The organism is Amycolatopsis sp. NPDC004747, from assembly GCF_053601335.1.
The window spans coordinates 169179-282576 of record NZ_JBSGBQ010000009.1; the positions used below are offsets into that span (position 1 = coordinate 169179).

Below are 113398 nucleotides of genomic sequence, written 5' to 3' on the forward strand. Positions count from 1 at the left end.
GCACCCGGCCCGCCCGCCGACGGCCACCTGCCGGATCGGTTCGCGGCGGCGGTCCACCGGGCGGCCCGGCGGGGCGGCAGCGTGCTCGTCCCGGTTCCGGCGGACGGCGGTACGGAGACGCTCCGCGTACTCGCGCGGACGGGTCAGCTCCCCCCTCTGCCCGTGGTCCTGGACGGCGCCCTCGATCTCGAGGTCCACCGGCAGGCGACGGCCGAGCTGCGCGGCGGCGCGCGCGTGCCGGCGCCGGAGCTGACGGCGGAGCCACCGGACGGGCCGTCGATCATCCTGGCCGGCCTGGCGACGGCGGACGCCGGCCGGGTGCTCCGGCACTTGGCCAGGCTGCTGCCGGATCGCCGCAACGGCGTGGTCCTGCTGGGCCACCCGGCGCCGGGGACGCGCGCGGCGCAGCTCGCGGACGGGGCCCGCCACCTGAAGATCCACGGCCGGTACGTCCCGGTTCGCGCGGAGGTGACCGCGCTCGGCGACACGGGAGCGTTCGCGGGCCCGGCGGAGGTCCTGGCCTGGGCGGCCGCGACCCCGGCACCCGAGACGGCGTTCGTGGTCGAAGGGGACGCGGAACCGGCGCACGCGCTGGCGAAGGTGCTGCACGCGGAGACGGACTGCTGCGCCGTGGTCCCCGAGGACGGGGAGCGGGTGGTGTGCTGAGCCCGGCGAACCGCGTGCCGAAACCGGTGCTTCCGCTCGGGACCGCCGCCCCGGCAGGCACCGCTCAGCGGTGGGCCGTCGCGCGCAGCACGTCCTGGAAGGTGACCATCCCGACGACGTGCCCGCCTTCGACGACCGGCGCCGAGCGCACCCCCGCGTCGGTCATGCGCCGGGCCAGCTCGCGCACGTCGGTGTCCGGCGGCACCGCCAGGCCGGTCGTGCGCATGACCGAGCCCGCCGTGCGGGGGCCGCCGTCGAGCATCGCGCCGGTGTCCGGGTCGCCGGGCGGGGCCGGCGACCGCAGGATGTCCACTTCGGACAGCACGCCGAGCAGCCGCCCGTCCGCGTCGACCACCGGCATCGTCGTGAACCCGTGCGCGGTCATCGTTTCCGCGGCTTCTCCGAGCGTTGCCGTGGGGGCCAGTGCGAACGTCGGGGTGGTCATGATGTCGCGTGCGCGCATGGTTCGGGCTCCGTTCCCGTCGGGTGCCCCGACCTTCCCGCCGGGTTCCGCGGCCGGTACAGGGTCCTAAGTCCCCGACCTGCCCGCCGACGGACTCCGGTCCGGGGTCCAAGGCCTCTTCGGCGAACGCCGGCGTCCGGTGATCCTGGAAGAGAAAGGGAACAGCGAACGGAAGGACGGCCCCATGAACCGGATCGCGCGGATGTGGCGCACGCTGATCCCGCGCCGGGGTTCGGTGGCGCGTCCCTCGGACCGCGTCCAGGGCGGTCTGCTCGCCCTCGTGGTGCTGCTCGCCCTCGTCGCCCTGCCGGTCGCCGCGAGCTTCGGCTCGGAGACCTTCGGGCACCAGCGGGCGCAGTCGGCTCAGGAGCTGGCGGAGCGCTCTGCGGTGACGGCGACCCTGCTCGCCGACGGTCCCGAACTGTCGGTGAGCCCACGCAGCGGCCTCGTCGGCAACGGCGCACCGACCGACGCGACCTGGGTGCTGCCGGACGGAACCCGCCGCTTCGGCCGGGTCGTCGCCGACGAAGGCACCCTGAAGGGGCACACCTTCGGCATCTGGGTGGACCGCGACGGCAACCCCGTCGATCCGCCGCTCAGCGGCGCGGCCGTGGTGATCGACGCCGCCGGCGTCGGCCTGGGCCTGTGGCTGGCGGCGCTGATCGTGCTGGCCGTCGCCTACCGGCTTTCGGTGTTCTCGCTCGACCGGCTCCGCTTCGCCCGCTGGCAGCAGGAGTGGTTCGCCGACCTGGACCGCAAAACCCGTTCTTGAGGACGAAGAGAAGGTGAAACTGACATGACCACGGCAAACCAGGGCGACATCGTCGTCGGTGTGGACCATTCGGCGATCAGCGTGGCCGCGCTGCGCTGGGCGGTGTCCGAGGCGGCGGTGAGCGGCCGTCAGGTCGTCGCGCTGCGTGCGTGGACGTTCGAGCCGGTCTACGACCTCGGTGCGGCGGTCGCCGGCACCCCGCAGACCGTCGCCGACCGCGAACGGCACCAGCTCGACGAGGTCGTCGGCGAGGTGCGGGCCGAGCACCCGGGCGTGACCATCCGGGCCGAGCTGGTCGAGCACTCGGCCACGGTGGCCCTGGAGGAGGCGTCGAAGACGGCCTCGATGCTCGTGCTCGGCAGCCACGGCCACAGCCGGTTGCTGAAGCTGCTGGTCGGCTCGGTCGCCGAGCACTGCCTGCGCGAAGCGAGCTGCCCCGTGGTGGTGATCCCGGCGCGAACGGTTCCGGAGCCGGAGAAGGACGCGACGCCGGAGCCGGAGCCCGCGGTCGGGTACCTTCCCGGGCCGCTGCTGTGAAGGAGGTCAGGATGCCCAGCCGTCGCAAGGTGGGTTCGGTCATGACGACCGAAGTGACCACCGTGGGTCCGGACACGCCGTTCAAAGCCGTGGCGCTGCTGCTGGCCTCGTGGAACATCAGCGGGGCGCCCGTGGTCGACGAGGACGGGCGGGTGCTCGGCGTGGTTTCCCAAGGAGACCTGCTCGAGCGCGAAGCTCCGCACGGGCTGCTCAAGCCCGGTTCGCGGCAGGCGAAGCGGAAGGCCGGTGCGGCGTTCGTCGCGGACCTGATGACGGCCCCGGCCGTCGTCGTCCGCGCGGACGACGACGTCGCGGTGGCCGCGAAGCTGCTGGAGGAGCACCACTTCCACCGCCTGCCGGTGGTGGACGACGACGGCAAGCTCGTCGGCGTGGTCTCCCGCTCGGACCTGCTGCGGGTGTTCCTGCGCACCGACCGCGAGATCCGCGACGAAGTCCGGGAGGAGGTGCTGCTGCGGGAGATGGCCATGGATCCGGCTTCGCTGTACGTCTCCGTGCACAACGGCATCGTGACCCTGAACGGCACGGTCGAGCGGCAGAGCATGATCCCGGTCATCGTGGCGCTGGTCCGTCGCGTCGACGGGGTGGTGGAAGTGCGGGAGACCCTGCAGGGCCGGTTCGACGATCGGGGCGTGTCCCCGACGCCGTCCGGGCCGGCCGGGGTGCTGAGCCGGAAACCGCCGACCTACTGAGCCACGAAGAAGCGGCCACCGTCCAAGCCGGACGGTGGCCGCTTTCGTCGGTTCAGCTGCGGAACAGCGCGACCTTCAGCGCGTTGCTGTCCTGCGGGTGGGCGAAGACGTCGTAGGCCTCGTCCATCTCGTCGAGCCCGAACCGGTGGGTGACGAACCGGCTCGTGTCCAGCCGGCCGGCCGCGAGCATCCGCAGCAGCATCGGCGTGCTGGACGTGTCGACCAGACCGGTCGTGATGGTCACGTTCTTGATCCAGAGTTCTTCGAGGTGCAGCGTCGCCGGTGCGCCGTGGACGCCGACGTTGGCCACGTGGCCGCCCGGGCGCACCAGGCGGGTGCACAGCTCGAACGTCTCGGGGACGCCGACCGCCTCGATGGCGACGTCCGCGCCGAGCCCGCCGCTCGCCTCGGCCACCGCGGCCGCCGCGTCACCGGGCTGCACCAGCACGTCGGCGCCGAACGACTTCGCCGCGTCGAGCCGGGCCGGCTCCTTGTCCACCACGATGATCGTGCTGGGGGCGAACAGCTGGGCGTTGGTGATCGCGGCCAGCCCGATCGGCCCGGCGCCGACGATCACCACCGTGTCGCCGGGTTTGACGCCGCCGTTGCGGACGCCGACCTCGTAGGACGTCGGGACGATGTCGGCGAGCATCAGCGCCGCCTCGTCGCTGACCCCGGGCGGCAGCACGTAGGTCGAGGTGTCGGCGAACGGGACGCGGGCGTACTCGGCCTGGACGCCGTCGGTGGTGTGGCCGAGGATCCAGCCCCCGCCGCCGAGGCACTGGCCGTAGGCGGCCCGGCGGCAGTACTCGCACCGGCCGCAGGCGGTGATGCAGGAGACCAGGACCTTGTCACCGGCTTTGCCGCCGGTGACGGCGGAACCGGTCTCGACGATGGTGCCGACCGCTTCGTGGCCGAGGATCCGGCCGCGCTCGACCTCGGGCACGTCGCCCTTGAGGATGTGCAGGTCGGTGCCGCAGATGGTGACCGCGTCCACGCGGACGATCGCGTCGGTGGGCGCGGTCAATTCGGGGTCGGCGTGGCCGGTCCAGCTGCGCCGGCCCGGTCCGTCGTACACGAGAGCCTTCATCGTTGTTCCTTTCGCGCAGGGGAAAAGGGCGCCCGCCGGTCGCGGGCGCCCTGGGGCGAAGTGCTCAGCGCAGCCACGTGCGGTCGCCGGCGAGGGCGGCCCAGCGGCGGCCGAGGCCCCATGTGTTCCCGGCCGCGGTGGCGGCCAGTGCGATGAGGACGAGGGCGTAGATGATGTGGTAGTCGATGACGGGGTTGGTGGAGTGGGTGGCTTGGCCGGTGCTGGTGCTGAGGGCGAAGGGCCATTCGGCGGCCCACATCATGAGCATCATCAGTGAGCCGGCGGCGGCGCTCAGGCGCAGGCCGATGCCGGCGATGACGGCGGTGCCGATGCCGGCGAGGCCGAGCATGAACAGTGTGTCGGCCCACCAGGTGCCGGCCCAGGCGTGGAACATGGACTGGAAGGGGCCGGCGTCGACGCCGCTGAGGAAGCCCTTGGTCGGGGAGCCACCGTTGATCCAGGCGCCCTTCGACGGGGTTGCGTAACCCCAGCCGAACAGCTTGTCCAGGAACGCCCACAGGAACACGAACCCGGTGGCGAACCGCAGAACGGCCAGCGACTTCCCGCCGGCGGTGGGCTCGGCGACGAAGTCGGGGACCGTCGCCGGCTCGGTGGCCCGCTGGGTGGGAGCCGTCTTCTGTGCGTCCGGCTTGATGGACATGACAAACCTCCGTTCGTTCGGTGCTGCGGTCAGTTTGTTCCGGTTCCCGAACGGTTTCTGGGGCCGAAGGTCCCCGCTGCGGAGGCCCTTGGGTGCCGGATGCCGAGGACCGCGTACGCCGGTGGACCCCGCACGCGAAGGAAGCCGGTCCCGGAGTTCCCGGTGACCGCGCCGGCCGACGAATTCGCCGGGGTGGCTCAGCGAGCCTGAGCCGACGCCGCGGTCACCTGGGCGCGGGCGTGGGCGACCGCGTCGTCGAGGCTGGTGAAGAGGCGCTCGCCGGTGCGGAGGGCGCCGGTGGTGGTCAGCAGGTGCCGGTGGTGGTCCTGGACTCCCTTGAGCAGCACGGCGATGCCTCGGGCTTCGAGCCCTTCGATGGTCTCGCCCAGCGCCTTCGCGCCCGTGGCGTCGAGCAGGTGCAGGCGGGACAGGCGCAGGATGACGACGAGGGCGTCGTCGGCCGCGGCCGCGATCTCCGCCGCCACCCGCTCCGAGGCGCCCCAGAACATGGCGCCTTCGAAGCGGAACACGGCGATGTGCTCGTCGCCGTCGGTGGCCGGGCCGGGGAGGGGGTCCCGCCGGGCCCGGGCGGCACCGGCGAGGTGGCGCAGCGCGAAGAACGCGGCGACCAGCAGGCCGATCTCCACCGCCAGGATGAGGTCGGCCGCGACGGTGACGAGCGCGGTCACGGCGAAGGTGGCCGCGCTGGAGCGGCTCGCGCGCACGACTTCGCGGATCGTGGCGAGCGGAACCATGCGCAGGCTGGTGACCAGCAGGACGCCGGCGAGGGCGGCGAGCGGGATCCGGGAGACGAGCGCGCCGGCGGCATAGATCATCGCGAGGATCACCAGCGCGTGCGCGGCCGCGGCCAGCCGCGTGCGCGCCCCGGACCGGACGTTGACCGCGGTGCGGGCGATCGCGCCGGTCGCAGGCATCCCGCCGAACAGGCCGCTGACGATCGAAGCCAGGCCCTGGCCGACGAGCTCGCGGTCCGGCCGGGTCCGGCCCACCGGCGGCCCGCCACGGGTCATCGTCGCGGCCACCCGCGCCGACAGCAGGGATTCGATGGCCGCCAGCGCGGCCACGGCGACGACGGCCCCGGCGAGGTCGTGGACGACGCCGAAGGTGAAGTGCGGCAGCGTGGGAACGAGGGTGCTCGGCAGGGTCCCGATGCGCGGCACCGGGGCGTGCGTGACTTCCGCGGCGACCGTCGCCACGATCACCGCCACCAGCGACGCCGGGATCCCGCGGTGCAGCTTCGGCAGCGCGAGCATCGCCAGCGCCACCACGGCGACCGTCGCGACCGTCCAGCCCGCCACGGCGCTCGGGTGGGTGACGGCGGCGACGGCGCTCAGCAGCGGGTTCCGGCCCGCGGGCGCGGCCGTCCCCACGGCGGCGGGGAGCTGCTGGAGGAAGATGATGCAGGCGATGCCGAGCGTGAACCCTTCGACGACCGGCCAGGGCAGGTAGCCGACCAGCCTGCCCAGCCGCGCGACGCCCGCGGCGAGCACGACCACGCCGCCGAGGATCGAGACCAGTGCCACCGACGACGTCCCGTGGGCGGCCACGATCGGCGCCAGGACGACGGCCATGGCGCCGGTCGGGCCGGAGACCTGGACCGGGGAGCCGCCGAACACCGCCGCCACGATCCCGGCCACCACGGCGGTGACGAGCCCGGCCGCCGCGCCGGCCCCCGAGCTGATGCCGAAGGCCAGCGCCAGTGGCAGGGCCACGACCCCGACGGTGAGGCCGGCGAGGAGGTCCGCGCGCAGGACCGGCGGCCGCAGGTCGTAGTCGGCCCGGCCGGGCAGCAGGTCCCGGACGGGCGCAAGGCGGCTCACGCCTCGGCCGCGATCGCGTCGAGGATGGCCTGCGGGCTGGCTCCGGGCAGCGGCGGCAGTTCTTGAGCGGTCCGGAGCCGGCCGGAATCCGGAGCCAGGCTCGAAAGCAGGAAGGCACGGGCCACGACCAGGAGCTCCGCGACCAGGGGCTGGGCGAGCCAGTACTCGACGGCGTTGCCCGTGCGGGTGGAGGTGACGACACCGCTGCGGCGGAGCACCGCGAGGTGCTGGGACAGGTGGGACGCTTCGCAGTCGGTCACTTCGAGCAGCCGGGTGACCGGCGTGCCCTCGTCGCCGGCCGCGGCCAGCACCTCCAGCACCTGGATCCGGATCGGGTGGGCCAGGCACTTGAACAGGTCGGCCTTGATCCGGTAGAGCGGCTCGGTCGTGCGGGAGCGGACGGGCATGTGTACCTCCTGGATTGATGATTCTATCAATCCATCAACCCGCACCTTCAGCGGGCCGCGGCCCGCAACGCCGGGAACTCCCGCTCGATGGCCTTGGCGAGCACTTCGGTGTCCGGGACCGCATCCGCGTCCGCCGTGATCCCGAACGTCACCTCGCCGGCGTAGCTGAGCATCGCCACGCCGATCCGCACCCGCAGCGCGATGGGCACGTACGGGTGGATCCGGACGATCCGGCGGCCGAGCGCGGACAGCGGCTCGGCGGGGCCGCGCACATTGGTCGTCACCGTGACGATGTTGCGCTGCGGCAGGTGCGCGGCCGCCCGGATCGCCCACGCGACCGGGGCGAACGGCTCGTGCGCGGCGGTGGCGGTGAGCAGCGCGCCGGCGTCGGCTTCCTTGGCGGCCTTGAGCGTGCCCAGCCGCCGGTGCACCCGGACGAGGCGCTGCGCCGGGTCGGCCAGGTCGACCGGCAGCAGCGGCAGCAGGAGCGAGACCTCGTTGTCGAGCGTGGTGCCGGTCCGCACGGACACCGGGACCAGCGACCGCACGCTGTCGGCGGCGGGCGTCTCGCCGCGCTGCAGCAGCAGTTCCCGGAACCCGCCGGTCACCGCGGCCAGCAGGACGTCGTTCACCGTCACGTCGAACGCCCGCGCGACGGCCTGGACGTCGGCCAGCGGCACCGACGCGGTCGAGTAGCGCCGGTCGCGCCCGAGCGGCCCGGTCAACGGCGTGGGGGACGCCGGCAGCAGCGCGGACGCCATCGCCGTGAGACCGCGGGCGGCGTCGCTGACGCGGCGGGCCAGCCGGTTCGGGTGCAGCAGTTCGCGGGCGAGCAGCCGGGCCTGGGTCCACGGTGCGCGCAGCAGTGAGCCGACGGCGTCCAGCAGCAGCTCGGCCGCGCCCGGGTCGGCCGCTTCCGCGGCGGGATGCGGGTCGAGCGGGGCGTCGCCGAAGAGGACGGTCTGGAGCCGCGTCGCCGCCATCCCGTCGGCCAGCGCGTGGTGCACCTTCGTCAGGATGGCCCAGCGCCCGTCCGGCAGGCCCTCGATCACCCAGAATTCCCACAGCGGCCGGTCGCGTTCGAGCCGTTCGCCCATCAGCAGCGCGACCAGCTCGCAGAGCGCGTTCTCGTCGTGCGGTGCCGGGAGCGCGACCCGCCCGAAGTGCGCGGGCGGGTCGAACGCCGGGTCGTCGACCCAGACCGGCGGCCCGAGGTCGAACGGCACCGTGCGCACCTTCTGCCGGTAGCGCGGGATCCCGGTCAGCCGCGCGAGCACGGCCGCGGTGAACTCGTCGTGGCCGGGCACCGGTCCCTCGGCGATCGCGACCGACGCGATGGCCAGCGACGATTCCGGGTCCTCGTCCTCGATCTCGAGGAAGGCCGCGTCGAGCGGGCTGAGCCGGTCCATGAGGTCCTCCCGGAGTGGTCCGCGCGGGGTCATCTCGTTCTCGTCAGGGCGTTCCGGCGGCGTTCGTACTCCTCCTGGTCGAGCTCGCCGCGGGCGAACCGCTCGTCGAGGATCCGGCGGGCGGTATCGGCCGGTGGCGGCGCCTGCGGTCCCGGCCGGGCGAGGACCACGGCGAGAGCGGCGACCGCGGCCAGGACGAGCACCATCAGCACGAGCATGCCGATGCCGCCTGCCCAGCCGGTCCAGCCCATGGTTCCGGGGTGGTGCCAGTACGGCATGACCGGCCTCCTTTCCTCAGCGGGCCTGGAAGTGTGCGGGCGGCGCGTCGAGCGGCTGCAGCACGTCCTCGAGGTCGCGTCGCGGTGTTGCCGGCAGCGGCTCGGCGTTGGCGGGGGCCCAGCCGATGCGGAGCACCATTTGGGGGAATGACCCGCCGGTGACGTGTTCGGTGACGGTGTCGCGGACGTCGGGCAGTTCGAGCGGTTCGGTGAGGGGGCATGAGGAGAGGCCGAAGGCGTTGGCGGTGAGTATTACGGCGCTGGTTGCTTCGCCGGCGCGCAGGCGGGACATCCGGTCGTCGGAGGCGGTGCTCAGTACGAGCAGGACGGTCTCGTCGTCTTCGGCCTTGGCGTCGGGCGGCTGGGCCAGCTGTGGGTCGGCGAAGGGGCGGGTGCGGAGTGCGCCCGGGGTGTCGTCCGGTGCGGGGGTGTTGCGGGCTGGGACGCCGTCGGGTGAGAGGTGGCGGCCACTCCAGGCCGCCAGCTCCGTGCGGTAGCCCGGATCGGCGGCGTGCCGGTCGGCGGCCTCCTCGATTGCCGTCGCCAGGTAGTACCGCGCGGAGTTCTCCGCGGCCTGCAGCACGGTGCCTTCCAGCGCGGCCGCCCGGGACATCGCTTCGACGTGGCCGCGCGGGACGGCCCAGGAGCTGTGGCGGCGCCGGTCGGTCCGCCGCCGGGGGATGGCGGCGGCCATGGCGATCTCGTCCTGGGAGGGGTCGTGCGGGTGCAGGGTGATCGCCGCCAGGTGGTCGGGCTCGGCGGGGTTGGGCAGCCGGTGCACCTCGGCGGCCCAGCCGAGTGCGGCGAAGCCGACCCGGGCGTGGTGCAGGGCGGCGCCGCAGCTGAGGATCAGGTCGCGGCCGTCGGGGTCGGTTTCGTGCAGGAGCCGGTCCGGGTCGGCGTAGAGGTGCAGGGAACTGTCGCCGATCCGCCAGTACCACGGCTGGGAGTTGTGCACCGACGGCGCGCGGACGGCCATCGCCACCGCGGTCTTGACGGTGAACTCGTCCGGGAATGCTCGGTCCGTCATCGGCTTTCCTCGTTGTCAGGGGTTGCTGCCGGGGGTGGTTTCCGCCTCGACCTTCGCACCACGGCGCCCGATGGCGGGAGGGCCGGAGTGCCTTCGCTCCGGGGACTTTCGGTGCCCGGGCACCAGGCAGGCCACGGCTCGCGCGGGCGACTCCGTTGCGTCGTGGCGCTCCACCGTCGCTCTCGAGCTCCGGGCCGTCTCATCTCCCGACGGCGCCGGCGCGGGGCCCGGCGAGGCCGTAGAGCACCAGGTTGGTGACGGTGTCGGCGACGCGGCCGTCGTCGGCCGGCAGCGCGTGGTTGAGGCCGGCGAGCACGACGCCCACGGCCGCCGCCAGCAGCTCGGGGTCGCCGGGCAGCGGCTCACCGCGGTCGCGCCTGCTCTCCAGGTGCTTGCGCAGCGGTGCCGTCCAGGCGGTCAGCTCGTCCCGCAACCGGCCGGAGGCCGGCGCGGCTGCGGTCGCCGACTGCAGCAGGGCGATGGCGGTGGGGCGGTGGGCGCGCAGTGCCGTCCAGCAGGCCGTGACGTGCTCGCGGATCGGGTCGTCACCCGGGCCGGGGGCCGGTGTCTCCGCGAGTTCGCCGCGCAGCACGGCCAGGAGCTGCTCCTTGTCGCCGAAGTGGGTGTAGAAGGAGCCCACGGCGCGGCCGGCCGCGGCGGCGATGTCGGTGATCCTGGTCTCGAGGTAACCGTGTTCGGCGAACAGCCGTTTCGCCGCGGCCAGCAGGTCGTCCCGGGTCCGGCCGGCGAGTTCGGCCCGCGTGCTCATCAGCCCGGGAGGTGGGGGATGAGGTGCTCGGCGGATCCGTGGAGCTGGGCTCGCACGGCGCCGAGGTCGACGTCGAGGAGGGTGTGGTCGCGTTTGCGCCAGCGTCCGGCGATCATGACCGCTTCGATGTCGGCGGCGGTGGCGTGCAGTGCGGTGGCGATCGGGTTCGGTGCCGGGGCGTCGATGACGATGAGGTCGGCTTGCCTGCCCGGTTCGAGCCGGCCGACGCGGTCGGCGAGACCGAGTGCGCGGGCGCCTTCGACGGTGGCCCAGGTGAGTGCCTGCTTGGCGGTGATCGTGGCGGTGTGGGAGAAGGAGCCGGTGGTCTGCCGGTGGTGCTCGTGGTCGTGGCCGCGCTGGTGGGCCAGGGCGATGCGGGCGGCGGAGAGCACGTCGGCGGGCGTGACGGCATCGGTGTCGGTGCCCAGCGACGGCGCGGCGCCCAGCCGGAGCAGGTGCCCGGTGACGGGGAAGCCGTGGCCTTGGCCGAGTTCGTTCTCGGGCGTGCTGGTGAGGGTCGCGCCCGCGTGGACGAGGGTCTTGAGCCAGTCGTCGGTGAGCCCGGCGCCGTGCACGACGTTCGTGCGGGGGCTCAGCAGCCCGGCGTCCCGCACCGCGGTCCACCCGGGCCCGGGTTCGCCGCCGCTCTGGTGCATCGAGACGACGAGGCCGCGTTCGGCGGCGGCGCGGAAGTCGGCGACCGCGGTGTCCGGAGTGGACAGCTGGGGTCCGCGGACGGCCATGCCGATGCCGAGCAGTGGACTGGTGGGCAGCCGGTCGACCTCGCCGACCGGGTGGGTCGCGTCGGGTGCGGAGTAGGGGGTGCCGTGCAGGAACACCGCGCGGACGCCGGATGCGCGGAGGCCGTCGAAGGCGGCGTCGGTGTGCTCCGGGGTGGGCGTGTTGTGGCACCAGTCGCCGAGGGTGGTGGTGCCGCGGTCGAGCTGGCTCAGCGCGCCGGCGAGGGTGCCGATGCGCAGGTCCTCGGGGCGGTAGTGGCGGGCCACGGCGCCGTGCATGCGGCCGAGGTAGTCCGCGAGCGTCCAGTCGGTGCCCACGCCCCGCAGGGCGGTCTGCCAGGTGTGCAGGTGGGCGTTGACCAGGCCGGGCATGATGATCCGGCCGGTGACGTCGACGATCTGCGCGCCGGTCGGGTCGAGGTTTTCGCCGACTGCGGTGATGCTGTCGTCGTCGACGAGGATGTCGGCGCGCTCGGTGTCGGGCCGGTTCGCCGCCATGGTGATGACCTGCGCGCCGCGCAGCAGGACGCGGTTCATCCGGCCGCCTCCGGGATCATGGCGCGCACGGCGGCACGGGTTGAGGTGAGGAAGTCGTGGGTCGCGATGTGGCCGAGGTGGCCGTCGGGCCGGACGAGCAGCAGGGTGTCGCCTTCGATTCCGTAGCTGGTGCGGAAGCTGCCAGGTCCGTCGACGGTGAGGCGGCGGAGCGGTGCTCCGGTGGCGGGCCAGTGGAGTTCGTCGCCGGCCGCGGCGGCCTGCGTGCCGTAGGCGACCAGGGTGAAGTGCGGCCCTCGGAAGGTGTCGAACAGCCGTGAGCCGCTCAGGTCGGCGTCCGGGGCGCGGTCGCCGACCTGCAACGTCGTCGTGCGGTCGGCTCCGGCCGGGGCGAGCGGGCCGCCTTGGTAGGTCAGGGACAGCTGTTGTTCCTCTTTGCCGCGGCGCAGGCTCGAGGGGTCGAGTTTGGCGAGGCCTTCGTACTTCTTGGTGGACAGGCCGAGCACGCCGGCGGCGATCGGCAGGCGTTCGGCTTCGTAGCTGTCCAGTAGCTGCGGGTCGGCTCCGGCGAGGACTTGGGCGAGTTTCCAGCCGAGGTTGTAGGCGTCCTGGATGCCGGTATTGAGGCCCTGGGCCCCGGCCGGGGTGTGGACGTGGGCGGCGTCGCCGGCGAGGAACACTCGCCCGCGGCGGTAGGCCTCGACCAGGCGGATGTTGGGCCGGAACACCGACCGCCACTGGATGTCGCGCACGGCGATGTGCCGGTTGCGGGTGTGCGCCCGGATCCGCCGGGTGATCGCCTCCTCGCCCTCGGGCGGTTCTTCGCCGGGAGCCAGGCGGATCATCCACTGGAACAGGTCGGTGTGCGGGAGCGGGCAGGCGCCGGTGAACCGGCCCTTCACCCCGGGCCAGACGTGCCAGCGGGTACGGGACAGGCCGGTGGTGACGGCGTCGACGATCAACATCCGGTCCTGCTCGTCGGTCTCGCCGAGGAACCCCAGATCGAGGTGCTTGCGGACCGCGCTGGACCCACCGTCGGCGCCCACGAGGTAGCGGGCGGTGATCCGTTCGAGGCCGTCCTCGCCGGTCACGGTGGCGGTGACCGACGTGGCGTCTTGGGTGAATTCGGCGAGTTCGCGGCCGTATTCGACCTTGCCGCCCAGCTGCTCGAGGCGGTCGTGCAGCACGGCGTCGGTGCGGGACTGGGGCATCAGCCGGGTGTTCGGGTAGGGGATGTCGGCGGTGGCGTCGCGGTTGCGGAACATCCGCCACGGAACGGTGACCGGACCCAGGTGGATGCCCAACCTGGGGTAGTCGCTGCTGCCGGCGAGGACGTCGTCGAGCACGCCGAGGTCGTCGAAGACTTCGAGGGTGCGGGGTTGGAGGCCTTTGGCGCGGGAGCCGTCGAAGGAGTGCGGGGCCTTGTCGACGATCCGGACGGCCAGGCCGCGGCGGGCCAGGTCGATGGCGAGGGTGGTGCCGGCCGGGCCGGCGCCGGCGATCAGGACGTCGAGGGTGTCGTTCATGGTTCGAGCCGTTCGGTGTGGGGAGCGGTGAACGAGGCGAGCAGATCGCCGACGTCGTCCGGCCGTTCGTAGGGGGCCATGTGGCCGCATTCGGTGAGCACGTGCGTCTGCCGGGGGCGCAGCAGGTCGTGGACGGTGTCGAGGTGGGTGATCGGGGTGACCCGGTCGTCGTCGCCCCACACCAGCTGCACCGGCAGCCCGAGGCTGCCGGCCCGCCGGAAGAGCTCTTGCCGTTCGTACAGCGGGAAGTCCTGCAGGGTTTGGAAGAACGCGTAAAGGGAGCCTTCGTACCGGTAGGCGTTCCGCACCATGGCGACCAGCCGGGCGGAGAGGGCGGGGTCGCGGACGTTGTGCCCGAGGTGGTCTTCCAGGAGCTTGCGGCCGAAGCGCCGGGCGACGAATCCGGCGACGACGTCGTTGCGCAGCAACCGCTGCGCGCGGGGACGTTCACCCAAGCCGGCCGGGCCCACGACGGTGAGCGTGGTGACCGCGTCGGGATACCGGGTCGTGTAGGCCATGGCGACCAGGGCACCCATCGAGGTGCCGACGACGTGCCGCGGCCGCGTGGGGTCCAAGGTCGTGGTCAGCTCAGCGAGCTGGCGGACGAACAGCTCTTCGTCGTAGCGGCCCCGGACGCGGTCGGAGTACCCGCGGCCGTAGGCGCTGTAGGCGAGGGTGCGCAGACCGCGGGCGTGCAGCCGGGCCGCGAGACCGTCCCAATAGGACAGTGGAATGGTGAGGCCGCCGACGAGGACGGCGAGTTCCCCGCCGGCGGGACCGGTCAGCTCGTAGTGCGTCACCCCGTCGGACAGCTCGGCGAAGCTGCCACGCAGGGTCCGGCGCGTGGCCACGTCGAGCCGGCGGTCCTCATCGGAGGCGACGAAATACTTCATCGCAGGAACTCCGTGATCGCCGTGGCCACCCAGTCCGGGTCCTCTTCCGGCAGCAGGTGGCCACCGTCGGCGTGGATCCGCTCGACGGCGCCGGGGATGTCGCGGGCGAAGTGCTGCCCGTCGACGCCGGCGCTGCGCAGAACCAGCGTCGGGACCGCGATCTTCGGGATGTCGGCGCTGCGGTCGGACTGGTCGGTGTTGGCGAAGTCCACGAACGCCGACCGGTTCCCCGGACGGCTGGTCAGCGCGTGCACCCGGTCGACCATGGCGTCGTCCACGATCGCGGAGTTCGCGCCGACGGCTTCCCGCAGCCCGCGTTCGGTCGCACTCCGCGGCAGCCAGCGCCGCAGGAGCGGACGCAGCAGCGGGTTCCGGGCCAGCCGCAATCCCGCGGGCAGCGTCTTCTCCGGGTAGCCGGTGGCGTTGACCAGCACCAGCGCATCCACCCGCTCGGGAGCGTCCAGAGCGAGATTCCACGCGATGTTGCCGCCGAGCGAATTGCCCGCCAGCGCGAAGTGCGGCACCTCGATGGCGGTCAGGAAGCGGGCGATCGTCCCCGCGTAGGTCCGGATGCGGTAGTCGCGGTCGGGCCGCGGCCCGGTCCGCCCGAAGCCCGGGAGGTCCGGGCGGATCACGTCGTACGACGCCGACAACAGCGCCGCGACCCGCTCGAAGCCCTCCAACGACGACCCGCTGCCGTGCAGCAGCACCAGTGCGGGCCCGTGACCTGCGCGTTCGTAGTGAACGCGCAGGCCGTCCACCGAAACTGACCGGGTATGGGTGGCATTCATAATGGCAACAGTGTTGCCGTTATTGCACGGGGTGTCAACCTGCGGTCATACTTCTGAGCGTGTCGAGAACCTCCTTGCCGGCCGAAGCCACCGCGTCCGCACGACGATCGCGGGGCCGCCCTGCCGTCCCGCTGGACCGGATCCTCGCCGCGGCGCTGCAGCTGGTCGACGAGGAAGGCGCCGAGGCGCTGTCGATGCGGAGCCTCGCCCAACGGCTCGAATCCGGCACGGCCACGCTCTACCGCCACTTCGGCAACCGGGCGACGTTGGTCACCCACGTCATCGACCGCGTGTTCGCCGAGGTCGACCTCGACTCCCGGGCCCTGACGGAGCTGAGCTGGGACCAGGCCTGCCAGGCGTTCGCGCGGGCGATGTTCGACGCGCTGGGCAAGCACCGGAAGCTCGCGCCCCTGCTGATCGAGCAGACCCCGACCGGACCGAACGCGATGGCCCTGCGGGAACGCTGCCTGGCCGTCCTGCTGGACGGCGGGTTGCCGCCGAGCCTCGCGGCGCGCGCCTATGCCACCCTCGCGCGCTACGTCCTCGGGTTCGCCATCCAGCTCACCGGCACCGGGAACGACGCCGAGCAAGAGCGCGTCTCGGCGCGCTTCCACGACCTGCCGTCCGCCGACTTCCCGGCCACGCGCACGGTCGCGGACTCCCTGCCGGTGCCGCTGGAGGACGAGTTCGCTTTCGGCCTGGAGCTGATCGTCACCGGGCTGCGCCAGTTGCACGCTCCGGCCCGGTGACGTGGACGACCACTGCGGTGGCGTTGTCGTTCCCACCGGCTTCTTCGGTGTCGGCGAGCAGCTGTCCCACCTGACGATCCGGGGTGGCCGCCCGTTGCAGGACATCGCGGATCCGGGGGTAGGGGACCTGGTCGGTGACGCCGTCGCTGCACAGCAGGAAGACGTCGCCGGGGCGGGGGGCGAGGTTGAGCACGTCCGGCTCGGGGTGCGCGTCGTGCCCGACGTAGCGGGTCAGCTGGTAGCGGGCGTGGTGGGCTTCCGGTGAATCGAACGCGTACCAGCCGTTGACGGCGCCGAGCCACGCCATCGTGTGGTCGACGGTCAGTTGCTCCAGCAAGCCGTCTCGGAGGCGGTAGCCGCGGGAGTCGCCGATCTGCACCAGCCACAGACCGGCCGGGGACGCGGCCAGTGCGGTCAGGGTGCAGCCGGTCAGCAGGCCGATCCGCCGCCCGGCCGCGCCGACCCGCTCCTGGGCTTCGGCGACCGCGGCCCGGAGCGTGGCGGCGTCGAGCGTGTCGCCCGCCGTGCGGATCCGGTCGACGAAGACGTCGACGGCGGTGCGGCCGGCCGTGCGGCTGCCTTCCCCGTCGCCCATGCCGTCCGCCACGACCGCGAGCAACGGTTCCCGGGTCAGGTGGGCGACGTCGAAGTTGTCCGGATACCGCCGGCCGACGACACTGCCGGCAGCGGCACGAAAGGCGAAGTCGGTCATCCGGGAAGGATGCCAGCCGGTCGCCGTCTTGTCCGGGAAAGCAGAGGACCGCGGGCTGCGTCCGGCGCGGGACCGAGGTCAGACGGCGGCGAGCCGGCGGAAGCGGCTGCCGTGGAAGACCAGCGGCGGGGTTCCGCCCGCGCGCAGGCGGTGGATCTGCAACAGGGCGATCACATGGTCTCCGGCCGGGACCTCGACGTGCAGCGAGCACTCCAGCCAGGCGCTCGATCCGCTGACGAAGACGCTGTCGTCCGGGCCGGGCTCCCACTCGACGTCGCGGAAGCGGTCGCCCCGCCTGGCGGACAGGCTGAGGCAGGCGTCGTCCTGTCCTTCGGCGAGGACGCTGAGGCCCAGCCGCGGCCGGTCCCGCAGGAGGGGCCAGGTCGACGACGTCCGCTGGATGCAGATCGACACCAGCGGCGGCGACAGCGAGACCGACGTGAAGGAGCTGGCGGCCAGCCCGCGGGGCTCTCCGCCGACGAGGGCGCACACCGCGGTGACGCCGGAGGGGAAGCAGCCGAAGGCTTCGCGCAGGTGGCTCTCGGACGTCACGGACTCCAGGTCGATCATCAGCGTCCTTTCCGAAGCGGGGGATGCAGTGCCCGCACGTGCGGGACGGGGCCGGTGAAAAGTTCGACGTCGACCGCGGCGTGCTGACCGGCGCAGCCCTGCGACAGCCGCGACGACGGAACGTCGGCCGTCAGGACGTTCGGGTTGCCGTGCGCGCACAGCGGGCCGGTGGGGTGGTCGTCGACCGGGTCGAACCAGGCGCCGGTCGGGAGCTGGACCACGCCGGGGCGGAGGGCGTCGTCGAGGACCGCGCCGGCCAGGCAGGCGCCCCGGGCGTTGAACACCCGGACGACGTCGCCGGTCGTGATGCCGCGGGCCGCCGCGTCGGCCGGGTTCACCCGGATCCGCTCGCGGCCCGCGACTTTGCCCGCGCTGCTGACGTCGCCGGCGTCGAGCTGGCTGTGCAGGCGGGTGTGCGGCTGGTTGGCGATCAGCCACAGCGGCCCGGACTCGGTCGGCGGGAGCCAGACCGGGTGGCCGGGGCAGTCCGGGTAGCCGAAGCCCGCGACGGTCTCCGACGTGATCTCGATCCGGCCGCTCGGCGTGCGCAGGGGGTGGGCGACCGGGTCCGCGCGGAAGTCCGCGAACAGCGTGTGGTGCTCGCGGCCGGGCGGCAGTTTCAGCTCGCCGTCGGCCCAGAACTGCTCGAACGTCGGTTCTTCGCGCCAGGAGTGGTACAGGTGCTCCAGCCACTCCCGCGGGGAACGGCCTTCGGTGAACGCCTCGGCAACGCCCAGCCGGGCCGCCAAAGCCGCGAAGATCGCGTAGTCGTCGCGTGCTTCTCCGGCGGGAGGAGCGATCCGGTGCATCGCGATCAGGTGGGTGTCCCGGCGGCCCGAGCCGAGGTCCTCGCGTTCCAGTGCCGTGGTGGCGGGCAGGACGATGTCGGCGTGCCGGGCGGTCGCCGTCCAGTGGGGTTCGTGGACGACGACCGTGTCGGGGCGGGTGAACGCGCGGCGCAGGCGGTTGAGGTCCTGGTGGTGGTGGAACGGGTTGCCGCCGGCCCAGTAGACGAGCCGGGTGTCGGGGTAACGGCGGACTTCGCCGTCGTAGTCGTACTCGCGACCCGGGTGCAGCAGCAGATCGGCGATCCGCGCCACCGGGATGAACTCGCCGACCGGGTTCACCCCCTGCGGCAGGTACGGGACGCGCAGCTCGGGGCCGGTGTCGCCGACGTCGCCCATCGAGCCGTAGCCGTGCCCGAACCCGCCGCCCGGCAGGCCGATCTGGCCCAGCATCGCGGCCAGCGCGATGCCCGCCCACACCGGCTGCTCGCCGTGCTCGGTGCGCTGCAGCGACCACGTCACGGTGATCAGCGTCCGGTGGGCGGCCATCTCCCGGGCGAGCGCGACGATGTCGGCGGCCGGGATACCGGTGATCCCGGCCGCCCAGTCCGGGTCCTTGTCGAGCAGGTAGCGCTCGAACTGGGGGTAGCCGACGCAGTAGCGGTCCAGGAACTCCCTGTCGTGCCGGCCTTCGACGACGAGGGTGTGCGCCAGCGCGAGCATCAGCGCGGTGTCGGTGGCGGGCCGGATCGGGTACCACCGCGCGTCCAGTGTGGACGGCAGGTCGTCGCGCAGCGGGCTGACGAGCGCGACGCGGGCCCGCAGCCGCGCGAGGTGCCCCGGTGTGCCGTGCACGGTGACCCCGCCGGGCGTGACGAACACGTTCTTCTCCGGCACGCCGCCGAAGGCGACGATCAGCTCGGTGTGCCCGGCGATCGTCGGCCAGGTCGACGCCTGGCGCAGCACCGCGTGCTGGTCGCCGACGACGTGCGGCAGCAGCACCGACGAAGTCCCGTTGCTGTAGCTGTTCCGCGACGCGGTGAAGCCGCCGATCGTGTTCAGGAAGCGGTGCAGCTGGCTCTGGGCGTGGTGGAACCGCCCGGCGCTCGCCCAGCCGTACGAGCCGCCGAAGACGGCCTGGTTGCCGTGCTCGGTCCGGACCCGGTCCAGTTCGGCGGCCAGCCGGTCGAGGACGTCGTCCCACGGCACCTCGACGAACTCGTCGCGGCCGCGCCGGTCGTCCGGGCCGGGACCGTGCTCGAGCCAGCCGCGGCGGACCGCCGGCCGGGCCACCCGGCTCGGGTGGTCCAGCGCGGCGGCCAGGTTGCCCAGCAGCGGCGACGGCGCCGGGTCCGCCGGGTGCGGCTCGACGCGCAGCCGCCCTTCCGCGTCGACCTCGGCGGAGAAGGCACCCCAGTGCGATGTGCTCGGCTTCATGCGCCGACGGTAACGGCGTCCGCGCGCTCCCGGACCAGCTTGACGAGGGTGCCGTAGTCGCGGGCGTCGGCCAGCGGCGAGAGCCCGCGGATCAGCAGCGTGCCGACGCCGAGCCGGACGTAGCCGAGCAGCGAGTCCGCGACCTGCTCGTAGCTGCCGACCAGCGCGGTCGAGTTCCCGGCGGCGCCGGTCGCCTTCGCCACCGCCGTCCACAGCCGCTCGTCCACCACCTCGCCGGTCGCGGCCGCCTCCAGGAGCCGCTGGGAGCCGACGGCCTCGGTCGAATCGCGGCGGCCCTTGAACTCGCCGACGCGCTCCTGCGTCAGCCGCAGGATGTCCCGCGCGCGGTCCCACGCCTCGGCTTCGGTCGCCGCCGGGATGGGCCGCAGGCTGACGCTGAAGGCGATGTCCCGGCCGGCCGCGGCCCGCACCTGGCCGATGCGCTCGGCGATCCCGGCCAGCGGTTCGCCCCAGAGCGCGTAGACGTCGGCGTGCTTCGCCCCGACCCGGATCGCGTCGGCCGACGCGCCGCCGAAGTACACCGGGATCCCGGCGGCCGGGCGGACGTCGGAGAGCGCGCCCTCGACCCGGTAGAACTCGCCTTCGTGGTCGAACGGCTCGGCCGAGTCCCACGTCCGGCGGACCACGGTCAGGAAGTCGTCGGTGCGGCGGTAGCGGGTGGGTTTGTCGGTGAAGTCGCCGTCGCGGGCCTGGTCGGCGTCGTCGCCGCCGGTGATCACGTGCAGCGCGACCCGGCCGGGGTGGAACGCGTCGAGGGTGGCGAACTTGCGGGCGAGCTGGGTGGGCGCGACGAAGCCGGGGCGGTGGGCGAGCAGCACGCCGAGCCGGCCGGTGGCGGCGAGGACCTGGTCGGCGAGCACGAACCCGTCCGGGCTGCTCGCCGACTGGGCGATCAGCACCCGGTCGAACCCGGCCGCTTCGTGCGCGCGGGCGACTTCGCGCAGGTACTCCGGCTGGATGACCGGGCCCTCCGGCGCGACGGTCTCGCTGGCCTGGCGGCCGGCGGCGTAACCGATGAATTCGAGCGTCACGGGGTCTCCTGTCCCAGGGCGCGGGCGGCGGCGAAGATGTCGCTCATCCGCCAGCTTTCGTTGGCGTGGGTGCGGCGGGCCCGGCCCCAGCCGGAGTCGCGCCGGTACTGCGCGGGCCAGTCCGAAGCCCGGACGGCGGTTTCGTCGACGGCCACGGGCCGGCGGCAGTCGGGGTCGACGAACAGGGCGTCGGCCGGGCAGTAGAGCTCGCAGAGGAAGCACGTCTGGCAGTCGCTCTGGCGCGCGATGACGGGCGGGGCGTCCGGGACGGTGTCGAAGACATCGCTGGGGCACACCCGGACGCACTTGTCGCAGGCGATGCAGCGGTCGGCGAGAACGAGTTCGATCACGCGGCGGCCTCCCGCTCGTCGGTGCGCCAGTGCATGCCGAGGCTTTCCCGGCGCCGGAGCGCGGCTTCCTTGACCCAGCGGCCCACGGCGACCAGTGACGCCGTCTCGCGCGCGGTCACGGCGTCGCGGCCGGTGCCGGTCAAGCGCGCCTCGACGTCCGTCCACAGGGAATCCAGGAGGGACAGGGACCGGCGGAGACCGGTCTCGTCCCGGAACATGTTCTTGTCGTAGGCGTTCAGCTCCTCCCGGACCACGTCGATCACCGCGGTCGTGTCCACTGTGGCCGGTAGGCCGCCCGGCCGGATCCCGGCCCGCCCGATCGGCCGCACCGGTGAAGCTTTCGTGCCGCGGGCGTACCGGACCGCCGCGCGCCCGGCCCAGGTGCCCGACGAGACCGCCCACGCCGAGTTCGGCGAGCCGCCGCCGGAGATCGCCCCCACGACCGGGACCCGGCTGGCGACGTCCCCGGCGGCGAAGAGCCCGGGCACGTCCGTGGCGCAGTCCGGTGCCACGACCAGGCCGCCGACCCCGCGGATGGTGCCCTCGCCGAGCAGGGTGACCTCGAACCGTTCGGTGTACGGGTCGATCCCGCGACGGGTGAACGGCAGCAGGAAGTTGGGCTGGACCACGGGCATCTTGCGGCGCACCCAGTCCGGCGCGCGGTCGAGCGTCGTGAACACCGGGCCGCGCAGCATCGCCGCGCCGAGCACGCGGTTGCGGTCCGGCCCGGACGGCAGCTCGATGACCCGGCCGCCGGCGTCGGTGTAGGTGCCGAACAGGTACGTCATCGACCGCGCCATGGTCGAGAAGGCCGGGGCGAGGGTGTAGTAGTTCGAGAACTCCATGCCGGACAGCCGCGCGCCGGCCTCGACGGCCATCAGGTGGCCGTCGCCGGTGTTGCCGCGCGAGCCGAGCAGGTGGGAGCGGAACGCCGTGCCGCCGGTGGCCAGCACGACCGCGCCCGCCCGCACCTGCCAGTTCCCGCCCGCCTGCCGCCGGACCCCGGCCGCGCCGCCCACGGAGCCGTCCGGGCGCAGCAGCAGTTCCAGCGCCGGGTGGTGGTCGAGGATCCGGACGCCGGCGCGGTGAACCAGCCCCCGCATCGCGCGCAGGTACTCCGGCCCGCGCACGTTGTTCGTTCGGTCTGGTCTCCCGTCCCGCACCGGGAACGGGTAGTACTTGTCCAAGGTGGGCAGTCGTTCCCACGTCGTGCGCAGGACCCGCAGCGCCTGCTCGGCGTCGGCTATCCCGCCGGCGTGCGCGTGCCGTTCGGCGACGGCCCGCTCGTGCTGCGACGGCTCGACGAACCAGTGCGTGACCCCGGCCGTGGCGGTGACGCCGCTGGTGCCGCAGTAGCCCTTGTCCACCAGCACCACGTCCCCGCCGGCCTGGGCCGCGGCCAAAGCGGTCCAGGTCGCGGCGAGGCCGCCGCCGATGACCAGCACGTCGGCCTTCACCGGGACTCCGCCAGCTCGGCGACCCCCAGCTCGGCCAGCAGCCGGTGCCGCAGCTCGTCGAACTCCGGGTTGCGGCGGCTGCGTTCGCCGTCGAAGGCGACGCGGTGCTCGGCCGCGAGCCGGCCGGAGCGCATCGCGACCACGCGGTCGGCGAGCAGGATGGCCTCGTCGACGTCGTGGGTCACGAGCAGGACCGCCGGGCGGTGCGCGTCGACGAGCTGCCGGACCAGAGCGTGCATCTTGATCCGGGTGAGCGCGTCGAGGGCGGCGAACGGCTCGTCGAGCAGCAGCAGCCGGGGTTCGCGCACCAGCGCCCTGGCGAGGGCGACGCGCTGGGCCTCACCGCCCGACAGCGTGACCGGCCACGCGTCGAGGTGCCCGGCCAGGCCGACCTCGGTCAGCGCGCGGGCCGCGGCCTCCCGGGGCAGGCCGACGGCGACGTTCTGCCAGACCCGTCGCCACGGCAGCAGCCGGTGCTCCTGGAAGACCACCATCCGCTCGGCCGGGGCGTCGAGGTCGCCGCCGTCGGGCGTGTCGAGCCCGGCGAGCAGCCGCAGCAACGTCGTCTTGCCGCAGCCGCTTTCCCCGATGAGCGCGACGAACTCGCCGGGCGCGATGTCGAGGTCGAGGCCGTCGAGGACGGTCCGCGGCCCGAAGCTCTTGGTCAGCGCGCGCACGCGCACGGCGGTGGTCACAGCTTCACCGCGTGGTCGGCGATGGTGATCGGGCCGCTGAGCACCTTCCGCTTGGCGAGCCAGTCGGCGCCGCGCTGCAGCTGCGCGATCCCGTCGTCGTCGATCAGCGCCAGCTTGGTCCGGACGTTCTTCGCGGCCATCTTGTCCAGTACGGCCTGCGGGTAGTGCGAGACGGCGTTGCCGATGTCCAGGGATTCCTTGTAGTGCTGGTTCTGCCAGTCGTAGTCGGCCTGGAACGCGGCGATCACCGTGCGGATCGTGTCGGCGTTCTTCTCGGCGTAGTCGCGGCGGACCAGGTAGCTGGTGAAGTCGATCTGGAAGTCCAGCTCGTCGCCGTCCACGAAGATCGGCTTGGCGCCGTACTGGACCTCGGCGATCTCGCGGAAGCCCTGCCAGATGGCCCAGGCGTCGATCTTCCCGGCGCCGAACGCGGCGGACGCCTCCGGCGGGTTGAGGTAGGTGACCTTCACCGACTCGCGCGGCACCTGGTACTTCTCCAGCGCGGCGACCAGCAGGAACTCGCCGAGCCCCGCCTTGTTGACCGCGACGGTCTTCCCCGCGAGATCGGTGACCTTTTCGATGCCGGTGTGGGCCCCGGCGACGATCGCGGTGGTCCGCGGGGTGGACGCCGCCCAGGCGACGTAGACGAGGTCGGCACCCGAGAGGATCGCCTGGTCGGCCGGGGTGGTGCTGCCGCCGAAGCTGAAGTCGGCGGTGCCGCCGACGACGGCCTGCAGCGTCGGCGCGTGGTTGGGGAACGGGCCGACCCACTCGACGGCGATGCCCTGGTCCGTGAGCGTCTTCTCGAGCACGCCGCGGGCCTTGGGGACGGAGATGGTGCTGTAGGTCAGCCGGACCTTGCCCTGCGTGGCGCCGCCGGCCGAGCCGGTGGCGCACGCGGCGAGCGGGGCGGTGAGGGCGGTCAGCCCGGCTGCGGTCAGGAACGTGCGGCGGGAGAGTGTCATGGGGAGTCCTCAGGCGGTCAGGCGGGCGTAGGTGGGGTGCCAGCGCAGCAGCCGGCGTTCGAGGAGCCGGGTGACCAGGTCGCAGAGGATCCCGATCACGGCGTAGATGAGCACGACGAGCACGATCACGTCGGTCTGCAGGAACTCCCGGGCGTTGGTGGCCATGAACCCGAGCCCGGCGTCGGCGCCGAGGGTTTCGGCGATGACCAGCGCGAGCCAGGCCGCCGTCAGCGACAGCCGCAGCCCGCCGAGGATCGACGGCAGCGCGCCCGGCAGCACGACCCAGCGGATCTGCGCGGCGCGGCCGAGGCCGACGACGTCGGTCATCTCCAGCAGCTTCGGGTCGATCTGGCGGATGCCGAGCACGGTGGTGAGGTAGAGCGGGACGGCGGTGCCGAGCGCGATCAGGAAGATCTTGCCGGCTTCGCCGATCCCGAACCAGACGATCACCAGCGGCAGGATGGCCAGGAACGGCACCGCGCGGACCATCTGGATGCTGCGGTCCAGCAGTGCCTCGGCCACTTTGGACAGTCCGACGAGCAGGCCGAGCCCGAGCCCGAGGCTCGCCCCGATGGCGAACCCGGTGGCCGAGCGCTGCAGGCTGGCGACCAGGTTGGCGGGCAGTTCGCCGTCGGCGATCAGGTCGCCCGCCTTGGCCAGCACGCCGGTCGGGGCCGGCAGCACCTGCTTCGGCAGGAGCCCGGTCCGCGCGAGCAGTTCCCACAGCGCGAGGACGGCGACCGGGGACAGCCAGGAGACGGCCCGGTACGGGAAGCGGACGACGGCCGGCCGGGTGACGGCGCGGGTCATCGCGGATCGAGCCCGGAGTCGACGTAGTCGGTCAGCTTCTTGCCGCCGGGGAACAGGCCCTGCTGGACCCAGGTGTCGTAGGTCTTCTGCAGCTGGGCGGCGAGCGTGGCGTCGACCGGGATGCGCTGGTAGGTCGTCTCGTCCGGCCTGACCTGCTTCGCGATCTCGATCGGCTGGTGGGCGAAGCCGGCGTACCACTTGTCGAACGCGTCGGGGTTGTCCTTGGACCACGTGTAGCTCTTGTCGACGCGGCTCGCGAAGTCCTGGATGGCGGTGCGTTTGCGCGGGTCGCCGAGTGCCTTGTCGGTGGCCGAGAGCACGTTGAGGCCGGAGTTGATGCCCGCGCCGTCGGACAGCACCCGGGCGCCCAGTTCGCCGCGGGCACGGGCGGCGTAGACGCTCCAGGTGGCCCAGGCGTCGATGCTGCCGGTCGAGAACGCACCGTTCGCTTCGGACGGCGCGAGGAAGTTCAGGGTGACGTCCTTGTCGGTCAGCCCCGCCTGCTTCAGCGCACCGATCACCAGGAAGTGGGCGACGCTGCCGCGGGTGGTGGGGGAGATCCGCTTGCCCTTGAGGTCGGCGACGGTGTGCGCGGGGCTGTCCTTCGGCACCAGCAGGTAGGTGCCCTTGCCGCCGTTGCTCCAGGCCGCGGCGACCTTGATCTTCGAGCCACCGGCGATCGCGGTCACCGTGGGGGAGTCGTTGGCGCCGCCGATGTCGACCGCGTCCGCGCGCAGGGCCTCGTGCAGGTTGACCGCCGCGGCGAACTGCGACCACTCGATCTTGTAGGGCAGGTCGTCGAGCAGCCCGGCGGCCTTGAGCCGGGACTGCGTGGCGCCGGTCTGGTCGCCCACCCGCAGCACCACCGGGCCGGAGGCGTCCGATGTGGACGATCCGCACGCGGTCAGGGTGCCGAGACCGAGCAGGGTGGCCACGAGCAGGGCGAGCCGGGGTTTCGAGGGCATGCGGAACTCCCCAATGCGGTGTCGGCCGCGGAGATTCGGTTGCGGCGCCGGGCTAAATGGTCACCGGCGTGTATCTATTTTCCCCCGCGGCCGGGCCGAGTCAACGGCCGCGACCGGGTTCCCACGAACCGGGAAGAGCTCCACTGTGGACCGATGCGGCGCGCGCGGCGTCGAAGTATTCGCGCAGCGGACGCCAGCCGGGCACGACGAACCGGCCGCCCGGACCGGTGAAGGTCAGCGTCGGCAGGGCGTAGCGGACGTGGTGTTCGAGGTGCTTCGCGCGGCCGCTGTGCGGTCCGGGCGCGGTGATGTCGAGGACTTCCGGGCAGGGGTTGCGGGTTTCGCGCCAGTCGTCCCGGACGGCCTGCCGCACTTCGTCGCTCGCCATCGCCGTCCGCAAGGCATCGACGTCGAGACCCGGTACGCCTTCGACGGCGGCGAGCACCCGGCCGGTGTCGTCGGCCGGGGTGCCGTGCCGGAACGTCGTTTCGCGCAGCCGCGTCAGGACCAGGTCGGCGACGGTTTCCCCCTGTGCCTCGGCGGCTTTCGCGGCCAGCGACGCCGGCCAGCTCGTGCGGGCGACCCAGGCCAGGTGCGGCGGTTTCGGGGCGCCGGTGTACTCGGTGACGCCGTCGATGAACTTCGCGTACCAGGCGGCTTCGGCGGCGGGGTCCGGTGCCGGGTCCTCGTCGTCGTCGAAGAGGATGCCGAACACCCGGCGCCACCGGGCGTCCGGCAGTTCCGCCCGCAGCAGGCGGAACTTCGGCTCCGACCCCCACGCCCACGGGCAGGCGGGGTCGGTGTACTCGACGACTTCGAGCGGCACGGCTCAGTCCTCGGGCACGTCGACCGGGGACCACAGGCTCGGCAGGTTGACCACGATGCCTTCTTGGCTGCTCCGCGCGATGATCACGACCGCCTCTTCGTCGGTCGGGTTCTCCTCGCGGTGCGGCACGTACGGCGGAACGAAGATGTAGTCGCCGGGCCCGGTTTCGATCCGGATTTCCTCCTCGCCGTCGGCGAAGACGAACACCGGGTGACCGGACTTGACGTAGATGGCCGTCTCGGCCTCGCCGTGGTGGTGGTCGCCCGAGTTGGTCACCGGCGCGACGTGCGTCTCGCCCATCCACACCTTCGACGACCCGACCGTCTTGCCGGAGATCGCCTCCAGCCGCCGCATGCCGCTCGTCTGGTTCGTGTCGCCGGTGAGGTCGGCGCCGCGGATGTGGCGCAGGGGCTGGTGCCAGAGGTCGCTCACGCGAAGTCCTTTCAGGTGGCGACGCGGGCGGGCGCCGCGCCGTCGAGCAGGTCGGCGATGGTCGTGGCGCGCAGCAGCGCGTCGAGCCCGGCCTCGAGGCCGGACCAGAACGGCGTGAGCCCGGCGGCCGTTCCGTGGTAGGCCAGCGCCGGGCGGGGTTCGCCGCGGACGGAGAGGAACTCGCCGTCGACCGCCACGACGGCGTCCCGCACGGTCAGTTCGCCGGCCGGCCGGGCCAGCCAGTAGCCGCCTTCGCAGCCGCGCTGGCTGCGGACCAGCCCGGCCTGCCGCAGGTCCCGCATGACCGCCTTGATGAACCGGGCGGGGATGTCCTGGGTGGCGGCGACGGCTTCGCAGGTGATCGGCCGCGAGGTGTCCGCGGCGAGCTCCAGCAGCACCCTGATCGCGTAGTCCGCCCTGGCCGAGATGCGCATGCCCGCCATCATCCCCGGACCAGGACCGGCCCGCGCGTCCCGGCGCGCAGCCACTCCAGGAACTGGACGACCTCGGCGGCCACGCTGCGGTGGGCGACGTCGTTGAGCACGTCGTGCCGGCCGCCCTCGACCAGCGCGAACCGGCCCGCCGGGAGCATCTCGGCGAACGCGCTCGCGGCCTTCGGGTCCGCGACCCGGTCCGCGCCGCCGTGCAGGACGAGCACCGGCGTGCGGGGGAGCGCCGCCGGGATGCCGGCGGGCTCCGAGAGCAGGGCGCCGCGCCGGAGGCGGTCGTCGGTGCCGAGCAGCTCGCGGTGCACCGGGCACGCGGTCCGGACGTCGAGCTCGGCCTCCCACGAGCGATCCGGCGTGGCGTCGGCCGAGAGCGGCAGCCCGGCCGCCACGACCGCGTGCACCGGCAGCTCCGCGGCCAGGCTCAGGGCGGCGACGGCGCCGGTGTCGCTGCCGAGCAGGACCACGGGGACCGGGCCGCCGCGCAGTTCGCCCGCGACGTCGGCCGGGGAAGCCACCGCGACGACCCGGTAGCCGTCGAAGGCCAGCCGCGTGCCGAGCCGGGTGTAGAGACCGGGGTGCTCGCCGCGGCCGGGCAGCACCACGACGGTGCCGCGCACGGTCACGCCGTCCGGCGGGGCCCAGCGGGCGCGGGTCATACGGCGGCCGCCGCGGCCGGCTGCCGCTCGCGGCGGGCCAGCTCGGAGCGCACCAGCGGCAGCAGGTGCCTGCCGTAGTCGATGGCGTCGTCGAGCGGGTCGTAACCGCGGATCAGGAGGGTGGTGACGCCGATGTCGACGTAGTCCAGCAGGGCCTTGGCCACCGTCTCGGGCGTGCCGACCAGCGCGGTCGAGTTGCCCGCGGCACCGGTGGCCGTGGCCAGCGGGGTCCACAGTGCACGGTCGTGGCGGTCGGCCTTCGCGGCCGCGGCCAGCAGCCGGACGCTGCCGACGTTGGTGGGCGCGCCGCCGTCACGCCATTCGCGGGCCGCCTTGGCCGCGCCGCTCGCGGTGATCTTGTCGAGGATCCGCTCGGCCCGTTCCCACGCCAGTTCCTCGGTGGGCGCGAGGATGGGCCGGAACGACACGCTGATCCGCGGCGGGGTCAGCCGTCCGGCCGCCTTCGCCGCCGCCCGGACGGACGCGATCTGCTCGGCCGTTTCCTTGAGCGGTTCGCCCCACAGCGCGAACACGTCGGCGTGCTGCCCGCCGACCCGGTAGGCCGCCGCCGAGGAACCGCCGAAGTACAGCGGGATCCGCGGGTTCTGCAGCGGGCGCACCTGCGGGGTGTAGTCGTCGAGCCGGTAGTGCTTGCCGTGGTGGGAGAACGCGGACCCGGACGTCCAGGCGCGCTTGAGGACCTCCAGGTACTCGCCGGTGCGTTCGTAGCGCTCGTCCTTGGGCAGGTAGTCGCCGTCGCGGGCCTGCTCGACGTCGCTGCCGCCGGTGATGGTGTGCACCGCGACCCGGCCGCCGCTGAAGTGGTCGAGGGTGGCGAACGCGCGCGCCGCCAGCGTCGGCGCGACGAACCCGGGGCGGTGGGCCACGAGCAGGCCGAGGCGCTCGGTGTGCGCGGCCGCGTAGGCCGCGACCTGCTGGCCTTCCGGCCAGCCCGCGCCGTAGCCGATGAGCACCCGGTCGAAGCCGCCGTCCTCGTGCGCCCTGGCGAACCGGCGGACGTAGGCGGGGTCGATCACCGGGCCTCTGGCGGGCCGGGTCTCGCTCGCGTCCTGGGTGCCGATCATGCCGACGAACTCGACGGGCATCTGCTTTCCTTTCGCCGCAGCACAATGCTCGCTTCAGCGAACGACACGAGCGACGGCGGTGTCAATTGGGCATCTCCGGGTGTCCATTTGGTGGACGGTGCTGGCTCCGCCTCCGCCGGGCGGCTTATCGTCGGCCCGCTCGCCGATACCCCGGGAGGACTCGTGACCACGAGCGTCGCCACCGTGCCGCAGCCCGACCTGGCCGCGTTGCCGTCGATCGTCGGTGCGCTGTCCGCGCGGGCCGGCGAGCACGACCGCGAAGCGACGTTCCCGCACGAGGGCGTCGAGCTGGTCCACGCCGCCGGCCTGCTGACCACGACCGTGCACCCGCGCTACGGCGGTCCGGGCGCCGGTGTTCTCGACACCGCCCGGCTGCTTTCCGAGCTGGGGCGCGGAGATCCGTCGGTGGCCTTGGTCACCGCGATGACGTTGTTCGTGCACGCCGCCCAGGGCACTGAGCCGTCATGGCCCGAAGAGGTCTACCGGCAGGTCCTCGCCGAATCCGCCGAGCGGCCGGTGCTGATCAACGCGCTGCGCGTCGAACCGGAGCTCGGCTCGCCGACCCGCGGCGGCCTGCCCGCGACGACCGCCCGCCGTACGGCGGACGGCTGGCGCCTGTCCGGCCGGAAGATCTACTCGACCGGTTCGGTGGGCCTGCGGTGGATGGTGGTCTGGGCGCGGACCGACGAGGCTTCGCCGCGGGTGGGCGGGTTCCTGGTCCGCGCCGGCGCTCCGGGCATCGAGATCGAGCCGACCTGGGACCACCTCGGGTTGCGCGCGAGCGCGAGCCACGACGTCGTGTTCACCGACGTCCCGGCGGCGGCTCCACCGGGACTGTCCACACCGGACACCCAGCGGCCGCCGGTGCTCACCTTCCCGCTCGCGCTGCCCGCGATCTACCTCGGTGTCGCGCGCAACGCGCTGGACTGGCTCACCGGGTTCCTGCGTGACCGCGTCCCCAGCGGGCTCGGCAAGCCGCTGGCGACGTTGCCGAGGTTCCAGACCGCGGTCGGCGAGATCGCCGCGCGGATCACCGGGGCGGAGGAGATCCTGTTCGGGCTCGCCCGCCGGGCCGACGAGGGCGACCCGGCCGCGGTGGCGCGGGCCGGGGTGGCGAAGGTCCTCGCGACCCGGCTGCTCGTCGAGGCGGTGGAGCAGGCCGTCGCGCTGACCGGGAATCCCGGCCTGACCCGGGCCAACCCGCTGCAGCGGCACTACCGCGACGTGCTGTGCAGCCGGGTCCACACCCCGCAGGACGACGCCGTGCTGACCGGGCTGGGCCGGTCCATCCTCGCTTGACCGCGGTCCCGGGAGAGCTCCGGATCGCTTCCCGCCGGGTGGCCCCACCGCCGGCGACCGGTTCGCGCCGTGGGCGTGTCCTTGTCTTGTCCAGTGGGAAGCGGCCATTCGAGTGAGAACCGCCCAGCGGGGTGGGCAGCAAGTTCATCATGGTCCGGGCGCTGATCTCGTGGGGGACGGCGAAACCGGCGGGGGACGTGGTGATGGCGAAGTCGACGGCAGCGGTGCACCGCACGATCGTCGTGGTCGACGTCGAGGGGTTCGGCGCGTGGCAGCGGACGAACCACCACCAGCTCGCGGTCCGGCGCGGGCTCTACCGCTGCCTGCGGACCTCCTTCGACAAAGCCGGCATCCCGTGGGAATCCTGTGAAACGGAGGACCGCGGTGACGGCGTCTTCGTCCTCGCGCCGCCGGAAGTGCCGAAAAGCCTCTTCGTGGAGGCACTTCCCGCCCTGGTGGTGGACGCACTCGCGGCGCACAACCACCTGCACGGGCCCGAAGCCCGCATCAGGTTGCGGATCGCGGTGCACGCGGGAGAGATCAACTACGACGACCACGGCGTCACGGCGGCGTCGGTGAACCTGACGTTCCGCCTCGTGAACTCGGCCGAGCTGAGGGCCGCGCTGGCCGGGTCGCGGGGCATCCTCGCACTCATCACGTCGAGCTGGTTCTTCGACGAGGTGGTGCGGCACAGCGTCACCGCCAGGCCCGAGACCTACCGAAACGTGACTGTCTCGGCCAAGGAGACCGTCACTGCGGCGTGGATCGCCCTGCCGGACAACCCCTACAGCGACCTCGCCGACCCGGTGGGACAACCGAGTCCCGCAGCGGGCGCCGAACCCCGGGTGCTGCCCGTACCCCGGCACCTCCCGGCGAGCACCGCCCACTACACCGGCCGCCTCGCCGACATCGCGAAGCTCGACTCGTTGCTCGTCGAGCCCGGGACGAGCGGGCCCGGCCAAACCACGGTGTTCCTGATCGTCGGCGCGGCCGGCATGGGTAAGACCGCGCTGGCCGTGCACTGGGCGCACGCGGTGAGAAGCCGGTTCACCGACGGCGACATCTACCTCGATCTGCACGGCTACGACCCGGTCGCGCCCCCGCCGCTCGAGCAGGTCCTGGAACGGGTGCTCAGAGCGCTGGGGGTCACCACCCGGAACATGCCGGCGGACCTCGAGGGGCAGGCGGCGCTCTACCGCTCACTGCTGGCCGACCGGCGTGTCCTGATCGTCCTCGACAACGCCGCCACCCCAGAGCAGGTCCGCCCGCTGCTCCCCGGGTCGGCCACGTGCCGGGTGCTGATCACCAGCCGCCACCGGATGTCCGGCCTGGTCGCCCGCGAGGGCGCCGCCCGCTTGACCCTCGACCCGCTTCACCCGACGGAGGCGTACTCCCTCCTCGAGCAGATCGTCGGCGAAGACCGGGTCGCGGAGGAGGGGGCCGCGGCGGCCGAGATCACGCGCGCCTGCGCATACCTCCCGCTCGCGTTGCGCATCGCCGCCGAACGCGTCGCCGCGCACCCCAGGCTCACCCTGGCCGAACTCGCTCGCCAGCTGTCCGGCGAACGCGACCGGCTCGACCTGCTGGCCGCGGACGACGACGAGAGCACGGCCGTGCGCGTCGTGTTCTCCTGGTCCTACCGGGCGCTCCCGCCGGCCGTTTCCCACGTGTTCCGCCTGCTCGGCCTGCACTCCGGCCCGGACATCTCGATCCCCGCTGCCGCGGCGCTGACCAACCTCAGCATCGAGCACACCCGGCGCAACCTCGACGCGCTCGCGAGCGTGCACCTCGTGGAGGAGGTCGGCCACAACCGCTACCGCCTCCACGACCTGCTCCGGCTGTACGCCGCGGAACGCGCCGGCGAGGACGAAACCGAAGCCGGCCGCGGTGCCGCGAAACTGCGGCTGCTGACGTGGTACCTGCATTCCGCCGACGCCGCCGACCGTCAACTCGCCCCGCGCCGGCGCCACGCCCCGCTCGGCGAACCACCCGACGGCTGCCGTCCGCTGACCTTCGAAACCCAGGGGCGCGCCTGGCAGTGGTGCGAGGCGGAACGCCTCAACCTCGTCGCCGCGACCCGGCAGGCCTCGGCCGAGTCGCACCTGGACATCGCTTGGCAGCTCCCGACCGCGTTGTGGGGCTACTTCACCCTGCGGACGCCCTGGGTCGACTGGATCATCGCCTACCGCATCGGGCTCGCCGCGGCCGAGCGGCAGGCCGACCGGAGCGGATACGCCTGGCTGCTCGCCGGGCTGGGAATCGCGTACCGCAACCTCCGCCGGTACGACGATGCGATCGACAGCTTCGAGCGCGCCCTCGGCGTCTGGCGCGAACTGGGCGACCGTTACGCCGAGGCGTGGACCTTGGGCAGCCTGAGCATCGCCTTGTGGGAGCTGGAGCGATTCGCCGACGCCTTGGCCTGTTCGCAGGACGCGCTCACCCTGTTCCGCGCCGTGGACAGCCCATACGGCGAAAGCCAGGCCCTGCACTGCTTCGGCGACGCCTGCCGCGGTCTCGGACGGTACGCCGAGGCGATCGACTACCTCCAGCAGGCGCTGCACCTGCGACGGGGCAGTGGCGACCCGGGCGGGGAAGCCCAGATCCTCAAAAGCCTCGGGGACACCTACCAGGACCTCGACGAACTCGACAAGGCCGAGGAGCACTACCGGCAGGCGCTCGGGATGTGGCGCGAGGTCGGCGACCGCTGGAGCGAAGCGAGGAGCCTGACCTCCATCGGTGACATCGCGAAGATCCTCGGCGACCTCGACACGGCGGTCGACTGCTGGCGTCGGGCACTGGCGATCTGCGAGGAACTCGGCGCCCCGCAGACCGCGGAGATCCGCGCCCGGCTGAACCACGCGGTCTGATCAAGGTGCCGCGGGCGACCGGCCCGGCTCGCCGCGCACGACAGCCGTGGACGTCCGGCCGCCGATGGACACGGCGACGGCCGCGCCCGCCAGGCAGACCACGGCGGTGATCAGGAAGATCGCGCGGTACTCCGTCAGCAGCGCTTCGCGAACCGCGCCGAGGTAGCCGGCGAGGGCCTGGTCGTAGGCCGGTTGGGACGGGAACAGGATCCGGATCGGCGGGTTCAGCGACGCGGTCAGCGTGTGGAAGTAGTGCAGGCCGAATGCGGACACGGCGGCGACGCCGACCAGCATGCCGGTCATCCGCGCGACCACGACCGCGGCCGACGCGACGCCGTGCTGGGCGCGCGGCACGGCCCGCAGCGCGGCCGTCGACAGCGGGGCGATGACCAGGCCGAGCCCCAGCCCGGCGAGGGCCAGGTCGACGTCGAGGCGCGGCAGGCCCAGGACGGACCTGGCGGTGAGGACGTCGGCGGGCCAGCGGGACATCAGCAGGTAGCCACCGGCCGCGACCAGCATGCCGGCGCCGGCGATCCAGCGTTCGCCGATCCGCGTGGCGAGCAGGCCACCGAGCAGCGCGCCGGCCGGCAGCGCGACCAGGAACCGCAGCAGGAGCTCGACACTGCCGCCGTCGTCGCGGCCGAGCAGTGTCTGCGCGAACAGGTCGACGTCGACCAGCGTGATCATCAACGCCGCCCCCGCGGCGACGCTCGTCCCGAGTGCGGTGAGGAACGGCCGCATCGCCACGTTCGCCGTGTCGACGAGCCGGACTTCGGCGCGCGACTCCCACCAGAGGAACGCGGCCAGGCTGACCCCGGCGCCGATCAGGAACGGCACGCCCCACGGCGGCAGCACCTGCTCGCGCGGGTTCGGGTTGTCCAGGCCGATGACGAGCAACGCGAGGGTGAGGGCCAGCAGCAGGACACCGGCGAGGTCGACGCGCGGCCGCTCGGCGGGTTTCCCGCCCCGCACGGAAACCTGCACCGCGACGGCGGCCAGCACGGTCAGCGGGACGTTGACCCAGAACACGCCGCGCCAGCCGGTCGCGGCGGCCAGCCCGATGCCGTAGAGCGGCCCGAGGACGCTGCCGAGCTCCTGCGCGGCGCCGACGGCGCCCAACACGGCGGAGCGGCGGTTCCCCGGCCACAGATCCGCGGCCAGCGCGAGGGTGACCGGGAGCAGCGCGCCGCCGGCGGTCCCCTGGACGACCCGGCCCACGACCAGGAGCGGCACCGTGCCGGCCAGCGCGGTGAGCACCGACCCGGCGAGGAAACCGCCGAGGCAGGCCTGCAGCAGCAGCTTGCGGCCGAACCGGTCGGAGTACTGGCCGAGCAGCGGCATCGCGGCCACGTAGCCGAGCAGGTAGCCGGTGATGACCGGGGTGACGATCTCCAGCCGGTTCACCGGAACGCCAAGGTCGTCGATGATCTGCCGGAGCAGGCCGACGACGACGTAGGTGTCCAGCGCGCCGAGCAGCACGGCGAGACCACCGGCACCGACGGCGAGCGCGCGGCCGCCGGGCGAGCCGGACGGCCCGGTCACGCCGGCGCGGTCACGGTGACCGGCTTGTCCACGTCGGACAGCGTGACGTCCACGCTCGCGTTGCCCGGGAACCCGAGCGCAGCCTTGACCGGCAGGTGGCCGCCGTCCTGGCGGAGCCAGAAGGTGGCGTTCGCGTCCGAGGACACCCCCGGCACCAGTGCGGCCAGCGCGTCCCTCGGCACCGTCCCGGTGACGCGGTAGGTCGCCGTGCCGCCGACGTCTTCCGTCCCGTCCGTCTTCGGGCCCTGTACCGAGGACAGCACCTTCGGGATGCCGCGCTGCGGGTCGAGGATCGCGGACGGGTCGTAGATCGAGGAGCTCAGCGCGGCCGGGATCTGCTGGAACCCGCCGGTGGGCCCCTTGAGGTACAGCGAGCCGTTCACGAGGACGAACTGGGCGTCGACGACCTGGCCCATCAGCTCCAGCGTGCCGGTGCCCTTCGCGCCGCCCCCGTTGGCCTTGGTCAGGTCACCGTCGACGCTGTGCACGCTCAGGCCCGGCACGGTGCCGTTGACCTTCAGCGTGAAGTGCGTGCTGGTGACGGCGCCCGTGGCCGACGCGCTGTCCTTGAGCAGGGCGACGGCGTCGGGCAGCGACGCGCCACCGCCCGAGCCCGAGGAACAGCCGGTGACGATCGCCGCGCCCAAAGCCATCGCCGCGAGCAGGGTACGCCGCAGAATCATGCGCACACCCTAGTTCAGCGGCCGTCCCCCGCCGGCGCCGCGGCTATGCCGAGTACGCGCCGGCCGCGAGGTCGTCGAGGAGGGACGGGCCGCCGGGTGTCCAGCCGAGCAGCTGCCGCGTCGCGGCGCTGGTCGCCGCGAGGTCCATCCCGAAGAACCCGCCGATCCAGCCGAAGTGGGCCGGGACGTCGTCGGCGGGGATCGACGCGACGGGCAGGTCGAACGCGCGCCCGATCGCCTGCGCGATTTCGCGGGTCGGCACGCCTTCTTCGGCGACGGCGTGCAGACGAGCGCCCGCAGGTGCCTTCTCGAGCCCGAGGGTGACCATCCGGGCCGCGTCGGTGCGGTGCACGGCGGCCCAGCGGTTGGTGCCGTCGCCCGGGTAGCCGGAAACGCCCTTCTCGCGGGCGATCGCCGACAGGACCGCGATGAACCCGTGGTCGCCGGTGCCGTGCACGGTCGGCGCGAACCGCAGGCTGACGGCGTGCACCCCTTGGCCGGCGAACTCGAGCGCGAGGTTCTCGCTTCCGCCACGGGGCGAGTCGGGGCCGTGGAACGGCGAGGCGTCGTCCTCGGTGGCCGGCCGGCCCTTGGCGAGGGCGGCGATGCCGGAGGCGAGCAGGAACGGGCGGCCGGTGCCGGTGAGTGTCTCGCCGATGGTCTGGACGGCGGCCCGTTCGGCGGCGTTCGAGACGGCCGGGTGGGCGAAGTCGTGCTTGTTCGCGAGGTGGATGACGGCGTCGGCGTCTTTCGCGCCGGCGCGGAGGCCGGCCAGGTCGTCCAGGTCGCCGCGGCGGACGTGGGCGCCCTTCGCCGTCAACACGGCGGCGGACGCTTCGGACCGGGCCAGCCCGGTGACCTCGTGGCCCGCGGCGAGCAGGTCGTCGACGACGGCCGAGCCGATCCAGCCGGAGGCCCCGGTGACGAAAACGTGCATTTCGCGCTCTCCCTGAGTGAAGCCGGTAGTGATGTCTGCGACTGACGTCAGTCACAGACATCACCGTACGCGCCAAGTCAGCCGCTGTCATCACCTACACTCGACGTCATGGTGCGCTGGGAACCCGGAGCCGCCGAGCGGCTTCAGAAGGCCGCTCTCGAGCTGTTCGCCACGCGCGGGTTCGAGCAGACGACCACCATGGAGATCGCCGAGTCCGTCGGCCTGACCGAGCGCACCTTCTTCCGGCACTTCGGCGACAAGCGCGAGGTCCTCTTCCACGGGCAGCAGCGGCTCGTGGACGCGTTCCTCGCCGGCATCGACGCGGCCCCGCCGGAGGCGTCCCCGATCGAGCTCGTCGCCGGCGCCCTGCGGTCTTCGGCGTCCTTTTTCCCGGACGAGCGCCGGGCCCACTCCCGGACCCGGCAGTCGGTCATCGATCAGAACCCGGCGCTGCGGGAGCGTGAGCGGCACAAGCTCGCCAGCATCGCCACGACGGTCGCCGACGCCCTGCGCCGCCGCGGCGTCGACGACGTGGCCGCCACCCTGGCGGCGGAGTCGGGCGCGACCGTGTTCGCGATCGCGTTCACCCAGTGGATCCGCGAAGACGAGCAGCGTTCTCTCGCCGACATCGCCGCGGAGGTGCTGCGCGAACTGCTGAACCTGACCGCCGCGGCTAGCCGATCCCGGTGCTGATCTCCGAAACGTGGGCACTGACGATCCGCCAGCCCTCGGGCATCCGGACCCACGTCTGGCTCTGGCGGCCCACGACCGGCCGGCCGGGGTAGCGGAAGAGGGTGGTCACCACGGCGGTGCCGGCGCCGAAGGTAGTGATCCGGGTGTTCCGGGTTTCCCGGCCGTCGAGCGGTCCCTGGGTGGCGCGCCACGCGCGCAGTTCGTCGATGCCCCGCTGGTGGTCGGCGATGCCGAACCGGACGGTGGCCGGGCTGGCCCAGAACGACTCGTCCAGCACGGCGTGGTCGCCGGCCACCAGTGCGGCTTCGTAGCGCGCGAAGGCCGCCGAGACCTCGGCGTGCACGGCCGGGTCGTCGACGACGGGGCCGGTGGTCCCGAGCTCGGCGACCCGGTCGGTGGGGTTCACGAGGCGGAGGCCGCGGGCTTCGCCTCGATCATGTCCGAGGCGGCCGGTTGCGGCTCGGCGCCGGCCGTCGAATCGCGGTGGAGCAGGGCGAACACCGCGCACACCACGGCGAAGAACAGGTAGCCCAGCGCGACCTGGCCGCCACCGGCGTTCCAGCCGACCTGCTCGGCGTGGATCAACCCGACGAACGACAGCACCGCGCCGGCCGCCGCGTAGCCGGCGGCCCACCAGAACTGCTTGTCGATGAGGAACGCGGTGATCGCGCCGAGGACCAGCCCGGCCAGGATGGCGCCGTCGCCGAGCAGGTGCAGGCCCTGGTAGACCACGCCCGCGCTCTCCAGGGCGGGTTCACCGACCTTGGCCGCGCTGGTGCCCGCCGCCGACAGCACGTTGTCCATCTGGCCGGTCGCCCAGGACGCGACGTTCGGGATGATGGCCATGACCACCGCCACCGCGTGCGGCCGCGGCACGACCCGGAACGCCTGCGCGCCGATCAGCAGGCCGATGTACAGCAGGATCGGCACGATCGCCGGCACCGGCAGCAGCGCGCTGAGCAGACCGAACAGGCCGCCGAAGCACAGGAGCGCGATGACGACGCCGGTCAGCATCGAGTACGCCGTGCGGCCGCCGACCTCCTTCCACCCCGGATGTCCGATGTAGACGGCCGGCGGGAACGGTGAGCCGAGCGCCGAACCGACGATCGCGCCGATGCCGTCGGCCAGCAGCACGCTGCGGAGGTTGAAGTTGTCGCCCGCGGCCGCGGCACTCTCCACATTGGTCATACCCTCGGTGAAGTTGTAGATGCCCAACGGGATCGCGGTGGCCAGCAGCGGGCCGATCTCGGCCAGGCCGTGCCCCAGCAGGTCGAACCGGAACGACGGCAGGCCGGTCACGATGTCGTGCGCGGCCGCGGACACGTCGGCGGGGTGCATGTAGCCGCCGATCCAGCCGATGGCGGTGCCGACCACCAGCGCGGCCAGGCCGATCGGGATGCCGAACGGCAGCTTCACCCCGGCGAAGAAACCGATGAGCAGCAACGCGAACACCGGCAGCGCGATCCACGCGGCCGCCCACATCTGGCCGGCCGGGCGCATCGAAATGAAGGCGATGGAGATGCCGGCGAGCGTGCCCAGCATCGCCGCCTGCGGCGTGAACCGCCGGACGTAGGGGCCGACGAACGCGCCGGCCAGCACGATCAGCCCGATGATGAACGACCACGCCAGGCCCGCCTGCCACGCCTTGACCGGATCGTTCGTGCGCAGGTACACCGGCAGCATGATCACGAACGTCACGATGAACATGTGCGGCACGCTGGGCCCGTAGGGCATGGCGGTGACGTCGGTGCGGTTCTCCTTGTGGGCCAGGCGCCGGCCGAGCCAGGTGTAGTAGACGTTGCCGATCAACAGCTGGATGCCCAGTGCCGGCAGGATCACCCCGTACACGTCGCCGGACGGGATCTTGGCGACGCCAAGGCACAATCCGGTGAGCACCAGGACGTTCACCAGGACGTTGAAGCCGAGGCCGAAGAACGCGTTGAGGTCACCGCTGACCCACAACGGCAACTTGACGTCGGAATCGGGGTGGCTTCGGGCGCGCGTGAAGAGGGACATGACCGATTCCTTCCGCGGGGCTCAACGGGCCGGGGTGGCGAGAACGGAAATCGCGGCGAGGTAGGCGGACGACGGCGCGACCCACCCGAAGATGCCGCCCTGCGCGGAGATCATGGCCAGACCGGCGTCCTGGAACTCGGGGAAGTACGAACCGACGCAGTCCGACAGCACCAGGCATTCGTAGCCGCGGTCGTTGGCTTCGCGGACGGTGGTGTGCACGCAGACCTCGGTCGTCACGCCGGTCACCACCAGGGAGGTGATGCCTGCCGCGGTCAGCACCGCGGCGAGCTCGGTGTGGTAGAACGCGCCTTTGCCCGGCTTGTCGATCACCGGTTCACCGTCGACGGGCGCGAGCTCGTCGATGATGCCGTGGCCGTGTTCACCCCGGATGAGGATGCGGCCCCCGGGACCGGGATCGCCGATGCGCATCGACGGGCGACCGCGTCGGAGTTTGGCCGGCGGGCAGTCGGACAGGTCGGGCAGATGCCCCTCGCGGGTGTGGATCACCAGCACGCCGGCGGCGCGCGTCGCGGCGAGGGTTCGCTGGAGCGGGGCGACGACCTCGCGCAGCCGGCTCACGTCGTTGCCGAGCGATTCGCCGAACCCGCCGGGCTCGACGAAATCCCGCTGCATGTCGATCACGAGGAGGGCGGTTGTGGTCGGCTCGAACAGGAACGATGTGGGGTCGGCGTCGACCGCGAGGGGAGTGGTCATCGGCTGTCGGGCCCTTTCGTCGTCGATCAGTCGGTCGTGATCGCCCCGATCACGGCGTCGGAAGTGGCCACGGCCCCGAACACGCCGCCCTGCATGGTCACCATCTTCAGCGCGGCCGCGTGGTTTCCCGGATCGGTCGCGCCGGTGCAGTCGGACAGGATCAGGCATTCCAGACCGCGGTCGTTGGCCTCGCGCATCGTGGTGTGCACGCACACGTCGGTCGTGATGCCGGTCAGGATCAGGTGGCTGATCGCGTTGGCGCGCAACACCAGATCCAGGTTGGTGGCGTAGAACGCGCCCTTGCCCGGCTTGTCGATCACGACCTCGCCGGGCGCGGGCGAGACTTCGTCGACGATCTCCCAGCCCGGTTCGCCGCGGACCAGGATGCGCCCGGCCGGCCCCGCACTGCCGATCTCCGCGCCGATCCGGGCCGAACGCCAGCGCTTGTTGGGCGGCAGGTCGGTCAGGTCCGGCAGGTGACCTTCCCGGGTGTGAATCACCAACATGCCCATCTCTCGGGCGTGGGCAAGGAGTTTCTGCGTGCCGGGCAGGCCCGCTCGGGTGAGTTCGAGGTCGTAGCCCATCCGCTCGACGTAGCCACCGGGTCCGCAGAAGTCGGTCTGCCAGTCGATGCACAGCAGGGCGACCCTCTCGACCGGCACCACGGTGTCGTAGGGCCAGGGGTAGGGATCTGCCGGAACCGGTCCTATCCGCGCGGTCATGGCTGTCGAGTATCGGCCGTTTGATTTCCGGGGGGGATCGTGGTGAGTTACGTCTCAGTTACCAGCCTGGCTTTCCCGCCCGGCCAACGGAACCGGCCGGCTCGGAGAAAGCCGTGGGCCTGCACCGTTGGCGGGAGGCGGCTGGGCCGTTCGGAGTCTCGTCCGCAAAGGCCGCGGGGCCGCACGGTCCGATGTGGTCACGAGCCTGCTTCGGCTACCCGTCGGAGGCGGCGGTCCGCTCGGCGCGTAGCCGGTCGTGTTCGGCGGTGACCCGGGCCAGTTCCCGCTCGAGGTGCCTGGCGTACTCGTCGGCGGACTTCCAGGCGTGGTCGGCGTCGATCCTCGCCGAAAGCGCGGCGGCGAGGTCGTGTTCGAGTTCGCCGAAGAGGGATTCGCGGTAGCGGGCGTGGCTGACCGGGACGGTGAAGTCCTTGTCGCGCGGGTCGAAGGAGACCGCGATGAGGCCGTCGCCGCTGAAGGATTCGCCGACGGTGTGCTCGGCGACGAGGTGGGCGCCGGCCTCGAGCAGGGTTCGCAGGGCGTTCTGGTGGGTGAGCGGGTCGCCGGAAATGGTGTGGTGGTGGGTGGAGACGATCAGGAACCGCACCTTGCCCGCCGCGAAGTCGCCGCGTGCGCGTTCGAGCAGGATCGTTTCGGCGCCTTGGACGTCGGCCAGCACGAGGTCGGCCCGCGGCAGGCCGGCGGCCGCCATCAGGGAGGCGAGATCGTGCTGGGCGACGACGTGGGTCCGGCCGTCGCTTTCGGCTTCGAACTCCATCGGCTCACCGGGGTGACCGCCGATCGCGGCGTGGACGAAGCGGACGCGGTCGGTGTAGCCGTTCAGCGCGGCGTTGCGGCGCCCGACGCCGAGGTAGGCGGGGTCGGGTTCCAGGGCGACGACGCGGCCGGTGGGGATGGTGTGGCAGAACCAGAGGCCGTAATAGGTCCAGAAGCTGCCGAATTCGATCATGGCCGGGCTGCCGCCGTCGGCGGCGAGCCGCTCGACGACCCGGTGGAAGACGCGTTCTTCCTGCGGTTCGTGGTGGCCGCGCAGGGCGCGGACGATTTCGGTCATCCAAGCGCCGTAGTAGCCGCCTTCTTCGACGAGCAGGCCGTTGTGCATGACCTGCACCCGCCCGCTTTCGTGGTCGCGGGACCGCCCGCCGTCCGGGACCTTGGGGATGTCGTCCGCGTCGGGGCAGGAAACGGTGGCCAGCACCCGGCGGGCCGGCGCCGCGTCGAAACCCGTGACGTCGGGCACCAGCCGCTCCACGAAACCTCCAAGACGAAACCGAGAACCCCAGCCTAGGTGTTGCCCGCCGGCCGCCGGCATCGCCCTGTCCCACGGCCGCGCGGCGGGCGGTCCGCGTGCGGGTCCGGCCGCCGCACCGGCTCGGCCGGCAAGGGCCGGCTTCGCCGGTGACGTGTCCCGGAAGCGAACCGCGGCGCTTCCGCAGCCGTCCTTACCATGTGGCGGTGCACCGGGGGCAGACGGCGTTGGCCGAGATGCTGGCAGGGCTGCGGAGCAGCCGCGGCCTCTCGCAGGAGCAGCTGGCGGAGCTGAGCGGGGTCAGCGTCCGCGCGATCGGGGAGATCGAGCGGGGCGCCACCCGGCGTCCGCAGCGCGAAACCCTGCGTGCGCTCACCGGGGCGCTGGGCCTGACGCCGGAGGAGCGGGAGGCGTTCGCCCGCAGCGCCCGGACGGCGCCGCCGCCGGACACCCGTCGCAGGCGGACCGCGGCCCGCCCGGCGTTGCCCGCGCCGGTCACCTCGATCGTCGGCCGGGCCGACGATCTGGCCGCGGTGCTCCGGCTGGTCCGGGATCCGCCGGTGCGGCTGGTCACGATCACCGGCACCGGCGGGGTCGGCAAGACCCGCCTCGCGCTCGAGGTCGGCTGGAAGGCGGCGAGCCGGTTCGAATCCGTGCACGGCCTCGACCTGAGCGCCCTGCGGGACGCCGACGACGTCCCGCAGGCGCTGGCCGAGTCCCTGCGGACGCCCGACCCGGCCGCGCTGATCGGCGACGCGCGGTGGTTGCTGGTGCTCGACAGCTTCGAGCACGTGGCCGCGGCGGCCACCACCGTGGCCACGCTGCTGGCCGGGTGCCCGGGGCTGACTGTCCTGGTGACCAGCCGGTCGCCGGTGCGGCTGCGGGGCGAGCACCTCTGGCCGCTGGCTCCACTGTCCATTCCGGACAGTGACGACCCCGCGGCACTGGCCGGCAACGCGGCCGTCCGGCTGCTGGTCGAACGCACCGCCGCGGTCCGGCCCGGGTTCGCGCTCACCGGGGACAACGCGGTCGCGGTCGCGGCGCTGTGCCGCCGTCTCGACGGCCTGCCGCTCGCGCTGGAGCTGGCCGCCGCGCGGCTGCGCACCCAGGCACCGGCCCAGGTGCTCGCCCAGGTCCGCGACCTGCACGGCGACGCGGTGGACCTGGCCGACCGGCACGTGAGCCTGCGCCGCACGGTGGAATGGAGCACGCGCGGGCTCACCGATCCCGACCGGCGGCTGTTCGGCCTGCTGGGCGCGTTCTCCGGCGGCGCCGACCCGGTCGACGTCGAGGCCGTGCTGGGCGCACCGCCGCTTTCGCTGACGACGCTGGCCGCGCACAGCCTGGTCACCGTCACCGAACGGGCAGGCGAACCCCGGATCGGCATGCTGGACACCATCCGCGAGGTCGTCGAGGACCAGCTCACCAGCGTGGACGACCGCAACGCGCACGCCGGGCACTTCCTGCGCCTGGTCCGCGACGGCGATCCCCGGCTGGGCGACGAGCAGGACAACGTGCGGGCCGCGATCCAGCAGGCCGTCGACGCCGCGCCGGCCCTGCTGTGCGTGGAAACCGTGCGCGCACTGACCAAGCACTACGTGGCCCGGGGCCGCTTCGCCGAGGGACGGCGGATGCTCACGGCGGCGGCCGGCGCCGCGCCCACCGAGCAGGCCCGGGCGTGGGCGTGGCACGGCGCCGCGGTCACCGCCAACGAGAGCGGCGACCCGGAGGCGGCGCTGGCACTGGCCGCGTCCGCCGCCGAGGCGTTCGGCGCCGACCCGGACGGCCGGGCCGCGACGCTGACCCTGATCGGCAACGCCCACAAGTTCGCGGGCCGGTACGACGACGCCGCGGCCGCGTACACCGGTGTGCTGGACCAGGCGAGGACCACGGGCGACGCGCGCCGCGAGACGATCGCGCTGAACAACCTGGGCGCGCTGGCGCACGACCGCGGCGCGTACGCCGAAGCGATCGAGTACCACGCCGCCGCGCTGCGCCGCAAGCGCGAGCTGGGCGACCGGCGCGGTGTCGCGGTGGCTCAGCTCAACCTCGGCGCCGTGCGGAACGACACCGGCGACCACGCCGGCGCGGCCACCCTGCTGACCGAGGCCGCCGCCACGTTCGCCGCGCTCGGCGAACCGGGCTCGGAGGCGTTCGCGCTGGCCCTGCTGGCCCAATCCCAGGCCGGCCTGGCCCGCTGGGACGAGGCCACCACCACCGGCCGGCGGGCGCTGGAGCTGGCCCGGCGGGCCGAACACGCCCAGGCGACCGGGCTCGCGCTGCTCGCCCTCGGCGAGACGGCCGCCGCCGGCGGTGACGCGGACGGCGCCGCCCGGCTCTTCCGCGAGGCGCTGACGTTCCCCATCGGCCTGCCGGACCAGGCCCGCGTCCGCGCGCACCCCGCGATGGCCGCGGACCGCTGATCGGCGGGAACCGGGTTCTGCCGGCTTTTCCGCCGGTTCGTCCTGGAGCCGGCCGGGCGGTGCTCCCTAGGGTTCGCGCATGCTTCAGCTACCACGCGTGATCCGCACCGCCGTGCCGGTTCCGCTCGCGACCGCCGCCCTCGTGCTGGCCGGTGCCGTGCCCGCCCACGCCGACCGGACCATCTACCCGCCGGTGAGCGGCGACGCAAGGGCCTGGCAGACCAATGAGGGCAGCTGGACCGGCGGCCCCAAGTGCGTGCAGGTCGACAAGGGGCGGCTCGACGACTTCGCCCCGGTCGACCAGCTTTCCTGCGACTACGGCAACAACCAGCGGTGGCGGATGGGGCAGGCCACGGACGACCCGGCCGTGTTCTGGCTGCAGAACGTGCGCACCGGCAAGTGCCTCGACGACTACGCCTACGGGACGAACCAGGGGAACCCCATCGTCCAGTACACCTGCCTCGTCGGCACGAACCAGCAGTGGCGGATGCTCTGGGACTACTACCACGGCGTCGCGGAGTTCCAGAACGTCAACAGCGGCCTGTGCCTTTCGGTGGACGGCATCAACACCGACAACTACCGCCGGCTGGTGCAGAACCCCTGCTACGGCTTCGTCAACGAACGGTTCCAGCCGGTCCTGCCGACCCGGTGAACCATGTTTTCCCTTTATCCAGCGGAAAGGCAATGATGAAAAGTCACAGAACCGGCCGCGGCACGGTCGGGTTCGCCCTGTGCGTCGCGACCGCCGCGGCGCTGGTGCCGGGTGGCACGGCGGCCGCCGCCACCACGGCCGCCACCACGTTGATCAGCGTCGGCGTCGACGGCAAGCCGGGCACCGGGGCGAGCGGGGAGCCGTCGGTGTCCGCCGACGGACGGTACGTGGCCTTCCGGTCTTCGGCGCGCAACCTCGTCGGCGGCGACACCAACGGCGTCGACGACGTGTTCGTGCGGGACCGGGTGGCCGGGGTGACCACCCGGGTCAGCGTCGACCGCAACGGTGTCCAGGGGAACGGCGACAGCTGGGCGCCGTCCATTTCGGCCGACGGCCGGTACGTCGCGTTCGTGTCGTTCTCGAACAACCTGGCTCCGGGAGACACCAACCTGAACTGGGACGTGTTCGTCCACGACCGGCTGATCGGGTGGACGAGCCGGGTCAGCGGCGGGTTGCTGGGTGCCGCGGGCAACGGCAACAGCTTCAACCCGGCGATCTCGGCCGACGGGCGGTTCATCGCCTACGACTCCAACGCCGGCAACCTCGTCGACCGCGACACGAACGGTGTCCAAGACGTTTTCGAGTACGACCAGCAGACCGACCGCACCATCCGGGTCAGCGTCGATTCGGGCAGCATCGAGGGCACGCGGGCCAGTCAGCGGCCGTCGATCTCGGCCGACGGCCGCTACGTCACTTTCGAATCCGACGCCGCCCTGACGCGCACCGACACGAACCAGGCGACCGACGTCTACGTGCACGACAAGCTGACCGGGCTGACCGACCGGGTGAGCGTCAACGCCCACGGTGACCAAGGGCAAGGCGCCGGCAACTTCGCCACGATGTCGGCCGACGGGCGGTACGTCGCCTACCAGTCGGCCGCCTGGAACCTGCTGCCGAACCCGGGAGACACCAACGGCCAGGTCGACAACTTCCTGGTCGACCGGCAGACGTCGACGGTCACCCGGCTGAACGTCCTCTACACGGGCGCCGAGGACCCCTTCGGCACCACCCAGGGCGTCCGCCCGTCGATCTCGGCCGACGGTCGTTACACGGCGTTCGACTCCTTCGCGTGGCGGCTCGTGCCGTTCGACCGCAACAGCGTGGGGGACGTGTTCGTCCGTGACCGCGACACCGCGACCACGACCCGGGCCAGCGTCGCCACGAACGGCACGGAGGGCAACGGAGACTCCGCGACGCCGTCGATCTCGGCCGACGGCAAGCACGTGGCGTTCCAGTCCGTCGCCACGAACTTCGCGACCGGCACGGACAGGTGGACCCCCAACGTGTACGTGCGCGACCTCGGGTGAGCCGCCGCCTGCCGCACCCCGGTCACAACCCTGCTGCAACCGGGGTGCGGTAGGCATGCCGGGTGGCGCGCTCCACCGCGGGCCCGGACGCAAGGGGACTCCGATGAGAACAGCGGTGCTCGCAGTGGTCGTGCTCCTGCTCGGCCAGGGAACGGCGGTGCCCGCGGGCGCGGCGGCCCCTGGCTGCGGGCCCGCGTCGGTGGCGGTGGCCGACCGGACGCTCTACGAGGGCACCCCGGCCGCCGGGGAACCGAGCCCGGCTTACACCACGTTCGCGTTCACCGTGTCCGTCACGGCGGCCGCGGGGTGCGCGCCGACCGGCTCGGTCGCCTACAAGACCGAGGACGGCTCGCCCGGCGCGACCGGCCCGGCCGACTACGTCCCCGCCGCGGGACAGCTGAGCTGGACCGGTGACTCCGGCTCGCGCACCGTCGCCGTCCAGGTCGTCAAGGACGCGGCCAGGGAGGCGAACGAGCCGTTTCTGCTGCGCCTGTTCGATCCGGTCGGCCTGGTACTGGTCGACGACCTGGCCGCGGGCGGGATCCTCGACGACGACGGCGCCGACGGGCCCGCGCTCGTGGTCTCCACCGACGGCGGCAAGATCTGCTGGCGGGTCTGCGCGGTCGGGGTCGGGCTCGGGCTCGGCGGCCCGGCCAAGGCGCCGGTCACCGTGCACTACCGGACCTTGCCGCTCGGCACCGGCGAACCGGCGTACGTGCCGGTCAAGGACGCGACGGTGACGATCCCGTCCGGCGCGTCCGGCGGCAGCGCCAAGGTCGAGCTGCTGGAGGGCAAACCCGGCCAGGGCGAGTCGCGGTTCGTGCTGGAGCTGTTCGCCACCTCGGCCGGCACGCTGGGGAACGCGCGGGCGGAGGTGACGATCAAGCCCGGCGGTTAGCCACCTCGCGGGCCTCGGCCGTCGCGTTGGCCTGGGAGTACAACGCGGCGGCCGTGGCCCACTGCCGGGCCGCGTCCGCGGGCCGGCCGAGCCGCGCCTCCAGGTCGCCGAGGTCTCGGTGCAGGTGCGCCTGCTCGTAGCCGTCGGGGACGGTGGCCCGCACGGCCAGCCCGCGTTCCAGGTGCTCGCGCGCGGCGGCCAGGTCGCCCGCCCGGAGCCGGGCCCGCCCGAGGTGCTCCAGCGCGGCCGCCTCGCCGTGCCGGTCGCCGACGTCGCGGCTGAGGTCGAGGGCCTGCCCGAAGAAGTCCGACGCGGTGGCGAAGTCGCTCCGGTCCAGGTGGACCCGGCCGGTGTCGAGCAGCGCCTCCCACTCCAGCCAGCGGTCGCCGAGCATCCGGCTGACCGCGAGCGCCCGGCCGAGGTGCGCCAGCGCCGCCTGGTGGTCCCCGCGCTGCAGGTGCGCCTCGCCGAGGGTGTCGAGCGTGGCGGCTTCCAGCCGGGCGTTGCCCAGGGCGCGGAACGTCGTCAGCGCCGCCGTCAGCGGGGCCAGGCTTTCCGGGGCGCGGCCCATCCGGACGTAGGTGTGGCCGAGGTTGCGCTGGGAGAGCGCGTGCCCGAGGTCGTTGCCCGCCGCGGCGTTGCGGGCCACCGCGAGCCGGTGCGCGGCAATGGCTTCGTCGAAGCGGCGCAGTTCGGCGTAGGCGTTGGCGGTGTTGTTGTGGATGTGCCCTTCGCCCTGGACGTCCCCGGCGGCCTGCGCCGTCCGCAGCGCGGCCGCGTTGGTCTCCAGTGCCTCCGGCAGCCGCCGGGTCATGAAGTACGCGACCCCCAGCGCCCGCAGCATCTCCGCCTCGGCCAGCGGGTCGCCGAGCCCGGTCGCGGCGGCGGCGCCTTCGCGGCACAGCTCGACGCGGGTGTGCCAGTGCCCCGCCGTGTCGTAGAAGCTGGTGAGCAGGTACGTCAGCTGCCACGCGGCCTCGGCCCGGCCGTGTTCGCGGGCGAACCGCACGACCGGCAGCAGGTTGGCGCGCTCGGCGGTGAGGAAGGTCAGCGCCGCGTGCCGGTCGGCGCCGACCGGCACGTCCGGCGCGGCGAACCGCGGTGACGGCGTGACCAGGTCGCGGTTCGGGTCGATGGCCCGGTTCGCCGCCGCCACGGCCACCAGGTACCAGTCGACGAGCCGGTCGGCGACCTCCGCGCGGGCGGCCGGGGGCTCGTCGGCCCGCGCGCACTGCCGCGCGAACTCGCGGATCAGGTCGTGGAACCGGAACCGGGCCGCGCCGGCGGCCGTGACCAGGTGCGCGGCGGCGAGCCCGGCCGCGGCGCGGTCGCCGTCGGCGCCCGGCACCTGGCAGAGCGAGGCCCCGAGCGCGGTGCTGAACGTGGCCCCCGGACCGAGGGCGGCCCGGCGGAAGAACCGGGCCTGCGCGGCGTCCGGTGGCCGGTAGGCCGTGGTGAGCACCGCCCGGACGGTGCGGGAATCCCCTTCCACGGCCAGGGTTTCCAGCCGTCCGGCGCCGGCCAGCTCGGCGGCGAGCTCGGCGATCGGCCGCTTCGGCGCGCCCACCAGCCGGGCGGCCGCGATGCGCAGCGCCAGCGGCATCCCGCCGCACAGCCGCGCCACCCGCGCGGCCGGGCCCCGTTCGCGCCGCACCCGTTCGGCGCCCAGCACCCGGTCCAGCAGCGCGACCGAGTCGGCGTGCCCGAAGGCGTCCAACGCGATCGGGCGCACGGCGTGGCGGGTGCCCAGCGCGGCGAGGTGCTGCCGGCTGGTGACGAGCAGCAGGGCCGGGCCGGTGCCCGGGATCAGCGGCAGGACGTCCTCGAGGCCGGCGACGTTGTCCACCACGACCAGGCACCGGCGCCCGTGCAGCAGCGACCGGTACAGCGCGGCGCGCCCGGCCTGGTCGCCCGGGATGTTCTCTTCGGGCACGTCGAGGCCGCGCAGCAGGTGCGTCAGCGCCCACGCACCCGGCAGCGGCTCGTCCGGGTCTTCGCCGCGCAGGTCGAGGAACAGCCGGCCGTCCGGGAAGCGGGCCGCGACCCGGTGCGCCCAGTGCAGCGCCAGCGCGGTCTTGCCCATGCCCGCCGCGCCCGAGACCACCACCACCGGCCGTTCGGGTTCGTCGAGCACGGCGTCGAGCGCCGCGAGTTCGGCTTCGCGTCCGGTGAAGTGCCCGACCCCCGCGGGCAGCTGCGAGGGCCCGGTCGTGGCCGGGCGGAGGTCCAGCGCGGGGTCCCGCCGCAGGATCGCCGTGTGCCGGGCCAGGAGTTCGGGGCCGGGGTCGACGCCGAGCTCGTCGGCCAGGCGCCGCCGCAGCCGCTGGAAGGCGTCGAGCGCGTCGGTGTGCCGCCCGCAGCGGTAGAGCGCGAGCATGTGCAGCCCGGTCAGCCGTTCCCGGGTCGGGGCGGCGGCGAGCAGCCGGGGCAGCTCGCGGACGGCCTGTTCGTGCCGGCCGAGCCGCAGTTCGGCGTCCCAGAGGTCTTCCAGCGCGCCCAGCCGCAGTTCGTGCAGCCGGTCGACCTCGCGCCGACCCCAGCCGGACGGCGCCGCGTCGGCGAAGGCGTCCCCGCGCCAGAGCGTCACCGCCGCGCGCAGGGTGGCGGCCGCCCGTTCGACGGCGCCGGCCGCGAGGTCGGCCGCGCCCGCGCGGACCTGCTGCTCGAAGCGGTGCGCGTCGACCGTCACCGGCGGGACGGTGAGCAGGTAGCCCGGCTCGCGGGTGACCAGGACACCCGGGAACCCGCAGCCTTCCAGCGCCTGGCGCAGCCGCGCGACGTGGCTGTGCAGCGTCTTGACCGCGGTGCGGGGCGGGTCTTCGCCCCACAGGACGTCGACCAGCCGCGGGATCGGCAGCACGGTGCCCGCGTGCAGCGCCAGCACGCCGAGCACCACCCGCTGCCGCGTCCCGTGCAGGGTCGCCGGTCCGGCCGGGCCGATCGCTTCGACCGGCCCCAGCACGCGCAGTTCCCCGGGGTGGGACACGCCCGCTCCTTCCCGCGCGGCACGACCGCTCAGCGAGCGTAACCAGCTTGGAGGGGCGCGAAAACAGCCAACCAGCCGATCTCCGGGGGCGGCGACAACCGGTTCACAACCGGTCGCGGTGACGCTCGGTTCGCAGTACCCGTTCCGACTCGTGTGAGGGGAAAACCGGATGAACACCAGATCGCGGCCCCGGCGCCGCAGACCGTTGACCGCCGCGTTCGCGTTCGCCGCCGCGGCCGCTTTCCTGCCCGTGGTCCCCGCGGCCGCGGCCCCGGCCGCCGCGCCGCAGCCCACTTCGCCGTGCGGGCCGCTCGACGTCGCGTTCGTCGTCGACGACACCGGCAGCATGGGCCCGGCGCTGACCAACATCAAGAGCGAGCTGGGCAACATCGCCGCGGCCGTGCAGGCCAACTCCGGCAACGACTACCAGCTCGGCCTCGTCACGTTCACGGACGACGTCACGGTCCGGACCGACCTCGCACCGCTCGACCTGGCCGTGGTCACCCCGCAGATCAACGCGCTGACCGCGGCGGGCGGCGCCGGTGAGCCCGAAGCGTCCGACGAAGCGGTCAACACCGCCGTCAACAACCTGCCCGCGACCGGGCGCCCGCAGACCGGCAACTTCTCCGGGACCTGGCGCAGCAACGCGACGAAGATGGTCATCCTGGTGACCGACGCGCACCCGGGCGGCTTCGACGACACCTTCACCGCGGCCGACCAGGCCAACGCCCACCTGCGGGCGGTGCAGGCGGCGAACCAGGGCATCAAGGTCTCGGCGGTCTACGTCCAGACGACCGCGCTGCCCGGCATCTCGACGATCATGCAGGACTACGCCACCACCACCGGCGGCACGTACGCGGCGACGCCGGCCAACGGCACCGGTGCGGGCGCGGCGATCCTCGACGCGCTCAAGAACTGCCGGAAGACCGACGTGTTCATCAAGGACGCGCCGGCCGACACCGGCGTCGCGCCGCACGGCCTGAACCCGATCTGGACGAGCCCGGACATCAAGGTGTGCGCGTCGCCGCCGCCGTGCGCGGGCACCAACCCGGTCGTCGGCGCGACGAGCTACGTGGTCGTCACGCTGAACAACCCGGGCCCGGGCGGGTCCGGCGCGTCGACCGGTCACGTCGAGGTCTCCTACACCGCGCAGGGCGGGGCGGCGCTGTGGCCGGTGGACTGGACCGCGATCGGGTCCTCGCCGACGGTGACCGTGCCGGCGGGCACCACCCAGGTGACGATCCCGTGGGCCCCGGTGCCCGGACCGGGCCACTTCTGCCTGCTCGCCCGGTGGATCTCGGCGACCGACCCGATGACCTTCCCCGAGCTGCCCGGTTCGAACACGCTGGTCAACACGCGGAACAACAACAACATCGCGTGGCGCAACGTGGACTCGGTCAAGCTGAGGCCCGGCACGCCGGTGACGCACCCGTTCACCCTCGGCAACCCGGCCGCGGACCGGCCCACCCCGACCGACCTGCTCTTCACCCAGCCCGGCAAGCCGTTCGCGGGCGGTCCCGGCAAGGTGGTGGTCGACCTCGGCAAGGTGCTGGCCGAGCGCTGGCGCCAGAGCGGCCAGAAGGGCACCGGCGTGCGCCCGGTGGGGGAGACGCAGGTCGAGATCACCGACGGCCGGCAGGCGGTGTTGCAGGGCCTGCTGATCCAGCCGAAGGAGCGTTTGGAGACGGCGGTGACGTTCACGGCCGCGGACGCGGCGGCGGGCACGGACTTCGTCGTCCGCGTCTCCCAGTCCACCGGTGACGAGGACCTCGGCGGCGTCGAGTTCCAGCTGTCGGCCGAGGGTTAGCCCGGAGCCGGGCGGCCACCTCGGCCCGGGGGCGAGGTGGCCGCCCGGTGCGCGCCGGTCCGGGCCCCGACCCGGGCTCCGACCGGTGATGCTGCCGCTCGTTCAGGCGTACCGGGTCGTCCTGGGAAACGGGGCGGCCATCGCGGCCGCGAGGACCGCTTCGAAGTCGGGCGGTGCTGTCCATTGTGGTGGCCCCGCGGCCGGAACGGGCTCACCGCGCACCGCTTGGCACAGCGAGTACTGCGCGAACGTGACGGCCGGGTCGGCTTCCGTGCCCGGATCGCGGAGATGCTGCAGCGCGGTGCGGTACCGCTCGGCGAGTTCGGCGTCCTCGACGAGGTGGAGCAGCGGGTCGTCGCCGGCGGGCAGCCTCGCCTCACGCGTGAAGCTCGTCAGCCGGCGCAGCATGAACGCCGCGACGGTTTCGCGGGAGAGCCCGCCGGTGATCTCCTGGACGTCGTCCGGGTCGTAGACGTCGATGGCCCGGGTGTTCCCGCTCATGGCTGCGGCCCGCGGCACGAAGGCGTCGCACCGGACGCCGAGTTCGCCCGCGATCACGGGGACGGCGTCGGCGGGTACCTGCCACACCGCCGCGACCTGCGGGCGCCGCCACCAGCGGTCGCGGGTCGGGTTCACCCGGTCGACGACCTTCCGGTGTTCGACCTCGACGCCGGGCAGGCTGCCCAGCCAGTCCGCCAGGGTCCGGGCGTCCACCTCGAGCCGCTCCGCACCCTGGACGGTCTCGTCCGCCGTGCGCAGTTCCAGTTCGACACCGGCGGGTTCGGCGAGCTTCACGTGTTCGATGACGGCGATCGACCGCAACGCACCGGTCCGCGTGGCCCCGGACACCCGTTTGACGAGCACCTGCGCCGGGCGCTCCCGGGGGTTCAGCTCGACCCACCGCGCTTCGGAACGCAGGCTCCACGGCATGGCGACCGACAGCACCAGCCCGAGGGCGGCGAGGACGCAGCCGAGCACCAGGGCGGTGTGCCACATCGCGGCCCAGCCGAAGAAGACGGCGACCAGTGGCAGGACGACGGCGACGAGCAGCGGGCCCGCCACCGCGAACGGGATGGCCAGGCTGCCGGCCCACGTCTTGGCCAGCAGGCGCGTCACTCGCGGCACGAACACCACCCGCACGGTCCCGGACGACGTCGTCACCACCGGGCGCAGCTGTTCGGGAACCGCTGAGGAAACGTCCACCGGCATCTCCCTCGATCGGGACCCTGGGCGCAAGGCTACCTCGGCCGGCCCGGCCGAGCCCCGGACTTCGTCGAACGCGTGCGACCATGGCGGGACACACGGCCGGAGCCGTTGCGCCCGGCCGTGGCGCCGGGAAGGGCGGTCCCGGCCGGGAAATCCTTCCGCTGGGAGCAGGTCGTGAGCGTCGAGGCCGAGTTGCGCGAGGAGTTCGACCGCTGGGAGCGCAAGGAGACCGCGGTCCTGAACGTGCTCCCGTACCCGTTGCTGGCGGTCAGCGTCGTGCTGACCCTGTTGCAGCCGCTCTGGAACGCGCAGGTGCACCTGGCGTGGGTGCTCGGGCTCTGCGCTCTGCTGACCACGTGGGTCCTGTGGTTCCACACGTTGCACCCGGAGCTGCACGGAAACGGCCCGCTGATGGGCTTCTATTACACGGGGCTCGTGGGCTTGACCGCCTGCCTGGTGGTGCTCACGCCGTGGTTCGGCTTCTTCGCCTTCATCGGCTACGTGCACGCCTCCCAGTACCTGAAGGGCCGGTGGCGGTACGTCGGCGTGGCCGCCACGTCCGCGGTTTCGGCGGTCTCCTACGTGGGCGGCGCCGCCGACATCACGGCCGACGCGTGGTGGAGGTGGCCTGCCGTCAGCGTGCTCACCACGGTGATGGCCACCCTGGCCTTCCACGCCGACGTCATGTCCGATCGGCGCAACCACCGGCAGAAGCGGGCGCTGGCCGAGCTGCACAAGGCCAACGCCGAACTGGAGACCGCGCTGGCGGAGAACGCGCGCCTGCACGCTCGGCTGCTGGTGCGGGCCCGCGAGGCCGGCGTGCTCGACGAGCGGCAGCGGATGGCGCGGGAAATCCACGACACCCTCGCACAGGGGCTGGCCGGCATCCTCACCCAGCTCCAGGCCGCCGAGCAGGCGCCGGACGAACCGGCGGTGGCGCGCCGGCACGTGGCGAACGCGATGGACCTGGCCCGCGACAGCCTCACCGAGGCCCGCCGGACGGTGCACGCGGTGGGACCGGCCGAACTGGCGCGGGCGCGCCTCCCGGACGCGATCGGCGACGTGGCCGGACGCTGGTCGGAGGTGAACCGCGTCGAGGCGGTGCTGACCACGACCGGCGACGCCCGGCCGCTGCACACCGACGTCGAAGTGACCCTGTTGCGGACCGCGCAGGAGGCGCTCGCCAACGTCGCCAAGCACGCGCGGGCCAGCCGGGTCGCCCTGACCCTGTCGTACATGGAGGACGTGGTGACACTCGACGTGCTGGACGACGGAACGGGTTTCCCGCCCGGCCGCGATCGCGCCGCCCGCTCCGCGGACGGGGGCTTCGGGCTCGCCGGCATGCGGCAGCGGGTGCGGCTGCTGGCGGGGCGGCTGGACGTCGAGTCCGAGCCGGGCGGGGGTACCGCGATCACCGTGACGGTGCCGGCGATCCCCGTGGGGAGCGAATGGTGATTTCCCTGCTGATCGTCGACGACCACCCGGTGGTGCGGGACGGCCTGCGGGGCATGTTCGGCGCCGATCCGCGCTTCGAGGTGGTCGGCGAAGCCGGTGACGGCGCCGAGGCGCTTTCGGCCGCCGAGCGGCTGCGCCCCGACGTGATCCTGATGGACCTGCGGATGCCCGGGACCGACGGGGTCACCGCCATCAAGGAGCTGGCGCGGCGCGGGATCCCGGCACGGGTGCTGGTGCTCACCACGTACGACACGGACAGCCACGTCCTGCCGGCCATCGAAGCGGGCGCCACCGGCTACCTGCTCAAAGAGGCGACGAGGGCGGAGCTGGTCCGCGCGGTGGAGGCCGCCGCGCGCGGGCAGGCGGTGCTTTCCCCCGCCGTCGCGACCCGGCTCCTGGGACAGGTGCGCAAACCGGCGTCGGCACCGCTGTCCCGGCGGGAGCTGGAGGTGCTGGAGCTGATCGCCGAGGGCTCGACGAACCGCGAGGCGGCGAAGCGGCTGTTCATCAGCGAGACGACGGTCAAGACGCACCTGCTGCACGTGTACGCGAAGCTGGGCGTCAACGACCGGGCCGCCGCCGTGGCCGCCGCGTTCTCCCGCGGCTACCTGACCCCGCGGGACTGACGGCCGAGGTGCACCGCATCAGCCGATCGGTGGATGCGGCTTGGCCGTCCGGTGGACCGGGTTTCCACCGCCGGCCTTCGGATCGGGCGATGTGGGCCCGGTACCGGTGCTGGGACGGTGTGCGTGCCAGTGAACCGGAGCCGGAAGGGATCGCGGATGAGCCGATCGGAACGCAACCAGGTCAGTCGTCGGGTGCTGCTCGCCGGTGCGGGTGCCGCGGCCGGCGCCACGCTGGCCGCCGGGGTACCCGCGCGGGCGGCCACCGAGCCGCCGGCGTCCGGGCCGGTGAAGATCCGGCCGGGCGATCCGCGGTACGAGAGCCTGGTGCGCGGCAACAACTTCCGGCACGTGGGACGGCCGGACGAGATCCGGGTGGTGAGCTCGGCCGATCAGGTGGTGCGTGCGGTGGCCGAAGCGGTGCGGGCCGGGCAACGGGTCGCGGTGCGCAGCGGTGGCCACTGCTTCGAGAACTTCACGACCGACCCGGCGGTGCGGGTGCTGCTCGACCTCTCGGCCATGGACGAGGTCGGTTACGACGCCGGCAAGCGCGCGTTCTCGGTGCAACCGGGAGCCACGCTCGGACAGGTGTACCGGGCGCTGTTCAAGGGCTGGGGCGTGACGATTCCCGGTGGCGGCTGCCCGGGGGTGGGCGCCGGCGGGCACTTCGCGGGCGGCGGGTACGGAACCCTGTCGCGCCGGTACGGCTCGGTGGTGGACCACCTGTACGGCGTGGAGGTCGTGGTGGCCGACCGGGACGGCACGGTCCGGGCGGTGACCGCCACCCGGGAGCCGGACGACCCGCACCGGGACCTCTGGTGGGCACACACCGGGGGAGGCGGCGGCAACTTCGGGGTGGTCACCCGGTACTGGCTGCGCTCGCCCGGCGCCACCGGCGACCCGGCCCGGCTGCTGCCGGCCTCGCCGCGGCGGATGCTGGAGTGCGTGCTCGCCTGGCCCTGGGCGGGGATGACCGAGCAGGTGTTCACCACGCTCATGCGCAACTTCGGCGTCTGGCACGAGCACAACAGTGCGCCGGGCTCGCGCTCGGCCGGTCTGTTCGGGCTCTTCCTGGCGCAGCACCGCAACGCCGGGTACTTCTCGGTCGTCGGGCAGGTCGACGCGGACCTGCCCGGCGCGGACGGCGTGGTGACCGATTTCGTGACCGCCGTGACCGACGGCACCAGCGTCCGGCCGATCGCGGACCTGCGGCGGACACTGCCGTGGCTGCACAAGACGACCTGGCCGGGCACGGGCGAGCTGGGCGACGCGGCCACCCGCCGGTTCAAGCTCAAGGCCGGCTACCTGCGCCGGTCGCTGACCGACCGGCAGCTCGCGGTCGTCCACCGCCACCTGACGGACTCCGCCGGCGGCGCGGAGTCCGGCCTGCTGCTCGTCGGCTACGGCGGCCAGGTGAACGCGACGCCGCCGGGTGCCACCGCCGTGGCCCAACGCGACGCGGTGATGAAAGCCGTCTACCAGACGGCGTGGGCCGAGGAGGCCGACGACGCGGCCAACCTTTCCTGGATCCGCAGCTTCTACCGCGACGTGTACGCCGACACCGGCGGGGTGCCGGTGCCCGGCGACGTCAACGACGGTTCCTACATCAACTACCCCGACACCGACCTGGCGGACCCGGCGTGGAACACCTCCGGCGTGCCGGCGCACACGCTGTACTACAAGGACAACTACCCCCGGCTCCAGCAGGTCAAGGCCCGCTGGGACCCGCGGGGCGTCTTCCGGCACGCCCTGTCGGTGGAACCGCCGGTGCGGTAGCACTGCCCACCATCGCGTGACCCGGCCCCGCTTCGCCGGTCCGGGGAGATCGTCGCCGTGGGTGCCGGACGTCGCCGAGTCGGCCTTCACCGGGTAGACCTCCCAGTGCTCCTTGCCCGGCCACTGCCCGGCAACGAAGACGATCCACAGCAGCGACCGTGAGGAATTCCGGAATTCCCGGTAGGGCGTGGTCCATCGGGGTGAGATCGGGGTACGGGGTCGTGCAGGCGGTGTGACCGCGGGAAACTGCGACATGTGACCGGCAGTCAGAGTGTGGGGAACGCGATCAGCGGCAGCGTGGCCGGCTCCGTGGTCCAGGCGGGCAGCATCCAGCACGTGGTCCTGCCCTCGCCGCGGCGGGAGCCGCTGCCGGCGCCGCGGCAGCTGCCCGTCGGGCTGCGGGACTTCACCGGGCGAGAAGAGCAGCTCGGCGCGCTGGATGCGCTTCTGCCGGAGGTCGACCACACCGCCGTGGTGGCCGTGGTGGACGGGACCGGTGGTGGTGGGAAAACCACCCTGGTCGTGCACTGGGCTCATCGGGTGCAGGAGCGGTTCCCGGCCGGGACGTTGTTCGTCAACCTGCGCGGCTACGGCCCGAGTGCTCCGCTGGCGCCGGAGGTCGTTCTCGGGTCGTTCCTGTCCGCCTTCGGGGTGCCGGAGGCGCAGATCCCGGTGGGGCTGGACGCGCAGGCGGGGTTGTTCCGGTCGGTGCTGGCCGGGCGGCGGGTGCTGGTGGTGCTGGACAACGCGGGTGACGCCGAGCAGGTGTGGCCGCTGCTGCCGGGCACGCCCGGCTGCATGGCCGTGGTCACCAGCCGCGCCGGTCTTGCCGACCTGGCCGTGTCGGCGGCCGCGCACCGGGTCGGCCTCGGTCTGTTCACCGCGAGCGAGTCCCTGGTCCTGCTGCGGAAGATCGTCGGACCGGCCCGGGCCGACGGGGAACCGTCCGCGGCGGCCGAGCTGGTCCGGTTGTGCGGTGGGCTGCCGCTGGCCGTGCGGGTGGCCGCGACCCGCGCCGCCGCCCGCCCGCGGTACGCGCTCGCCGACATCGCTGCCGACATCGGCAACGACCAGGCAGCCGCTCCCGGGGACCCGCCCGGTGCCGACGGACTGGTGGCCGATGCGGTGCGTTCGGTGTTCGACTGGTCCTACGACCAGCTGCCGGCGCAGCAGGCCCGCGTGCTGCGGAGGCTGGGGCTGCACCCGGGCCCGGAATTCGGGGCGGACGCGGCCGCCGCGCTCACCGGGCTCGATCCGGGGGACGCCTACCGGTGTTTGGAAAACCTGGCCGAGCTGCACCTGGTGGAGCCGGTGGGGCGCAGGCGGTACCGGATGCACGACTTGCTGCACGCCTACGCCGGGTACCGCGCCGAACGCGACGACCCGCCCCACCGGCGCCGGAAGGCGCTGGAAAAGGTCCTGGCCTGGTACGCGCGCGTCGCGCAGAAGGCCGACCGGGCTGCGCTTCCCGCACTGTCGGGTGCCGTCCCGGACGAGGTCGCCGCGGGCGGGCCCGAGGTCGGGTTCGCCGACCGGGACGAGGCACTCGCGTGGCTGCAGCGCGAGCACGCGAACCTGGCCGCCGCGGTCCGCTGCGCGGCCGCGGCCGGGCTGGACGGCTTGACGATGGCCCTGGCCGTGTCGTGCCGGTTCCTGGCGGCCGGCGGCGCCGCGTGGTCGGCGCTGCACCTGGAGGCCACCGCCGCGGGGGTGGCCTCCGCGGCCGCCACGGGAAACCGGGGCGTGGAGGTCCTGCTGCTGGACGTGCAGGCCGACACGCTGTGCCGGATCGGGCGGTTGGCGGAGGCCGAAGCCGCCATCACCCGCATCCTGCTCCTGGCGGACGAACTCCACGATCCCGACTGCCGGGTTTCCGCCTCGTCCGGGCTGGGCCGGATCCGGTGCGAACAGGGCCGGTTCCGCGAGGCGCAGGAGTGTTACCGGCGGTCGTCGGAAGTGGCCGCCGAGTCGGGGCTGACCCGGTCCGAAGCCGTGGCGCTGTGCAACCTCAGCTGGCTCAGTGTGCAGCTGGGGGAGTTCGACCGGGCGCTCGAGTACGCCGAGCGGGGCGGGGAGTTGCGGCGCCGGGCCGGGGACCCGGTCGGGGAGGCCGGCGCTCTGGTCGACATGGCGCTGGCCTGGCAGGGCCTGGGCCGGCACGACACCGCGGCCGGCCTGTGCCGGCAGGCGATCGCCGGCTACCGGACACTCGGCTACACCGGCGTCGACCTGGCCGACGCCTTCCTGCCCCTGGCCGCGTCGCTGGAGTGCCTCGGTGACCTGCCCGCCGCGGCGCAGGCGCTGGGGGAGGCGAGCACGGTGCTGACCGAGCTGGAGGACCCGCGCGCCGCCCAGACGCGCCGGCGGCTGACCGAGCTGGAAGCCAGGATCGCCACCGGCCCCCGCCGCTGACCGGGACGGCGGTCGACGGCGGGAGCCGGTTCAGGCGGGGTGCGGCCCGCAGGCCGGGCAGTCCGGTCGCGGCACGTCGAGCGTGGACACCGCATCACCGTCGAGGGTGACGAGGTTGAACGCGTACTCCCGGTTGGCCGGCAGCGCCGGGACGCCGGTGAGCAGGCTCATCGCGGCGTGCGCCGCCAGGTTTCCGGACACCCCGGCCGACACGGCGTTGCCTGCCTGGATCCGGTCCCACCCGCCGGCCGGTGCCACTTCGGTGTGGTGCTCCCGTTCCGCGGTTTCGATGCATTCGTGGCACGGCCCGGTGCCCGGCCGGTACAGGCCGTAGTTGATCTGCGGGCCGTGGTAGCCGGCGTGCACCCACGCGGTGCCCGTCGCCCGGCACGCCCGGTTGGTCCAGGTCCGGATTTCCGCCGGCTGGTCCGCGGCCAGGACGACGAGGTCGAACCGCGCCGCCAGCGCGAGCAGCTGCGCCGGGCCGGTGATCGTCAGCGCCTCTCCGGTGATCCTGACGTCGGAGTTGCGCGCCCGCAGTTCCCGCACCGCCGCGTCCACTTTCGGCCGGCCCAGATCGTGTTCGGTGAACAGGATCTGACGGGCGAGGTTCGACAGCTCCACCACGTCCGGTTCCACGCAGTGCAGCTCGCCGACGCCCGACAGCGCGAGGTCCAACGCGGCGGTGCTGCCCGTGCCACCGACCCCGATGACGACGACCCGCGCCTGGCGCAGCAGCAGCTGGGTGTCCCAGCTCGAGCGGCGGCCGGTCCGCGCCATCCACCGGAACAGTTCCCGGCTGCGGCCGTAGCGTTGCCGCTCGCGGTCCGACAACGCCGGCGGCGCGGCCTCGGCAGCGTTCTCCACGTACCCGGCCCGGATCAGCGCCCCCAGATCACCGACGACCTCATGGGTCACGTCGGCCACGGGTCTGTCCGGGAAGCGGTGGGCCAGCTCGGTGACGACCTGGTCCACCGTCCGCGTGCCGTCGAGGGCGCCGAGCAGCGCCCACACCCAGCCGTCCGGGTCCGAGAGGCGCGTCGCGATTCCCGGGACCGTCCCGCCGATCCGGACCTGACCGGTACCGAGCCGCACCGGCTGGTGCTTCGACTTGATTCGGGGGCGATACACGACACTTCCTCCGCTCACCGTGGTGTTGCCGGTCCCGCTCACGTCTTGTTGCTGGTCTTGTTGCAGAACTTCATCTGCTGCTCGGACTCGAGGAACTCGATCACCGCCACCACCTCCTTTCCCTGGTGGGGGCGACGGCTCCGGCGCGCCTGCCTGCCATCGGGGTCGTGGACCACAAACAGTGGCGCTGGTCCGGGCCGCCGGGGTCCGGCGGGCAGCAGTGGTGAGCGTCCACGGTGCCGGTCACCGCCCCTGCCGGTCGAGCGGCTGCATCGCGCACCGCAGTGCGGAATTCGTGCTTTTCCGGGTGGTGAAATGCCGATGGGCCTGGCCGCCGGAGTTGCTTGTCCAGGTGCCGGTCATCGGGGTCTCCCTTCGCGTCGTGGGCTTGAATCCAGACTGCGGGGAGGGCTTGAGAAACGGCTTTCAGCTCACCGATCCGATCGTTGACGGTTGATCAACGTTGATCGTCAGTGTGGTATTTCTGGTTGTGTTGCGCATTCGTGACCGTTTCCGGCCGGTGATCCATCGGTGGTGGTGGAGCCCTTCTGTCGCGAAACTGTCCACCCGGGCTTGGTGTCCGAAATCTGTCATCAGTCGCTCCTCGTCGACGGAAAACCGGGGGTGTACTGCCGGTTCGGGTACGCATGGGTGATCAGCGTGATCATCATTTCGGGACATTGGTGGCGGCGAGCTGGCCGTCGGTCGGAACGAGTGTGAAAATGCTGAGGGCGGCGAGGGCTGGCGATGGGGTTTCGCCATGGGAGGGGTCGGGGTGGAAATCGGGTTCGGAATCCTTGGGCAAACGGCCTTGCTTCTGCACGGGAATCCGGGCGTGAAGCCCGTGCGCGGTCGTCCCGGCAAGGTACTGGCGGCGTTGCTGGCGCAGCCGAACCAGCGGGTCCCGGTGGACACCGTCGTCGCCTGGGCGTGGGACGAGTGGGAGAACCTGCCGCAGGACAGCCTCGGGACGCTGCACCAGGTCGGCGCCCGGTTGCGGCAGACCTTCCAAGCCGAGGGCGTCGATCCGCGCAGCATCAGCATCGCCAAGGGCGGTTGCCGGCTCGACCTCGACGAACAGCGGATCGACTACCGGCTGTTCCGGGTGATGATGGCCCGCGCGCGCGAGTTCCACGAGCAGGGACAGCACGACCGCGCGCACGTCGAGGCGCTGGCGGCGCTGCGGCTGCGCCGCGACGAGCCGCTGGTGGACCTGCGGACCGAGGCCGCCGAAGACTGGCGCCGTCGCTGGCAGCGCAACGAGTGGATCCCGGCCAACGCGTTCGTGGCCGCCCAACAATTGCTGCTCGGGCAGACGGAGCTGGTGGTGGCCCGGCTGGAGGAGCTGGACGCCGCCCACCCGATGGAGCTGAGCCTGACGAAGCTGCGCGTGCGCGCGCTCGTGGCCGCGGGGCGCGGTCTGGAGGCGTCGGAGTACTTCCGGCGGGTCCACCGGGAGTTCCAGGAGCTCGGGGACCCGCAGGCGGCCGATGAGCTGCTCGCCGTCTACAACGAGGTGATCAAGCCGGGCGCGGTCACGTTCCCGGTCCTGGCGAAGCCGGCTCCTCCCTCGTCGCCGGTGGAGAAGCGGGCCGTCGAGGATCAGGCACCCTCGCGGGTCTGGCACCTGGCGCCCGATGTCGACGGGGTCGTGGGGCGGGCGGGCGTGCTCGCGGAGCTTGACGCGTTCACCACCGACTCGGCCGGCCTGCCTCGCTCGGAGGTGGTCATGCTCACCGGCGGGCCGGGCGTCGGCAAGACGACGGTGGCCCTGAAATGGGCGCACCGGGTGGCGAGCCGCTACCCGAGCGGCGTGGTCATGCTCGATCTGCGTGGCGACGGCCAGACCTCCGGGGCCACCGCCGCGGACGTCGTCGAAATGCTGCTGGAGCTGCTCGACGTGCAGGTCGACCAGATCGTGTCCTCGATCGCCCGTGCGGCGCGGCTGACCCGCCTGCTGCAGCAGCGGCGGATGCTGGTGATCCTGGACAACGTGGCGCGGACCGACCAGGTCGAGCCGTTGCTGGGCGTGCTGGCCGGCTGCACGGTGGTCGTGGTGACCCGCCAGCGGCTCTCGGCGCTGTCGGCGGTGCGGACGACTCCGGTGGTGACGGTGGCGCCGTTGTCGCCACGAGCGGCGCGGGAACTGCTGGAGCGGCGCGTCGGACTGCGGGTCCGGCAGGACTCGGCCGGGGTGAGCGGGCTGATCGTGCTGTGCCAGGGCAACGCGCTGGCGTTGACCCTGGTCGCCGTGCGGGCGGCGGCGCGGGCGGGAATGCGGTTGACCACATTGGCCGAGGCTCTGCGGGACGCGGACATGCTGCTGGATCTGGGGAACGACGGCGACGGGCCGGGGCGGAGCCTGCGGTCGGCGTTCACGCTGTCGTTCCAGGGGCTGGCGCCGGCGGAGCAGCGGACGTTCGCCATATTGGGGCTGCACCCCGGGGTGGAGGTGGCTTCGGAGGCGGTGGCGGCCGCCGACGGCCGGCCGCTCTCGAGCGTGCGGCGATCACTGGACGTCCTGGTGGCAGCGCACCTGATCGACCAGCCCGGTGATCTCGACCGGTACCGGATGCACAACCTGTTGCAGCTGTTCGCGGCATCGCTGGCGGGAAAGCTGCCCGACGTCGACGAGGCGCGGCGCAGGCTGCTCGAGTTCTACCTGCTGACCGCGTTCGAGGCGCATCGGACGGTGTACCCGGGACGCGGGCGTCTGGACATGCCGCAGGTCAGTGCCGGTGTCACGGCGGCACGGTTCGCCACCGCGGCGGCGGCGCGACAGTGGTTCCTGCGCGAGCGCTCGACCCTGACCGCTTCCGTCGAACTCGCCGCGCGGGTGCGGTTGCACGAGATCGCGTTCACCCTGCCCTCCCTCACCGCGGACGTGTTCGACCGGCACGGCTACTTCGGCGACATCGTCACCGGGTTCACGGTCGCGACGTCCTCGGCCGCGTCGGTGGGCGACGTGGCCGCCGAGGCTTCCAGCCTGAACGATCTGGGGCACGTCCTGCTGCTGATGGGACAGGACTCGAAGGCCGAGCCGTACCTGGAAGCGGCGTTGCGGCTGGTCGATGCGCACGGCATCGGCATCGGCCGGGTGACGGTGATGCTGAACATGGCGCGGCGGCACCTGCACGCCGGCCGGGTGGCGCAGGCGGTGACGATGTCGCGGGAGACGCTGGCGGCGGCACGCGCACTGGGGGATCCGGAACGGTGCGCGGCGGCGATGCACCGCCTCGCGGACGCGCTCCTGGAGCAGGGCGGTCACCAGCGCGAGGCGCTCGAGCTGTACGAGGGGGCGCTGGTGTCGCGGGAACGCATCGACGACGAGCTCGGTCGGATCCTGACCCACATCGCCATGGGGGACCTGCTGACCCGGATGGGCCGGTGCGAGGAAGCCGACGAGCAGTGCCGCAAGGCGGCCGGGTTGGTGAAGGCGAGCCAGCACCTGCCGGCGGCGATGAAGTTGAACACCGTTCTCGCGCGGCTGCGGCACGCTCAGGGTGACGACCGGGCGGCGCTGAAGCACGCGCACCGGGCGGTCGAGCTCGCGGACCGGTCCGGGCACGCAACCGGGCGTGGCCGGGCGTTGGACACGCTGGCCCGGATCCTGTGCGACCGGGGCAACGTCGATGACGCGCGCGCACTCTGGCAGCGGGCGGCGCGGCTGTTCCGCGACCGGGAGCGCGTCGGGCAGGCGAGGCGGATCGAGGCGCTGCTGGAGGAGCTGGATTTCGCCGTGGTTCCACAGGCTCGTGACGGCGACCGCGACACCGTCGCGATGCCGTCGCCGCGCTTGTCGGCGCTGGAGGGGAACCGTTCGCTGCGAGCCGGCTCCGACGAGGCGGTGTAGGGCACCGTCCTGGTGCATCTTGGCGACGCTCGGTTGTGGCTCGGCGCCGCGGCTGAATGCCCTCTCGGCTGCCGCGGCGTGCGCCGCAGGGCGCCGCTTGATATAAGGGTTCCTGCTGTTCTGGGCGGCGCTTTACTGTGCGGAGTCGTCCGATCGGGGCAGGATTCCTTAGTATTTGTTACCCGGTGTCACTGGGTGATCATCTTGCTGTCGTGATCGTTGTGCTCCACCGCGGAGTCGAGTAGCATGATCAATTATCACGGAGCGCTAAAAGGGCCACCCCTGACCGGGTGAACCCTTACTGAAGAGTAGGCCCTAGAATCCCCGGATCTTGGCGAAATCTGCATTCCCAGTTGACGGCCGTCGCCGGATCGGTGGAGGGGGGTCACGTTCGGGGGTAAATCCGTTGACGCTAGAGTCTCGTCGTCCCTGATAAAGGTAGCTGCTTATCCGTAGCAGCTCCAGATCGAAGGATGGCGGAGTTGAAGCGAGCAATGCCTCCGGTCGTGGTCTTGGCTGGCGTGATGGGAGTGCTCTCCGTGACGCCCGCGGCCGCCCAAGCGCCGTCCCAGGGTACCGGGGATGCCGTCCAGGAGTCGACCTACGTCGTCTCGGCTCCCGCTCCGGAGTCGATCTCCGTTGCCACGGGCTCCCACTTGGAATCGGTCGATTACTGGCGTTACTACTCGACGGGCAACTGACGCGCCGAGGCGCCCGGCTACGGCTGGGCGCCTCGCCGTCGGCGCGGTTGCTCGCCCCGCGCGCCGGGCTCGGTCGCAGCGCTCCGGGCTGACTTCTTCGCAGGGCGACCGCGGCCTCGAAGCTTGACGCCTGCCTCGATCAGCATGCGCTTGGTGATGTCACGGCCGAGCCCGAAGGTCTTCCCGGTTTCGATGATCGACTTGCCGCTGCGGTAGGTCTCGATCAACCCGGGCGGCGCGGGTGGCATTTTCGGCTGTGGTGGCCGAAATCTGACGCCTTGCTCCTCCAGTACGGTGCGCAACGTTCGGTAGCTGCCGTCGAAATCTTCCAGCAGTGTACTCAGTGTGTCGCCGGCCAGGTATCTGCGCCGCAGCTCGCTGGCTTCGTTGGCGGGTACGTCGGCGGCGAGCCGGTGTGGTTGCTTCGGGGGCGGGTGCGCGTTTCCGGCTTCGCTCATGCGTTCCTCCCCCTGAACCGCTGATCTCGCCAGACGAGTTCTACCGCTTCCCTCGTTTGGCTGGTATGTGATTCTGCCCGCTTCATCGCAGTTGACTCCCAGTTCGCGAGGTGTTCCTGGTGCTGTGCGATCCGTCGTGGTGGTGGGACTGACGGCTCGCTGGTTCATGATGCGGTCCGGGGGTCGTGGGTTCCCGGCCTCCGTCAAGGACGTCGCTGCGGCCTCCGTTGTTACACACCGCTCCAAGTTGCCTGTCCCAATAATGTGACGCCAAGGCCCCGTCGGGTGGTGACGGCGACCGCTCGGAGTTTCGGGACGACCCATTTACCTCATGACCGTCGCCGACGGTATCGCTACTGTTGAATTCGTCCCGAAAAGATCGCTCGCGTCAGCGCGGCAGGCCGGCCAGTTGCTCGATGACGTGCTCGGCGGAGTTCATCGTGCCGATCGCCTCGGCGGCGGTGGCGGCTGCCGTTCGGTGGTCGGCCGAGTTCATGATGCGGCGGGCCGCTTCGCCGGCGTCGGCCGGGGCGTCGATGACGATTGCGGCTCCCTGTGCCGCGTTCCACGGGGGGTCGGCGAAGAACGGCCGGAGAACCAGGGGCAGACCCGCGGTGAGTGCGGCCAGGACCGTGCCGGTGCCGCCGGCGGACACCACGACGTCCACTTCGGGGAGCAGCTTCGCGAGCGGCACGAAGCCGAGGGCGTGCACGCCGGGAGCGGCAGGCAGGTCGTCCGCGGTGGCGAGCACGTCGAACCCGGCCGCGTCCACAGTGGACACCATGGCCCCCCGGTGCTCGACCCACGGGATCTTCGGCATCGTCGCGGCAAGCGGACCGAGGTGGTCGAGCTCCTCGGCCACCAGCAGGTCTGGGTCCAATGTGGACAGAAAGTTCAAGGTCTCTTCGATGGCCGGGTCGACGCGCACCCCGGCGAAGTACTCGATCGTTCCCGGGCCCGGGTGCGCCGGGTGGGATCCCGTGCGGCGCAGGGTTTCTTCGACGTTCGCCGCCACGGCGAGGCCCGCCGGCCAGACGGTGGCCGGAGCCGGCCGGGGCGCCGGCTCCTTCGCCGTGAGCACCACCGCTTCGTGCCCGGCGGCGCGAGCGGCGTCGAGCAGCAGGCCGTGGCGCCGTCGGTTCGCGACCGTGCCCGGCAGATCGCCGCGGAAATCGCCGATCTGCCGAGCGCCGCCGAGGTCGCGAAGGAGTTCGAGGCGCTCGTCACGCCGTGAACCCGGAGCCCTTACGAGGCCGCCGTGGCGAGGATCGAGTCCCGCGAAGCGACGACCTGCTCGTGCAGCTGGGTCACGTCGACGCCGACCAGCCGGCCACCGGACTTGCGGAGCACCCCCGCGACCAGCACCGTTTCGATGTTGCGCGCGTCGGCGCCCAGCACGAGCGTGCCCACCGCGTCGTTGAGCGGCATGGTGTTGACGTCGGTGGCGTTGACGACCAGCAGGTCCGCCTGTTTGCCGGGCGTGAGCGAACCGGTGACCGCGGCCAGCCCGTTGGTGCGGGCGCCCTGCAGGGTGGCGAAATCGAGCACGTCGCGGGTCGTGATCCGGTGCGGTGTGGCGTTCGTGCCGTATGCGCTGTTGACCGCCCGCATCCGCTGGATCGCGTGCAGGGTGCGCATCTGGGTGAACATGTCGCCGGCGAGTGCCACCTCCACGTCGATGCTCAACCCCGGGCGCACCCCGGCCGCCAGCGCCTCGTCGACGGCCGGTACCGCGGTCTCCAGGCCGATCTGGGCGTCGGAGGTCGGCGCGAGCGAGATGGTCGTGCCGGTGTCGCCGATCGCCCGCCAGGCTTCCGCGGTGAGCCCGGTGGCATGGATCAGCGTGACGTCCGGGCCGAGCAGCCCGGCGCGGGCCCAGCCCAGGATCGCCGTCGACGACGACGTTCCGAACACGGCGTCGACGCTGACCCCGATCCCCAGGTCCTGTGCGACGGCCGCGAGCCGCGGCCCGTACTCGATCAGCGGCCCGCCGAAGTCGCCGCTCGCCAGTGCCGCGAGCCGGACCGTGACCAGCCCGGAGGAATGGGCCGCGTGCAGTCGCCGCACGTCCTGCGGCCACTGCTCGTCCCAGTCGCCGAAGTGGGGGGCCATCGAGGCGTGCACGCCGCGGATGCCGGTGTCCACCAGCGCCTGGATCGCGGCGTCGGAGTGGGCGGCGCTGCGTGAGTTGTGCGAGAAGTCGAGCATCGTGGTGATGCCGGCGTCCAGCGCCGAGAGGGCCGCGAGGCGGGTTCCGATGTAGATGTCGTGTGCGGTGTAGGCCGGGGCGATCCGGGCGAGGGTGCTGGTGACGTAGGCGCCGAGGTCGGTCACGTCGGGGATGCTGCGCCGCAGCTGCGCCTGCCACGCGTGCCGGTGCGTGTCGACGAAGCCCGGGCTCACGATCCGGCCGGTGGTGTCGACGATCTCGGCGGCACGAGCGGCGGGGTGGTCGCGCAGATCGGGCCCGACGGCCACGATGTGCTCCCCGCTGACGAGCACGTCGCCGCGGGCCAGGTCGCCCAGTTCCGGGTCCATGGTGACGACGGCGCCGCCGGTGAACAGGATGCTCATGACCGCTCCTCGGGGGTTGGGTGCAGGGTGTAGCCGGCGTGGTGCAGCACGCCGTCGCGGAACTCGCCGTACGCCCAGAACCCCTGGTCGTCGAGGTAGACGATGCGGTTGCCGTCGATCCAGAAGTTGCCCTGGTAGGCGTGCGGGCGACCGCCGCGGGTCTCGTCGTAGCGGCCGCCGGGGGTGAGTTCCTGGTGCAGGAACCCGGATTCGTCGACCCACATCCCGACGTACGGGCTGTCGGACGGGGCAGCCGGCGAGGACGTGGTCGCCTGTGCGACGCCGTCGGCCATCACCAGGACGGCGTGCTCCGGGCGCCAGATGAGGTGCTCCCAGGCTTTGCGGCCGTGGGTGTCGATCACCGCGAAGGTGGCCGGGCTGCCCGGTGCGAGGTCGCTGAACCCGGCGATCGGGACGATGCTCAGCCCGCCGCAGCCGACCACGGTCGCGCCGTCGGTGGGCAAGCCGGGCCCGACGCCGGCGATCTTGTCGCCGGCCAGCAGCAGGTCGGCGTTCCCGAGGTCGCCGAGGCCGGGGTCCAGCGTGTGGATCGTCGCGTTGGCGAACAGCAGGGGTCCGGCCGCGTCGGTCAGCGCGGCCGGGTCGATCTTCGGTGGGGCCATGCACCCACCATCGGGGCCGGCGCCGTGCGCAACCAGTGTGGGCTTCTCCTGGGTGCGGCGCACCCACGCAGCGCTCGCCGCGGCGGCGGAAGCGTCAGATCAGGCCCCGGTCCCTGGCGTGGATCGCCGCTTGGGTGCGGTCGCGGAGGCCGAGCCTGCTGAGGATGCGGGAAATGTGGTTCTTCACCGTTCCTTCGCTCAGGAACAGCGTCTTCGCGATCTCGCGGTTCGTCGCCCCGGTCGCGACCATGCGCAGCACCTCGGTCTCCCGGCTCGTCAACGCCTCCGCGGACGCCGGGTGCGCCGACAGCGCCGCGGCCACCTGGCGGGCCGCCGCGTGACCGAGCTGGGTGACGCCGGCGTGGGCCAGGCGGACCGATTCGGCCAGCTCCGCGGCCGGGAGGTCCTTCAGCAGGTACCCGGCCGCGCCGGCCCGCAGCGCCTGCACCACGTACTCCTCGTCGTCGAACGTCGTCAGCATCACCACGCGGCAGTCCGGGGCGCGGCGGCGCAGCACCGTGAGCGCGTCGACGCCGTCCATTTCCGGCATCCGCACGTCCATCAGCACCACGTCCGGGCCGAGCGCCAGGGTGCGCTCGACGGCCTCGCGGCCGGTGGCCGCCGTGCCGACCACCGACATCCCCGGCTGGATGGCCAGCAGGGACGCGATGCCTTCGCGGACCAGCCGCTGGTCGTCGACCACGAGCACCCGCACGCTCACGGCACGGTCACCGTGACCCGGGTGCCCGCGCCCGGCTCGCTGTCCACCGACACCGTGCCGCCGACGAGTGCGGCGCGTTCCCGCAGGCCGAGCAGGCCGAACCCGGACCGGGCCGCGCCGGTGTCGAAGCCGCGGCCGTTGTCGGTGACGACCAGGCGGGTGGCGGCGCCGAAGGTCACCGACACCCGCACCTGATCGGCCCGGCCGTGCCTGCGGGCGTTCGTGACCGCCTCCTGCGCGGCCCGGTAGAGCGTGGTGACCGTCGCCGGGCCGAGGTCGGGTTCCTCGCCGTGCACCTCGATCGCGACGCCCAGCTCGGCCAATGCGCCGGCCAGGGAACGCCCACCCCGCAGCGTGCCGACCGACGTCCGGACGTCCTCCAGCGCGTACCCGACCGAGCGGCGCGCGTCGGCCAGCGCCTGGCCGGCGACGCCGGGGTCCCGGCCGGCGAACGCGGCCGCCTTCTCCAGCTGGATGGAGACCGCGGTCAGGTGGTGGCCGAGGCTGTCGTGGATGTCGCGGGCCAGCCGGTTGCGTTCGGCCGCGGCGGAAAGCTCCGCGACCCGCGCCGCGGCCCGCCGCTCCCGGACCGCGACGTCGGCCATGGCCAGGGCCAGCACCAGGCCCGTGGCGAACATGAGCACGTCGGAGACCGCGCCGGTGTCCCGGTACCAGCCGGGCACCCACACCGCCAGCCCGCCGACGAGCACCGCCAGGCAGAGCCCGCCGAGCACGAGCCCGGCCGTGCGCCCGAACGTCAGGTACGCGGCGAAGGGCACCAGCACGAACAGCGCCCGCGACAACCCGGATCCGTCGAGCGCGGCGACCGCGAAGAACAGCACCAGCCGGGCGACGAGGAACGCGGCGGGCAGCCGGGCCACCCGCCGCTCGACGGTGTCCAGCACGAACAGCGCCCCGACCCCGGCGGCGAAGCCGGCGAGCCGGACCCCGTTCGCCGGGCCGAGGCCGGCGACCGCGGAGTACAGCCCGGCCACCAGCACGATCCCGTACACGGCGCCGGAAACCCACGGCACGATCCGCGTCACCATCACCCGAGCCTACGGCCGTCCGCGGCCTGCCGGACCAGGTTCGGCCGGACGGCACGTGTCGTCCGGCCACGCGCACCCGGCCCGTCCGGCACTTCCCGCGGGCCGGCGCGCTTCCTACCGTTCACCGAAACTGTTGCCTGCCAAGGAGGTTTCCCATGCTGACCAGACTGGGGGCCGGGTGCGGAACGCTCGCCGGCCTCGCCATCGCCGTGCCCGGCCTGATCGAAGCGGGCACCGGCGAAACCGCGGCGACGAGCTTCGTGCTCGGGCTGTCCCCGGCGTTCGCCGTCCCGCTGCTGACCGTGCTCCACCTGCGGCAGGCCCCGGCGGCCGGTGCGTTCGGCGCGGTGGCCTACACGGTGAACGCCGTCGGTCTCGGCCTCTTCGGCGGCGCGGCGTTCACGCTGAACCTGGCGCTGTTCTTCCTCGACGATGCGGTGACGAAGGAACTGCTGCGCGGCCCGACCACGGTGGCGCTGCTGGGCAGCGCGCTGGTCTTCGCCGCCGGCGCGGTGTGCTTCGGGGTGGCCACGCTGCGGGCCGGGGTCCACCCCCGGGTGCCGGCGGTGGGCTACCTGGTGGCGCTGCCCGTGCTGGCGGTCGCGGCGCGGCTGCCGGACACCCCGCTCACCAGCGTCGTGCACGTCGTGGCCGGCGGATCGCTGGTGTGGCTGTCGATCGGCGTCGTGCAGGCAGCCCCCGCGCGCCGGTGAAGGCCGCGTCAGCCCGCCGTCGTCAGCCGCAGTGTGGCGATCCCGCGCATGTCGAGCGTGGTGCCGGTCGGGGCTTCCGCGTAGCGGAGCAGGACCTGGTCGCAGCCGGGGCACCGGGCGACGTAACCCATCGGTGCGCCGTACACGCGTGCCGCGGCGAGAGGGCCGGACCGGCCGCAGCCCGCGCACACCGCGACCGCGGTGCTCACCTCGGCGGTGAACACGCTGCTCAGCGGCCCGGCCAGGACGTTGCCGTCGAGGTGTCCGTCGGTCATCTCAGCCTCCGAAGCGTTCGGCGCGGACGCGGGCCGGGTCGTGGCCGGCGTCGATCAGCAAGCCCGTCACCGTCTCGACGAACGACGTCGGCCCGCACACGTAACAGGTCGGTTCCTCCGCGGCCGGCAGCCCGTACGCCGTCAGGTCCGCCGCGTCGATCCGGTGCGGCACGCGCTCGACGCCGTCCGGTGTCTCCCGCGTGTACAGCACGGTCGCCTCCGGGCGGTCCAGCTCGCCGGCGAAGTAGACGTCCGCCGGGGTCCGGACCGAGTAGAGCAGCCGGAACGGCGGGCTCGCCGCCGAGCGGGCGCGCAGCATCGCCATCAGCGGGGCGATCCCCGAGCCGCCGCCGATCAGCAGCACCGGGCCGGGTTGCTCCGGCCGCCACACGAACCAGCCGCCGAGCGGGCCGAGCACCTCGACCTCGTCCCCGACCTCGATGTCGCGCACGAGGTACGGCGAGACTTCGCCGCCCGCGACCAGCTGCACGGTCAGCTCGACGAACTCGCCGTCGGCGGGGGCGGACAGCGAGTAGCTGCGCTGTGCGCTGTAGCCGTCCTCGGCCGTGAGCCGCAGGTCGGCGTGCTGCCCGGCGAGGTGCCCCGGCCAGCCCGGCACGGCGAACCGCAGGGTGCGCGCGGTGGCCGTCTCGTCGCGGACCTCGACGAGCCGGGCGGTCAGCCGCCGGTGGCCTAGTCGCCGTCGTAGCGCTGTTCCCGCCACGGGTCTCCGTAGTTGTGGTAGCCGAGTTCTTCCCAGAACCCGGGCTGGTCGTCGAGCATCAGCTGCAGCCCGCTGATCCACTTGGCGGACTTCCAGAAGTACAGGTGCGGCACCAGCAGCCGGACGGGCCCGCCGTGCACCGGCTCGAGGGGCTCGCCCTCGAACTCGAAGGCGAGCCACGCCTTGCCGTCGAGCACGTCCTCCAGCGGCAGGTTGGTCGTGTAGCCGCCGTGGCTGTGCGCCAGCACATAGTCCGCGGCGGTCTCGACGTCCTCCAGCAGGACGTCGAGCGACACACCGCGCCAGGTCGTGCCGAGCTTCGACCACCGGGTGACGCAGTGGATGTCGACGGTCGGCTCCTCGGCGGGCAGCGCCATCAGGTCGGCCCAGGTCCAGGCATGCCGCTCGCCGCTCTCGGCGGTGACCGTGAACGACCAGTCGCTCGTGGACACCGGCGGGGTCGGCCCGGCCGAGAGGACGGGGAAGTCCTCGGTGAGGTACTGGCCCGGCGGCAGGGCGGCGTCCTGCTCGCGACGCCCGTGGAACGCCCGGCTGAACACGGCCACACCGGCCCCCTTTCGTCGGGCGCTCAATCTAACCCACCCACCGGCGGAACGGGACCCACACCTTCGTGCGATCCCGGCCGGGAGGGCCCATCACCCTCCCGGCCGGGTCACTCAGCGGCCCACGGTCACCGAACCGGTGAGCGGGCCGAGCCGCACGGTGTGCGTGCCACGCGCCAGGTTCGGCAGCTCGAACGTGACGCACGTGGTCTGGCTCGGCCGCACCGAGACCGGCCGTTCGGCGGCGACCACGCCGTCGACCCACAGCACCGCCTGGTACTCACCGGCCTTCTCGCCGACGTCCTTCACCGACGCGGAGACCCGGGCGGGCGACCACCAATGGCTGTCCTCGGTGCGGAGGTCGGCCACGGCGAAGCGCGGCGCGGGCCCGGGGGCCCGGTCGCGGACGAAGATGTCCGAGCGCCCGTTCGTGTCGTCCTCGACGAGGTTCGTCGCCTCGCTTTCGAACGCCACGTACTTTCCGTCGGTGCTGATGGCCGGGAAGTCGCTGTAGGCATCGCCTTCCCGGCCACCGAGCGCGCCGGAGACCTTCTCCGTCTTCGCCGTGCGCAGGTCGCGCACGAACACGTCGGACGCGCCGTCACCGTCGCCGGGCACGAGGTTGCCGGCGAAGCTGAAGAACGCGACCGCGCTCCCGTCCCCGCTGATCCGCGGGCTCGCCGTGTAGGAGTCGGCCCCGCCGGTCCCGCTCGCCGCCTGCGACACCAGCGTGTTCGTGTGCGCCTGCCGGTCGTAGAGGTAGACCTGCGAGGGCCCGTCGGCCGGGCTGACCACGTAGGCCACCTTCCGGCCGTCCGCGCTGATCGACGGCTGCGTGGCCTCCGCCCCGCCCGGCGCGGGGATCGCTTCCGTGGTCCCCGTCTTGCGGTCGCGCACGAACACGTCGCGGTGGGCGTTGCCGCCACCGGGCACCAGGTTCTCCGCGCCGCTTTCGAACGCGACGAACCGGCCGTCGCCGCTGACGCTCGGCTCGAGCGAGTCACCGTCCGCCGGTGCGCCGCCGATGCCCACGGAGACGAGCTCGGTGGTCCCGGCCACCCGGTCGCGGACGAAGATGTCCTGCTTGCCGTTCGTGTCGCCCGGCACCAGGTTCGTGGCCTGGCTGAGGAACACCGCGTAGCGGCCGTCGGTGCCGAACACCGGCTGCCCGGACAGCCCGTCGGCCTGCTTTTCCTCGGAGGACACCGAAACCAGCTCGGTCGCGCCGGTCCGGCGGTCGTGGACGAACGAGTCGGGGATCCCGTTGGCGTCGCCCGGCACCAGGTTCGTCGCGCCGCTGAGGAAGCCGACGTACCGGCCGTCGGGGCTGACGGTCGGGCTGACCGACCACGCGTTCGCCCCGGTGCCGTCCGAGGCCACCGTGATCCGTTCGATCGCCCCGGTGCGCCCGTCCCGCGCGAAGATGTCCATGTCGTCGTTGGTGTCGCCGGGCGCGAGCTCGCCGGACCCGCTGGCGAACGCGATCACCCCGGCGTCCCCGCTCATGGCGGGCCAGAAGGTGTGGGCCTGGATCTGCCCGCCGTCACGGGTCAGCGAGACCCGCTGGGTCGCGGGCGGCCGCGGGAGCGCGAAGTCGGCCGCGGCCGGCCGGTGTCCGCCGGTCACGACGACCTGCCGCGGGGGCGCGGCCGAGATGCCCGCCGCCGAAGCGGCCACCTGGTAGGTGCCCTCGGGCACGTTCTGGACGGTGTAGCGGCCGTCGCCGTCCGAGACGGCGGTGAGCTCGTCGAGCACGTCGAGCACCCGGACCGTCGCGCCGGGCACCGTCGAACCGGTCGGCCCGTAGGTGACGCGGCCGCTGATCGTGCCCCGCGGGGTCGGTTTCAGCGTGACGCGCAGCGCCGTCTGCTTCCCGGTGGCCACCACGGCCCGCACCCGCTCGTCGCGGTACCCGAACCGGGACAGCGTGAGGTCGTAGGTGCCGGCGGGCACCCGGACCTTGAAGTGCCCCTCGCCGTCACTGGTGTAGGACCGGCCGGTGGCCGCGACCGTGATCGTGGTCTTCGCCAACGGCTTCCCGGACGCGGTCACCGTGCCGGTGATCCCGCTCGCGAGGCGCGCCTCGGCGACGGCGGCGGCCGCGTCGATCCGGCCCGCGCCGAAGCGGGTGTTCGGCCGCGCGCCGTAGCGGTTGTCGAAGAACGACGTGCCGGTGAGGATTTCCAGGGTCTCGTCCGGGGTCAGCTTCGGGTTCGCCTGCAGCATCAGCGCGACCGTGCCCGAGACGTGCGGGGTCGCCATCGACGTGCCGCTCAGCAGCCCGTACTCGCCGCCGGGCAGCGAGGACAGCACGTCCACGCCCGGCGCGGAGAGGTCGGGCACGACGTAGCTGTCCGGCCAGCTCGCCGGGGCGTCGACCCAGTCCTTCTTCCGCACGACACCACCGCACGAGAAGTCGGGCACGTTGTCGCCGTCGTCCGTCGCGCCGACCCCGGTCGACTCGAAGACGTTGCCGGGCGCCGCCGAACCGCCCGCGACGCAGTCGTTGCCGATGGCGAACGCGGGGAAGGCGCCGGCCAGGTGGATGTTGCGGGCCGGCTCGACCATTTCGCTGCTGTAGCCCTCTTCGCCGAGCGACATGCTGACGACGTTCGCCGGCTTGCCCGCGGGTTTGCCGTCGGCGTCGTACGGCGCGATCGCCCACTGCATCCCGGCGATCACCTGCGCCAGCGTGCCGGAGCCACCCGGGATGACGAGCCCGGCCATCAGCTCCGCGCCGGGGGCGACGCCGATCTGCGTGCCCGAGCTGTGCCCGCCCGCGATGGTGCCCGCCACGTGCGTGCCGTGGTAGGAGCTGTCGTGGGGCGTGGAGTGCACCGGGGAGCCGTCGGCGGCGAACTCGAGCCAGCCACCGGGGTGCTCCGGGTTCGCCGGGTCGGCGCTCACCAGCTTGCCCGCGAGGTCGGGGTGGGCGGTGTCGATGCCGGTGTCGAGGATCGCCACCCGCACCCCGGCGCCGGTGGTGCCGCCGGCCTGGACCCGGTCGGCGCCGATCTTCGACACGCCCCACGCGACGGCGGCGTCCGCCTCGGCCTTCGCCTGCTTCCGCTGCGGCTCGGTCGGCGTCTTGAGCGTGAAGTTGGGGATGACGCGGTCGACCAGCGGCAGCGCGGCGACGGCGTCCAGGGTGGCCGGGGTGGCGCGGACGAGCACCATGTTCTTGAGCCAGAACGTGTTCACCACCTGGTCGCGGCGGGCGCCGACCAGGTCGGTGACCGGGGCCTGCATGGCCTTGGCCGAGTCGGTGAGCGTCCGGTGCGCGGCGTCCGGTGAGGACGGAGCGAGGCCCCGGTCCTTCAGCACGACGACCGCCTCGAACCGGGTGCCCGGACCGGAGCGGGCGCCGGCGATCCGGTCGAGCAGCTCCTTGGCGATCTTGTGGTGCGCCGACGGCGGGGGTGCCGGTGCGGCGGCGGCCGCCGCCGGCAGGGTGCCGAGCGACCCGGCGGCGACGAGCACCGCGAGGGCCAGGTGGCGCCCGCGGGTCCGCAAGGCGGACAGGGACATGGGGGAGACTCCTTCGCTCCGTCAGGTTCCGGCGGACAAGCGAGACGGCGCGCCCCGAGTGAGGTTGCGCGCCGTCGACGTCAAAACGGTGCATGAGTGATCAACACATGACAAGCTCACCGAGGCGGCGAATTCCCGCCAGGTGGCGGGAACCCGACAGGGGAGGAGCGGCGGTGCTGGAGCCGATCGGGCTCGGTGACGCGGACGAAGCGATCTACGACGCGCTGGTCCGGCGCACCCGGGCGACGGTCCCCGAACTCGCCCAGGACGCACGCCTCTCCCTGCCGGTGACGCGGCGCGTGGTGCGGACGCTCGTCGGGCTGGGCCTGGCGACGCGGGCGGGCGGCCGTCCGTCGCGCTACGTCGTCGTCCCGCCGGACCGGGCGATCGAGGCGGTGCTCCGCGAACGCGAGGCCGCGCTGCGCGACACGCGCCGCCACATCGGCACGCTGATGGAGATGTACCGCGCGAGCACGCGGTTCGCGCACCCCGGCGAGCTGGTCGAGGTGATCACCGGGCGCGACGAGGTCAACGAGCGCTGGGCGCGGATGCAGCAGGACATCCGGGTGCAGATGCGCGGGTTCGACCGCCCGCCGTACGCCGCGCCGCGGGGCGCCTCGGACTCGAACGAGGTCGAGCTGGGCCTGCTCGGCCGCGGGGTGAAGTGCCGGGTCGTCTACGACAAGAGCGCGATCGAGCTGCCCGGGCGCATCGACGACATCGAGCTCGGCGTGCGCCACGGCGAGCAGGCCAGGATCGACGGCGACGTCCCGATGAAGCTCGCGATCGCCGACGACCGGCTCGCCATCATCCCGCTGATGCGCCCCGGTGACCCCGCGCTCACCGCGTCGTACCTCATCCACCCGTCACCGCTGCTGGACGCGCTGATCGCGTTGTTCGAGGCGGTGTGGACGCGCAGCGTGCCGGTGCGGTTCGGCTCCGCCGAGCCCGGCGAGCTGTCGGCGGACGAAGCGAAGCTGCTGATGCTGCTGGCCTCCGGCGCCACCGACAAGGCCGCCGGGCGGGCGCTGGGCTGGAGCGAGCGGACCGTCCAGCGCCACGTCACCAAGCTCATGACGCGGGTCGGGGCGCAGACGCGGTTCCAGATCGCGATGGAGGCCACCCGGCGGGGCTGGATCTGAGCGGGCCCACCGGGCTCGGCTCGGGCCGATGGCGACCAGGCTCTCGCCCGGCTCCGGTGCCGGCTCAGGGCCGGGCGCGGGAGAGGAGGCCCCGGATGAGGACGTCGATCGACCACGCGAACCTTTCCTCGCCGGTGCCGGACATGATCTCGGTGCGTGCGGCGTGGACGCGGGGGTACTCGCTCGCCGGGGCCCGGTTGATCGCCTGGGCGACGGGGCCGTGCGGTGCTCCCGGGTCCGGGCCGTGTGCGTGTTCGGCCGCGACCGCGGTGACGAACATGGTCAGCATGTCGATGGCCCAGGCCGCGTTCGCCCGGTCGACACCGGCTTCGGCGAGGAGCCCGAGGAGGGTTTCGGCGATGCGCAGCGCGTGGGGCCCCACGGCCGTGGTCCGGACGGCCATCAGGGCGACGGCCGGGCTGCTCATCAGGACTTCGGTGTAGGAGCGGAGAAGTCCTTCGAGCCGGTCGCGCCACGAGCCTTCCCCCTGGCCGACCTCGACGGCTTCCAGTACGCGGTCGAGGACGAGCGCCTGCAGTTCGCTCACGTCCTCGACGTGGGCGTAGAGCGAGGCCGGGCCCGTGTCGAGGGCCTTCGCGATCTTGCGGAGGCTCATGACCCCGTCCGAGGTGATCTGGCGCAGCGCCTCTTCGATGATCGCTTCGCGGCTCAGGAGTGGCTTTGCCGCTCTGCGACGGCTCTCGACCTCGGCGGCGCCGAAGGGATCACGCTGGGACACCACCGGACGATAGCCCTCGCGAACCCTGTTCGTCAACTTGACGAACAGGGTTCGTTAAGCCTACCGTGCGTCGAGGGCACCACACTTCTCCCATCGGAAAGGGGTGAATCGGCATGTCCGAACGCGGTATCGCCATCGTCGGCGCGGGCCCGGCCGGTCTCGTCTGCGCGCGCATCCTCCAGCGGAACGGAACACCCGTCACCGTCTACGAAGCGGACGCCACACCGGACGCCCGGCAGCAGGGCGGCTCGCTCGACATCCACGAGGACACCGGGCAGGTAGCGCTCAAGGAAGCCGGCCTGTACGGGGAGTTCCGCGCGCGTACGCACGTCGGCGGTGAGGACCTGCGCCTGCTCGACAAGACCGGCCGGGTGCACGTCGACCAGCGCGAACCGGCGGGCGGCGGCGGCCGTCCGGAAATCGGCCGGACGGAACTGCGGCAGCTGCTCGTCGACTCGCTGGAGCCGGGCACGATCGCCTGGGGGCACAAGGTCGTCGCCGCGCGCCCCGGCGAGACCGGGCACGAGCTGCAGTTCGCGGACGGCTCGGTGGTCCGCGCCGATCTCGTCGTCGGCGCGGACGGCGCGTGGTCGAGGATCCGGCCGCTGCTGACCCCGGTCAAGCCCGCCTACAGCGGGATCACCATTGTCGAGATGCGCCTGACCGACGCGGCGGCCGAGCACCCGGAAGCGCTCGCGCTCACCGGGCGGGGAAGCTTCTTCGCGCTGTCGGACAACAAGTACATCGGCGGGCACGGCGGGGACACCATCGCGTTCGGCTGCGGCCTGCGCGTCCCCGAGAACTGGGTCGCCGACAGCGGAATCGACTGGCACGAACCGGAATCCGCCCGCGCGGGGCTGTTGCGCGAGTACCCCGGCTGGGCCCCGGCCCTGACCGACCTGATCCGCGGGTGCGACGACGGCACCATCTGGCCCCGCCCGATCCACGCCCTGCCGACCGGCCTGCGCTGGGACCGGGTTCCCGGCGTGACCCTGGTCGGCGACGCCGCGCACCTCATGTCCCCGTTCGCGGGCGAGGGCGCCAACATCGCCCTGATCGACGGCGCCGACCTGGCACGGGAGATCCTCGCCGGCCCCGACGTCGAAACCGCGCTCGCCCGCTACGAGACCACGATGTTCCCCCGAGCCGCCGAAGCCGCGGCGGCGTCGCAGAGCGGCCTCGAGATGATGTTCGTCGACGGCCCGCCGACGAAGATGATCCGGTTCTTCGAGGGCATGCCCGCCGCCGAACCCGGAACGGATACTGCTTGACACAGACTGGCCCGCGTCGGACGCTCTAGCTCCGATCGAGGGAGCGATGGGGCTGGATGCACGGACAACGCGAAGCGCTCGCAGCGGCCGTGCGTGCGGCGACAGTGCCGCTGACCATTCCGTCGACGACGGTCAAGGGCACCGGCTTCTTCGTCACCCCCGATCTCGTCCTGACGTGCGCGCACGTCGTCACCTCGGCCGGCGAGCCGGCCGGGGTGGTGCACGGCCCGGCCACCGCGACGCGGGACGCCTGCGACTTCGAGGTGCTCGGCGACTACTACCTGGCGGGCGGACCCGACGGGCTCGATCTGGCGCTTCTCCGGCCGGTGGGCGGGAACCGGTCGCCGCACGTCCACCTGGCTGCCTCGGTGGCGCCCGGTGACGAACTGTGGGTCTTCGGCCATCCGGAAGGCAAGTACCGCGCCGGTGACGCCGTTTCGCTGCGCCTGGACGGGACGTCCGAACACGTCCAAGGCCCGATCCTGCTCAAGGGCACGCAGGGGCGGATCAAGCCGGGGATGAGTGGTGCCCCGGTGCTCAACTGGCGAACCGGTGCGGTGTGCGGGGTCGTCCGCTACCGCGATGGCGCGCACGACGACACGGCCCGCTTCGTCCCGATCAGCACGGCGTTTGCCGGCTACCCCGGGCTCGCCGAGGCGAACACGGCGATGCCCGCCGCCCGCGACTGGCTCGACCTGCTGGACGACACCCAGCTCGCCGAGTCCGGCGCACGGTATCCGGGGCCGCGGTTGCGCCGGTACCTCAAGGCGGCGAGCGCCGCCGACGCCACTCATCCCTATGCGGCCGTGCTGGAGATCCCGTCTCCCCTCGCCAAGGTCTACCTCACGCAGAAGGCCGGCCGGGCCCGCGATGACGAGACGCCCGCCGAGGCCGGAGAACTCGTGGATGCGGACAGCCTGCTGGACGCGTATCGCGGTGTACAGGTACTCGGTGGCCCGGGCGCCGGGAAGTCCAGCCTCGCGCGTCATCTCACGGCCGAGTCGGCCCGGAAATGGCTGGAGGAAGGCACCGATTCCGCCGTGCCCATCCTGGTCTCGGCCGAGGCGCTGACCCTTCGCCACGGCCTCAGCGAGATGCTCGCCGACGGCGTCGTCCGCAGCCTCGACACCGAGCTCGACCGCGTCACGTTGACCGCCCTGTTCGGTGAGCCGCCGTTTCCCGGTGGGGAATGGCTCGTGCTGGTCGACGGGGTCGACGAAATCCTGAACCCCCAGCTGCGGTCGATCGTGCTCTCGAAGGTCTCCCGGCACCGCACCGAGGGCCGATACCGGTTCCTGCTGACTTCGCGGCCGCTTCCGGACTTCCTGATGGAGAAGATCGCCGGCAACGGCGACTACCCGACCTTCACGATCGAGCCGTTCGGGCGACCCGAGCTGGCCGACTTCGCCGGCAGGTGTTTCACCCAGCTCCAGGTGGCCGACCCCCGGTCCGCCGCGGAGAGCTTCGTCCAGCGGGTCGAGGAGGCAGGACTCGCCCCGCTGGCCGGTATTCCCTTGATCGCAGCCATGTTGTTCACCCTCTACGCGAATTCCCCGGGCCGGCGCCTGCCGGGAAACCGGGCGGAGCTCTACGCCGACTTCGTCGAGCTGCTGCTGGCCAAGAGGAAGATCACGAACGTGCGCGAGCTGCTCGCCGAGTGGACCGGCCGCAGCGGTCCCGAAGCCGAAACGGCCGGGGAGGAGCTGGTCCAGCGGACCCCTGAGCTGCTGAGGCTGCTGGCCCACGAGGTGCAGCGTGCCGGAACCGACCCGTTCGGGACCGCCGTCCGGACCGACTCGGCGGTCATCGTCGCGCAGCACGTCCCCAGGCCGGTCACGCTGTCGTCGGCCGAGTGGGACAGGGTCATCCGGGAGGTCCTGCGCAGCTGCGGACTGCTCGTCGAGCGTCGCGGCGTCTTCGGGTTCCTCCACCAGACGATCCAGGAATACCTCGCTGCCGCGCACCTGGCCGGCCTGCACCCGGACCCACGCCGGCGCGGGGCGCGGAAACTGATCGTCCCCCAGCCGTGGCCTTGGCCGGACCTCGAAGTCAAGAGCTTCCTCGCCGCCCTGTGGGCCCGGCAGGGCCGCGACCTGACGCCGGTTCTCCGCCGGTTGCTGAACCGCCGCCACCGCGACGACAACTACCGCTTCCTCGTCGAACTGCACCGGCAGGGCGTGGAACTGCCGCCGAAGGTGCACGCCAAACTGGTGGAAACGCTGGCCGGCTGGGTGGCCGAGCACGGGCGGAGCCACCGGGAATGGCACGCGGCAGCCGAAGCGCTGAACCACGTCGACGGCCAACGGGCCGCACTGGCGCTCCAGCAGACGGCCCGGCAGGGGATGGGGTGGCAGCGTCGCCTCGATTCCAGCTTCATGCTGCTCGAGTCCAGCGCGCCGATCGGCATCCAAGCCCTCGAGGACCTGACCGCCGACGAAACGCTCGACGGCCCGGACCGGCTGAAGGCCGCCAAGTACCTGCTTGCGCAGCATCCCCGGCGCGGGATGGCCGCGTTGGGAAAGCTCGCCCGCGACATCCGGCCCGACGGCCTCCGCGTGGAGGCGGCACAGGTCGTCGCCGAACGTGACCCGCAGCGTGGTGACGAACTCCTCCGCGCCGTCACCTACGACTCCGATGCCTCGGAGGAGGCGAGGCTCAGCGCGGGACGCGCCCTCGGCCCGGGCACGGGTTCGGACGCTCTGGCCTCCCTGGGCGGCCGCCACGAAATATCCGGCTGCGTCCGTCTGGAGGCCGCACTGACGATCGAAGGCTGGGAAGCCGGTGCCGGTACCTCGTTGCTGCTCGCTCTCGCCCAGGACCGTCTGGTGGACGCCGAAGTCCGGCTCGCCGCCGCGCGGGAGCTCACCGACCACGGCGACGCGCGGGCCGTGCAGGCGTACGAATCCATCGTCGGCAGCGAAGCAGTCGCGAAAGGCCTCCGGCTGGACGCGGCCGAGCGAGTCGCCGCCATCGACGCCGAAGCCGGCCTGTCGCTGCTGCTCGAGCTCGTGGCGGATACGAGATTCGGCGACGAAAGAATCGCCGCGGGGATCGCCGCGGGCCGGATGGATCCCGCGGCCGCCGCACGCGCACTGGCGGACGTGGTCGGGGTCCACGGTGACAGCCGCCGCGGTTACTGGTGGGCTTCCGATGCCGACGACCGCGAGTTCTGGATCCGGGCCGCGCGGCAGGCCGCCCGGCTCGACGCCGAAGTCGGTCTCGCCGCCCTCCGGGATCTGATCGTGGCGCAGCAGTTCTCCACAGAGCTGCGGCTTGCTTCCCTGGCCGCGCTCGCCGAGGAGGACTCCCGCGCAGGACTCGAGACTGCTCAGAGGCTGGTGGAAAGCACCGAGGTCCCGGCCGAAATCCGCTTGGGTGCCGTCGTGCAGGTCTTCTGGCTGGACTTCGACTCCGGCCGCGCGATCGTTCGCCGGCTGGCGCCGACCTTCACCGTTGCGTCCGGCAACCGGACCAGGCTCGGCGTCCGGGTCGGCGAATTCGACAAGGCACTGGGAATCGAGATCCTGCACCAGGTCGCTTACGACACCTACGTGAGTCCGAGAGTCAGGCTGGAGGCCGCCACCGAAGTCCAGAACCTCGATGTGGGCCAGGGTGTTCAGCTACGGGCCAGGCTGTCGACGGAGGCGGTGATCAAGAACTACCTCGACCTGCTCGGGGCCCGTGACCGGTAGGGCAGGCAGCGTCAGCTCTGCTCACCGGGCTTCCATTCGAGGGTCACCTTCACGTTCGCTTTCGCGGTGCCCTTGACCAGGATCGCGGTCAGCTGACCACTTTCGACACCGACCTCGCAGCCGAACTCGACCGCCACCTTGGCCGGTTTGACCTTCCGCGCGCCACTGAGGACGGCATCGGTGACGGAACTGGTCAACGCCCCGAGCGACGCGGTGAAATCGGCGAAACCCAGCAGCCGCGAGGCAACCTCCTGATCTTCCTGCTCTCCGACCGGGACGACTTCGACGAACAGCGTCCGGCCGTCGATTTCGACCGGGACGTGAACGGGACGCGCAGTCGGCGAATGCTCCTCGATCACCAATACCCCTCTGTCCGCTTACGGGTTGACGGCAGTGTCGCCGCCATCCGTCTCGGGGCGAGAGTATGCCCCGAGACGGATGGTGTGGCGAGAACTTGCGCTAGTTCGCCCCCGTGGACCACCTGACCGCGTGGGTGTGGCCGTCCGCTGTGGTCGCGTACCCCGCGGCCTGTCCGCTGTTGTTGACGGAGTTGGCGTTGGCGTCCTTCCCGTCCGCGAGCGGGGCGAGCCGCGAGACCGTGCCGTCGGGGTCCCACCGGGCGGCGTGGTCGGTGCCGCCCGAGGTGTACGACATGCCGACCATCACCCCGGACGCCGAGATGTCCGACGCCCAGCTCGTGGCGTCGCCGGGCAGCGGGTTCAGCAGGGTGATCGCACCGGCGCTGTCCCAGCGCGCGACGCGGGTGGTGTCGGTCGTCTCGTAGCCGGAGACGACGCCGTCGGTGTTGATCCCGGTGGCGATGCTGGTCGACGAGGCGGTGCCGATGCCCAGCGTGCCGATCGTGCCGTCCGGGGCCCACCGCACGGCCCTGGTGCCCGGGCAGCAACCGTAGGAGTAACCGGCGATCACGCCGGCGTCGTTGATCGTGTTCGCCTGGCTGCTGCTCAGGCCGGGCAGGGTGCCGAGGTTGTCGATGGTGCCGTCGAGGTTCCACCGCACCGCGTGCCGGACGCCGTCCGGCTGCTGGGAGAAGCCGACGACGACGCCGGCGGAGTTGATCCCGCGTGCCTCGCTGGCGATGTCACCGGGCAGGGTGCCCAGGTCGTCGACGGTGCCGTCGAGGTTCCTGCGCACGGCGTGGGTGCGGAAGGAGGACTGGGCATCCCGCGTGCTGCCGCTGCCCACGACGACACCGGCGTCGTTGACGGCCTCCGCCGTGCTGCCCACTCCGGTGGGCAGCGTGCCGAGGTCGTCGACGGTGCCGTCGGGGTTCCAGCGCGCGGCGTGGGTGCCGAGGCCGACCGAGGACTCGCCCACGACGGTTCCGCTCGAGTTGATCCCGAAGGCGAAGCTGTAGCTGCCACCCGGGAGAACCCCGAGATCGGTGCTCTGCGTGGTGGCCGTGGCGGGCGCCGGCAGGACGACCGCGCCCGCCAGCGCCGTGAGGAGGCCGCCGGCCGCCAGGACGCGGACGCGCGACAGTGCTGGTGGACGTGACATGAACGATCCCCCCGGATGTGACGCGTGCCGGTGGCCAACACGCGGTTGCGATGCGCTTCAAGTCAAACGTCAACCAGTCGCAGTGGCAATACGTCATTCGCCGTAACGCGATCTTGGGGGCGGCGCTCGCCGTCAGTCCAAGCAGAACTCGTTGCCTTCGGGGTCGGCCAGCACGATGAACCCGGCGCTGAGCGGCGGTGCGGGCTCGAAGCGGCGTACCCGGGACGCGCCGAGGGCGACCAGCCGTGCGCACTCCGCCTCGAGGGCGGCCATCCGCTCGGCGCCCCGCAGGCCGGGCGCGGCCCGGACGTCGAGGTGGACCCGGTTCTTCACGGTCTTGTCCTCGGGCACCTGCTGGAAGAACAGGCGTGGGCCCTGCCCGTCGGGGTCTTCGACGGCGGAGCTGCTGTTGCGCCGGTCTTCCGGCACGCCGGCCCGTTCGAGGAACTCGTCCCACGCGGCGAGGGGGTCGGCGCCTTCGGGCAGCTCGACGCCGGGCGGTGCCGGGTGGACGTAGTCCAGCACCTCGCGCCAGAACGCCGAAAGCGCTCGGGGGTCGTGGGCGTCGAAGGTGACCTGGACGTGTCGGCTCATCGGGGTGCTCCGTCGGTCGTCGGGCTGGGGTGGCCCACCTTGCCAACGGATGCGGACAGCCGCTGTCCTCGATTCGTCGTGAACGCGGATCACGGTGCGCGCCGGGCGCGCAGCCAGCCGACCAGGTCGCGCAACGCCGGGTCCTCGATCGGTTCGGTGAGCCGGATCGTGTGCGACTTCGCGCCTTCGGTCGCGGTGAGCGTCCAGGTGCGGTAGTCCGCCGCGCCGGGCAGGGGCTTCGCCGCCGCTTCCGGGTGGCGTCCGAAAAAGCCCGATCGCGCGAGCAGCGCCCGCAGCGCGGCGGCGTCGGCCGGGTCGAGGTCGCTCGTGTCGACCTCGACCGGCCGGGTCAGGCCCGGGATGTGGGCGAACCCGCCCTCACCCTCGAGCCGGACGCGCACCCGGGAATCCCGTTGGGTCACCAGGGGTTCCCGGCGGCCGTCAGCGGCTGCTGCCGCGCCATCGCACCTCCCGACAGGTTCTCCACGAGGCCGACGATACCCCTGCGGGTCAGGTAGAACGAGCCGTCGAGGTCGGCGAAGGTCGACATCTCGCCGGTGCCGACGTTGCCGTCCACCGTGCCGAAGTACTTGGCTGGGCCGTCGTCGAAGGCCAGCAGGAGGCCGCCGTCGCGCATCCGCCACTGGCCGGGGTAGGCCCCGCCGAACGTCCCGTCGGCGTTGAACGTCAGGTCGGCCTGCCCGTAGAACAGCGTCGAACCCCAGCTGAAGTGCAGGATCCAGGTACCGGAGATCCGGGGTACCCGTACCTCGATGCCGACCTGGCGCCACGCGTCGGCGACGATCTGCTGTTCCTCCGGGCCGAACAGCCGGCTCGCGTTGTCGGTCGTGAGGTCGGCGAAGTCCTGGAACTGCGCGGTCCGCGTCAGCCGTGCGTCGCACAGCGTCCGGTACCAGATCAGCCCCGCCTTCTCCCAGGCGTACCCGCCCAGCCCCACGGCCGCCAGGTAGAACGCGCGGTTCGGGATCCCGGAGTTGATGTGGACGCCACCGTGGTCGCGCGTGGTCGTCACGTAGTCCGCCATGTGCGCCGGCTGCGGGTCCTTGCCGAGGACGGAATCGTCGTAGGCCGACCCGGGATCCTTCATCGAACGCAGTGCGGTGCCGTGCACCGCGGCGGTGAACAGCCCGGCACCGATCAGCCAGTCCGCCTCCTCGGCGGTCTGCGGCGGGTGGTGCGCGTGCTGCTTCACCAGCGAGCCGAACACGTCCGAAATGGACTCGTTGAGCGCGCCCGGCTGGTCCTGGTACTCCAGGTCCGCCTGGTGCGCGGTGACGCCGTGGGTCAGCTCGTGGCCCATGATGTCGACGGCGATGGTGAACCGGTTGAAGTACTGCCCGTCGCCGTCGCCGAAGACCATCTGCCGGCCGTCCCAGAACGCGTTGTCGTAGTCCTGGCCGAAGTGCACGGAGCCGACCAGGTCGTTGCCCGCGTTGTCGATCGAGTCCCGGCCGTAGGCGGCCCAGTACAGGTCGAACGTCGCACCGAGACCGTCGTAGGCTTCGTCGGTCGCGGCGTCGCCGACCGGGCCGGAACCCTCCTCCCTGGCGAGGGCGCCGGGCAGTCCGGAGCCGTGCTTGGCGTCGTAGATCACCCGGTTCTTGTGGGGCGCGGCCGCCTGGGCGTACTCGCCCGGAAGTGCCTGCCGCACTTCGAGCTGCCGCGCCGACCGGGCGTAGCGCGCCGTGATGTCGGCGGACAGCGTGTCCAGCGCCCGCGCGCGCTCGTCGGCCGTGCCGTTGCGGGCGATGTTCTCCAGGACGTGCGGGGGCAGGATGCAGTGCAGAGCGTGCCGGTGGGACGGTGTGGTGGTCATCGTGCTCCTCCCGATGCGGACCCGTCGGCGCCCGCCGGCTGCCCGGCTTCGCTGCCGGCGGCTTCGGGCACGATCCCGCTGGTGCCTTCCTTGGTCAGGTACCAGCAGCCGTCGAGACCGGCGAAGGTCGTCATCAGGCCGCTGCCCACGTTGCCGACGACCGTGCCGCCGTACTTGGCGGGCCCGGTGTCGTAGCTGAGCAGGAGCGTGCCGTCCCGCTGCCGCCACTTCCCGGTGAACTGGCCGCCGAAGGTGCCGTCGCCGGCGAACACCACGGCGGACTGGCCGTAGCTTCCGGTGCACCCCCAGCTGAAATGAAGTGTCCAATTGCCACTGACGCTCATGAATGTTTCTCCTGGCTTCGGGAAATGTCGATTTTTACTGAGGTCGAAAGTAGATCTCCGCCGGGATCCGCTGTTGTGTCGGCGATTGTCCGGGGATTCTCCGGGTTGACCGTTGTCGTGAGCGTATGGCCGATTTCGTGGCCAAGCAAGGGAAACTAGCCTTTCGGCGCAACCTCGGTGTTTTTCCGGAGACGAATCCGGTGTGGCGGTATCAAACGCGGTCGACGGCGCTCCGGTGTGGCTGGACGGCCGTCGAATGGACGTGAAATGCTTTACGCGATCGTCCAGTCGGTGAGCACGCTGTGCCCGCGGGCGCTGCGGAACATGAGCCGGAAAACGCCGGTGGGCCGCGGCCTGATGGCGAACCACCCGTCGTCGTCGACCGCCACCGGTGCCGGGGTGCCGCGGCGCGCGCGGATTTCCACGGTCCCCGGCTGGGGCGGCAGCACCTGGCCGTGGACCGCGTCGGGCTCGATCTCCAGCTCGATCGTGACCGCCCGCCCCGAGAACGTGAGGGACCGCACCGCAAGGGGCTCCGCACGGGCACCGGCGAGCTCGGGCTCGCGGGCGGAATCCTCGGTCAGCACGGCCAGTTCGACGTTCAGGCGGTGCCAGGTGAAGGCGGTGTTCGCGGTGTCGCGGAACCAGTCCGGCACGGCCGCCGCGGCCGTCATGGCCGCGTGCAGTTCGGCCAGCAGCTCTTCGTCGGCGTCATGCTGTTCCGGCATCACGACCCCCCTCTCGGGGATTCCGCGAACGGCGCCAAGGAGGCGCTGCGGCGCAGGGCGGCGAGGCACCGGCCCCGGGTGGGGCCGATCCCGCCGACCCGCATGTCGAGCCGCCGGGCAACTTCGGTGTAGGGGACCGGTGGATCGCCGAACAGCAGCGCGAGCAGCCGGCGGCAGTTCTCGGGCAGCCCGGCGAACGCCTGCCGGAGCGCGAGGTGCCGCTCCTGCTTCAGCAGCTCCTCGTCGGCTTCCGGGCCGGTCTCGTCCGGGAACCCGTCGTGGTCCACCGGGATCTGGGTACCCCGCTCGCGCACCACCCGGAGGCACTCCCGGCGGGTCACCGTGGCCAGCCAGCCGGGCAGCGCGGCCGGCTCCCGCAGCCGTTCCAGCGCTTCGACCAGCCGCAGCCACACGTTCGCGCCGACGTCCTCGGCGTCGGCCCGCCGCAGCCGGTACTGCGCGCAGACCGACCACACCAGCGGGGCGTAGCGCTCCACGAGCGCCGTCCAGGCCGCTTGGTCGCCGTCCCGGGCGCGCTCCACGAGCGCCACCACCACCGGGTCGTCACGCACGCCGGCTCCGTCAGCGCGGGGGGTACGGGGACACGAACGGTCCGGCGAGGACCCTCTGCAGTGCCTCGGCCGGATCCTCGGTGGTCTCCAGTTCCGCCGCCAGCGCGCCGCTGACGCACGCGGCCGCGAACGAGGTCCCGTTGAGCATCGCGTAGCCGTTGAACGTCTTTTCCTCGCGGGTCAGCCGGACCTTGCCGTCGATGTAGAGCACCGGGACGTCGGTGCCGTCGGCGGTCAGGTCGACCCACGTCCGCTGTTCGCTCCACGGGGCGTTCGTCGCGCCGACGGCTTCGACTTCGGTCATCGCGGCGGGCCACACGGCCAGCGGCGGGTTGGGCGCGGCACCCTGGTTGCCGGCCGCGGCCACGACCAGCAGCCCGGGATTGGCCTTCTTGACCGTGTCGATCGCGCGCCGCAGGACCATCGGCGCCTGCCCGTCGCCGGTCGTCGTGCCGCAGGAAAGGTTCAGCACGGCGATGCCCGGGTTCCCGTCGAAGGCGGCGATCTTCCGCGCGGTTTCCCAGACGGTTTTCCGGCCGGTCTGGCCGTCGAGGCCCGCTTTCACGATGATGTAGGCGTCGGGGGCGAGCTCGTGGATCTTGCCGACCACCGCGGTGGCGTGTCCCTGCCAGCCCGCGTAGACCCCGTTCGCGTCCGGCGTGGACAGCTCGTCGGCTTCGACCATTTCCTTGCTGAACTGCGCGTGCCAGTAGAGCGGCGTGTCGACGACACCGACGCGGACCTTGCGGTTCGTGGCCCGTCCTTCGGTCAGCTTCAGCGACCGGGAAATGGGGACGGGTTCGCCCGCGTACTTGTGCTGCGGGTAGCCGACGAAGGCGTCGCGGTTCTTGCCGAGCGCCGGAACGGCTCCGCCGGTGGCGGTGAACCAGGTCCGGAGGTCGAACAGCAGGACGTCGAGGTCGGTGAAGAGGCGGTCGTTCCGGCGCTCGAGCGTGTCGATCTCGTTCAGGAACGTGCGCCGGGCCCGGTCGGCGTACTCGCGGAGATTCACGAGTTCGGCGATCCGGGCGAGCCGCAAACGCTCGTCGACTTCGACACCCGCGCCTTTTTTCCACACCCCGCGTATTTCCAGTTGCTCCTCCACCGCGGCCTGGCTTTTGGTGTCGACGATCAGTTCGGCGTTCTCGGTCATGCTTCCGCCCCTCTCTTCGGCGTCCGGTTCACCCGTCCCACGGAGCGGCCGGACGCGCGTTTGATACCAACACCGGTAAACAGTTCCGGGTACCGCCGAAACGGGGCATGATTTCAGCCATGCAGACCTCGGCCGTGCGGGAGCTGGCACAGGCGGCATTGCGTCGGGCCGACGTCGACGCGGGGCGGGCGGCGCCGTTCGCGGAACGGGCCGTCCGCCAGGCGGCCGCGGCGGGGGACGACGTCGCGGCGTCCGTCGCCGAACGCGCTTGGGGGCGCGCCCTCCTGCAGTGCGGTGACGTGGAGAACGCGATCCGGCACCTGCGGCGCTCGGTGGTGCTCGCCGAGCGGACCGGGGCCGCGGACCTCGCCGGCGAGGCGCGGATCCCGCTGGCGGCGGCGCTGCTGCAGCGGGGCCGCGCGGGCGAAGCGCTGCGGGAGATCGACACGGCCGTCGGACGGCTCGACGGCGGCGGGAACGCCCGTGCGCGGGCCCAGCGCGCGGACCTCCTGCACCAGCTCGGCAGGCTGTCGGCGGCGCAGGCGGAGTACGACGCCGCGATCCCGCTGCTGCGGTGCGCCGGCGACGCGCTCAACCTGCAGCGCGCCCTGGTCAACCGCGGCATCCTGGACACCGAGCGGTACGCCTTCGCCGCCGCCGAGGCGAACCTGCGCGAAGCCGACGAGCTGGCCGGCGCGCTCGGCCGCCGCCTGGCCGCGGGCATCATCGCCGAGAACCTCGGGTTCCTCGAGACGTTGCGGGGTGACGTGCCGGCGGCACTGGCTCACCTCGGCCGGGCCGAACGCGCGATCGGCGAGCTCGGCGGGCAGCTCGGCCCGGTGCACTCGGACCGGGCCGAGCTGCTGCTGTCGGTCGGTGCCCACGCCGAGGCGGCCGAGGCGGCCCGGCTGGCCGTGCTGGCGTTCGAGCGCGACCGCCGTCGCCTGCTCGTCCCCGGTGCCCGGCTCCTGCTGGCGCAGGCCGCGTTCCTCGGCCGGGACTGGCCGACCGCCCGCGACCAGGCACAACGGGCCCGCCGGGAGTTCGCCCGGCAGGGCAGGCGCGAATGGGCCGAGCTGGCCCGGCTGGCCTCCCTGCGCGCCCAGCTCGCCGCGACCGGCCGGAGCCGGGTGCCGACCGGGCGCGTCGTCGCCATGGTCGAGGTGCTGGCGTCGGCGGGCTGGCCGGCCGCGGCGCTGGAAGCCCGGCTCGTGGCCGCGCGGATCGCCGACGGCCGGGGCGACGACGCGACCGCCGTCGCCTGCCTCCGCGCCGCGGGGGCGGCCGTCCGGGGCGGGCCGGCGGTGTTGCGGGCCCGTGCCCGCTACGCGCGGGCGTTGCTCGACTGGCGGACCGGGGACGGGGCCGCGGCCGCGCGCGCGGTGCGGGCCGGCCTGAACACCCTCGACGACCACGCCGCCTCCCTGGGCGCGACCGACCTGCGGGCGCACTCGGCCGTGCACCGGAGCGAGCTGAGCGAGCTCGGCCTGCGCATCGCCGTGCGGTCCGGGCAGGCCGGCCGGGTCTTCGAGTGGGCCGAACGCGGGCGGGCGACCCGGCTCGCCACCCGGCCGCTGCGGCCGCCGGCGGACCCGGAGCTCCGGGCGCTGCTCGCGGAACTGCGGGCGACCTCGCGGGAGATCCGCGTGGACGCGACCGGCAAGGCGAGGGCCCGCCAAGCGGCCCTCGAACGCCGGATCCGCGACCGCGCCCGGCTGGACCCCGGGGAACCCGGGCACCACCGGGTGCGCCCGGTCGAGCCGGCCGAGCTCGAGCTCGGCGACGCCGCGCTGGTCGAGTTCGTGCAGCTCGACCGCACGATGTACGCGCTCAGCTCGGTCCGCGGCCGGCTGCGGATGCGGGCGCTGGGGCCGGGCGAGCGCATCGCGGACCTGGTCGACCGGATGACGTTCGCCCTGCGCCGGCTGGCCCGCCGCCGCGGCGGGACGGCGGCGCGGACCGGCACCCTCGACCTGCTGGAGCACGCCGGCAGCGAGCTCGACCGCGTCCTGCTGCGGTCGCTGCCCGAGGTCGGCGACCGGCCGCTGGTGGTGGTGCCGACCGGGCCCCTGCACAGCGTGCCGTGGGCGGCGCTCCCGTCGTGCGCGGGCCGGCCGGTCACGGTCTGCCCGTCGGCCACGCTCTGGCACACCGCCGCGGCCGCCCGGCGCGCGCCGCTGCCGGGCGCGGTCAGCGTCGCGGCCGGGCCGGGGCTGACCGGGGCCCGCGAGGAAGCCGAGGCGGTCGCCGCGCTGTACCGCACGGCCCCGCTGGTCGGCGCGGAGGCCACGGTCGAGGCCGTCGTGAAGGCGGTCGCCGGCTCCGACGTGCTGCACCTCGCAGCGCACGGGCGGCTGGCCGTCGACCAGCCGCTGCTTTCGGACCTGCTGCTCGCCGACGGCCCGCTGCTGGTGTACGACCTCGAGCGGCTCGACCGGGTGCCCCGCACGGTCGTGCTGGCCTCGTGCGACAGCGGCCGCTCGGTCGTCTGCACGGGGGACGAGCTCCTCGGGCTCAGCGCGACGTTCATGGCGCTCGGCACCGCCCAGCTCGTCGCGTCCGTCCTGGCCGTGCCCGACGCCGAAACGGCTCCGCTGATGGTCGCGTTCCACCGAGGGCTGGTGGCCGGGCGGGCGCCGGCGGTCGCCCTCACCGAAGCGCAGGAATCGCTGCGGGACAAAGGAACCGATTCGCTCGTGGCCGCCGCGGCGTTCTGTTGTTTCGGCGCGGGCCACTGATCCGGACGGCCTTGCTCCAATCGTGTGAAGGGATTCACTCGAAGGGGAGGTTTTGTAACGTCGGAGTCGTACGGGCGACTCACCGGCGCAAATAGGAATTGTGCCACTTTCCGTTCCGGTCGTCGCTCACCGGTTCCGGGAACAGCCGGTGAACGGATGCCTTCGAGGTGATGCCGATATGACCATCCTCATTGCGCGGATCCACCCCGCGATCGGGATCGCCAGGGTGGGGGACAGCGACAGCGAGCCGTTCATCGGCCCCGAGATTCCCGGGGACCCGGCTTTCCCGGAAAGCATCGACTACCGCGGAGCGGACCGCCGGATCAGGCGGCAGGCGGCGCGGTTCCGGGTGTTCGGCTACCACGAGGACGGCCGGGTCGAGGAGCTGACCGCGGCGACCGCGGACATCCGGTGGACGGTCCACCTCGTGAACCGCAAGGCGGTCGCCCGCCGGCTCGGAGCGCGGGGGAACGGGCCCGGCGCGGAACGCAACAGCGCCCACCGGTCGGCCGCCGAGCGCAAGGAGCTGGTCATCGATGCGGGACCGCAGAGCGTCGGCGGCCGGAACCGGCAGGCCATCCGGCTCGACGGGACGTTTCCTCGTCCCAGGGGCCAAGGTGGAACCGGTGCAGCTGGGGGAGATCCGGACCGACGCGGACGGCCACCTCGTCGTCGCCGGCGGCCGCGGCCGGGCCGGGTCCCCGTCCGGCCGCGCGCTCCAGGACGCCGGGAACAGCGACGAGTGGTACGACGACGTGTCGGACGGCCCGGTCTCGGCCACGGTCCGGATCCGCGGAAAGGAGATCGGCGTCGAGCCCGCCCGCGTGATCGTCGCTCCTCCGAAGTTCGCGCCGCCGGTCGGCAATGTCGTGCGCCTGTGGGACGTCGTGTTCGACGCGCTGGCCGACGACGCGGCGAAGTTCGCCCGCCCGTCGTACGTGCGGGACATCTACCCGATCCTGCAGGCGGCGCACGACACGGGCGCGGTGAACGAGTCGGCGCGCCCGTGGCACCGGTTCACCCACCCGGTGCGTGCCGAAGCGACGAAGAAGGAGATCCTCGACCGGGTCGGCAGGACGGGACCGAAGCACATGCCTCGCCTGGCAGCCAGCAAGCAGGGGCCGGGCGAGCTGTCCCTCACCAAGACGCAGAAGCGCCGGATCGAGCGCTGGGTGGCGAACGACTTCGACGCGGACTGGCCGGACGGCGCGGATTCCCCACCGGTGGACACCGCCATCACCCCGGGCGGGCTCGACCGGGCCGCTCTCGAAAACTGCGTCGGCGGTGCACTGGAACCGGGGATCGAGGCCGGCAAGGTCCTGGTCGACCCGGCGAACTACGTCGGCGAATTCACCGTCAGGGGACGGTATCCCTCGTTCCGGTTGCGTCCGGACCTGCCGCCCGGGGCGGTGACCGAGGGGATGGCCGTGCCGTGGCAGCACGACTTCCACGAGTGCCAGGGGTGGTGGTGGCCTGCCGTGCGCCCCGACCAGGTCGTGCCGGACGGGGCGCCCCAAGGCGACCCTCCGGTCCCGTGGTTCCGGTACGCGGAGGACCCGGATGAGTTCGTCGGAGGGCTCTGGGCGAAACTCGGGTTCGTGCTGCGGCGTTCGGACGGCGAGCTCGTCGAACGCGACCGCACGTTGTGAGGAGCTTCGACGTCGTGGTGGCGGGTGGCGGGCCGTCCGGTGCCGCCGTCGCGCTGCGGCTGGCGCGGGCGGGCCGCGAGGTCGCGCTGTACGAGCCGTCGGACTACGGGTCGGTGCGCATGGGGGAGACGCTGGCCGCCGCCGTCACCCCGCTGCTGCGGGACCTCGGCGTCCGGGCCGCGTTCGCCGGGCTGCGGCCCCTGCCGTCCTACCGGACGACCAGCGCCTGGGGCGGCGGGGAGCCGGTGGTCCGGTTCTCGCTGTTCGATCCCGATGGCCCCGGGTGGCACGTCGACCGGGCCGCCTTCGACCGGATGCTCGCCGAGGCCGCGGCCGCCGCCGGGGTCTCGGTGGTCCGGCACCGGGTGACCGGAGCCGACCGGGTCCCGGGCGGGTTCGCGATCCGCGCGGCCGTCCCGGCCCGGGCGAAGTCCATTGTGGACGCCACCGGGCGCGCGGCCCGCCTCGCGCGCTGCCACGGCGCACGGCGGGTCCGGTTCGACCGGCTCGTCTGCCTGGCACGGGTCGTCGGCGACGCCGGCCCGACGCCGGAGGACACTTTCGTCGAGTCCGTGCCGTACGGCTGGTGGTACGTCTCCCCGCTGCCCGGCGGCCGCCGGGTGATCGCCTGCTTCACCGAGCCGGCGATCGCCGCCGCGGCCCGGCTGGCCACCCCGGCGGCCTGGTCGGCCGCGCTGGCCGCGACGAAGCACGTGCGGGGGGTGGCCGGATCGGTGCCGCTGGGCGAGCCCGTGGTCGTCGCCGTGGGCGGGCACCTGCTCCGGCCCTGCGCGGGGCCAGGCTGGCTCGCGGTGGGGGACGCGGCCCTGGCGGTGGACCCGCTGTCCGGCGGCGGGGTCGCCTTCGCCCTGCGGTCCGCCGAGTTCGGCGCGGAAGCGTTGCTGCGCGGCGATACCGAGCGCTACGCGAAGTTCGTGCACGACAACGCCGCCGAGTACGGACGCGGGCACGCCCGGGTTTACGGCGCGGAGACGCGGTTTCCGGCCGAGCCGTTCTGGCGGGGCCGCCGGCTGCCGGCGTGAGGTGGCACCCTGCGGCACCCGTCGGTCCGGCGAGTACGCGACGGTAACGATCGCCCGAGCCTCGGTAACAGCGTCTTTCGCCGGTTCGACTCTTGGTCTTACCTCCAGTTTCGCGACCGTTTCGTTGAGGGGTGGCGTCGCCGATGCACGTGATAACCGCTGCTCTGGCATCGCAGAGCTTCTATGTCGAACTGACCGCGAAGGCTTTGCCTGTCGTGGTGGTTGGCCTCCTGGGGAGGATCTTTCGCGGACCGCTTCTCCGGTTCGGAAGGGTGGTGGTCAAGAGCGGGCCGGACTGGCTCGAGCGGGCAGTGGGCAGGCAGGCCGACCGTCTCTACCCGAGCTGGCGGGTCAAGACCGGCATGCGGCACCGGCAGGTGGAGCTCGAATGGCGGTTCCGGACCGTCCGGCGGTTGCTGCGCCGGAGGCGCGGCTACTTCATCCTCGGTGGGGTGTACCTCGATCTGCTCGTGCGGCCCGTCGGGGTGACGAAGCTCGAAGACAAGGAGTACAGCAACCTCGACCGAGTGTATTGCTCCTGGGGCGGCTCGGCCTGCTATGTCGGCCACTACCTCTACGAGAACTTCGGTACGAAGAGCTACCTGTACTCGAAAATCGGGGGGCTCGGTATCCTCAGTCACGAGCTGAAGAGGTTGCTGCGCCGGGAACCGTGGATCAAGCGCGGCCGGTACGGCAGTGGTGATCCGGGACAGCAATCCGGGGTTTCGGTGCACCTCAAGCAGAAGGGCGACACCTTCCGGACGACCTTCACGCACAAGGGCGCGCTCGAAGAGCTCAACTGGGGCCCGGTGCTGAGCAAGCTGGAGAAGAAGACCGGCCGAGGCGGTGTGCTGCACATCTCGGGCTACTTCAGGACCGGCCTGTACCACGATCTTTGTGATGCCCTGCAGCGTCTTTCGCCGAACCTCATCGTCTGCATCGACCACGGCCGGTTCCTTCCCGAAGATCACCTCAGGCCGGCCGAGGCCCTGCTGGAAGCCTTCGGGAAGCAACTGATCGACGTCTACATCTCGACGCCGCCCGAGCTGGACCGGTTGATGGTCCTGGCCGGCGAGGAGGTGGACGAGAACCTCCCGACGGCGGAGAAGCTCAAGACCTACGCCCAGCGGCCGAATCTCCTGCCCCGGGTGACGGTGGTGCGCGGCGAGGTGACCGCCGAATCCGTCACGTCCCTCGTGGTCGTCGACGGCTGCCTGCTCGCTCCGGTGACGGTCGAACCGGGATTGCCGCCGTCGCGCGATGTGCCGGGCAAGAACAACGCCTTCAACGCGGCGCTGGTCCACCACCTGTCGAACGGCGACCCCGACGAGCCGATGGTCGACCTGGTCGGCCGTGCTGTCGAGCGGGCACTCCGTGCCTGGGTCGCGAACGTCGTCCACTGAAGCCGGAAGGCGATCCGATGGTGCAGCCGAGTACCTTCTTCGAGCTCGATCACCCGACTGCTGTCCGGTTGTTCGGTGGCATCGAACGCGTGTGGGAACTGCTGCCGCGGCTGCCCGGTGTCCTGGCGTCGTGGCTGGACGGACGGCAGGTGATCGAAGGTGAGGTCATGGCCGGCGCGGTGATCGGTGCCGAACCCGTGTTCGTCGCCGCCGGAGCCCGGATCGAACCCGGTGCCTACCTCTGCGGGCCGGCGTACGTCGGGCCGGGAGCGGTGATCCGCCACGGTGCCTACGTCCGGCAGAACTGCCTGTTGCTGGACGGCGCCGTCCTCGGTCATGCGTCGGAAATGAAGAACTCGGTCATGCTGCCGGGGGCCAAGGCGCCGCACTTCGCCTACCTGGGGGACAGCATCCTGGGCAGCCGGGTCAATCTCGGTGCCGGGACCAAGCTGAGCAACCTGGCCATCACCGCACCCGGGTGCCGGAAGACGCTCACGGTGGAGGTCGACGGCGTGGTCCACGACACCGGCCTGACGAAGCTGGGAGCCGTCCTCGGCGACGACGTCCAAACCGGGTGCAATGCCGTGCTGAACCCCGGCACCCTGCTCGGCCGCGGAGTGCGGGTCTACCCGAACACGAGCGTCCGCGGCTACCACGGCCCCGGCGAGATCCTCAAGTTGCGGCAGCACGTCGAGACAGCGAAGTGGCGTTGAGCAGCAGTGGTACCAGAGCGTCCGGGCGGTCCAGCGGGATGATGTGGCCGCAGTCCTCGATGACGTGCTCGGTGAGGTCGTCGGTCACCGGACGCAGCTGGCGGGCGAGGGCGTTACCCACCGGGTGGGCGCCGATGGCCGTGGTGGGTACCGTGAGCCTGCCGGTTGCCGTGGCTTCGGCGATCTGCGTTGCGCTTCGGGGCATGGCCCGGTAGTGGCCGAACGCGCACCGCAGGGCGTCGGGTCCGGTGTAGGCCTCGATGAAGCCGTCCCGGAGCTCGGGCGGTACGCCGCGGCCCTGCGTGCCCGCGTCGAGGAACCAGTCGACGTAGGCGGCTTCGTGTCCGGTGAGGACGGTCTCGGCGAGGCCGGGGACCGCGTGGAACCCGAACCACCACGGTGGCCCGCCGGCGAGGAAGTCCTCCGCTCCGGGCAGGCGTCCGAGCAGCGATTCCATCAGGACGAGCCGGTGGACCCGCTCGGGGCGTCGCATCGCGAGCAGGAACGCCGGCGGGGTGCCCGCGTCGATGCCGACGACCGTGGCGGCCGGTTCGTCCAGTGCGTCGAGGAGGGCTTCGGCGTCGGCCGCGAGGGTTCCGGCGTCGTAGCCGTCGGTGGCTCGGGTGGTGGCGCCGAGACCGCGCAGGTCGGGGGCGATGACCCGGTGGTGGCGGGCCAGGTGCGGGATGACGGCGGTCCACAGCCGCCAGGTGTGCGGGAAGCCGTGCAGGAGCAGGACCGCGGGCCCTCGACCGCCGGTGGCCACGTTGATCTCGATGCCGTTCGCCGTGATCCGCTGCTCGCGCACACTGTCTCCTCGCCGGGGGTTACCATTGGTTACCAGATGAGGCTAGGTAACCGGCGGTGCCGGGCCAAGACGGCACTTCCCCGACAGGTGGTGAGCTCCAGGTGACCCCCTCGCCGAAGGGCACGCGCGGCGACCTCTTCGACCCCGCCTGCCCGACCCGCAAGCTGCTGGACCGGATCGGCACGAAGTGGACGTCGATGGTGGTCAAGGTGCTGGCCGAGGCCGGCCCGGCCGAGGTGCGGTTCGCCGAACTGCAGCGCCGGATGCCCGGTGTCTCCCAGAAGATGCTGTCGGTGACGCTGCAGAGCCTCGCCCGCGACGGCCTGGTGGAGCGCCGGGTGGAGCCGTCGGTTCCGCCGAAGGTGCACTACCGGCTCACTGGCCTGGGCCGCTCCCTCGAGGTGCCGCTCGCCGCGCTGCGCGCGTGGGCGGAGGAGAACATGGCGGCGATCGACCGGGCCAACGCCGAGGCAGAGGACTGAAGAAAATGTCCGCTTAGTGGACGGAAAACGGGCATTCACGGGCAAACCGGCGCAACGGCCGGGGACTTGCCGTCCGGATGGTGGGACAGTGGGTCAATCACTGGGTTCGGCGGACGAACTTCCCTAGGGTCCTGATCGTCACTCGATCGGCTGAACCCCTGAAGGTGCTGTGTCCGCCCCTGCCCTGCCGCCGCTCGCGGCGCGCTCCTTGCCCGCCGCGGTCTGGCGTGCCGTCCGGTCCGGGCGGTGGACGTCCGTCTGCGCCGTCCTGATCGCCGTCATCGTGCTGCTCGCCGCCGGGGCCGACCTCTTCGTCCTCGCCGAAGGGCAGAGCCTCGTCCCCGACATCTCGACGCTCGGCCCGACCGGGCTCCCGGCCGGAACGCTCGGCGGGGTGAGCGGCGCGCACTGGTTCGGGGTCGAGCCGCTGACCGGCGTCGACCTCTTCGCGCTCGTCGCCCACGGCGCGCGGACGTCGCTGCTCGTCGGCCTCGGCGCCACCGTGCTCGCCACCACGCTCGGCGTCCTGGTCGGCGTCAGCGCCAGCTACCTCGGCGGCTGGTGGGACCGTCTGGTGACCTGGACCGCCGACGTCATCCTCGGCTTCCCGTACCTGATCTTCATGATCGCGCTCGGCGCCGTGCTGCCGGTCGACTTCCCCCGGCAGATCACCCTCGTCGTCGTCCTCGGGCTCTTCGGCTGGCCGCGGGTGGCGCGGATCGTCCGGGCCCAGGCGCTGACGCTGGCCAAGCGCGACTTCGTCGCCGCGGCCAGGGTCGTCGGCGGCGGCCCGTGGCACGTCTTCACCCGGGAGCTGCTGCCCAACCTGTGGGCGCCGATCATCGTCGTCGCCAGCCTCGCCATCCCGTCGATGATCGGCAGCGAAGCCGCGCTGTCGTTCCTCGGCGTCGGCGTCCTGCCCCCGACACCCAGCTGGGGCCGCACCATCAGCGCCGCCATCGACTTCTTCGAGACGGACCCGATGTACCTGGTCTTCCCGGGGCTGCTGCTGTTCCTGATCACGCTGGCCTTCAACGTCGTCGGCGACGCGATCCGCGACGCGCTCGACCCGCGTTCGGCGGGGGCGGCCTGATGCGCACCGCCCGCTTCGTCGCCACCCGGTTCGCCGGGATGCTGCTGGTCCTGCTGGTCGTCACGTTCGTGACCTTCGTGGTGTTCTACGTCCTGCCCGCCGACCCGGCCCGGATGGCCTGCGGCCGCCCGTGCTCGCCGGAAGGCCTGCGGCTCGCGCGGGAGTTCATGGGCTACAACGTGCCCTGGTACGGCCAGTTCTTCGAGTTCCTCGGCGGGATCGTCGGCGGCCGCACGTTCGGCACCGGGGCCGCGGCGATCCACTGCACGGCGCCGTGCTTCGGCTGGGACTTCCAGAACAACGTCGACGTGCTCGCCGAAATCGGCGGCCGGATCGAGGTCAGCTTCTCGGTCGCGCTGGGCGCGGCGGCGATCTGGATCGTGCTCGGCGTCGGCCTCGGCGTGCTTTCCGCGCTGCGCCGCGGGACCGCCGTCGACCGGATCACCATGGCCGCCGCGATGGCCGGCGTGTCGATGCCCGCCTACCTGGCCGGGATGATCGGCATCACGATCTTCGCGTTCGCCCTCGACGTCGTCCCGAAGAACGGATACGTGCCGCTGACCGAGGACCCCCTGCAGTGGGCGTGGCACCTGGTGCTGCCGTGGTTCGTGCTGGCCTTCCTGCACGCGGCGATCTACGCGCGGCTCACCCGCGGCCAGATGCTGGAAACCCTCGGCGAGGACTACATCCGCACCGCGCGGGCGAAGGGTCTGACCGAACGCAAGGTCGTCGGCAGGCACGCGCTGCGCAACGTCCTGCTCCCGGTGATCACCGTGTTCGGCGTCGACCTCGGCGCCCTGCTGGCCGGGACCGTGATCACCGAGCGGATCTTCGGCATGGCCGGCGTCGGGCGGCTGCTGGTCGACGCGATCGCGTCGCTCAACCTGCCGGTGCTGCTCGGCGTGACGCTGTTCTCGGCCCTGCTCGTCACGGTCCTGAACTTCCTGGTCGATCTCTGCTACGGCGCGCTCGATCCGCGGGCTCGCCTCGTCTGAAGGGGAAACGATGAAAAAGCTGCGGTTCGCCGCGGGGGTGCTGGTCGCCGTCACGCTGCTGTCGGCGTGCGGCGCCAACGACAAACCGTCGGCGCAGGGCGGCACCGTCAAGCCGGGCGGGAACCTCGTCCTGCTCAACGACGCGCCCTCGATCACGTGGGACCCGGCCAAGAGCTCCAACCTGGTCGTCACCACGCTCGGGCTGATCCACCGGCGGCTGACCTCGTGGGACGTCGCGCCGGGCAAGGACACCACGATCGTGCCCGACCTGGCCACCGACACCGGCAAGCCCAGCGACGGCGGCCAGACGTGGACGTTCACCCTCAAGGACGGCCTGAAGTACGCCGACGGCACGCCGATCAAGAGCGAAGACGTCAAGTGGGGTCTCGAGCGCTCGTTCGCACCCGCCTTCTCCGGCGGCCTGGCTTACCACAAGGACCTGCTCTCGCCGGGCCTGGCGTACAAGGGCCCGTTCGAGGGCAAGGACCTCGACACGATCCAGACGCCGGACGCGAAGACCATCGTCTTCCACCTCGCCCGCCCCTACGGCGACTTCAACTGGGTCGCCAGCACCCCGGCGTTCTCGCCGGTGCCGAAGGGCAAGGGCGCCGAGGCGAACTACGGTGACCACCCGGTCGCGTCCGGCCCGTACCAGCTGGCGAGCTACGAGCGCGGCAAGGCGGCGAAGCTGACGCGCAACCCGAACTGGAGCCGCGACGAGGACAAGACGCGGCTGGCCTACGCCGACACGATCGACTTCGAGCTCGGCCAGGACACCGGCGTCATCTCCAAGCGGCTGATCGACGACACCGGCAAGGACCGCAACGCCTTCGGCATGTCGTTCGCCTCGCCCGCGCAGCTGGCCCAGATCCAGGGCAACGCGGCGGCGAAGTCGCGGCTCGTGACCTCGGAATCCGGGGCGCTGGCCTACCTGTCGCTGAACACCCAGCGCGGGAACCTGACGAACCCGAAGGTGCGCCAGGCGTTCCAGTACGCCGTCGACAAGGCCGCCTACCAGGTGGCGAGCGCGGGCAGCGCTCAGCTGGCCGGCGACGTCGCCACCACGCTCATCACGCCGGGCCTGCAGGGCCGCGAGCAGTACGACCTCTACCCGGCACCGCCGTCGGGTGACCCGGCGAAAGCCAAGCAGCTGCTCGCCGAGGCCGGGTTCCCCAACGGGCTCGAGGGGCTGGTCCTGGCCACCCACAACGAAAACGGCTACCCGGAGAAGGCCGCGGCGATCCAGGCGTCCCTGGCGCGGGCGGGCATCAAGATCGCCATCAAGCCGCTCGACGACGACACCTACACGTCCGAAGTGGACACCAAGGGCCTCTCGGACTACGACCTGACGCTGACCTCGTGGCAGCCGGACATCCCGTCGGCCAACGCGAACATCCAGCCGCTGTTCCAGTCCACCGAGATCGGCAACGGCGGGTACAACGAGTCCCGCTACCACAACCCCGAGGTCGACAAGCTGATCGCCGAGGCACAGGCCACCGTCGACCCCGCCGAGGCGGGCAAGAAGTGGGCGGCGCTGGACAAGAAGATCCTCGCCGACTCGCCCGTGGTGCCGCTGATCTACACCCGCAACTCGTTCCTGCACGGCTCGCAGGTCGGTGGCGTCCAGATCGGGCGCTTCCCGGCCTACGTCGACTACCGCAAGTTCGGGATCGTCCAGTGAGCGGAGCCGGGCTCCTGCGGCTGCACGACGTCGCGGTCTCGTTCGGGGACGTCGAAGCCGTCCGCGGGGTCGGCTACGAGGTCGCCGCGGGCGAAGTCGTCGCGGTCGTCGGGGAGTCCGGCTCCGGCAAGACGGTCACCGCGATGTCCCTGCTCGGCCTGCTTCCGCCGACGGCCCGCGTGACGGGCCGCGCGGAGCTGGCCGGGCGGGACCTCTACGCGCTGACCCCGGCCGAGCTGCGGGCGGTCCGCGGCGGCGAGGTCGGCATGGTGTTCCAGGAGCCGATGAGCGCGCTGAACCCGGTGTTCACCATCGGCGACCAGCTCGTCGAGGCGATCCGGACGCACCGGCCGCTCGCCGCCCCGGCCGCCCGGGACCGGGCGATCGAGCTGCTCACCCTGGTCGGGCTCCCGGACCCGCGCGCGCGGTTCCGGTCCTACCCGCACGAGCTGTCCGGCGGCCAGCTGCAGCGCGTCGTCATCGCGATGGCGGTGGCGAACGAGCCGAAGCTGCTGATCGCCGACGAGCCGACGACCGCGCTGGACGTCACCGTGCAGGCGGAGATCCTCGAGTTGCTGCGGGACCTGCGCGAACGGCTGGGCACGGCGATCCTGCTGATCACGCACGACATGGGCGTGGTCGCCGACCTCGCCGACCGGGTGGTCGTGATGCACGACGGCCTGGTGGTCGAGCAGGGGCCGGTCGAGGCGATCTTCACCGCGCCGTCCGAGGACTACACGCGGGAGCTGCTCGGCTCGGTCGTCTCGCTCGGGAGCGCGGTCACCACACGCCCGGGGCCGTCGCTGCCGGACGTCCCCGCGGTGGCCCCGCTGCTGCGCGTGGAGAACCTGTCGGTCACCTACCGCGGCCGGTTCCGCACGATCACCGTCCGGGCGGCCGAAGGCGTGAACCTGCACGTCGAACCGGGGGAGGTGCTCGGCCTGGTCGGGGAGTCGGGTTCGGGCAAGAGCACGGTGGCCCGCGCGGTCACCGGCCTGCTCGCGCCGACGGCGGGGTCGGTGCACATCGGGGACGCGGACCTCGCCCGCGTCCGCGGCCGGGCGGCGAAACAGCTGCGCCGCCGGATCGGCGTGGTGTTCCAGGACCCGCTCTCGTCGCTGAACCCCCGGACGACGGTGGGGGAGAGCGTCGCGACCCCGCTGCGCCTGCACCGGGCCGCCCGTGGGTCCGAAGTAGACGGACGCGTCGCCGAGCTGCTGTCCGCGGTGCAGCTGTCGCCGTCGCTGAGTTCCCGCTACCCGCACGAACTTTCGGGTGGCCAGCGCCAGCGGGCGTGCATCGCCCGTGCCCTGGCGCTGAACCCGGACCTGCTGGTGGCCGACGAGCCGACGAGCGCCCTCGACGTCACCATCCAGGCCCGCATCCTCGACCTGCTGCGCGAGCTGCGGCAGGAGTTCGGGTTCGCGTGCCTGTTCATCAGCCACGACCTGGCGGTGATCGAGCAGCTCGCCGACCGGGTGGCGGTGATGCACCGGGGGCACGTCGTCGAGCAGGGACCGGCCAAGGAGGTGCTCACCGCCCCGGCGCACCCCTACACGCAGCGGTTGCTGTCGGCGGCGCCGGTGGCCGACCCGGAGGCCCAGCGCCGGCGGCGGGCGGCCTGGCGGGAGTTGCGGTAGTTCGCCCCGGCCGGCGAATCCTGGGGGTTCCGGCTCTCCGCACCGCGGCCGGAGCTAGGGGATGACGCCCGGTCTTAGGGGTGACCGCGGATCGGGCGGGTCACTAGCGTACGAGCCGACTACGTGGGAGGCGCTGGTGAAAGAGATCCTCGATGCCATCGAGTCACCGGACGCGGTTGCCGAGGACTTCGCCGCCTTGCCCGTGCCCGAGAGCTATCGCGGGGCGGTCGTGCTGGCGGAAGAGTCCGACATGTTCGCCGGCATGGCGACCGCGCACAAGGATCCCGGCAAGAGCCTGCACATCCGGCCGGTCCCGACGCCGGAGCCCGGGCCCGGTGAGGTGCTCGTGGCCGGCATGGCGAGCAGCATCAACTACAACACCGTCTGGAGCGCGCTCTTCGAGCCGGTGCCGACCTTTTCCTTCCTGTCCCGCTACGCCCGCAAGGTGCCGGCCGCCGCTCACCACGACCAGCCCTTCCACGTGCTCGGCTCCGACCTCGCCGGGGTGGTGCTGCGGACCGGGCCGGGCGTGCACCGGGTCCGGCCGGGCGACCGGGTGGTGGCGCACTGCCTCTCGGTCGAGCTCAACGCCCCGGACGGGCACGACGACACCATGCTCGACCCGGACCAGCGGATCTGGGGGTACGAGACGAACTACGGTGGCCTGGCCGAGCTGGCGCTGGTCAAGGCCAACCAGCTGATGCCCAAACCCGCCCACCTGACGTGGGAAGAGGCGGCCTGCTCGTCGCTGGTGAACTCCACCGCGTACCGCCAGCTGGTGTCCGCCAACGGCGCCGGCATGAAACAGGGCGACGTCGTGCTCATCTGGGGCGCCGCCGGTGGCCTGGGGTCGTACGCGACCCAGATCGTGCTCAACGGCGGCGGGATCCCGGTCTGCGTGGTGTCCAGCGAAGAGAAGGAGCGGCTCGTCCGCTCGATGGGCGCCGAGCTGGTCGTCAACCGGGCGCGGGAGGGATTCCGGTTCTGGCGGGACGAAAACACCCCGGACCGGGCGGAGTGGAAGCGGTTCGGCGCCCGGATCAGGGACCTGACCGGCGGCGAGGACCCGGACATCGTGTTCGAACACCCCGGGCGGGAGACGTTCGGCGCGAGCGTCTACGTGGCCCGCCGCGGCGGCACGATCACCACCTGCGCCTCCACCTCCGGGTACGACCACCACTACGACAACCGGTACCTGTGGATGGCGCTGAAACGCGTGGTCGGCTGCCACTTCGCGAACTACCGCGAGGCCGCCGAAGCGAACCGGCTGATCGGCAAGGGCATGATCCACCCGACGCTGTCCACTGTGTACACGCTGGCGGAGACCGGCCGGGCCGCGCGCGAGGTCCACGCGAACCGGCACAGCGGCAAGGTCGGCGTGCTCGGTCTCGCCGAGCGGCCCGGCACGGGTGTCGAGAACGCGGAGCTGCGGGCCCGGCTGCTGCCTCAGATCATGCGGTTCCGGGACTCCGGCGAAGGGCTGGGCCGGGTGTGATGCCGCGGCAGGCTCTCGAACCGGGCGACCTCGTCCTCGCCTCCCTCAACCGCGCGGTCCGGCTGTACCAGGACGGCTACGCCGGCGCGACGGCCATCGACACCGCGATGAGGCTGGGCTGCGGCCTGCCCATCGGGCCGCTGGCGCACCTGAACGAGATCGGCCTCGACCCGGCGTACCAGGCGTTGGCGCGGCTCCACCGCGCCACCGGGCTGGCCGCGTACCGCCCGGCCGAGCTGCTCGAGCGGCTGGCCGAGACCGGCGGCAAGTTCCAGTGCCCGGCCGCCGAAAACCTGCCGGCCGGCGAGGAGACCGCCGTGCCCGGCCGGATCGGGGTGATCGGGTCGGGCACCATGGCCCGGGGCATCGCGCACGTCGCCGCGCTGGCGGGACTGGACGTGACGCTGGTGGCGCGCGGCTGGGACAAGGCGGAGGCCGCGGTGCTGAGCATCGAGGCCGCGCTGGCGAAAGCGGTGGCGAAGGAGCGGATCACCCCGGACGACAAGGCCGGTGCGCTCGCCCGCCTGCGGCCGGGCGTGGACCGGGCGGCCGTCGGCGACTGCGGCCTCGTCGTCGAAGCGGTCGCCGAGGACATCGACGTCAAGCGCGGGGTCTTCACCGATCTGGGCGCGCTGTGCAAGCCCGACGCGGTCCTCGCGACCACGACGTCCAGCCTGTCGGTCACCGAATGCGCGGAGGCGGCCGGCCGCCCGGCCGACGTCGTCGGCATGCACTTCTTCAACCCGGTGCCGGCGATGAAGCTGGTCGAGGTCGTGCGCACCGCGGCCGCCGGGCCGGTGGCGCTGGCGACCGCGCGGGCCGTGGCGCGGCGCATGGGCAAGACCGTGGTCGAGTGTCCCGACCGGACCGGGTTCATCGTCAACTTCCTGTTGTTCCCGTACCTCAACGACGCGGTCAAGCTGCTGGGCAGCGACCTCGACGCGGCCGCCGTCGACGCGCGGATCAAGGCCGAGTTCGCGTACCCGATGGGGCCGTTCGAGCTGATGGACGTCATCGGGCTGGACATCAGCGAGGCGATCCTGTGGCGGCTGCACGCCGTCGACGACGACCCGGAGACGGAACCGGCGGCCCTGCTGAGCCGGATGGTCCGGCAGGGCCGCCTCGGCCGGAAGTCGGGTGGGGGCTTCCGCTGACGGCTACGGGGTGAACACCAGCCGGTGGCCGCGGTCCTCGCTCTGCCACGCCTTTTCCACGTCGGCCAGCGGCATCGCGCGCAGCGGGACGCGGATGTCGCCGGCACCGGTGTGGGTGAGCAGCCGGCGGTAGACGTCCGTGACGTACTCCGGCGGCGGGTCGCCGACCGAACCGAGGAGCGTCACGCCGGCCCGGCGCAGCCCGTTGCTGTTGACGGTGGCGTCGAACCCCGCCTCGCTGCCGAGCTGGACCAGCCGCACGTCCGACGCGGTGAACAGGGCCTTCGGCAACGCGTCGAGCAGGGCCTCGACCGGGCGGCCCCACAGGTAGTCCAGGACCACGTGGTAGCCGGTGCCGAGTCCTTCGCGGCGGAAGGCGGCGGCGAGCTCGTCGGACGGCCGGGTGAGGTCGATGACCCCGTCGGCACCGTAATCGGCGAGCGTGGCCAGCGTTTCCGCGTTCCGCCCGGCGGCGACGACCCGGGCCGCGCCCAGCAGTTTGGCGACCTGGATCGCGACCCGGCCGGCGACGCCGGTGCCGCCGAGCACGAGAACCGTCTCGCCGGGGGCGAGCCGCGCCCGCCACGCCAGCGAGAGCCACGCGGTCAGCCCGGGGTGGAAGACCGCGGCGGCGGCGACGTCGTCGACGTTGTCGGGTACGGAAAACAGCTTCGCGCGCGGGGCGACCGTCCACTCCGACATCGACCCGTACGGCGGCCGGCGCACCGCGAACGCCACGCGACGGCCGTCGGGCAGCGTGCCGACGCCTTCGAGCCCGGCGACGAACGGGAGCTCTCGCTTGCCCGCGTAGGCGGGGAGCTCGGCCATCCACCGGGCGATCGGGGTGAGCGCGCTCGCGCCGACGCGGATCAGCTCCTCCTCCTGCCCCGGTACCGGGTCGGGGAACTGCGAAAAGATCGGTGGTTCACCGAACGTGTGCAGGACGGCGGCATCCATCGGCAGCCTTCTTCCATGGGGTTTCGGTGCGCCCGACGGCATTTCATCGCGGCGCCGGCCCGCTCGATGCTATCCGCGCGGCAACTCCCGAACGGCGGCGCGCGGGAAAGATTGGGGGTGCGCTTCGCGCGGGATAAGGGTATGGCGCCGCGCCAAGATAGGGGTTCTGGCCCCCTGTTTCGCCGAACTAGCGTGTCCGGTGGTGTCCTCGAGCTGTGACGATGCCGACGACCCGGATGACAGCGACCAGGATGGGGATCGGGACTCGATGTCTAAGAAGAACGTTCTTGTTGTCGGCGGTGGCCCCGCCGGATCCACCGCGGCCGCGTTGCTGGCCCGGGCGGGGATGAGCGTGCAACTGGTGGAGCGGGACACTTTTCCGCGGTACCACATCGGCGAGTCGATCGCCCCGTCCTGCCGGGCGGTGATGGCCCTGTCGGGTGTGCTGGACAAGGTGCAGGAACGCGGCTACCCCGTGAAGCGGGGCGTGCTGCTGCGCTGGGGCAACGAAGAGGACTGGAAGGTCGACTGGCCGGAGCTGTTCGGCCCGGACGTCAGCTCGTGGCAGGTCGACCGCTCCGACTTCGACGACGTCCTGCTGGCCCACGCGGCCGAAGAGGGCGCCGAAGTGGCGCAGGGCGCCAAGGTGAAGCGGATCCTGTTCGACGGTGACCGGGCCGTCGGCGCGGAGTGGGTCGACGCCGGCGGGACCGCCCGCACGATCGAGTTCGACCACCTCGTCGACGCCTCCGGCCGCGCGGGAATCCTTTCCGGACAGACGTTCAAGAGCCGTGAGCCGCACGAGGTCTTCCGCAACGTCGCCATCTGGGGCTACTGGACGGGCGCGAAGCTGCTGCCGGGCACGCCGGAGAACGGCATCGACGTGATCTCGGCGCCGAACGGCTGGTACTGGGTGATCCCGCTGCGGGACGACCGGTACAGCATCGGGTTCGTCAGCCACCAGAGCGACTTCCTGGAGAAGCGTCCGCAGTACGCCTCGATCGAGGACATGCTGATGGGCGCGGTCGCCGCGTCCCCCACGGTCAAGCAGCTCGTCGAGGGCGCGGTGTACCAGGGCGAGGCCCACGTCGAGCAGGACTTCTCGTACGTCTCGGAACGGTTCTGCGGGCCCGGCTACTACCTGGCGGGCGACGCCGCGTGCTTCCTGGACCCGCTGCTGTCGACCGGTGTCCACCTCGCGATGTACAGCGGAATGCTGAGCGCGACCTGCATCGTCGCCACGAGCAACGGCGAGATCACCGAGGCCGAGGCCGGCGGGTTCTACGAATCCCTGTACCGCAACGCCTATTCCCGGTTGTACGCCGTCGTCGCCGGGGTCTACCAGCAGTACCTCGGGCAGGCTTCCTACTTCGAGCTCGCCCAGGGGCTCGTGCGCGAGGAGGAGGACCACTACGACGCACCGAACGGCGCGTTCGGCGAAATCACCGCGGGCATGGCCGACCTCCGCGACGCGGGCCGGGCCGGGGGCACCGCGCCGATGCAGGAACTGATCGAAGCGGTGGCCGAGGCGCGCCGCCGGGTGACGGACACGTCGGGCGAAATGCCGGCGGGGCCGCCCATCGACGCGATCAAGATGAACCCGATGGACCTCTACGACAGCGCTTCCGGGCTCTACATCGTCACCGAGCCGAGGCTGGGCATCCGCCGCGCCGAGGTCGAGGCGACCACCGGGAGCTGACCGCGGGGACCCGTCATCCGGGGCGGGTGCCGGCGCACCCGCCCCGGCCGGCGGCCGGAGCCAGGAGGAACCGGGTGAACAGCAAGCAGATCGTCATGGTGCTGATCGATCTCGCCGTCGTCATCGTGGGTGCCAGGCTCCTCGGTGCGGTGGCGGAACGGCTGCGCCAGCCGGCGGTGATCGGGGAGATCACGTTCGGCGTCCTGGCCGGCCCGACGTTGTTCCACGGCGCGGTGAGCCGCGCCCTGTTCCCGGTCGACGTGCGGCCGGCGCTGGGCGTGCTGGCGAACATCGGGGTCGCGCTGTTCATGTTCGTGGTGGGCCTGGAGATCGAGGGCGCGCAGCTGCGCCGGGCCAAACGGGTGACCACCGCGGTTGCGGTGGGGGCCACCGCCGTCCCGTTCGCGCTCGGCGTGCTCGTCGCGGTCCTCGTGGCCGGCGGGCACGTGACGAAGAACCCGACCGGATTCGTGCTGTTCATGGGGTTGGCGATGTCGGTGACCGCCTTCCCGGTCCTGGCGCGGATCCTCGCCGACCGGGACCTCGGCCGGACCTACATCGGCAGCGTCGCCCTGTCCGCGGCCGCGGTCTGCGACATCGTGGCCTGGTCGCTGCTGGCGGTGGTCAGCGTCATCTCGGGGGTGGCGAGCGGGTCCGCGTGGTGGGTGCTGCTGCTGTTCCCCTACGTCGCGGTCATGGTGCTGGTCGTCCGGCCGCTGCTGAAGCGCGCCCTGGCCGGGGCCGGGTCGCCGTCACCCGGCACCATGGCCACCCTGTTCGGCGGGTTGCTGGTGTCCGCGGCCTGCACCGAGGCGATGGGCCTGCACTTCATCTTCGGCGCGTTCCTGTTCGGTGCCGTCGTGCCACGGGACGCCCACGCGCGCCTGCGCGACGCCGTGGTCGCCAACGTCACCGTGGTCGGCAGGTCGCTGCTGCTCCCGGTGTACTTCGTGGTCGCGGGACTCAGCGTGGACCTCGGCGCGCTCGGCGGCTCCGGGGCCGGCGAGCTCGTGCTGATCTTCCTGGCGGCGACGGCCGGCAAGCTCGGCGGGACCTACCTGGGGGCCCGCAGCCGGCGGCTTCCCCGGCGGCAGGCGCTGGCCCTGGCCGGGTTGATGAACACGCGTGGCCTCACCGAACTGGTCGTCCTGGGCATCGGGTTGCGGGCCGGGCTGCTGGACGGTGGCCTCTACTCGATGATGACGGTCATGGCCGTCGTCACCACGGCCATGACCGGACCGCTGCTCGGGCTGGTGTACCGGCGGCCCGAGGACAGCCGGTGGCTGCCCGCCGAGGCGGCCGTCGCCCGTCGCTGACCCGGCCTCACCCCGGCGGCTCGGTGCCGTTGTCCGATGTGGACGGCTGACGCGCCGGCTGCTTCGCCGTGGAGAGCTCGTCCATCGAATCGGCCAGCCGGCGCAGCAGCACGGTGAAGGCCTTGCGCTCGTCGAGCGTCCAGTCCGCGAGCAGCTCGCGCGTGAGGCTCTGCCTGGCCTTGTTGATGGCCTGGACCATCGTGCGGCCCTTGGGGGTGGTGCTCGCCTGCCGGACCCGGCGGTCGGCGCCGTCCTGGTGGCGCTTGATCAGGCCGAGCGACTCCAGCTTGGCCAGCTCCCGGCTGATCGTCGAGTGGTTGAGCCCGAGCAGGTCGGCGAGGTCGACCACCCCGACCGGCTCCAGCACGTCGATCCGGACCAGCAGCGGGAACAGCGCGCGGTCCAGGGTGACGCCGGCGCGTTCCATGATCAGCCCGAACAGCTTGGGCCGGCTCATCCGGCCGAGCATCTCCAGCCACGTGTCGTAAAAATCTTCGCTCATTGTGTGTACTCTGCACGGATCTCGGATATGCTGGCGCCCATGACAGATACCACCTTTCGCAGTCGTACGGCCCGGGCCACTCGCCCGGGCGGTACAGATGTTATCGAGGTCAGCGCGGGGGACGTGCGTCCGCTCGGCGCTGGTGAGGTGCTGGTCAAGGTCGAGGTGGCGAATCTGAACCACGCGGACTCGCTGATCAGGTCCGGTGAGTACGCGGTGAAGATGCCCTTCCCCTATGACATCGGCCTGGAAGGCGCCGGCACGGTCGAGGCGGTGGGCGAGGGGGTCACGCTGGCTCCCGGCACCCGCGTGTGCTGGACGGGCACGCCCGGCACCTGCGGCGAGTACGTGGTCGCGAAGGCCATGCTGCTCACGCCCATCGTGGACGGCCTCGGGTTCGACGAAGCCGGCCGGCTGGCCCACGCGGGCCTGACCGCCGGGCTGCTGGCCCGGGTCTGGCCGTTGTCCGAAGGGCAGCGGGCGGTGATCTGGGGTGCCGCCGGCGCGGTCGGCCGGATCCTCACCGCGACCCTCGCCGCGCGCGGGGTCGAGGTGATCGGCATCGCCAGCGGCGCCCGGGTCGAACCGGTGCTGAAGGTCGGCGCCGCGCACGCGATCGACCGGGCCAGCGAGGACGTCGTCGGGCAGATCATGGACATCACCGGCGGGGCCAAGGTCAACGCGGTGTACGACCCGGTGGCCGCCGAGACGTTCACCACCAGCCTGAAGCTGCTGGCGCCGCGCGGCTGCCTGATCAACTACGGCGAGCTGTCCGGCCCGGTGGCCGGCGCGAGCCTGCACGAGCTGTTCACCGCGGGCGGTGTGTTCATCACGAAGTTCCAGGGCGAGGCGTGGGTGGAGAGCCCCGCCGACTTCCCCGCGCTGGTCACCACCGCGCAGGAGCTCGCCGCGGAGCAGCCCGCCGTGCTCACCGAGGTGTCCGCGACCTTCCCGCTCGAGCAGGCCGCGGAGGCGTACCGGCTGATGGAAGAGGGGGTGCCCGGCAAGGTGCTCGTCCACCCGTGGGCGTGACCGGCGGGGCAGGGGAGCAGGTGGTACGGAGCAGAAGTTCCTGATTCAGGAAGCAGACAAGGTTTGGGGGCCGGGGGGAAGCGTCTCTGGCGTGTGGCCCGGGTCGTCAATTCCGCTGTTCGCAGAAACGAGTTGAGGACGTATGACCGAGACAACGCAAGAGACCGCACCACGGGTCACCGAGTTCCCGCAGCACCGCACCTGCCCCTACCAGCCACCGCCCGGGTACGCCGAGCTGGCCGAGCAGGGCGCGCTGGCGAAGGTCGGGCTGTACGACGGCCAAGAGGCCTGGGTGGTCACCCGCTTCGCCGAGGCCCGGCAGCTGCTGGGTGACCTGCGGGTGTCGTCCAACCTCACCCTGCCCGGTTTCCCGATCCTGTCGCCGCGGATGGAATCCATTCGCGACAGTCACCCCGCGTTCATCGAGATGGATCCGCCGGAACACACGGTGTACCGGCGGATGCTCAGCGACGAGTTCACCACGACCAGGATGCGGGCGCTGCGGCCGGAGGTCGAGCGGATCGTCGACGAGGCGATCGACCGGCTGCTGGCGCACGAGCAGCCGGTCGACCTGGTGCACGAGTTCGGCGTGCCGGTTCCGTTGATGGTGATCTGCCGGCTGCTCGGGGTCTCCCTGGACACCCCGGAGGCGTTCGCCTTCTTCCAGGACGCCGGGCACCGGCTGGTCCAGGCCACCACGGCCGAGGAAGCGCACCGGGCAGGCGGCGACATCTACCTGTACCTGGACCGCGTGGTGACCGAACAGGAGAAGGACCCCGGTCCCGGCCTGATCGGCCGGCTGGCCCGCGACGAGTTCGCGGCCGGCCGGATGACCCACCAGGACCTGGTCCAGATCACGATGCTGCTGCTGATCGCGGGTTACGAGACCACCGCGATGATGGTCGCGCTCGGCGTCATCACGATGCTGGCGCACCCGGAGCAGCTGGCGAAGCTGCGGTCCGATCCGGACGGCTGGCCGAACGCCGTCGAGGAACTGCTGCGGTACCTGGCGGTCGCCGACGTGGCCGCGCTGCGGGTGGCCCGGGAGGA

General features: G+C 72.5%; 103 protein-coding genes and 1 pseudogene (2 of these 104 only partly in view). 41 read left to right on the top strand and 63 right to left on the bottom strand.

Annotation, left to right across the window (positions count from 1 at the left end; all coding sequences use genetic code 11):
• Positions 1-666 carry the 3' portion of an MBL fold metallo-hydrolase gene (locus tag ACWEGE_RS16720; protein WP_449661334.1) on the top strand. The gene continues 357 nt to the left of window position 1, outside the view, so only the last 666 of its 1023 coding nucleotides appear in the window; its start codon lies beyond the left edge, outside the window; its stop codon occupies positions 664-666.
• Between the two features lie 64 nt (positions 667-730).
• On the opposite strand, the gene ACWEGE_RS16725 is transcribed toward ACWEGE_RS16720, so the two are convergent.
• Positions 731-1129 carry a CBS domain-containing protein gene (locus ACWEGE_RS16725; protein ID WP_449661335.1) on the bottom strand — a complete coding sequence of 133 codons (399 nt, stop codon included), beginning with the start codon at positions 1127-1129 and terminating at the stop codon, positions 731-733.
• A gap of 184 nt (positions 1130-1313) precedes the next feature.
• Between ACWEGE_RS16725 and ACWEGE_RS16730 the strand changes: the two genes are divergently transcribed.
• Genes ACWEGE_RS16730 through ACWEGE_RS16740 form a run of 3 tightly spaced genes read left to right on the top strand, consistent with a single transcriptional unit; the run spans position 1314 to position 3148 of the window.
• Positions 1314-1901 (top strand): Rv1733c family protein, encoded by a 588-nt coding sequence (locus tag ACWEGE_RS16730; RefSeq protein WP_449661336.1) that lies wholly within the window; start codon positions 1314-1316, stop codon positions 1899-1901.
• A 24-nt stretch (positions 1902-1925) separates the two neighbouring features.
• Positions 1926-2438, top strand: a complete 513-nt coding sequence (locus ACWEGE_RS16735) for a universal stress protein (protein WP_449661337.1) — start codon at positions 1926-1928, stop codon at positions 2436-2438.
• Between the two features lie 41 nt (positions 2439-2479).
• A complete protein-coding gene (locus ACWEGE_RS16740; RefSeq protein WP_449661338.1) occupies positions 2480-3148 on the top strand; it encodes a CBS domain-containing protein in 669 nt (222 codons plus the stop codon).
• A gap of 52 nt (positions 3149-3200) precedes the next feature.
• On the opposite strand, the gene ACWEGE_RS16745 is transcribed toward ACWEGE_RS16740, so the two are convergent.
• From ACWEGE_RS16745 to ACWEGE_RS16800, 12 genes are all read right to left on the bottom strand, one after another.
• Positions 3201-4238: a zinc-dependent alcohol dehydrogenase family protein gene (locus ACWEGE_RS16745; RefSeq protein WP_449661339.1), complete on the bottom strand. Its 1038-nt coding sequence runs from the start codon at positions 4236-4238 to the stop codon at positions 3201-3203.
• Positions 4239-4302: 64 nt separating this feature from the next.
• Positions 4303-4899: a hypothetical protein gene (locus tag ACWEGE_RS16750; RefSeq protein ID WP_449661340.1), complete on the bottom strand. Its 597-nt coding sequence runs from the start codon at positions 4897-4899 to the stop codon at positions 4303-4305.
• A gap of 197 nt (positions 4900-5096) precedes the next feature.
• Positions 5097-6740, bottom strand: coding sequence for a SulP family inorganic anion transporter (locus ACWEGE_RS16755; protein WP_449661341.1), 1644 nt, complete (start codon positions 6738-6740; stop codon positions 5097-5099).
• Entirely contained in the window at positions 6737-7147 is a 411-nt protein-coding gene (locus ACWEGE_RS16760; RefSeq protein ID WP_449661342.1) for an ArsR/SmtB family transcription factor, read from the bottom strand. The genes ACWEGE_RS16755 and ACWEGE_RS16760 overlap by 4 nt, the downstream gene beginning before the upstream one ends.
• Positions 7148-7194: 47 nt before the next feature.
• A complete protein-coding gene (locus tag ACWEGE_RS16765) occupies positions 7195-8556 on the bottom strand; it encodes a wax ester/triacylglycerol synthase family O-acyltransferase (RefSeq protein WP_449661343.1) in 1362 nt (453 codons plus the stop codon).
• A gap of 29 nt (positions 8557-8585) precedes the next feature.
• Positions 8586-8834, bottom strand: coding sequence for an SHOCT domain-containing protein (locus tag ACWEGE_RS16770; protein WP_449661344.1), 249 nt, complete (start codon positions 8832-8834; stop codon positions 8586-8588).
• A 16-nt stretch (positions 8835-8850) separates the two neighbouring features.
• Positions 8851-9864, bottom strand: a complete 1014-nt coding sequence (locus ACWEGE_RS16775) for an Acg family FMN-binding oxidoreductase (RefSeq protein ID WP_449661345.1) — start codon at positions 9862-9864, stop codon at positions 8851-8853.
• 199 nt (positions 9865-10063) lie between these two features.
• Positions 10064-10633, bottom strand: a complete 570-nt coding sequence (locus tag ACWEGE_RS16780) for a TetR/AcrR family transcriptional regulator (RefSeq protein ID WP_449661346.1) — start codon at positions 10631-10633, stop codon at positions 10064-10066.
• Positions 10633-11910 (bottom strand): amidohydrolase family protein, encoded by a 1278-nt coding sequence (locus ACWEGE_RS16785; RefSeq protein ID WP_449661347.1) that lies wholly within the window; start codon positions 11908-11910, stop codon positions 10633-10635. Before ACWEGE_RS16785 ends, ACWEGE_RS16780 begins: the two co-directional genes overlap by 1 nt.
• Positions 11907-13394, bottom strand: a complete 1488-nt coding sequence (locus tag ACWEGE_RS16790; protein ID WP_449661348.1) for an FAD-dependent oxidoreductase — start codon at positions 13392-13394, stop codon at positions 11907-11909. The genes ACWEGE_RS16785 and ACWEGE_RS16790 overlap by 4 nt, the downstream gene beginning before the upstream one ends.
• Positions 13391-14287: an alpha/beta fold hydrolase gene (locus ACWEGE_RS16795; protein WP_449661349.1), complete on the bottom strand. Its 897-nt coding sequence runs from the start codon at positions 14285-14287 to the stop codon at positions 13391-13393. The genes ACWEGE_RS16790 and ACWEGE_RS16795 overlap by 4 nt, the downstream gene beginning before the upstream one ends.
• A complete protein-coding gene (locus ACWEGE_RS16800; protein ID WP_449661350.1) occupies positions 14284-15078 on the bottom strand; it encodes an alpha/beta fold hydrolase in 795 nt (264 codons plus the stop codon). The genes ACWEGE_RS16795 and ACWEGE_RS16800 overlap by 4 nt, the downstream gene beginning before the upstream one ends.
• A gap of 59 nt (positions 15079-15137) precedes the next feature.
• Here ACWEGE_RS16800 and ACWEGE_RS16805 point away from each other — a divergent pair, with 59 nt between their 5' ends.
• Complete coding sequence (locus tag ACWEGE_RS16805; protein ID WP_449661351.1) at positions 15138-15827, top strand: TetR/AcrR family transcriptional regulator; 690 nt, start codon at positions 15138-15140, stop codon at positions 15825-15827.
• Here the strand turns inward: ACWEGE_RS16805 and ACWEGE_RS16810 are convergent.
• The 15 genes from ACWEGE_RS16810 to ACWEGE_RS16880 form a co-directional block, all read right to left on the bottom strand.
• A complete protein-coding gene (locus ACWEGE_RS16810; protein ID WP_449661352.1) occupies positions 15790-16539 on the bottom strand; it encodes a PP2C family protein-serine/threonine phosphatase in 750 nt (249 codons plus the stop codon). The two genes, ACWEGE_RS16805 and ACWEGE_RS16810, sit on opposite strands and share 38 nt — an antisense overlap.
• Positions 16540-16617: 78 nt before the next feature.
• On the bottom strand, positions 16618-17109 hold the full coding sequence (locus tag ACWEGE_RS16815) for a flavin reductase family protein (protein WP_449661353.1): 492 nt from the start codon (positions 17107-17109) through the stop codon (positions 16618-16620).
• Complete coding sequence (locus ACWEGE_RS16820; RefSeq protein ID WP_449661354.1) at positions 17109-19331, bottom strand: molybdopterin-dependent oxidoreductase; 2223 nt, start codon at positions 19329-19331, stop codon at positions 17109-17111. Before ACWEGE_RS16820 ends, ACWEGE_RS16815 begins: the two co-directional genes overlap by 1 nt.
• Entirely contained in the window at positions 19328-20383 is a 1056-nt protein-coding gene (locus ACWEGE_RS16825) for an LLM class flavin-dependent oxidoreductase (protein ID WP_449661355.1), read from the bottom strand. The genes ACWEGE_RS16820 and ACWEGE_RS16825 overlap by 4 nt, the downstream gene beginning before the upstream one ends.
• Positions 20380-20733, bottom strand: a complete 354-nt coding sequence (locus ACWEGE_RS16830; protein ID WP_449661356.1) for a 4Fe-4S binding protein — start codon at positions 20731-20733, stop codon at positions 20380-20382. Before ACWEGE_RS16830 ends, ACWEGE_RS16825 begins: the two co-directional genes overlap by 4 nt.
• Positions 20730-22190 (bottom strand): FAD-dependent oxidoreductase, encoded by a 1461-nt coding sequence (locus tag ACWEGE_RS16835; RefSeq protein WP_449661357.1) that lies wholly within the window; start codon positions 22188-22190, stop codon positions 20730-20732. Before ACWEGE_RS16835 ends, ACWEGE_RS16830 begins: the two co-directional genes overlap by 4 nt.
• Positions 22187-22885 carry an ABC transporter ATP-binding protein gene (locus ACWEGE_RS16840; RefSeq protein ID WP_449661358.1) on the bottom strand — a complete coding sequence of 233 codons (699 nt, stop codon included), beginning with the start codon at positions 22883-22885 and terminating at the stop codon, positions 22187-22189. Before ACWEGE_RS16840 ends, ACWEGE_RS16835 begins: the two co-directional genes overlap by 4 nt.
• Positions 22882-23850 carry an ABC transporter substrate-binding protein gene (locus ACWEGE_RS16845; protein WP_449661359.1) on the bottom strand — a complete coding sequence of 323 codons (969 nt, stop codon included), beginning with the start codon at positions 23848-23850 and terminating at the stop codon, positions 22882-22884. Before ACWEGE_RS16845 ends, ACWEGE_RS16840 begins: the two co-directional genes overlap by 4 nt.
• 9 nt (positions 23851-23859) lie before the next feature.
• Positions 23860-24660 (bottom strand): ABC transporter permease subunit, encoded by an 801-nt coding sequence (locus ACWEGE_RS16850; protein WP_449661360.1) that lies wholly within the window; start codon positions 24658-24660, stop codon positions 23860-23862.
• Complete coding sequence (locus tag ACWEGE_RS16855; RefSeq protein ID WP_449661361.1) at positions 24657-25625, bottom strand: ABC transporter substrate-binding protein; 969 nt, start codon at positions 25623-25625, stop codon at positions 24657-24659. Before ACWEGE_RS16855 ends, ACWEGE_RS16850 begins: the two co-directional genes overlap by 4 nt.
• A gap of 100 nt (positions 25626-25725) precedes the next feature.
• Positions 25726-26451 carry a DsbA family oxidoreductase gene (locus tag ACWEGE_RS16860; protein ID WP_449661362.1) on the bottom strand — a complete coding sequence of 242 codons (726 nt, stop codon included), beginning with the start codon at positions 26449-26451 and terminating at the stop codon, positions 25726-25728.
• Positions 26452-26454: 3 nt separating this feature from the next.
• A complete protein-coding gene (locus ACWEGE_RS16865; RefSeq protein ID WP_449661363.1) occupies positions 26455-26883 on the bottom strand; it encodes a cupin domain-containing protein in 429 nt (142 codons plus the stop codon).
• Positions 26884-26894: 11 nt separating this feature from the next.
• The gene (locus ACWEGE_RS16870) at positions 26895-27317 is read right to left on the bottom strand and encodes an RrF2 family transcriptional regulator (protein WP_449661364.1); all 423 of its coding nucleotides are present in this window, start codon (positions 27315-27317) and stop codon (positions 26895-26897) included.
• Positions 27318-27325: 8 nt separating this feature from the next.
• Positions 27326-27988, bottom strand: a complete 663-nt coding sequence (locus ACWEGE_RS16875; RefSeq protein ID WP_449661365.1) for an alpha/beta hydrolase — start codon at positions 27986-27988, stop codon at positions 27326-27328.
• Positions 27985-29094, bottom strand: a complete 1110-nt coding sequence (locus ACWEGE_RS16880; protein ID WP_449661366.1) for an LLM class flavin-dependent oxidoreductase — start codon at positions 29092-29094, stop codon at positions 27985-27987. The genes ACWEGE_RS16875 and ACWEGE_RS16880 overlap by 4 nt, the downstream gene beginning before the upstream one ends.
• Before the next feature lie 162 nt (positions 29095-29256).
• Here ACWEGE_RS16880 and ACWEGE_RS16885 point away from each other — a divergent pair, with 162 nt between their 5' ends.
• Together ACWEGE_RS16885 and ACWEGE_RS16890 are read left to right on the top strand one after the other, a co-directional pair.
• A complete protein-coding gene (locus tag ACWEGE_RS16885; RefSeq protein ID WP_449661367.1) occupies positions 29257-30393 on the top strand; it encodes an acyl-CoA dehydrogenase family protein in 1137 nt (378 codons plus the stop codon).
• A gap of 131 nt (positions 30394-30524) precedes the next feature.
• On the top strand, positions 30525-33260 hold the full coding sequence (locus ACWEGE_RS16890) for a tetratricopeptide repeat protein (protein WP_449661368.1): 2736 nt from the start codon (positions 30525-30527) through the stop codon (positions 33258-33260).
• Here the strand turns inward: ACWEGE_RS16890 and ACWEGE_RS16895 are convergent, their stop codons facing one another.
• The 3 genes from ACWEGE_RS16895 to ACWEGE_RS16905 are packed head-to-tail and all read right to left on the bottom strand — an operon-like array spanning position 33261 to position 36422.
• Positions 33261-34802: an MFS transporter gene (locus tag ACWEGE_RS16895; RefSeq protein ID WP_449661369.1), complete on the bottom strand. Its 1542-nt coding sequence runs from the start codon at positions 34800-34802 to the stop codon at positions 33261-33263. It lies immediately after the preceding gene.
• The gene (locus ACWEGE_RS16900) at positions 34799-35485 is read right to left on the bottom strand and encodes an LppX_LprAFG lipoprotein (protein ID WP_449661370.1); all 687 of its coding nucleotides are present in this window, start codon (positions 35483-35485) and stop codon (positions 34799-34801) included. Before ACWEGE_RS16900 ends, ACWEGE_RS16895 begins: the two co-directional genes overlap by 4 nt.
• A gap of 43 nt (positions 35486-35528) precedes the next feature.
• Positions 35529-36422 (bottom strand): SDR family oxidoreductase, encoded by an 894-nt coding sequence (locus tag ACWEGE_RS16905; protein ID WP_449661371.1) that lies wholly within the window; start codon positions 36420-36422, stop codon positions 35529-35531.
• Between the two features lie 108 nt (positions 36423-36530).
• On the opposite strand from ACWEGE_RS16905, the gene ACWEGE_RS16910 reads away from it, so the two are divergent.
• Positions 36531-37115, top strand: a complete 585-nt coding sequence (locus ACWEGE_RS16910) for a TetR family transcriptional regulator (protein WP_449661372.1) — start codon at positions 36531-36533, stop codon at positions 37113-37115.
• Here the strand turns inward: ACWEGE_RS16910 and hpxZ are convergent.
• The 5 genes from hpxZ to ACWEGE_RS16935 all read right to left on the bottom strand — a co-directional run bounded on the left by hpxZ (position 37096) and on the right by ACWEGE_RS16935 (position 41840).
• Complete coding sequence (gene hpxZ, locus ACWEGE_RS16915; RefSeq protein WP_449661373.1) at positions 37096-37521, bottom strand: oxalurate catabolism protein HpxZ; 426 nt, start codon at positions 37519-37521, stop codon at positions 37096-37098. The two genes, ACWEGE_RS16910 and hpxZ, sit on opposite strands and share 20 nt — an antisense overlap.
• On the bottom strand, positions 37518-39131 hold the full coding sequence (locus ACWEGE_RS16920) for a regulator (RefSeq protein WP_449661374.1): 1614 nt from the start codon (positions 39129-39131) through the stop codon (positions 37518-37520). Before ACWEGE_RS16920 ends, hpxZ begins: the two co-directional genes overlap by 4 nt.
• 21 nt (positions 39132-39152) lie before the next feature.
• A complete protein-coding gene (locus ACWEGE_RS16925; protein WP_449661375.1) occupies positions 39153-39845 on the bottom strand; it encodes a cysteine hydrolase family protein in 693 nt (230 codons plus the stop codon).
• A gap of 26 nt (positions 39846-39871) precedes the next feature.
• Positions 39872-40567: a biuret amidohydrolase gene (gene biuH, locus ACWEGE_RS16930; protein ID WP_449661376.1), complete on the bottom strand. Its 696-nt coding sequence runs from the start codon at positions 40565-40567 to the stop codon at positions 39872-39874.
• Positions 40568-40781: 214 nt separating this feature from the next.
• The gene (locus ACWEGE_RS16935; RefSeq protein ID WP_449661377.1) at positions 40782-41840 is read right to left on the bottom strand and encodes an FkbM family methyltransferase; all 1059 of its coding nucleotides are present in this window, start codon (positions 41838-41840) and stop codon (positions 40782-40784) included.
• A gap of 203 nt (positions 41841-42043) precedes the next feature.
• Here ACWEGE_RS16935 and ACWEGE_RS16940 point away from each other — a divergent pair, with 203 nt between their 5' ends.
• The 4 genes from ACWEGE_RS16940 to ACWEGE_RS16955 all read left to right on the top strand — a co-directional run bounded on the left by ACWEGE_RS16940 (position 42044) and on the right by ACWEGE_RS16955 (position 47177).
• Positions 42044-44260, top strand: coding sequence for an ATP-binding protein (locus ACWEGE_RS16940; protein ID WP_449661378.1), 2217 nt, complete (start codon positions 42044-42046; stop codon positions 44258-44260).
• 79 nt (positions 44261-44339) lie between these two features.
• Positions 44340-44912 (top strand): RICIN domain-containing protein, encoded by a 573-nt coding sequence (locus tag ACWEGE_RS16945; RefSeq protein WP_449661379.1) that lies wholly within the window; start codon positions 44340-44342, stop codon positions 44910-44912.
• Positions 44913-44947: 35 nt separating this feature from the next.
• On the top strand, positions 44948-46279 hold the full coding sequence (locus tag ACWEGE_RS16950; RefSeq protein WP_449661380.1) for a TolB family protein: 1332 nt from the start codon (positions 44948-44950) through the stop codon (positions 46277-46279).
• A 103-nt stretch (positions 46280-46382) separates the two neighbouring features.
• Positions 46383-47177, top strand: a complete 795-nt coding sequence (locus ACWEGE_RS16955; RefSeq protein ID WP_449661381.1) for a Calx-beta domain-containing protein — start codon at positions 46383-46385, stop codon at positions 47175-47177.
• On the opposite strand, the gene ACWEGE_RS16960 is transcribed toward ACWEGE_RS16955, so the two are convergent.
• Entirely contained in the window at positions 47161-50163 is a 3003-nt protein-coding gene (locus ACWEGE_RS16960; RefSeq protein ID WP_449661382.1) for an AfsR/SARP family transcriptional regulator, read from the bottom strand. The genes ACWEGE_RS16955 and ACWEGE_RS16960 overlap by 17 nt on opposite strands.
• 169 nt (positions 50164-50332) lie before the next feature.
• Here ACWEGE_RS16960 and ACWEGE_RS16965 point away from each other — a divergent pair, with 169 nt between their 5' ends.
• Positions 50333-51970, top strand: a complete 1638-nt coding sequence (locus ACWEGE_RS16965; RefSeq protein ID WP_449661383.1) for a vWA domain-containing protein — start codon at positions 50333-50335, stop codon at positions 51968-51970.
• Between the two features lie 102 nt (positions 51971-52072).
• Here the strand turns inward: ACWEGE_RS16965 and ACWEGE_RS16970 are convergent, their stop codons facing one another.
• On the bottom strand, positions 52073-53173 hold the full coding sequence (locus ACWEGE_RS16970) for a hypothetical protein (RefSeq protein WP_449661384.1): 1101 nt from the start codon (positions 53171-53173) through the stop codon (positions 52073-52075).
• Positions 53174-53350: 177 nt separating this feature from the next.
• Between ACWEGE_RS16970 and ACWEGE_RS16975 the strand changes: the two genes are divergently transcribed.
• From ACWEGE_RS16975 to ACWEGE_RS16990, 4 genes are all read left to right on the top strand, one after another.
• Entirely contained in the window at positions 53351-54631 is a 1281-nt protein-coding gene (locus ACWEGE_RS16975) for a sensor histidine kinase (RefSeq protein WP_449661385.1), read from the top strand.
• The gene (locus ACWEGE_RS16980; protein WP_449661386.1) at positions 54628-55257 is read left to right on the top strand and encodes a response regulator; all 630 of its coding nucleotides are present in this window, start codon (positions 54628-54630) and stop codon (positions 55255-55257) included. The genes ACWEGE_RS16975 and ACWEGE_RS16980 overlap by 4 nt, the downstream gene beginning before the upstream one ends.
• A 156-nt stretch (positions 55258-55413) precedes the next feature.
• A complete protein-coding gene (locus tag ACWEGE_RS16985) occupies positions 55414-57030 on the top strand; it encodes an FAD-binding oxidoreductase (RefSeq protein ID WP_449661387.1) in 1617 nt (538 codons plus the stop codon).
• A gap of 255 nt (positions 57031-57285) precedes the next feature.
• Complete coding sequence (locus tag ACWEGE_RS16990) at positions 57286-59442, top strand: tetratricopeptide repeat protein (RefSeq protein WP_449661388.1); 2157 nt, start codon at positions 57286-57288, stop codon at positions 59440-59442.
• A 30-nt stretch (positions 59443-59472) separates the two neighbouring features.
• Here the strand turns inward: ACWEGE_RS16990 and ACWEGE_RS16995 are convergent, their stop codons facing one another.
• Entirely contained in the window at positions 59473-60573 is a 1101-nt protein-coding gene (locus tag ACWEGE_RS16995) for a ThiF family adenylyltransferase (protein ID WP_449661389.1), read from the bottom strand.
• A 38-nt stretch (positions 60574-60611) separates the two neighbouring features.
• Entirely contained in the window at positions 60612-60749 is a 138-nt protein-coding gene (locus ACWEGE_RS17000; RefSeq protein WP_449661390.1) for a hypothetical protein, read from the bottom strand.
• 659 nt (positions 60750-61408) lie between these two features.
• Between ACWEGE_RS17000 and ACWEGE_RS17005 the strand changes: the two genes are divergently transcribed.
• The gene (locus ACWEGE_RS17005; protein WP_449661391.1) at positions 61409-64426 is read left to right on the top strand and encodes an NB-ARC domain-containing protein; all 3018 of its coding nucleotides are present in this window, start codon (positions 61409-61411) and stop codon (positions 64424-64426) included.
• A gap of 524 nt (positions 64427-64950) precedes the next feature.
• Positions 64951-65127, top strand: a complete 177-nt coding sequence (locus tag ACWEGE_RS17010) for a hypothetical protein (protein ID WP_449661392.1) — start codon at positions 64951-64953, stop codon at positions 65125-65127.
• 17 nt (positions 65128-65144) lie between these two features.
• Here the strand turns inward: ACWEGE_RS17010 and ACWEGE_RS17015 are convergent, their stop codons facing one another.
• On the bottom strand, positions 65145-65585 hold the full coding sequence (locus ACWEGE_RS17015; RefSeq protein ID WP_449661393.1) for a hypothetical protein: 441 nt from the start codon (positions 65583-65585) through the stop codon (positions 65145-65147).
• Between the two features lie 388 nt (positions 65586-65973).
• Entirely contained in the window at positions 65974-66666 is a 693-nt protein-coding gene (locus ACWEGE_RS17020) for a glycosyltransferase (RefSeq protein WP_449661394.1), read from the bottom strand.
• 9 nt (positions 66667-66675) lie between these two features.
• Between ACWEGE_RS17020 and ACWEGE_RS17025 the strand changes: the two genes are divergently transcribed.
• Positions 66676-66819: a hypothetical protein gene (locus ACWEGE_RS17025; RefSeq protein ID WP_449661395.1), complete on the top strand. Its 144-nt coding sequence runs from the start codon at positions 66676-66678 to the stop codon at positions 66817-66819.
• Positions 66820-66830: 11 nt separating this feature from the next.
• On the opposite strand, the gene ACWEGE_RS17030 is transcribed toward ACWEGE_RS17025, so the two are convergent.
• The 4 genes from ACWEGE_RS17030 to ACWEGE_RS17045 all read right to left on the bottom strand — a co-directional run bounded on the left by ACWEGE_RS17030 (position 66831) and on the right by ACWEGE_RS17045 (position 70552).
• Positions 66831-68159, bottom strand: a complete 1329-nt coding sequence (locus tag ACWEGE_RS17030; protein ID WP_449661396.1) for an amidohydrolase family protein — start codon at positions 68157-68159, stop codon at positions 66831-66833.
• Positions 68156-68782, bottom strand: a complete 627-nt coding sequence (locus ACWEGE_RS17035; RefSeq protein WP_449661397.1) for an Atu4866 domain-containing protein — start codon at positions 68780-68782, stop codon at positions 68156-68158. Before ACWEGE_RS17035 ends, ACWEGE_RS17030 begins: the two co-directional genes overlap by 4 nt.
• 94 nt (positions 68783-68876) lie before the next feature.
• Positions 68877-69503, bottom strand: a complete 627-nt coding sequence (locus ACWEGE_RS17040) for a response regulator (RefSeq protein WP_449661398.1) — start codon at positions 69501-69503, stop codon at positions 68877-68879.
• The gene (locus ACWEGE_RS17045) at positions 69500-70552 is read right to left on the bottom strand and encodes a sensor histidine kinase (protein WP_449661399.1); all 1053 of its coding nucleotides are present in this window, start codon (positions 70550-70552) and stop codon (positions 69500-69502) included. The genes ACWEGE_RS17040 and ACWEGE_RS17045 overlap by 4 nt, the downstream gene beginning before the upstream one ends.
• A 155-nt stretch (positions 70553-70707) precedes the next feature.
• Here ACWEGE_RS17045 and ACWEGE_RS17050 point away from each other — a divergent pair, with 155 nt between their 5' ends.
• Positions 70708-71265: a hypothetical protein gene (locus ACWEGE_RS17050; RefSeq protein WP_449661400.1), complete on the top strand. Its 558-nt coding sequence runs from the start codon at positions 70708-70710 to the stop codon at positions 71263-71265.
• An 8-nt stretch (positions 71266-71273) separates the two neighbouring features.
• Here the strand turns inward: ACWEGE_RS17050 and ACWEGE_RS17055 are convergent, their stop codons facing one another.
• The 4 genes from ACWEGE_RS17055 to ACWEGE_RS17070 all read right to left on the bottom strand — a co-directional run bounded on the left by ACWEGE_RS17055 (position 71274) and on the right by ACWEGE_RS17070 (position 76355).
• Complete coding sequence (locus ACWEGE_RS17055; protein ID WP_449661401.1) at positions 71274-71540, bottom strand: DUF6510 family protein; 267 nt, start codon at positions 71538-71540, stop codon at positions 71274-71276.
• Position 71541: 1 nt separating this feature from the next.
• On the bottom strand, positions 71542-72264 hold the full coding sequence (locus ACWEGE_RS17060) for a ferredoxin reductase (RefSeq protein ID WP_449661402.1): 723 nt from the start codon (positions 72262-72264) through the stop codon (positions 71542-71544).
• Complete coding sequence (locus tag ACWEGE_RS17065; RefSeq protein ID WP_449661403.1) at positions 72234-72830, bottom strand: sulfite oxidase-like oxidoreductase; 597 nt, start codon at positions 72828-72830, stop codon at positions 72234-72236. The genes ACWEGE_RS17060 and ACWEGE_RS17065 overlap by 31 nt, the downstream gene beginning before the upstream one ends.
• Positions 72831-72941: 111 nt before the next feature.
• On the bottom strand, positions 72942-76355 hold the full coding sequence (locus ACWEGE_RS17070; protein ID WP_449661404.1) for a S8 family serine peptidase: 3414 nt from the start codon (positions 76353-76355) through the stop codon (positions 72942-72944).
• Positions 76356-76528: 173 nt separating this feature from the next.
• On the opposite strand from ACWEGE_RS17070, the gene ACWEGE_RS17075 reads away from it, so the two are divergent.
• The gene (locus ACWEGE_RS17075) at positions 76529-77497 is read left to right on the top strand and encodes a helix-turn-helix transcriptional regulator (RefSeq protein WP_449661405.1); all 969 of its coding nucleotides are present in this window, start codon (positions 76529-76531) and stop codon (positions 77495-77497) included.
• Between the two features lie 64 nt (positions 77498-77561).
• On the opposite strand, the gene ACWEGE_RS17080 is transcribed toward ACWEGE_RS17075, so the two are convergent.
• On the bottom strand, positions 77562-78236 hold the full coding sequence (locus tag ACWEGE_RS17080) for a TetR/AcrR family transcriptional regulator (RefSeq protein WP_449661406.1): 675 nt from the start codon (positions 78234-78236) through the stop codon (positions 77562-77564).
• A 113-nt stretch (positions 78237-78349) separates the two neighbouring features.
• On the opposite strand from ACWEGE_RS17080, the gene ACWEGE_RS17085 reads away from it, so the two are divergent.
• On the top strand, positions 78350-79507 hold the full coding sequence (locus ACWEGE_RS17085) for an FAD-dependent oxidoreductase (RefSeq protein ID WP_449661407.1): 1158 nt from the start codon (positions 78350-78352) through the stop codon (positions 79505-79507).
• A 56-nt stretch (positions 79508-79563) separates the two neighbouring features.
• Positions 79564-83199 carry a trypsin-like peptidase domain-containing protein gene (locus ACWEGE_RS17090; RefSeq protein ID WP_449661408.1) on the top strand — a complete coding sequence of 1212 codons (3636 nt, stop codon included), beginning with the start codon at positions 79564-79566 and terminating at the stop codon, positions 83197-83199.
• Between the two features lie 11 nt (positions 83200-83210).
• Here the strand turns inward: ACWEGE_RS17090 and ACWEGE_RS17095 are convergent, their stop codons facing one another.
• The 9 genes from ACWEGE_RS17095 to ACWEGE_RS17135 form a co-directional block, all read right to left on the bottom strand.
• Complete coding sequence (locus ACWEGE_RS17095; protein ID WP_449661472.1) at positions 83211-83558, bottom strand: CU044_2847 family protein; 348 nt, start codon at positions 83556-83558, stop codon at positions 83211-83213.
• Positions 83559-83658: 100 nt separating this feature from the next.
• Positions 83659-84720: a hypothetical protein gene (locus ACWEGE_RS17100; protein ID WP_449661409.1), complete on the bottom strand. Its 1062-nt coding sequence runs from the start codon at positions 84718-84720 to the stop codon at positions 83659-83661.
• A 132-nt stretch (positions 84721-84852) separates the two neighbouring features.
• The gene (locus tag ACWEGE_RS17105) at positions 84853-85314 is read right to left on the bottom strand and encodes a VOC family protein (RefSeq protein WP_449661410.1); all 462 of its coding nucleotides are present in this window, start codon (positions 85312-85314) and stop codon (positions 84853-84855) included.
• Between the two features lie 89 nt (positions 85315-85403).
• Positions 85404-85736: a protealysin inhibitor emfourin gene (locus tag ACWEGE_RS17110; protein WP_449661411.1), complete on the bottom strand. Its 333-nt coding sequence runs from the start codon at positions 85734-85736 to the stop codon at positions 85404-85406.
• Complete coding sequence (locus ACWEGE_RS17115; protein WP_449661412.1) at positions 85733-87151, bottom strand: M4 family metallopeptidase; 1419 nt, start codon at positions 87149-87151, stop codon at positions 85733-85735. Before ACWEGE_RS17115 ends, ACWEGE_RS17110 begins: the two co-directional genes overlap by 4 nt.
• Positions 87148-87495: a hypothetical protein gene (locus tag ACWEGE_RS17120; RefSeq protein ID WP_449661413.1), complete on the bottom strand. Its 348-nt coding sequence runs from the start codon at positions 87493-87495 to the stop codon at positions 87148-87150. Before ACWEGE_RS17120 ends, ACWEGE_RS17115 begins: the two co-directional genes overlap by 4 nt.
• Positions 87496-87767: 272 nt before the next feature.
• Complete coding sequence (locus ACWEGE_RS17125; protein WP_449661414.1) at positions 87768-88223, bottom strand: hypothetical protein; 456 nt, start codon at positions 88221-88223, stop codon at positions 87768-87770.
• Positions 88223-88795: an RNA polymerase sigma factor gene (locus tag ACWEGE_RS17130; protein WP_449661415.1), complete on the bottom strand. Its 573-nt coding sequence runs from the start codon at positions 88793-88795 to the stop codon at positions 88223-88225. The genes ACWEGE_RS17125 and ACWEGE_RS17130 overlap by 1 nt, the downstream gene beginning before the upstream one ends.
• Positions 88796-88805: 10 nt before the next feature.
• Positions 88806-89948, bottom strand: a complete 1143-nt coding sequence (locus tag ACWEGE_RS17135) for a S8/S53 family peptidase (RefSeq protein ID WP_449661416.1) — start codon at positions 89946-89948, stop codon at positions 88806-88808.
• A gap of 119 nt (positions 89949-90067) precedes the next feature.
• On the opposite strand from ACWEGE_RS17135, the gene ACWEGE_RS17140 reads away from it, so the two are divergent.
• The 6 genes and pseudogenes from ACWEGE_RS17140 (at position 90068) to ACWEGE_RS17165 (ending at position 97494) form a co-directional block, all read left to right on the top strand.
• Positions 90068-92686, top strand: a complete 2619-nt coding sequence (locus ACWEGE_RS17140) for a CHAT domain-containing protein (RefSeq protein WP_449661417.1) — start codon at positions 90068-90070, stop codon at positions 92684-92686.
• 178 nt (positions 92687-92864) lie between these two features.
• Positions 92865-93212 (top strand): annotated as a pseudogene (locus ACWEGE_RS17145) (LodA/GoxA family CTQ-dependent oxidase); the annotation flags it as partial.
• A gap of 10 nt (positions 93213-93222) precedes the next feature.
• Entirely contained in the window at positions 93223-94335 is a 1113-nt protein-coding gene (locus tag ACWEGE_RS17150; protein WP_449661418.1) for a LodA/GoxA family CTQ-dependent oxidase, read from the top strand.
• Positions 94332-95378, top strand: coding sequence for an NAD(P)/FAD-dependent oxidoreductase (locus ACWEGE_RS17155; protein WP_449661419.1), 1047 nt, complete (start codon positions 94332-94334; stop codon positions 95376-95378). The genes ACWEGE_RS17150 and ACWEGE_RS17155 overlap by 4 nt, the downstream gene beginning before the upstream one ends.
• A gap of 131 nt (positions 95379-95509) precedes the next feature.
• Positions 95510-96781, top strand: coding sequence for a hypothetical protein (locus tag ACWEGE_RS17160; RefSeq protein WP_449661420.1), 1272 nt, complete (start codon positions 95510-95512; stop codon positions 96779-96781).
• A gap of 17 nt (positions 96782-96798) precedes the next feature.
• Entirely contained in the window at positions 96799-97494 is a 696-nt protein-coding gene (locus ACWEGE_RS17165) for a hypothetical protein (RefSeq protein WP_449661421.1), read from the top strand.
• Here ACWEGE_RS17165 and ACWEGE_RS17170 read toward each other — a convergent pair.
• On the bottom strand, positions 97454-98302 hold the full coding sequence (locus ACWEGE_RS17170) for an alpha/beta fold hydrolase (RefSeq protein WP_449661422.1): 849 nt from the start codon (positions 98300-98302) through the stop codon (positions 97454-97456). The two genes, ACWEGE_RS17165 and ACWEGE_RS17170, sit on opposite strands and share 41 nt — an antisense overlap.
• A gap of 101 nt (positions 98303-98403) precedes the next feature.
• On the opposite strand from ACWEGE_RS17170, the gene ACWEGE_RS17175 reads away from it, so the two are divergent.
• From ACWEGE_RS17175 to ACWEGE_RS17205, 7 genes are all read left to right on the top strand, one after another.
• Positions 98404-98784, top strand: coding sequence for a winged helix-turn-helix transcriptional regulator (locus ACWEGE_RS17175; RefSeq protein ID WP_449661423.1), 381 nt, complete (start codon positions 98404-98406; stop codon positions 98782-98784).
• Positions 98785-98953: 169 nt separating this feature from the next.
• The gene (locus tag ACWEGE_RS17180; protein ID WP_449661424.1) at positions 98954-99877 is read left to right on the top strand and encodes an ABC transporter permease; all 924 of its coding nucleotides are present in this window, start codon (positions 98954-98956) and stop codon (positions 99875-99877) included.
• Positions 99877-100872, top strand: coding sequence for an ABC transporter permease (locus ACWEGE_RS17185; RefSeq protein WP_449661425.1), 996 nt, complete (start codon positions 99877-99879; stop codon positions 100870-100872). The genes ACWEGE_RS17180 and ACWEGE_RS17185 overlap by 1 nt, the downstream gene beginning before the upstream one ends.
• 10 nt (positions 100873-100882) lie before the next feature.
• Complete coding sequence (locus ACWEGE_RS17190) at positions 100883-102553, top strand: ABC transporter substrate-binding protein (RefSeq protein WP_449661426.1); 1671 nt, start codon at positions 100883-100885, stop codon at positions 102551-102553.
• Positions 102550-104193, top strand: a complete 1644-nt coding sequence (locus tag ACWEGE_RS17195) for an ABC transporter ATP-binding protein (RefSeq protein WP_449661427.1) — start codon at positions 102550-102552, stop codon at positions 104191-104193. The genes ACWEGE_RS17190 and ACWEGE_RS17195 overlap by 4 nt, the downstream gene beginning before the upstream one ends.
• Before the next feature lie 136 nt (positions 104194-104329).
• Positions 104330-105688, top strand: coding sequence for a crotonyl-CoA carboxylase/reductase (gene ccrA / locus ACWEGE_RS17200; RefSeq protein ID WP_449661428.1), 1359 nt, complete (start codon positions 104330-104332; stop codon positions 105686-105688).
• A complete protein-coding gene (locus ACWEGE_RS17205) occupies positions 105688-106842 on the top strand; it encodes a 3-hydroxyacyl-CoA dehydrogenase NAD-binding domain-containing protein (protein ID WP_449661429.1) in 1155 nt (384 codons plus the stop codon). The genes ccrA and ACWEGE_RS17205 overlap by 1 nt, the downstream gene beginning before the upstream one ends.
• Positions 106843-106845: 3 nt before the next feature.
• On the opposite strand, the gene ACWEGE_RS17210 is transcribed toward ACWEGE_RS17205, so the two are convergent.
• Positions 106846-107799: a quinone oxidoreductase family protein gene (locus ACWEGE_RS17210; protein WP_449661430.1), complete on the bottom strand. Its 954-nt coding sequence runs from the start codon at positions 107797-107799 to the stop codon at positions 106846-106848.
• Positions 107800-108067: 268 nt separating this feature from the next.
• On the opposite strand from ACWEGE_RS17210, the gene ACWEGE_RS17215 reads away from it, so the two are divergent.
• Together ACWEGE_RS17215 and ACWEGE_RS17220 are read left to right on the top strand one after the other, a co-directional pair.
• Positions 108068-109498, top strand: a complete 1431-nt coding sequence (locus ACWEGE_RS17215; protein ID WP_449661431.1) for an NAD(P)/FAD-dependent oxidoreductase — start codon at positions 108068-108070, stop codon at positions 109496-109498.
• Between the two features lie 74 nt (positions 109499-109572).
• Positions 109573-110814, top strand: a complete 1242-nt coding sequence (locus ACWEGE_RS17220; protein WP_449661432.1) for a cation:proton antiporter domain-containing protein — start codon at positions 109573-109575, stop codon at positions 110812-110814.
• Positions 110815-110821: 7 nt separating this feature from the next.
• Here the strand turns inward: ACWEGE_RS17220 and ACWEGE_RS17225 are convergent, their stop codons facing one another.
• Positions 110822-111316, bottom strand: coding sequence for a MarR family winged helix-turn-helix transcriptional regulator (locus ACWEGE_RS17225; RefSeq protein ID WP_449661433.1), 495 nt, complete (start codon positions 111314-111316; stop codon positions 110822-110824).
• Between the two features lie 123 nt (positions 111317-111439).
• Between ACWEGE_RS17225 and ACWEGE_RS17230 the strand changes: the two genes are divergently transcribed.
• Both ACWEGE_RS17230 and ACWEGE_RS17235 read left to right on the top strand, forming a co-directional pair.
• A complete protein-coding gene (locus ACWEGE_RS17230) occupies positions 111440-112348 on the top strand; it encodes a zinc-binding dehydrogenase (protein ID WP_449661434.1) in 909 nt (302 codons plus the stop codon).
• Between the two features lie 142 nt (positions 112349-112490).
• Positions 112491-113398, top strand: the 5' portion of a protein-coding gene (locus ACWEGE_RS17235; RefSeq protein WP_449661435.1) for a cytochrome P450. The gene runs 316 nt beyond the window's last position; the window shows 908 of its 1224 coding nt (coding positions 1-908); its start codon is at positions 112491-112493; the stop codon falls past the right edge of the window.

Bases quoted from the DNA above. Each gene is read 5' to 3' on its own strand.
- ACWEGE_RS16725 (WP_449661335.1), bottom strand. From the start codon at position 1,129: ATGCGCGCACGCGACATCATGACCACCCCGACGTTCGCACTGGCCCCC.
- ACWEGE_RS16730 (WP_449661336.1), top strand. From the start codon at position 1,314: ATGAACCGGATCGCGCGGATGTGGCGCACGCTGATCCCGCGCCGGGGT.
- ACWEGE_RS16735 (WP_449661337.1), top strand. From the start codon at position 1,926: ATGACCACGGCAAACCAGGGCGACATCGTCGTCGGTGTGGACCATTCG.
- ACWEGE_RS16740 (WP_449661338.1), top strand. From the start codon at position 2,480: ATGACGACCGAAGTGACCACCGTGGGTCCGGACACGCCGTTCAAAGCC.
- ACWEGE_RS16745 (WP_449661339.1), bottom strand. From the start codon at position 4,238: ATGAAGGCTCTCGTGTACGACGGACCGGGCCGGCGCAGCTGGACCGGC.
- ACWEGE_RS16750 (WP_449661340.1), bottom strand. From the start codon at position 4,899: ATGTCCATCAAGCCGGACGCACAGAAGACGGCTCCCACCCAGCGGGCC.
- ACWEGE_RS16760 (WP_449661342.1), bottom strand. From the start codon at position 7,147: ATGCCCGTCCGCTCCCGCACGACCGAGCCGCTCTACCGGATCAAGGCC.
- ACWEGE_RS16765 (WP_449661343.1), bottom strand. From the start codon at position 8,556: ATGGACCGGCTCAGCCCGCTCGACGCGGCCTTCCTCGAGATCGAGGAC.
- ACWEGE_RS16770 (WP_449661344.1), bottom strand. From the start codon at position 8,834: ATGCCGTACTGGCACCACCCCGGAACCATGGGCTGGACCGGCTGGGCA.
- ACWEGE_RS16775 (WP_449661345.1), bottom strand. From the start codon at position 9,864: ATGACGGACCGAGCATTCCCGGACGAGTTCACCGTCAAGACCGCGGTG.
- ACWEGE_RS16780 (WP_449661346.1), bottom strand. From the start codon at position 10,633: ATGAGCACGCGGGCCGAACTCGCCGGCCGGACCCGGGACGACCTGCTG.
- ACWEGE_RS16785 (WP_449661347.1), bottom strand. From the start codon at position 11,910: ATGAACCGCGTCCTGCTGCGCGGCGCGCAGGTCATCACCATGGCGGCG.
- ACWEGE_RS16790 (WP_449661348.1), bottom strand. From the start codon at position 13,394: ATGAACGACACCCTCGACGTCCTGATCGCCGGCGCCGGCCCGGCCGGC.
- ACWEGE_RS16795 (WP_449661349.1), bottom strand. From the start codon at position 14,287: ATGAAGTATTTCGTCGCCTCCGATGAGGACCGCCGGCTCGACGTGGCC.
- ACWEGE_RS16800 (WP_449661350.1), bottom strand. From the start codon at position 15,078: ATGAATGCCACCCATACCCGGTCAGTTTCGGTGGACGGCCTGCGCGTT.
- ACWEGE_RS16810 (WP_449661352.1), bottom strand. From the start codon at position 16,539: ATGACCGACTTCGCCTTTCGTGCCGCTGCCGGCAGTGTCGTCGGCCGG.
- ACWEGE_RS16815 (WP_449661353.1), bottom strand. From the start codon at position 17,109: ATGATCGACCTGGAGTCCGTGACGTCCGAGAGCCACCTGCGCGAAGCC.
- ACWEGE_RS16820 (WP_449661354.1), bottom strand. From the start codon at position 19,331: ATGAAGCCGAGCACATCGCACTGGGGTGCCTTCTCCGCCGAGGTCGAC.
- ACWEGE_RS16845 (WP_449661359.1), bottom strand. From the start codon at position 23,850: ATGACACTCTCCCGCCGCACGTTCCTGACCGCAGCCGGGCTGACCGCC.
- ACWEGE_RS16850 (WP_449661360.1), bottom strand. From the start codon at position 24,660: ATGACCCGCGCCGTCACCCGGCCGGCCGTCGTCCGCTTCCCGTACCGG.
- ACWEGE_RS16855 (WP_449661361.1), bottom strand. From the start codon at position 25,625: ATGCCCTCGAAACCCCGGCTCGCCCTGCTCGTGGCCACCCTGCTCGGT.
- ACWEGE_RS16870 (WP_449661364.1), bottom strand. From the start codon at position 27,317: ATGCGCATCTCGGCCAGGGCGGACTACGCGATCAGGGTGCTGCTGGAG.
- ACWEGE_RS16875 (WP_449661365.1), bottom strand. From the start codon at position 27,988: ATGACCCGCGCCCGCTGGGCCCCGCCGGACGGCGTGACCGTGCGCGGC.
- ACWEGE_RS16880 (WP_449661366.1), bottom strand. From the start codon at position 29,094: ATGCCCGTCGAGTTCGTCGGCATGATCGGCACCCAGGACGCGAGCGAG.
- ACWEGE_RS16900 (WP_449661370.1), bottom strand. From the start codon at position 35,485: ATGATTCTGCGGCGTACCCTGCTCGCGGCGATGGCTTTGGGCGCGGCG.
- ACWEGE_RS16905 (WP_449661371.1), bottom strand. From the start codon at position 36,422: ATGCACGTTTTCGTCACCGGGGCCTCCGGCTGGATCGGCTCGGCCGTC.
- ACWEGE_RS16910 (WP_449661372.1), top strand. From the start codon at position 36,531: ATGGTGCGCTGGGAACCCGGAGCCGCCGAGCGGCTTCAGAAGGCCGCT.
- ACWEGE_RS16920 (WP_449661374.1), bottom strand. From the start codon at position 39,131: ATGTCCCTCTTCACGCGCGCCCGAAGCCACCCCGATTCCGACGTCAAG.
- ACWEGE_RS16925 (WP_449661375.1), bottom strand. From the start codon at position 39,845: ATGACCACTCCCCTCGCGGTCGACGCCGACCCCACATCGTTCCTGTTC.
- biuH (WP_449661376.1), bottom strand. From the start codon at position 40,567: ATGACCGCGCGGATAGGACCGGTTCCGGCAGATCCCTACCCCTGGCCC.
- ACWEGE_RS16945 (WP_449661379.1), top strand. From the start codon at position 44,340: ATGCTTCAGCTACCACGCGTGATCCGCACCGCCGTGCCGGTTCCGCTC.
- ACWEGE_RS16950 (WP_449661380.1), top strand. From the start codon at position 44,948: ATGAAAAGTCACAGAACCGGCCGCGGCACGGTCGGGTTCGCCCTGTGC.
- ACWEGE_RS16955 (WP_449661381.1), top strand. From the start codon at position 46,383: ATGAGAACAGCGGTGCTCGCAGTGGTCGTGCTCCTGCTCGGCCAGGGA.
- ACWEGE_RS16965 (WP_449661383.1), top strand. From the start codon at position 50,333: ATGAACACCAGATCGCGGCCCCGGCGCCGCAGACCGTTGACCGCCGCG.
- ACWEGE_RS16985 (WP_449661387.1), top strand. From the start codon at position 55,414: ATGAGCCGATCGGAACGCAACCAGGTCAGTCGTCGGGTGCTGCTCGCC.
- ACWEGE_RS17010 (WP_449661392.1), top strand. From the start codon at position 64,951: ATGGGAGTGCTCTCCGTGACGCCCGCGGCCGCCCAAGCGCCGTCCCAG.
- ACWEGE_RS17015 (WP_449661393.1), bottom strand. From the start codon at position 65,585: ATGAGCGAAGCCGGAAACGCGCACCCGCCCCCGAAGCAACCACACCGG.
- ACWEGE_RS17030 (WP_449661396.1), bottom strand. From the start codon at position 68,159: ATGAGCATCCTGTTCACCGGCGGCGCCGTCGTCACCATGGACCCGGAA.
- ACWEGE_RS17035 (WP_449661397.1), bottom strand. From the start codon at position 68,782: ATGGCCCCACCGAAGATCGACCCGGCCGCGCTGACCGACGCGGCCGGA.
- ACWEGE_RS17045 (WP_449661399.1), bottom strand. From the start codon at position 70,552: ATGGTGACGCGGATCGTGCCGTGGGTTTCCGGCGCCGTGTACGGGATC.
- ACWEGE_RS17050 (WP_449661400.1), top strand. From the start codon at position 70,708: ATGCTGACCAGACTGGGGGCCGGGTGCGGAACGCTCGCCGGCCTCGCC.
- ACWEGE_RS17055 (WP_449661401.1), bottom strand. From the start codon at position 71,540: ATGACCGACGGACACCTCGACGGCAACGTCCTGGCCGGGCCGCTGAGC.
- ACWEGE_RS17070 (WP_449661404.1), bottom strand. From the start codon at position 76,355: ATGTCCCTGTCCGCCTTGCGGACCCGCGGGCGCCACCTGGCCCTCGCG.
- ACWEGE_RS17085 (WP_449661407.1), top strand. From the start codon at position 78,350: ATGTCCGAACGCGGTATCGCCATCGTCGGCGCGGGCCCGGCCGGTCTC.
- ACWEGE_RS17090 (WP_449661408.1), top strand. From the start codon at position 79,564: ATGCACGGACAACGCGAAGCGCTCGCAGCGGCCGTGCGTGCGGCGACA.
- ACWEGE_RS17100 (WP_449661409.1), bottom strand. From the start codon at position 84,720: ATGTCACGTCCACCAGCACTGTCGCGCGTCCGCGTCCTGGCGGCCGGC.
- ACWEGE_RS17105 (WP_449661410.1), bottom strand. From the start codon at position 85,314: ATGAGCCGACACGTCCAGGTCACCTTCGACGCCCACGACCCCCGAGCG.
- ACWEGE_RS17115 (WP_449661412.1), bottom strand. From the start codon at position 87,151: ATGACCACCACACCGTCCCACCGGCACGCTCTGCACTGCATCCTGCCC.
- ACWEGE_RS17120 (WP_449661413.1), bottom strand. From the start codon at position 87,495: ATGAGCGTCAGTGGCAATTGGACACTTCATTTCAGCTGGGGGTGCACC.
- ACWEGE_RS17125 (WP_449661414.1), bottom strand. From the start codon at position 88,223: ATGCCGGAACAGCATGACGCCGACGAAGAGCTGCTGGCCGAACTGCAC.
- ACWEGE_RS17135 (WP_449661416.1), bottom strand. From the start codon at position 89,948: ATGACCGAGAACGCCGAACTGATCGTCGACACCAAAAGCCAGGCCGCG.
- ACWEGE_RS17140 (WP_449661417.1), top strand. From the start codon at position 90,068: ATGCAGACCTCGGCCGTGCGGGAGCTGGCACAGGCGGCATTGCGTCGG.
- ACWEGE_RS17150 (WP_449661418.1), top strand. From the start codon at position 93,223: ATGCGGGACCGCAGAGCGTCGGCGGCCGGAACCGGCAGGCCATCCGGC.
- ACWEGE_RS17165 (WP_449661421.1), top strand. From the start codon at position 96,799: ATGGTGCAGCCGAGTACCTTCTTCGAGCTCGATCACCCGACTGCTGTC.
- ACWEGE_RS17185 (WP_449661425.1), top strand. From the start codon at position 99,877: ATGCGCACCGCCCGCTTCGTCGCCACCCGGTTCGCCGGGATGCTGCTG.
- ACWEGE_RS17190 (WP_449661426.1), top strand. From the start codon at position 100,883: ATGAAAAAGCTGCGGTTCGCCGCGGGGGTGCTGGTCGCCGTCACGCTG.
- ACWEGE_RS17205 (WP_449661429.1), top strand. From the start codon at position 105,688: ATGCCGCGGCAGGCTCTCGAACCGGGCGACCTCGTCCTCGCCTCCCTC.
- ACWEGE_RS17210 (WP_449661430.1), bottom strand. From the start codon at position 107,799: ATGGATGCCGCCGTCCTGCACACGTTCGGTGAACCACCGATCTTTTCG.
- ACWEGE_RS17215 (WP_449661431.1), top strand. From the start codon at position 108,068: ATGTCTAAGAAGAACGTTCTTGTTGTCGGCGGTGGCCCCGCCGGATCC.
- ACWEGE_RS17225 (WP_449661433.1), bottom strand. From the start codon at position 111,316: ATGAGCGAAGATTTTTACGACACGTGGCTGGAGATGCTCGGCCGGATG.